The organism is Halomonas sp. 18071143, assembly GCF_019211725.1.
In the GTDB taxonomy this organism is placed as follows: Bacteria; Pseudomonadota; Gammaproteobacteria; order Pseudomonadales; family Halomonadaceae; genus Vreelandella; species Vreelandella stevensii.
Genome location: NZ_CP078120.1, coordinates 2,044,918 through 2,159,434 on the forward strand (window position 1 = coordinate 2,044,918; position 114,517 = coordinate 2,159,434).

At 59.8% G+C, this 114,517-nt stretch carries 107 protein-coding genes and 2 pseudogenes (2 of these 109 running past the window's edge); 30 read left to right on the plus strand and 79 right to left on the minus strand.

The window, feature by feature from the left end:
- The 19 genes from KVY02_RS09530 to leuC form a co-directional block, all read right to left on the minus strand.
- Positions 1–645, minus strand: the start of a protein-coding gene (locus tag KVY02_RS09530; protein WP_081138992.1) for an MATE family efflux transporter. The gene continues 687 nt to the left of window position 1, outside the view; 645 of the gene's 1,332 nt are visible here — the first part of the coding sequence; it begins with the start codon at positions 643–645; the stop codon falls past the left edge of the window.
- A 109-nt stretch (positions 646–754) separates the two neighbouring features.
- Positions 755–1,339 carry a YceI family protein gene (locus tag KVY02_RS09535; protein WP_081138991.1) on the minus strand — a complete coding sequence of 195 codons (585 nt, stop codon included), beginning with the start codon at positions 1,337–1,339 and terminating at the stop codon, positions 755–757.
- A 69-nt stretch (positions 1,340–1,408) separates the two neighbouring features.
- On the minus strand, positions 1,409–1,984 hold the full coding sequence (locus tag KVY02_RS09540; RefSeq protein WP_081138990.1) for a cytochrome b: 576 nt from the start codon (positions 1,982–1,984) through the stop codon (positions 1,409–1,411).
- Between the two features lie 68 nt (positions 1,985–2,052).
- Complete coding sequence (locus KVY02_RS09545; RefSeq protein WP_154487592.1) at positions 2,053–3,501, minus strand: IS66 family transposase; 1,449 nt, start codon at positions 3,499–3,501, stop codon at positions 2,053–2,055.
- Positions 3,502–3,761: 260 nt separating this feature from the next.
- Positions 3,762–4,961 carry an O-succinylhomoserine sulfhydrylase gene (locus KVY02_RS09550; RefSeq protein ID WP_100731242.1) on the minus strand — a complete coding sequence of 400 codons (1,200 nt, stop codon included), beginning with the start codon at positions 4,959–4,961 and terminating at the stop codon, positions 3,762–3,764.
- 89 nt (positions 4,962–5,050) lie between these two features.
- Complete coding sequence (gene purF / locus KVY02_RS09555) at positions 5,051–6,571, minus strand: amidophosphoribosyltransferase (protein ID WP_218313420.1); 1,521 nt, start codon at positions 6,569–6,571, stop codon at positions 5,051–5,053.
- 104 nt (positions 6,572–6,675) lie between these two features.
- Complete coding sequence (locus KVY02_RS09560; RefSeq protein ID WP_081138987.1) at positions 6,676–7,224, minus strand: CvpA family protein; 549 nt, start codon at positions 7,222–7,224, stop codon at positions 6,676–6,678.
- Positions 7,225–7,226: 2 nt separating this feature from the next.
- Positions 7,227–7,916, minus strand: coding sequence for an SPOR domain-containing protein (locus KVY02_RS09565; RefSeq protein WP_081138986.1), 690 nt, complete (start codon positions 7,914–7,916; stop codon positions 7,227–7,229).
- A gap of 17 nt (positions 7,917–7,933) precedes the next feature.
- Positions 7,934–9,229, minus strand: coding sequence for a bifunctional tetrahydrofolate synthase/dihydrofolate synthase (gene folC / locus KVY02_RS09570; protein ID WP_081192999.1), 1,296 nt, complete (start codon positions 9,227–9,229; stop codon positions 7,934–7,936).
- The gene (gene accD, locus KVY02_RS09575; protein ID WP_016914044.1) at positions 9,222–10,223 is read right to left on the minus strand and encodes an acetyl-CoA carboxylase, carboxyltransferase subunit beta; all 1,002 of its coding nucleotides are present in this window, start codon (positions 10,221–10,223) and stop codon (positions 9,222–9,224) included. The genes folC and accD overlap by 8 nt, the downstream gene beginning before the upstream one ends.
- Before the next feature lie 95 nt (positions 10,224–10,318).
- Entirely contained in the window at positions 10,319–11,122 is an 804-nt protein-coding gene (gene trpA, locus KVY02_RS09580) for a tryptophan synthase subunit alpha (RefSeq protein ID WP_016914045.1), read from the minus strand.
- An 8-nt stretch (positions 11,123–11,130) separates the two neighbouring features.
- A complete protein-coding gene (gene trpB / locus KVY02_RS09585; RefSeq protein ID WP_218313421.1) occupies positions 11,131–12,369 on the minus strand; it encodes a tryptophan synthase subunit beta in 1,239 nt (412 codons plus the stop codon).
- Positions 12,370–12,441: 72 nt separating this feature from the next.
- Positions 12,442–13,074, minus strand: a complete 633-nt coding sequence (locus KVY02_RS09590) for a phosphoribosylanthranilate isomerase (protein WP_081138982.1) — start codon at positions 13,072–13,074, stop codon at positions 12,442–12,444.
- The gene (gene truA / locus KVY02_RS09595) at positions 13,071–14,009 is read right to left on the minus strand and encodes a tRNA pseudouridine(38-40) synthase TruA (protein ID WP_081138980.1); all 939 of its coding nucleotides are present in this window, start codon (positions 14,007–14,009) and stop codon (positions 13,071–13,073) included. Before truA ends, KVY02_RS09590 begins: the two co-directional genes overlap by 4 nt.
- Before the next feature lie 9 nt (positions 14,010–14,018).
- The gene (locus tag KVY02_RS09600; protein WP_218313422.1) at positions 14,019–15,776 is read right to left on the minus strand and encodes a type IV pilus assembly protein FimV; all 1,758 of its coding nucleotides are present in this window, start codon (positions 15,774–15,776) and stop codon (positions 14,019–14,021) included.
- A gap of 195 nt (positions 15,777–15,971) precedes the next feature.
- Positions 15,972–17,084 carry an aspartate-semialdehyde dehydrogenase gene (asd, locus tag KVY02_RS09605; protein WP_016914050.1) on the minus strand — a complete coding sequence of 371 codons (1,113 nt, stop codon included), beginning with the start codon at positions 17,082–17,084 and terminating at the stop codon, positions 15,972–15,974.
- A gap of 128 nt (positions 17,085–17,212) precedes the next feature.
- Positions 17,213–18,298, minus strand: coding sequence for a 3-isopropylmalate dehydrogenase (gene leuB / locus KVY02_RS09610; protein ID WP_218313423.1), 1,086 nt, complete (start codon positions 18,296–18,298; stop codon positions 17,213–17,215).
- Positions 18,299–18,328: 30 nt separating this feature from the next.
- The gene (leuD, locus tag KVY02_RS09615; RefSeq protein ID WP_039179896.1) at positions 18,329–18,976 is read right to left on the minus strand and encodes a 3-isopropylmalate dehydratase small subunit; all 648 of its coding nucleotides are present in this window, start codon (positions 18,974–18,976) and stop codon (positions 18,329–18,331) included.
- Positions 18,977–18,979: 3 nt separating this feature from the next.
- Positions 18,980–20,431 carry a 3-isopropylmalate dehydratase large subunit gene (gene leuC, locus KVY02_RS09620; RefSeq protein ID WP_081138978.1) on the minus strand — a complete coding sequence of 484 codons (1,452 nt, stop codon included), beginning with the start codon at positions 20,429–20,431 and terminating at the stop codon, positions 18,980–18,982.
- Between the two features lie 169 nt (positions 20,432–20,600).
- On the opposite strand from leuC, the gene KVY02_RS09625 reads away from it, so the two are divergent.
- The gene (locus tag KVY02_RS09625) at positions 20,601–21,485 is read left to right on the plus strand and encodes a LysR family transcriptional regulator (protein WP_016914054.1); all 885 of its coding nucleotides are present in this window, start codon (positions 20,601–20,603) and stop codon (positions 21,483–21,485) included.
- Positions 21,486–21,583: 98 nt separating this feature from the next.
- On the opposite strand, the gene KVY02_RS09630 is transcribed toward KVY02_RS09625, so the two are convergent.
- The gene (locus tag KVY02_RS09630) at positions 21,584–22,444 is read right to left on the minus strand and encodes an SDR family oxidoreductase (protein WP_218313424.1); all 861 of its coding nucleotides are present in this window, start codon (positions 22,442–22,444) and stop codon (positions 21,584–21,586) included.
- Between the two features lie 91 nt (positions 22,445–22,535).
- On the opposite strand from KVY02_RS09630, the gene KVY02_RS09635 reads away from it, so the two are divergent.
- The gene (locus KVY02_RS09635; RefSeq protein WP_218313425.1) at positions 22,536–22,946 is read left to right on the plus strand and encodes a winged helix-turn-helix transcriptional regulator; all 411 of its coding nucleotides are present in this window, start codon (positions 22,536–22,538) and stop codon (positions 22,944–22,946) included.
- Here the strand turns inward: KVY02_RS09635 and KVY02_RS09640 are convergent.
- A complete protein-coding gene (locus KVY02_RS09640) occupies positions 22,943–23,626 on the minus strand; it encodes an NAD(P)H-binding protein (protein ID WP_218313426.1) in 684 nt (227 codons plus the stop codon). The two genes, KVY02_RS09635 and KVY02_RS09640, sit on opposite strands and share 4 nt — an antisense overlap.
- 107 nt (positions 23,627–23,733) lie before the next feature.
- On the opposite strand from KVY02_RS09640, the gene KVY02_RS09645 reads away from it, so the two are divergent.
- Together KVY02_RS09645 and KVY02_RS09650 are read left to right on the plus strand one after the other, a co-directional pair.
- The gene (locus tag KVY02_RS09645) at positions 23,734–23,955 is read left to right on the plus strand and encodes a TA system antitoxin ParD family protein (protein WP_016914058.1); all 222 of its coding nucleotides are present in this window, start codon (positions 23,734–23,736) and stop codon (positions 23,953–23,955) included.
- The gene (locus KVY02_RS09650; protein WP_050980286.1) at positions 23,921–24,235 is read left to right on the plus strand and encodes a type II toxin-antitoxin system RelE/ParE family toxin; all 315 of its coding nucleotides are present in this window, start codon (positions 23,921–23,923) and stop codon (positions 24,233–24,235) included. The genes KVY02_RS09645 and KVY02_RS09650 overlap by 35 nt, the downstream gene beginning before the upstream one ends.
- Positions 24,236–24,346: 111 nt before the next feature.
- Here KVY02_RS09650 and KVY02_RS09655 read toward each other — a convergent pair whose 3' ends face one another.
- The 3 genes from KVY02_RS09655 to KVY02_RS09665 all read right to left on the minus strand — a co-directional run bounded on the left by KVY02_RS09655 (position 24,347) and on the right by KVY02_RS09665 (position 25,931).
- On the minus strand, positions 24,347–24,757 hold the full coding sequence (locus tag KVY02_RS09655; protein WP_218313427.1) for a thiol-disulfide oxidoreductase DCC family protein: 411 nt from the start codon (positions 24,755–24,757) through the stop codon (positions 24,347–24,349).
- 51 nt (positions 24,758–24,808) lie between these two features.
- On the minus strand, positions 24,809–25,330 hold the full coding sequence (locus KVY02_RS09660) for a GNAT family N-acetyltransferase (protein ID WP_218313428.1): 522 nt from the start codon (positions 25,328–25,330) through the stop codon (positions 24,809–24,811).
- Between the two features lie 79 nt (positions 25,331–25,409).
- A complete protein-coding gene (locus KVY02_RS09665; protein ID WP_218313429.1) occupies positions 25,410–25,931 on the minus strand; it encodes a DMT family transporter in 522 nt (173 codons plus the stop codon).
- A gap of 95 nt (positions 25,932–26,026) precedes the next feature.
- Here KVY02_RS09665 and KVY02_RS09670 point away from each other — a divergent pair, with 95 nt between their 5' ends.
- A complete protein-coding gene (locus tag KVY02_RS09670; RefSeq protein ID WP_256357480.1) occupies positions 26,027–26,938 on the plus strand; it encodes a LysR family transcriptional regulator in 912 nt (303 codons plus the stop codon).
- A 134-nt stretch (positions 26,939–27,072) separates the two neighbouring features.
- On the opposite strand, the gene KVY02_RS09675 is transcribed toward KVY02_RS09670, so the two are convergent.
- The 7 genes from KVY02_RS09675 to KVY02_RS09705 all read right to left on the minus strand — a co-directional run bounded on the left by KVY02_RS09675 (position 27,073) and on the right by KVY02_RS09705 (position 32,494).
- Positions 27,073–27,693: a LysE family translocator gene (locus KVY02_RS09675; protein ID WP_218313431.1), complete on the minus strand. Its 621-nt coding sequence runs from the start codon at positions 27,691–27,693 to the stop codon at positions 27,073–27,075.
- Between the two features lie 30 nt (positions 27,694–27,723).
- A complete protein-coding gene (locus KVY02_RS09680; RefSeq protein ID WP_218313432.1) occupies positions 27,724–28,689 on the minus strand; it encodes a 5'-nucleotidase in 966 nt (321 codons plus the stop codon).
- Positions 28,670–29,182 carry a DUF523 domain-containing protein gene (locus tag KVY02_RS09685; RefSeq protein WP_218315073.1) on the minus strand — a complete coding sequence of 171 codons (513 nt, stop codon included), beginning with the start codon at positions 29,180–29,182 and terminating at the stop codon, positions 28,670–28,672. Before KVY02_RS09685 ends, KVY02_RS09680 begins: the two co-directional genes overlap by 20 nt.
- 296 nt (positions 29,183–29,478) lie before the next feature.
- Positions 29,479–30,084, minus strand: a complete 606-nt coding sequence (locus KVY02_RS09690; protein ID WP_256357481.1) for an O-methyltransferase — start codon at positions 30,082–30,084, stop codon at positions 29,479–29,481.
- Between the two features lie 109 nt (positions 30,085–30,193).
- Positions 30,194–31,549, minus strand: coding sequence for an IS1182 family transposase (locus tag KVY02_RS09695; protein ID WP_218313433.1), 1,356 nt, complete (start codon positions 31,547–31,549; stop codon positions 30,194–30,196).
- A 223-nt stretch (positions 31,550–31,772) separates the two neighbouring features.
- A complete protein-coding gene (locus tag KVY02_RS09700; RefSeq protein WP_081192961.1) occupies positions 31,773–32,009 on the minus strand; it encodes a hypothetical protein in 237 nt (78 codons plus the stop codon).
- A 71-nt stretch (positions 32,010–32,080) separates the two neighbouring features.
- On the minus strand, positions 32,081–32,494 hold the full coding sequence (locus tag KVY02_RS09705) for a hypothetical protein (protein ID WP_218313434.1): 414 nt from the start codon (positions 32,492–32,494) through the stop codon (positions 32,081–32,083).
- Between KVY02_RS09705 and KVY02_RS09710 the strand changes: the two genes are divergently transcribed.
- Positions 32,493–33,290 carry an IS4 family transposase gene (locus tag KVY02_RS09710; RefSeq protein WP_218313435.1) on the plus strand — a complete coding sequence of 266 codons (798 nt, stop codon included), beginning with the start codon at positions 32,493–32,495 and terminating at the stop codon, positions 33,288–33,290. The two genes, KVY02_RS09705 and KVY02_RS09710, sit on opposite strands and share 2 nt — an antisense overlap.
- A complete protein-coding gene (locus KVY02_RS09715; protein WP_256357482.1) occupies positions 33,277–33,687 on the plus strand; it encodes a transposase in 411 nt (136 codons plus the stop codon). Before KVY02_RS09710 ends, KVY02_RS09715 begins: the two co-directional genes overlap by 14 nt.
- Before the next feature lie 229 nt (positions 33,688–33,916).
- Here the strand turns inward: KVY02_RS09715 and KVY02_RS09720 are convergent.
- A pseudogene (locus KVY02_RS09720) lies at positions 33,917–35,468 on the minus strand (IS3 family transposase).
- A 53-nt stretch (positions 35,469–35,521) separates the two neighbouring features.
- On the opposite strand from KVY02_RS09720, the gene KVY02_RS09725 reads away from it, so the two are divergent.
- Positions 35,522–36,880 (plus strand): IS1380 family transposase, encoded by a 1,359-nt coding sequence (locus KVY02_RS09725; protein WP_218315076.1) that lies wholly within the window; start codon positions 35,522–35,524, stop codon positions 36,878–36,880.
- Positions 36,881–37,366: 486 nt separating this feature from the next.
- On the opposite strand, the gene KVY02_RS09730 is transcribed toward KVY02_RS09725, so the two are convergent.
- The 9 genes from KVY02_RS09730 to KVY02_RS09770 all read right to left on the minus strand — a co-directional run bounded on the left by KVY02_RS09730 (position 37,367) and on the right by KVY02_RS09770 (position 43,785).
- Positions 37,367–37,834, minus strand: coding sequence for a nucleotidyltransferase (locus KVY02_RS09730; protein ID WP_218313436.1), 468 nt, complete (start codon positions 37,832–37,834; stop codon positions 37,367–37,369).
- Positions 37,835–37,913: 79 nt separating this feature from the next.
- Complete coding sequence (locus KVY02_RS18550; protein ID WP_218313437.1) at positions 37,914–38,183, minus strand: histidine phosphatase family protein; 270 nt, start codon at positions 38,181–38,183, stop codon at positions 37,914–37,916.
- Positions 38,184–38,311: 128 nt separating this feature from the next.
- Positions 38,312–38,482: a histidine phosphatase family protein gene (locus KVY02_RS18555; RefSeq protein ID WP_218313438.1), complete on the minus strand. Its 171-nt coding sequence runs from the start codon at positions 38,480–38,482 to the stop codon at positions 38,312–38,314.
- A gap of 88 nt (positions 38,483–38,570) precedes the next feature.
- Positions 38,571–39,035 carry a GNAT family N-acetyltransferase gene (locus tag KVY02_RS09745; protein WP_218313439.1) on the minus strand — a complete coding sequence of 155 codons (465 nt, stop codon included), beginning with the start codon at positions 39,033–39,035 and terminating at the stop codon, positions 38,571–38,573.
- An 84-nt stretch (positions 39,036–39,119) separates the two neighbouring features.
- Positions 39,120–39,857: an endonuclease NucS domain-containing protein gene (locus KVY02_RS09750; protein WP_256357606.1), complete on the minus strand. Its 738-nt coding sequence runs from the start codon at positions 39,855–39,857 to the stop codon at positions 39,120–39,122.
- Positions 39,858–39,981: 124 nt separating this feature from the next.
- Positions 39,982–40,710 (minus strand): hypothetical protein, encoded by a 729-nt coding sequence (locus KVY02_RS09755; RefSeq protein ID WP_218313441.1) that lies wholly within the window; start codon positions 40,708–40,710, stop codon positions 39,982–39,984.
- 26 nt (positions 40,711–40,736) lie between these two features.
- A complete protein-coding gene (locus tag KVY02_RS09760) occupies positions 40,737–41,264 on the minus strand; it encodes a hypothetical protein (RefSeq protein ID WP_218313442.1) in 528 nt (175 codons plus the stop codon).
- A gap of 135 nt (positions 41,265–41,399) precedes the next feature.
- A complete protein-coding gene (locus KVY02_RS09765; RefSeq protein WP_256357483.1) occupies positions 41,400–42,206 on the minus strand; it encodes a hypothetical protein in 807 nt (268 codons plus the stop codon).
- A 109-nt stretch (positions 42,207–42,315) separates the two neighbouring features.
- A complete protein-coding gene (locus KVY02_RS09770) occupies positions 42,316–43,785 on the minus strand; it encodes a P-loop ATPase, Sll1717 family (protein WP_371317423.1) in 1,470 nt (489 codons plus the stop codon).
- Positions 43,786–44,485: 700 nt separating this feature from the next.
- On the opposite strand from KVY02_RS09770, the gene KVY02_RS09775 reads away from it, so the two are divergent.
- Complete coding sequence (locus tag KVY02_RS09775) at positions 44,486–45,802, plus strand: hypothetical protein (protein ID WP_218313445.1); 1,317 nt, start codon at positions 44,486–44,488, stop codon at positions 45,800–45,802.
- Between the two features lies 1 nt (position 45,803).
- Here KVY02_RS09775 and KVY02_RS09780 read toward each other — a convergent pair whose 3' ends face one another.
- Positions 45,804–46,322 carry a zinc ribbon-containing protein gene (locus KVY02_RS09780; protein ID WP_039179834.1) on the minus strand — a complete coding sequence of 173 codons (519 nt, stop codon included), beginning with the start codon at positions 46,320–46,322 and terminating at the stop codon, positions 45,804–45,806.
- 163 nt (positions 46,323–46,485) lie between these two features.
- Here KVY02_RS09780 and leuS point away from each other — a divergent pair, with 163 nt between their 5' ends.
- The 5 genes from leuS to KVY02_RS09805 all read left to right on the plus strand — a co-directional run bounded on the left by leuS (position 46,486) and on the right by KVY02_RS09805 (position 52,065).
- Positions 46,486–49,071 (plus strand): leucine--tRNA ligase, encoded by a 2,586-nt coding sequence (leuS, locus tag KVY02_RS09785; RefSeq protein WP_218313446.1) that lies wholly within the window; start codon positions 46,486–46,488, stop codon positions 49,069–49,071.
- Positions 49,068–49,562 (plus strand): LPS assembly lipoprotein LptE, encoded by a 495-nt coding sequence (gene lptE, locus KVY02_RS09790; protein WP_081192937.1) that lies wholly within the window; start codon positions 49,068–49,070, stop codon positions 49,560–49,562. Before leuS ends, lptE begins: the two co-directional genes overlap by 4 nt.
- Positions 49,559–50,626: a DNA polymerase III subunit delta gene (gene holA / locus KVY02_RS09795; RefSeq protein WP_218313447.1), complete on the plus strand. Its 1,068-nt coding sequence runs from the start codon at positions 49,559–49,561 to the stop codon at positions 50,624–50,626. Before lptE ends, holA begins: the two co-directional genes overlap by 4 nt.
- A gap of 100 nt (positions 50,627–50,726) precedes the next feature.
- A complete protein-coding gene (locus KVY02_RS09800; RefSeq protein WP_081138954.1) occupies positions 50,727–51,125 on the plus strand; it encodes a PA2779 family protein in 399 nt (132 codons plus the stop codon).
- Positions 51,103–52,065 (plus strand): PA2778 family cysteine peptidase, encoded by a 963-nt coding sequence (locus KVY02_RS09805; protein WP_081138953.1) that lies wholly within the window; start codon positions 51,103–51,105, stop codon positions 52,063–52,065. The genes KVY02_RS09800 and KVY02_RS09805 overlap by 23 nt, the downstream gene beginning before the upstream one ends.
- A 343-nt stretch (positions 52,066–52,408) precedes the next feature.
- On the opposite strand, the gene sthA is transcribed toward KVY02_RS09805, so the two are convergent.
- The 9 genes from sthA to KVY02_RS09850 form a co-directional block, all read right to left on the minus strand.
- Positions 52,409–53,800 carry a Si-specific NAD(P)(+) transhydrogenase gene (sthA, locus tag KVY02_RS09810; protein ID WP_016914076.1) on the minus strand — a complete coding sequence of 464 codons (1,392 nt, stop codon included), beginning with the start codon at positions 53,798–53,800 and terminating at the stop codon, positions 52,409–52,411.
- A gap of 33 nt (positions 53,801–53,833) precedes the next feature.
- Positions 53,834–54,088 carry a (Na+)-NQR maturation NqrM gene (nqrM, locus tag KVY02_RS09815; RefSeq protein WP_081138950.1) on the minus strand — a complete coding sequence of 85 codons (255 nt, stop codon included), beginning with the start codon at positions 54,086–54,088 and terminating at the stop codon, positions 53,834–53,836.
- Positions 54,089–54,269: 181 nt separating this feature from the next.
- Positions 54,270–55,502 carry an NADH:ubiquinone reductase (Na(+)-transporting) subunit F gene (gene nqrF, locus KVY02_RS09820; protein ID WP_218313448.1) on the minus strand — a complete coding sequence of 411 codons (1,233 nt, stop codon included), beginning with the start codon at positions 55,500–55,502 and terminating at the stop codon, positions 54,270–54,272.
- Between the two features lie 70 nt (positions 55,503–55,572).
- On the minus strand, positions 55,573–56,190 hold the full coding sequence (nqrE, locus tag KVY02_RS09825) for an NADH:ubiquinone reductase (Na(+)-transporting) subunit E (protein ID WP_039179812.1): 618 nt from the start codon (positions 56,188–56,190) through the stop codon (positions 55,573–55,575).
- 1 nt (position 56,191) lies between these two features.
- A complete protein-coding gene (locus KVY02_RS09830) occupies positions 56,192–56,860 on the minus strand; it encodes an NADH:ubiquinone reductase (Na(+)-transporting) subunit D (RefSeq protein WP_081192929.1) in 669 nt (222 codons plus the stop codon).
- Positions 56,861–56,862: 2 nt separating this feature from the next.
- Positions 56,863–57,678 (minus strand): Na(+)-translocating NADH-quinone reductase subunit C, encoded by an 816-nt coding sequence (locus KVY02_RS09835; protein ID WP_081192927.1) that lies wholly within the window; start codon positions 57,676–57,678, stop codon positions 56,863–56,865.
- Positions 57,678–58,904 (minus strand): NADH:ubiquinone reductase (Na(+)-transporting) subunit B, encoded by a 1,227-nt coding sequence (locus KVY02_RS09840; RefSeq protein ID WP_081192925.1) that lies wholly within the window; start codon positions 58,902–58,904, stop codon positions 57,678–57,680. Before KVY02_RS09840 ends, KVY02_RS09835 begins: the two co-directional genes overlap by 1 nt.
- Positions 58,904–60,253 (minus strand): Na(+)-translocating NADH-quinone reductase subunit A, encoded by a 1,350-nt coding sequence (locus KVY02_RS09845; protein ID WP_218313449.1) that lies wholly within the window; start codon positions 60,251–60,253, stop codon positions 58,904–58,906. The genes KVY02_RS09840 and KVY02_RS09845 overlap by 1 nt, the downstream gene beginning before the upstream one ends.
- 287 nt (positions 60,254–60,540) lie before the next feature.
- Positions 60,541–62,004: a glyceraldehyde-3-phosphate dehydrogenase gene (locus KVY02_RS09850; RefSeq protein WP_081138941.1), complete on the minus strand. Its 1,464-nt coding sequence runs from the start codon at positions 62,002–62,004 to the stop codon at positions 60,541–60,543.
- 246 nt (positions 62,005–62,250) lie between these two features.
- Between KVY02_RS09850 and mfd the strand changes: the two genes are divergently transcribed.
- Positions 62,251–65,700, plus strand: coding sequence for a transcription-repair coupling factor (mfd, locus tag KVY02_RS09855; RefSeq protein WP_218313450.1), 3,450 nt, complete (start codon positions 62,251–62,253; stop codon positions 65,698–65,700).
- A gap of 97 nt (positions 65,701–65,797) precedes the next feature.
- Positions 65,798–66,922 (plus strand): L,D-transpeptidase family protein, encoded by a 1,125-nt coding sequence (locus KVY02_RS09860; protein WP_218313451.1) that lies wholly within the window; start codon positions 65,798–65,800, stop codon positions 66,920–66,922.
- A 180-nt stretch (positions 66,923–67,102) separates the two neighbouring features.
- On the opposite strand, the gene KVY02_RS09865 is transcribed toward KVY02_RS09860, so the two are convergent.
- The 6 genes from KVY02_RS09865 to KVY02_RS09890 all read right to left on the minus strand — a co-directional run bounded on the left by KVY02_RS09865 (position 67,103) and on the right by KVY02_RS09890 (position 74,742).
- Positions 67,103–67,366, minus strand: coding sequence for an Lpp/OprI family alanine-zipper lipoprotein (locus KVY02_RS09865; RefSeq protein WP_096922831.1), 264 nt, complete (start codon positions 67,364–67,366; stop codon positions 67,103–67,105).
- A gap of 226 nt (positions 67,367–67,592) precedes the next feature.
- Complete coding sequence (locus KVY02_RS09870) at positions 67,593–68,225, minus strand: L,D-transpeptidase family protein (RefSeq protein WP_081192921.1); 633 nt, start codon at positions 68,223–68,225, stop codon at positions 67,593–67,595.
- Between the two features lie 173 nt (positions 68,226–68,398).
- Positions 68,399–68,863, minus strand: coding sequence for a hypothetical protein (locus KVY02_RS09875; protein ID WP_016914089.1), 465 nt, complete (start codon positions 68,861–68,863; stop codon positions 68,399–68,401).
- Positions 68,864–68,923: 60 nt separating this feature from the next.
- Positions 68,924–69,385 (minus strand): DUF6586 family protein, encoded by a 462-nt coding sequence (locus KVY02_RS09880; RefSeq protein ID WP_100731362.1) that lies wholly within the window; start codon positions 69,383–69,385, stop codon positions 68,924–68,926.
- Complete coding sequence (gene topA / locus KVY02_RS09885; RefSeq protein WP_218313452.1) at positions 69,382–72,009, minus strand: type I DNA topoisomerase; 2,628 nt, start codon at positions 72,007–72,009, stop codon at positions 69,382–69,384. The genes KVY02_RS09880 and topA overlap by 4 nt, the downstream gene beginning before the upstream one ends.
- Positions 72,010–72,333: 324 nt before the next feature.
- Positions 72,334–74,742, minus strand: coding sequence for a DUF3141 domain-containing protein (locus tag KVY02_RS09890; RefSeq protein WP_081139025.1), 2,409 nt, complete (start codon positions 74,740–74,742; stop codon positions 72,334–72,336).
- 249 nt (positions 74,743–74,991) lie between these two features.
- Here KVY02_RS09890 and KVY02_RS09895 point away from each other — a divergent pair, with 249 nt between their 5' ends.
- Together KVY02_RS09895 and lipA are read left to right on the plus strand one after the other, a co-directional pair.
- On the plus strand, positions 74,992–75,990 hold the full coding sequence (locus KVY02_RS09895; RefSeq protein ID WP_039179984.1) for a LysR family transcriptional regulator: 999 nt from the start codon (positions 74,992–74,994) through the stop codon (positions 75,988–75,990).
- A gap of 85 nt (positions 75,991–76,075) precedes the next feature.
- Positions 76,076–77,128, plus strand: coding sequence for a lipoyl synthase (lipA, locus tag KVY02_RS09900; protein ID WP_081138933.1), 1,053 nt, complete (start codon positions 76,076–76,078; stop codon positions 77,126–77,128).
- A gap of 72 nt (positions 77,129–77,200) precedes the next feature.
- On the opposite strand, the gene lipB is transcribed toward lipA, so the two are convergent.
- The 11 genes from lipB to KVY02_RS09955 all read right to left on the minus strand — a co-directional run bounded on the left by lipB (position 77,201) and on the right by KVY02_RS09955 (position 87,678).
- Positions 77,201–77,851, minus strand: a complete 651-nt coding sequence (gene lipB, locus KVY02_RS09905; RefSeq protein WP_081192915.1) for a lipoyl(octanoyl) transferase LipB — start codon at positions 77,849–77,851, stop codon at positions 77,201–77,203.
- Between the two features lies 1 nt (position 77,852).
- Positions 77,853–78,167: an HP0495 family protein gene (locus KVY02_RS09910; RefSeq protein WP_218313453.1), complete on the minus strand. Its 315-nt coding sequence runs from the start codon at positions 78,165–78,167 to the stop codon at positions 77,853–77,855.
- Positions 78,168–78,298: 131 nt separating this feature from the next.
- Positions 78,299–79,504 carry a D-alanyl-D-alanine carboxypeptidase family protein gene (locus KVY02_RS09915; RefSeq protein ID WP_100731364.1) on the minus strand — a complete coding sequence of 402 codons (1,206 nt, stop codon included), beginning with the start codon at positions 79,502–79,504 and terminating at the stop codon, positions 78,299–78,301.
- A gap of 66 nt (positions 79,505–79,570) precedes the next feature.
- Complete coding sequence (locus KVY02_RS09920; RefSeq protein ID WP_016914098.1) at positions 79,571–80,566, minus strand: septal ring lytic transglycosylase RlpA family protein; 996 nt, start codon at positions 80,564–80,566, stop codon at positions 79,571–79,573.
- Positions 80,559–81,536 carry a lytic murein transglycosylase B gene (gene mltB, locus KVY02_RS09925; protein WP_081192909.1) on the minus strand — a complete coding sequence of 326 codons (978 nt, stop codon included), beginning with the start codon at positions 81,534–81,536 and terminating at the stop codon, positions 80,559–80,561. Before mltB ends, KVY02_RS09920 begins: the two co-directional genes overlap by 8 nt.
- A gap of 93 nt (positions 81,537–81,629) precedes the next feature.
- The gene (gene rodA, locus KVY02_RS09930; RefSeq protein ID WP_016914100.1) at positions 81,630–82,793 is read right to left on the minus strand and encodes a rod shape-determining protein RodA; all 1,164 of its coding nucleotides are present in this window, start codon (positions 82,791–82,793) and stop codon (positions 81,630–81,632) included.
- Positions 82,793–84,700 carry a penicillin-binding protein 2 gene (gene mrdA / locus KVY02_RS09935; protein ID WP_218313454.1) on the minus strand — a complete coding sequence of 636 codons (1,908 nt, stop codon included), beginning with the start codon at positions 84,698–84,700 and terminating at the stop codon, positions 82,793–82,795. The genes rodA and mrdA overlap by 1 nt, the downstream gene beginning before the upstream one ends.
- Before the next feature lie 65 nt (positions 84,701–84,765).
- A complete protein-coding gene (rlmH, locus tag KVY02_RS09940) occupies positions 84,766–85,233 on the minus strand; it encodes a 23S rRNA (pseudouridine(1915)-N(3))-methyltransferase RlmH (RefSeq protein ID WP_081138924.1) in 468 nt (155 codons plus the stop codon).
- Entirely contained in the window at positions 85,230–85,616 is a 387-nt protein-coding gene (gene rsfS, locus KVY02_RS09945; protein WP_081192905.1) for a ribosome silencing factor, read from the minus strand. Before rsfS ends, rlmH begins: the two co-directional genes overlap by 4 nt.
- A gap of 107 nt (positions 85,617–85,723) precedes the next feature.
- Positions 85,724–86,374, minus strand: a complete 651-nt coding sequence (nadD, locus tag KVY02_RS09950; protein WP_218313455.1) for a nicotinate-nucleotide adenylyltransferase — start codon at positions 86,372–86,374, stop codon at positions 85,724–85,726.
- Complete coding sequence (locus KVY02_RS09955; RefSeq protein WP_218313456.1) at positions 86,371–87,678, minus strand: glutamate-5-semialdehyde dehydrogenase; 1,308 nt, start codon at positions 87,676–87,678, stop codon at positions 86,371–86,373. The genes nadD and KVY02_RS09955 overlap by 4 nt, the downstream gene beginning before the upstream one ends.
- Before the next feature lie 149 nt (positions 87,679–87,827).
- Between KVY02_RS09955 and KVY02_RS09960 the strand changes: the two genes are divergently transcribed.
- The 3 genes from KVY02_RS09960 to KVY02_RS09970 are packed head-to-tail and all read left to right on the plus strand — an operon-like array spanning position 87,828 to position 91,021.
- Positions 87,828–88,682 carry a hypothetical protein gene (locus KVY02_RS09960; protein WP_081138918.1) on the plus strand — a complete coding sequence of 285 codons (855 nt, stop codon included), beginning with the start codon at positions 87,828–87,830 and terminating at the stop codon, positions 88,680–88,682.
- On the plus strand, positions 88,679–89,605 hold the full coding sequence (locus KVY02_RS09965; protein WP_218313457.1) for a diguanylate cyclase domain-containing protein: 927 nt from the start codon (positions 88,679–88,681) through the stop codon (positions 89,603–89,605). The genes KVY02_RS09960 and KVY02_RS09965 overlap by 4 nt, the downstream gene beginning before the upstream one ends.
- Positions 89,606–89,623: 18 nt before the next feature.
- A complete protein-coding gene (locus KVY02_RS09970; protein WP_218313458.1) occupies positions 89,624–91,021 on the plus strand; it encodes a bifunctional DedA family/phosphatase PAP2 family protein in 1,398 nt (465 codons plus the stop codon).
- A 35-nt stretch (positions 91,022–91,056) separates the two neighbouring features.
- Here the strand turns inward: KVY02_RS09970 and KVY02_RS09975 are convergent, their stop codons facing one another.
- From KVY02_RS09975 to mpl, 3 genes are all read right to left on the minus strand, one after another.
- Entirely contained in the window at positions 91,057–91,677 is a 621-nt protein-coding gene (locus KVY02_RS09975; protein WP_218313459.1) for a LysE family translocator, read from the minus strand.
- 81 nt (positions 91,678–91,758) lie between these two features.
- Entirely contained in the window at positions 91,759–92,373 is a 615-nt protein-coding gene (locus tag KVY02_RS09980) for a flavin prenyltransferase UbiX (RefSeq protein WP_081138912.1), read from the minus strand.
- On the minus strand, positions 92,366–93,766 hold the full coding sequence (mpl, locus tag KVY02_RS09985) for a UDP-N-acetylmuramate:L-alanyl-gamma-D-glutamyl-meso-diaminopimelate ligase (RefSeq protein ID WP_016914111.1): 1,401 nt from the start codon (positions 93,764–93,766) through the stop codon (positions 92,366–92,368). Before mpl ends, KVY02_RS09980 begins: the two co-directional genes overlap by 8 nt.
- Before the next feature lie 219 nt (positions 93,767–93,985).
- Here mpl and KVY02_RS09990 point away from each other — a divergent pair, with 219 nt between their 5' ends.
- Complete coding sequence (locus KVY02_RS09990; RefSeq protein WP_218313460.1) at positions 93,986–94,375, plus strand: glutaredoxin; 390 nt, start codon at positions 93,986–93,988, stop codon at positions 94,373–94,375.
- Between the two features lie 36 nt (positions 94,376–94,411).
- On the opposite strand, the gene KVY02_RS09995 is transcribed toward KVY02_RS09990, so the two are convergent.
- Complete coding sequence (locus KVY02_RS09995) at positions 94,412–94,897, minus strand: hypothetical protein (protein WP_218313461.1); 486 nt, start codon at positions 94,895–94,897, stop codon at positions 94,412–94,414.
- Positions 94,898–95,196: 299 nt separating this feature from the next.
- Here KVY02_RS09995 and KVY02_RS10000 point away from each other — a divergent pair, with 299 nt between their 5' ends.
- The 7 genes from KVY02_RS10000 to pepQ all read left to right on the plus strand — a co-directional run bounded on the left by KVY02_RS10000 (position 95,197) and on the right by pepQ (position 103,257).
- Positions 95,197–96,768, plus strand: coding sequence for an ABC transporter substrate-binding protein (locus KVY02_RS10000; RefSeq protein WP_218313462.1), 1,572 nt, complete (start codon positions 95,197–95,199; stop codon positions 96,766–96,768).
- A 146-nt stretch (positions 96,769–96,914) separates the two neighbouring features.
- Positions 96,915–97,964, plus strand: coding sequence for an ABC transporter permease (locus KVY02_RS10005; RefSeq protein ID WP_100731376.1), 1,050 nt, complete (start codon positions 96,915–96,917; stop codon positions 97,962–97,964).
- Positions 97,961–98,905: an ABC transporter permease gene (locus tag KVY02_RS10010; protein ID WP_218313463.1), complete on the plus strand. Its 945-nt coding sequence runs from the start codon at positions 97,961–97,963 to the stop codon at positions 98,903–98,905. The genes KVY02_RS10005 and KVY02_RS10010 overlap by 4 nt, the downstream gene beginning before the upstream one ends.
- A gap of 7 nt (positions 98,906–98,912) precedes the next feature.
- Entirely contained in the window at positions 98,913–99,929 is a 1,017-nt protein-coding gene (locus KVY02_RS10015) for an ABC transporter ATP-binding protein (protein WP_016914117.1), read from the plus strand.
- On the plus strand, positions 99,926–100,981 hold the full coding sequence (locus KVY02_RS10020) for an ABC transporter ATP-binding protein (protein WP_218313464.1): 1,056 nt from the start codon (positions 99,926–99,928) through the stop codon (positions 100,979–100,981). The genes KVY02_RS10015 and KVY02_RS10020 overlap by 4 nt, the downstream gene beginning before the upstream one ends.
- Positions 100,982–101,030: 49 nt before the next feature.
- Positions 101,031–101,942, plus strand: a complete 912-nt coding sequence (locus KVY02_RS10025) for a LysR family transcriptional regulator (RefSeq protein ID WP_016914119.1) — start codon at positions 101,031–101,033, stop codon at positions 101,940–101,942.
- 10 nt (positions 101,943–101,952) lie between these two features.
- A complete protein-coding gene (pepQ, locus tag KVY02_RS10030; protein ID WP_218313465.1) occupies positions 101,953–103,257 on the plus strand; it encodes a Xaa-Pro dipeptidase in 1,305 nt (434 codons plus the stop codon).
- Between the two features lie 82 nt (positions 103,258–103,339).
- On the opposite strand, the gene KVY02_RS10035 is transcribed toward pepQ, so the two are convergent.
- The 5 genes from KVY02_RS10035 to KVY02_RS10055 form a co-directional block, all read right to left on the minus strand.
- Complete coding sequence (locus tag KVY02_RS10035; RefSeq protein WP_218313466.1) at positions 103,340–103,951, minus strand: OmpW/AlkL family protein; 612 nt, start codon at positions 103,949–103,951, stop codon at positions 103,340–103,342.
- Between the two features lie 567 nt (positions 103,952–104,518).
- Positions 104,519–106,186, minus strand: a complete 1,668-nt coding sequence (locus KVY02_RS10040) for a diguanylate cyclase (RefSeq protein ID WP_218313467.1) — start codon at positions 106,184–106,186, stop codon at positions 104,519–104,521.
- Positions 106,173–106,565: a response regulator gene (locus tag KVY02_RS10045; RefSeq protein ID WP_218313468.1), complete on the minus strand. Its 393-nt coding sequence runs from the start codon at positions 106,563–106,565 to the stop codon at positions 106,173–106,175. Before KVY02_RS10045 ends, KVY02_RS10040 begins: the two co-directional genes overlap by 14 nt.
- A complete protein-coding gene (locus KVY02_RS10050) occupies positions 106,562–109,750 on the minus strand; it encodes a response regulator (protein ID WP_218313469.1) in 3,189 nt (1,062 codons plus the stop codon). The genes KVY02_RS10045 and KVY02_RS10050 overlap by 4 nt, the downstream gene beginning before the upstream one ends.
- The gene (locus KVY02_RS10055; RefSeq protein ID WP_218313470.1) at positions 109,737–111,470 is read right to left on the minus strand and encodes a GAF domain-containing sensor histidine kinase; all 1,734 of its coding nucleotides are present in this window, start codon (positions 111,468–111,470) and stop codon (positions 109,737–109,739) included. Before KVY02_RS10055 ends, KVY02_RS10050 begins: the two co-directional genes overlap by 14 nt.
- A gap of 185 nt (positions 111,471–111,655) precedes the next feature.
- Between KVY02_RS10055 and KVY02_RS10060 the strand changes: the two genes are divergently transcribed.
- Positions 111,656–112,420: an SDR family oxidoreductase gene (locus KVY02_RS10060; RefSeq protein WP_218313471.1), complete on the plus strand. Its 765-nt coding sequence runs from the start codon at positions 111,656–111,658 to the stop codon at positions 112,418–112,420.
- A 62-nt stretch (positions 112,421–112,482) separates the two neighbouring features.
- Here the strand turns inward: KVY02_RS10060 and KVY02_RS10065 are convergent, their stop codons facing one another.
- Entirely contained in the window at positions 112,483–113,547 is a 1,065-nt protein-coding gene (locus tag KVY02_RS10065) for a 2,3-butanediol dehydrogenase (protein WP_305729921.1), read from the minus strand.
- Between the two features lie 15 nt (positions 113,548–113,562).
- Positions 113,563–114,517: pseudogene (locus KVY02_RS10070) on the minus strand (NAD(P)-binding domain-containing protein); it runs 471 nt beyond the window's last position.

Below are 114,517 nucleotides of genomic sequence, written 5' to 3' on the forward strand. Positions count from 1 at the left end.
CCCACGGCGATACAGCTTACGGCTGGTAAACCATAAGCCCACGGCAAAGGCGATGGCCGTGGCCCAGGCAGCCCCCGGCAACCCCCACCCCTCCCAGGGGCCTAGGCCAAAAATGAACAGCGGGTCCAGCACCAGGTTCACCAGGCTGCTGACCACCATCATCTTGCCAGGCAACCGAGTATCGCCGTGGGCGCGAAACACGCTGTAGATGAAGTAAAGCAAGGCGCCCAACCAGGCGGCGAACAGCTGCGGCGCCCAGTAGGCTCGAATGTGCCCTAGCGCACGCTGGTCGGCCCCCAGCAGGCTGAACAAGGGCTCCTGCAACGCCCAAAGCACCACGGCCAGCACACCGATGACCGCACCACTGGCTACCAGCACCAGGCTACTCAAGCGCCTGGCTCTGGCCTGCTCACCGGCCCCCAGGGCACGGGAGATGAGCGCCGCAATGGCAATGCCCATCCCCACCTGAATACCAATGATCAAAAACGACAGCGGAAAAGTGAACGACTGCGCGGCCAGCGGGGCCGTGCCCAGTCGCGCGATGAAAGCGCTGTCGACCAGCTGAAACCCCAGCAGCGCCAGAACGCCAATGGCCATGGGCCAGGTTTGGCGCCATAGGGTGATGGCCAACTCACGTTGTTGCATAGCGGCTGCCAACGGCGGCCTCCTTGGTGTATTGCTCGGTTGACGGGTGCCCTAAAACGCAAAAAACGCCACCACCCGTGAGGGTGGCAGCGCTTTCATCGGGCATCGCTTACTGGCGGATGCCTTCGAAGGTAACGTACAGCTCCAGCTCGTGCATGGCTTCCGGGAAGTCGCTCATGTCGATGCCGAAGTCACTCAGCGTCAGCATGGTGCTGCCTTCGAAACCGGCGCGGTAGTTACCCCAGGGGTCTTCGCCTTCGCCCATCAGGGTTACCGGCATTTCGATTTCCTGAGTTTCGCCATGCAGCATCAGCTCGCCGGTCACCACGCCTTCGTTGTCACCCGTGGCTTCGAAACCAGTGGACGTAAAGGTCGCCGTGGGGAATTCGCTGGCGTTGAGGAAGTCAGCGCTCAGAATATGACGATCACGCTCGGCATGGTTGGTGGTCAGGCTGTTGACCTGCACTTCCATGGAGACGGAAGACGCGTCCAGGTCGTCGGCATCGTAATGGAACTGGCCATCGAAGGTCTCGAAGCTGCCCAGAATGTAAGAGAAGCCCAGATGGTTGATCTTGAACTGCACGAACGCGTGCTGGCCTTCGATATCGATCTGATAGTCAGCCGCCTGCGCCTGGCTCAGGGGAACCAGAGCCGCTGCGGCCAGTGCCGTGGCAATCGCTGTCTTCTTCAACATTGCTATCTCCTCGCTTTCCTTGGTCAAGAGTGCGGATCCATCATGAGTCCGCGGTGAGTAGAACAGGGTTCAAATCTTTGGCTGGCCATGACGATTTGGCTGCCCATGGCGCGGGTTGATCATGCGGCGCAGCGTATCGTGCCCCAAGCGCCAGTGGTGAACCAGTGCCACCAGTGCATGCCCACCTGCCAATACCATGAGCACCAGCGCGCTGTACCAGTGGATGTCTCCCGCCACGCTGGCCTGATTGGGCAAGCCATGCACGATGGCGGGCGCATCGAACCAACCAAATACACTGATGGAACGGCCATTGGCGGTCGAAATCAGGTAGCCGCTGAACAGTACCATCAGCATCAAAACGTAAAGGGCTATGTGGCCAAGGTGAGCTGCCAGACGCTCGAACCGACCACCCTCTGCAGCCGGGCTGGGCTGTATCATGCGCCAGGCCAATCGACCGAAGGTGGCGATGAGCAGCAACACGCCCACCGAGCGGTGTATCCAGGGCGCCTGATTGTACCAGGGGTCGTAATAACCCAACCCGGTCATCCACCAGCCAAGCGCGAACAAGCCAATAATGGTCAGAGCGCTCAGCCAATGAAACGCGATACTGACCAGCCCCCAGCCGCTGCGTGTATTACGCCACATCCTTGATTCCCCATTGACGGCTGCATACTGCCCCGCAGCATGCTTCGTTTGTTATAAAAAATCAGTAACTATTCAGCACCGGTTGGCTGAGTCGGGGCTTCTTGCTGCATGAAGGCTGGCACCTCCCCCGCAAACAGTTGCTCCAGTGCGGTATGCGCCGCCACCCCTTGCTTGACGGCGGTCGAGAGGAAGCTGCGCATCCGGCAGAAGATCTCCGCCCCCTCCCAGGAGCGGAAACAGCCCGAGATTTTCTGCTGGACCTTGGTCATTCGCAGATCGCGTTCCCCCTGGTTGTTGGTGAAGGGAGCGGCAGGGTCGTCGAGGAAGCGCAACACGTCGTCCTCGTACGCCTGGAGGCGTTCCAGGAGGTTGCGCGGCTTGGTGCGCTTGGCCCGGCCTCGCGTTCCAGGTGGCGGTTTCACCGGCGGGGGGCACTCGGCGTCCCCTTTCGCCAGGCAATCTCGATAGCGCTGCCGCCAGGCTCGGGTCTCATCGGCCGAGAGGCAGCCGTCGGCCACCTCCACGGCGCGATGCATCTCCAACAACAGGTCATGCAAGGCCTTGGCCCATGCCTGGCCATCGTTCTCCCAGGCCGCTGTCAGCTCCCGAAGGTGGTGCGCATTACAGAGCGCGTGCCGGCAATCCGGATAGCGGTAGTAGGGCTTCCAGTGATCATGCACCAGCACGCCACGCACGAAGGGCAATACGCCGATGGCGTCCATCGCTTCCTGGCCGCGCTTGGGGTGCGGGGCCAACCAGGTCAGGGCCTCGTTGGAGGCGCTGTGTAGCCAGTAGCGTTTGCCACCGACCTGCATTCCGGTTTCATCGGCATGGACGGTGGCTGCTTCACGTAGCGCCGGGATCACCCACTCGGCGAACGCCTCGGCCCGCTGGTAGGCCTCCTGGTTGAAGGCGAACAGGGTGCCGGTGCTCAGCGACAGGCCGCACTGCGAGGTGAGCAACTCGCGGATACGCGCATAGGGCAACAGCTGATACTGGGAGAGATAGACGACATGCGCCTTGAGGCGAGGGCCATACTGGATGGGGCGAGTCACGCCCTCGGGGAATGGCGCCACGTAGCGTTGCCCCTGATCATCTTCGAGGACCTCAGCCTGATATTCGGTGACCACGGCCTGGATTACGATGTCCTGCACTTGGCGCGTTTCGACGCCGACCGGGCGGTAAGAACGCCCCTTGGGGAGTTGCCGACGATCGACACGGAGCTTGACCACCTCGTCGGGGTCCGTCACCGGCGCCAACGTCTTACCCTCATGCCCTGGCTGTCCGCCGGGGCGCCGCTCGCCTTTGGCGCGCGAGCGGCGCTGGCGATTGGGATCCTGGGACGGTGGCTTGCTGCTGTTGCGGCTACTGGTGGCCAGGCGATCGGCCATGAGCTTGACCAGCAGCATCAGCACATCGATGGCGGCACGCAGCGACGGCGAGACCGTCTGGTCTTCCTTGAGCTGCTGCCGGACCCGCTCCAGGGCCTCGTCGACGTTGATATCGCTGATGGTCATATCGCCGCATAGGTGTGCCGAATGATGCTGTGCACTATGCCAGAAAAATCAGGTGGTTGTCGACAGGCTATCCGCAACCACCTGAATAGTTACAAAAATCATAACCTTTCGAGTGGCAAAACACTGCTGAAAAAAGCAGAACGCATCGTTCGGAAAAACCGTTTCATCATGGCCACACCATGTCACTTTATGAAACGTTGGCGTGTATCGCCAATAAAAAAACCGGCCTAATGGCCGGTCAGTCGTCACAATATCGTACTTCAACGAGCAGCCAGCGCATCCAGGCCACGGGCCAGGTCACGCTGGATATCCGCCTGACTTTCAAGCCCGACGGCTACCCGAATCAGCCCCGGCGCAATCCCTGCGGCGGCCTTTTGTTCCTCGGAAAGGCGCCCGTGGGTCGTGGTGGCCGGGTGAGTGATGGTGGTTTTGACATCGCCCAGATTGCCGGTAATCGACAGCATGCGCGTGGCGTCGATCACCTGCCAGGCGCCCTCTTGCCCACCCAGCACCTCGAACCCCAGCACGGCCCCAAAGCCCTGCTGCTGGCGCTTGGCCAACGCGTGCTGAGGATGTGCTTCCAGACCGCTGTAATACACCCGATTGACGGCGGGGTGCTGGTCGAGCCAGCGGGCCAGGCTCAAGGCGTTCTCGCAGTGGGCTTTCATGCGTAGCGATAGGGTCTCGAGCCCCTTGGTGAAGATCCATGCGTTGAACGGACTCAGGCAGGGGCCGCAGGTCCGCACGACGCCATACACCTCTTCCAGCAGGTCATGACGCCCTACCACCGCGCCACCCACGGCGCGCCCTTGGCCATCCAGATACTTGGTGGCCGAGTGAATTACCAGATCGGCCCCCAGCGCCAGCGGCTGTTGCAGGGCAGGCGTGAGGAAACAGTTATCGATGGCCAGCAAGGCCCCGCTGCGCTTCGCCAACGCAGCCAGAGCCGGAATATCGGCCACTTCGGAGAGCGGATTGGACGGCGTTTCGGCGAACATCAGCCGAGTGGCGGGCGTTACCGCGGCCTCCCAGGCTGCCAGATTGGAGAGCTCCACATAGCGCGTGGTAATGCCAAACTTGCCCAGATACTTGTCGAACAGGCTGACCGTAGAGCCAAACAGCGAACGCGAGGCGACGATCTCATCCCCCGCCGACAGCAGTGCCAGGGCAGTGGAAAGAATGGCGGCCATGCCAGAGCTGGTGGCGACGCAGCGCTCACCGCCTTCCAGGGCCGCCAGTCGGCGCTCGAAGGTGTGTACCGTCGGATTGGTGAAACGCGAGTAGACGTTACCCGGCTCTTGACCACCGAACTTACGGGCAGCTTCGGCAGCACTCTCGTAAACAAAGCTCGAGGTGGGAAAAATCGGCTCGGCATGCTCCTGCTCAAACGTGCGGTGGTGCCCCGCGCGAATGGCGAGCGTTTCGAGCGACCACTCCTCCTGGTGATGATCATCGTGCATGGCAGCGCCCTCTTTTCCAAAACGTCCAGCTTCCATAACGCTCAATCCACTGGCAACTCCCCCGAGGAAAGTTGCCAGCGTATTCGCGCTCAGTCGTCCAGGTCATCGTCCTGATTGTGCATGTCAACCAGCGCATGGTCACCCGCGCTATTGTCCTTGGCCGCATCGTTACGGCTAGCCTCCAGTACCGCCAGGTAGGCCTCGTCGATATCGCCGGTAACATAGTTACCATCGAACACCGAGCAGTCGAAGGATTCCATCTCGGGGTTGACCTCGCGACAGGCGCTCTTCAGGTCTTCGAGGTCCTGATAGAAGATGCGGTCGGCGCCGATCAGCTGGCCGACTTCCTCTTCCGTGCGGCCATGGGCAATCAACTCAGTGGCCGCAGGCATGTCGATACCGTAGACGTTGGGGTAGCGAACCGGGGGCGCCGCCGAGGCGAAATAGACCTTGCGGGCACCGGCATCCCGGGCCATCTGGATGATCTGCTTGCAGGTGGTGCCGCGCACGATGGAGTCATCCACCAGCAGTACGTTCTTGCCCTTGAACTCGACATCGATGGCATTCAGCTTCTGGCGCACCGATTTCTTGCGCTGGGTCTGCCCTGGCATGATGAAGGTACGGCCAATGTAGCGATTCTTCATGAAGCCTTCGCGGTAGGTGACCCCAAGGTGCTGGGCCATCTCCAGTGCCGAGGTACGCGAAGTGTCCGGGATCGGGATCACCACATCGATATCGTGGTCGGGCCACTCGCTCATGATACGGTCGCCCAGCTTACGGCCCATCTGCATGCGCGTGCCGTAGACATAAGCACCATCCAGAATGGAGTCGGGGCGCGCCAGATAGACGTGCTCGAAGATACACGGATACAGCTCGGGGCGGTCGGCGCATACCTGGGTGTGAATCTGGCCCTGCATGTCGACGAAGATGGCCTCACCCGGCGCCAGGTCACGCGCCAGCTCGAAACCACCCACGTCCAGCGCCACCGACTCGGAAGCGATCATCACTTCCTGGCCGTTGGGGTCCTGGCGCGTGCCGAACACCACCGGGCGAATGCCGTGGGGGTCACGGAAAGCGACCATACCGAACCCGTTGATGATCGCCACGGCCGCATAGCCACCCTTGCAGCGGCGATGCACGCGACGCACCGCATCGAAGATGTCCTCGGCTTCCAGGTGAAGGCCTTGCTTGCCCAGCTCGTGGGCGAAGACGTTGAGCAGCACTTCGGAGTCGGAGCTGGTATTGATATGGCGCAGGTCCGTGGAGAACAGCTCCTGCTTCAACTGCTCGGAGTTGGTCAGGTTGCCGTTGTGGGCCAGCGCAATGCCGTAGGGGGAGTTGACGTAGAACGGCTGAGACTCGGCCTCACTGGAGGAGCCCGCCGTGGGGTAGCGCACGTGGCCAATGCCCAGGTTGCCTTTCAGGCGCGCCATGTGGCGAGTATGGAAAACGTCACGGACCAGGCCGTTACTCTTGCGCAGTAGGAAGCGTCCCTCGCTCCAGGTCATCATGCCGGCAGCGTCCTGGCCGCGATGCTGAAGTACGGTCAGGGCATCGTAGATTCCCTGATTTACCGCCTGCTTGGCCAGAAGGCCCACTATACCGCACATTCCAGTTACCTCGCTTTAGTACCACGGCTTGCTGGTGCAAACCCGTATGATCATCCAACTTACTCATGCCGCTGCCAAGCAGCGACGCAACTTCCACCGCTCGGCTACTGCTGAGCGGGTACGCGTAATTCGGGGAGCGAGACATCGCGCAGCGACGCCGGTGGCGTCGGCAGCTCACGCTCCCACTGGTCCAGTTGGCTCACCGCCCAGTCCCGCAACTCGATGAAGGTGGGGCGCAGTGAGGCCTCCTGCCATGCCTGAAGGTCTGCCAACGGTGTCAAGGTGATCAGCACGGTCACCACCAGCAGGATGACCGCGCCACGGGCCAGCCCGAACGCAGCGCCCGCAAAGCGGTTCAACAGCCCCATGCCCACCCACTCCACGGCGGCGTGAACGATGCGTATCACGATGCCGCACAGCAGAATCACCGCAAAGATGACCAGCGCAAAGGCCAGCACCAGGCGAGCATCGAAACTCTCGATGAAGCCAGCCATCAGCTCGGCCACCGGCTCGGCCAGCACCCGCGCCACCATCAGCGCGACGAGCCAGGCAGCCAGCCCCAGTGATTCACGCACGAAGCCCCGCACGAAGCCTGCCAGCATCGATAGCGCCAGCACGGCCAGAAAAACGGCATCAATCCATGTCAGCGCCATGATCAGTCTCTTACCCGCACCAGCAGGCCTTGAACATTGGCGCGCTCTTTCACCAGCGCCAACGCCGCCTCGCCATCTTCCGAAGAGCCGTACGGGCCCACCAGCACGGTGGTGAGGTTGTTGTCACGCGGGCGCTGGAAAACGCGGAAACCTTGATTGGTGAGTTGGTCGCTGATTCGCTGGGCATTGGCGGCATCGCCAAAACTGCCTACCTGAACGGCCCATTCGCCCTGCTGCTGCGCCTGGGGAGCAGAACCATTGCTGCTGCCGCTGCTACTGCTACCGCTGCCTCGGTTCTGGTTGGCGGCCACCAGCTCGGCAATCGGGTCATTGGCGGGAGCGGGCGTCGGTTCGCTGCGCGGCGCTTCGGCGGGTGCCGCTGGCGGAGGCGTTTCAGCGGGCGCACTGGCAACGGCCTCGGTCTGCGGTTCCAGCGGCACAACCTCGATGGGCTCGTCCACTACCTCGGCATTCTCCAGCGGCTCGAGGGGAGACGGCGCGTTGATGGAAGCAGGCATCTCGGGCACAGGAACGTCCTGACGCACCACATTCACCGGCTGTTCGATCACGAAGGTGGGCTGCGGACGCTCCTCCCGGGGAGCCGGGTCACTCATCAACCACGGCACGATGATCGCCAGCACGGCCAGCAGAATCACGAGACCGCTAATGCGTTCCGTTTTACCGTATTTCATATCCCTCTCCCTCCAGCTTAACGTGCCTGCGGCGATGCTTGAGGCAGTGGCATCGCCAGTAGCGCTGCCACGGTAAAGAATGACCCCGTTGCCAATACCCGATCCTCTGGCGTCAGCCGTTGAGCCAGCCACTCTGCCCCGGCCTCGGGGGAATCGGCGCAATGATACACGCGCCCGCCCAGCGACGTAATACGCTCGGCAAGCTCGCTGGCCGAGCGGCCACGTTCGCCTTCCAGGCTGACGCAGACCCAGTCACGGATACGCGGCAACAGTGCCTCGATCACACCGTCGGCATCCTTGTCATTGAGCATGCCCAGCAGCCCCCACTGGCGACCACCGGCAGGCGGCGCGGGAAGCCTGCGCGCCAGATAGCTGGCCGCATGCGGATTATGCCCCACGTCCAGGCACCACTGCCCGCTCCACTGCAGGCGCCCCGGCAGCGTCACGCCAGCCAGCGCTTCACTGACCGGCCGCACCTTCAACGGCACACCTGCCAGCGCCAGCGCCTGCAGCGCCGTGGCCGCATTGTCGATGGGCAAGCCCGGGTCTGGCAGCGCGTCAAGGGAAAGAGTATCCCCTTCACGGTTGAGCCCATGCCAGCACCAGGGCGTGCCTGGCGGCTCGTCACCCGCGCTATGGCTGAAACCCACGCCCAGCACGTAGCTGGGCGCAGCCACCGCAATGGCCGTGTCCAGCACGCTCGTGGGCAGCGTCAAGCTTCCCAGCACGGCGGGTTTCAGGGGGCGAAAGATACCTGCTTTTTCGCGCCCGATCTGAGCCAGATCGGTCCCCAGGAAATTGGCATGATCCTGCGCGATGGTAGTCACGATGGCCACATCGGCATCGATGATGTTGACGGCATCCAGCCGCCCGCCCAGCCCTACCTCCAATACCGCCAGATCCAGCTCGGCATTGGCCAGGCACCAGAGCGCACACAGCGTGCCCGCCTCGAAGTAGGTCAGACTGATGGCGGGCGCTTCCAGGCGAGCATCCTCCACCTGAATGAAGCCTTCGACCAGGGTTTGGTCACTGGCTTCGCGCCCTTCCAGCGTGACCCGCTCGTTATAGCGCAGCAGATGAGGAGACGTGTAGGTACCGGTGCGCAGGCCATGCGCCCGCGCCACCGCATCGATCATGGCAAGGGTCGAGCCCTTGCCATTGGTGCCTGCCACGGTAATCACCTGGCGAGCCAGGGGGCGGTCCAGCAGTCCCATACGCCGGGCCACCTGCGACACCCGCTCCAGGCCCATGTCGATGCCTACCGGGTGCAGCGTCTCAAGATGATTCAGCCATTCGGCTAACGTGCTAGGCATTGCGCGACGCGTCATCGCTCGCAGGCTGGGCAGGCTCTGCCTGAGCACTGCTCTCTGCAGCATCCGCCAATGCGGCTTCTTCCACCACAGGTTCGGTGATTTCACCTTCGACCACCGGTTCAGCGCTGGTTTCCACGGCGGGCTGATGGGTCAGCTTGCGCAGCACACCACCGACACGCGCACGCATGTCATGACGATGTACGATCATGTCGACCGTGCCGTGTTCGAGCAGAAACTCGCTGCGCTGGAAACCTTCCGGCAGGGTTTCGCGCACGGTCTGCTCGATGACCCGAGGGCCTGCAAAACCGATCAGGGCGTTGGGTTCGGCAATGTTCAGGTCACCCAGCATGGCCAGCGACGCGGAAACGCCACCAAACACCGGGTCGGTCAGCACGGAAATATAGGGGACACCCGCCTGTTTGAGCTTCTCCAGGGCTGCCGAGGTCTTGGCCATCTGCATCAGCGAGAACAGCGCTTCCTGCATCCGCGCGCCACCCGAGGCAGCAAAGCAGATCAGCGGAATACCCTCGTCCAGCGCAATGGTGGCCGCGCGGACGAACTTCTCACCGACTACGGCCCCCATGGAGCCGCCCATGAAGGTGAACTCGAAGGCCACGGCCACGACCGGCAGGCCATCCAGCTCGCCACGCATGGCAACCAGCGCGTCTTTTTCACCGGTCTCTTTCTGGGCAGCCGTCAGGCGGTCCTTGTACTTCTTGGAGTCGCGGAATTTGAGGCGGTCATTGGGCTCGATCTCGGCCCCCACCTCTTCGCGCCCCTGCTTGTCCAGGAACCAGTCAAGGCGCTTGCGGGCGGTCAGACGCAAGTGGTGGTCACACTTGGGGCAGACGCTGTGGTGCTTTTCCAGCTCCGGCAGGTACAGCACCGCCTCGCATTTGGGACATTTACGCCAGAGGCCATCGGGCACGCTGGCACGACGGTCCTTCCGCTGGATACGCCCCATGGAGGGCACGATCTTGTCTAACCAGCTCATATCAAAAAGGCTTCCGTATACGTCAACGCTTGGTCAAGCCAAGCTTGATGAGTGTCGTCAATTCAAGATTCAGTGTAGACGATGAGAGGACGCACTCAGGCGTCCATGGCGGTCCGCATCTCAGCCAACACGCTCTTCAACTGTCCGGTGATGGTTTCAGGGGCATCCACGCTGTCCGCAATGCGGTTGACCAGCGCGCTGCCGACGATCACGCCATCGGCGACTTTCGCCACCTCGGCGGCCGTCACCCCATCGCGAATACCGAACCCAACGCACAGCGGCAAATCGGTCATGTCACGCAGCGGCGCCAGGTGTTCAGCGACATCGGCTGCGTTCAATGTGGCCGCCCCGGTCACGCCTTTGAGCGACACATAGTAAAGATACCCCTCACCGTGGGCGCATATTGTAGCGGCACGGGCATGGGAAGTGGTAGGCGCAACCAGGAAAATCGCTGCCAGGCCGCGCGCTTTGAGCAGCGGGCCGAACTCGTCCGCCTCTTCCGGCGGCATGTCCACCACCAGCACGCCGTCCACACCGACGCTGGCGGCTTTATCGGCAAAGGCCGTGTAACCGATGCGTTCGATAGGATTCAGGTAGCCCATCAGCACGATGGGGGTCTGGGTATCGGTCTGGCGAAACTCGGCCACCATGTCCAGCAGGTCCACCAGCCGGGTGCCCTGTTTCAGAGCCCGCTCGCAGGCCTTCTGGATGACCGGGCCATCCGCCATCGGGTCGGAGAACGGCACGCCAAGCTCGATCACATCGGCCCCGGCATCCACCAGGGCGTGCATGAAGCCTACCGTGTACTGGGGCGCAGGGTCCCCGGCGGTGATGTAAGGGATCAGAGCCTTGCGGCCCTGCTGCTTCAATTCGGAAAAACGCTGGTCGATTCGATTCATGCTAGCCCTTAAAACTCGATGCCGTCGATGTTAGCCACGGTCATGATGTCCTTGTCACCACGCCCTGAAAGGTTCACCACGATATGCTGATCAGGCCGCATGGTGGGCGCCAGCACTTTGGCATGGGCCAAGGCATGGGCAGACTCCAGCGCAGGCATGATGCCTTCCATGCGGGTCAGCTCGCGGAACGCTTCCAGCACCTGCTGGTCGTTGGCGGCCACGTACTGCACGCGACCGGCGTCTTTCCACAGCGCGTGCTCGGGGCCAACGCCAGGATAATCGAGGCCTGCGGAGATGGAGTGAGTGTCCATCACCTGGCCCGCTTCGTCGGACATCAGGTAGGTGCGGTTGCCGTGCAGCACGCCACGCGGTGCATTGGAAGACAGCGGCGCGGCGTGACGGCCGGTTTCCACCCCGTCGCCCCCTGCCTCGACACCGTACATGGCCACGGCGTCATCTTCGACGAACGGGTAGAACAGGCCAATGGCATTGGAGCCACCGCCCACGCATGCTACCAGCGCATCCGGCAGGCGGCCGATCTGCTCCAGCGACTGACGGCGCGCCTCGCGCCCCACCACCGCATTGAAATCGCGCACCAGCAGCGGGTACGGATGCGGCCCGGCCACGGTACCGATGATGTAGAAGGTGTTGTCCACGTTGGTGACCCAGTCACGCAACGCCTCGTTCATGGCGTCCTTGAGCGTGCGGGTGCCGGACTCCACCGGAATGACCCGAGCGCCCAGCAGCCGCATGCGGTACACGTTCAGCTTCTGGCGCTGGACATCGGCGGCGCCCATGTAGACATCGCACTCCAGCCCCAGCCGCGCGGCAACCGTGGCCGTGGCCACACCGTGCTGACCCGCGCCGGTTTCAGCGATGACCCGAGGCTTGCCGGCCTTCTTGGCCAGCAGCGCCTGACCGATGGTGTTGTTCACCTTGTGGGCGCCGGTGTGGTTGAGGTCTTCGCGCTTCAACCAGATTTGCGCGCCACCCAGCGAGTTGGACCAGCGCTCGGCGTGATACAGCGGCGAGGGGCGACCCACATAGTGCGCCAGGTCGCGGTCGAACTCCGCCTGAAAGGCCGGGTCGTCGCGCAGGCTGAAGCAGGCCTGATCCAGCTCTTCAAGAGCGTAACTCAGGGTTTCCGACACGAATCGGCCGCCATAGGGGCCAAAGTGACCACGGGCATCCGGCATTCGGGTCAGGTCGCTGAACTTGGTTTCAGTTGCTGAGACTGTCACAGGCATACCTCACAGGATTGCCAGAAAGGCAAAGATGAATGAATACATAAAGGTGGAAGAAGGGTTTTACGCCCCTCGTCAGCGCTGATCGGCCCGCCCGACCTGAGCCACGAAGTCGGCCATTCGCCGAGCATCCTTTTGGCCTGGGGCGGCTTCGATTCCCCCTGATACATCAACCGCATAGGGAGCCACCTGCGCCACCGCGGCGGCAATGTTCTCGACCGTCAGCCCACCCGCCAGAATAACAGGTTTTTGCAGGGCTGCGGGGATTCTAGACCAGTCGAAGGTTTCTCCGGTTCCGCCAGGCACGCCCGGCCGATAGGCGTCCAGCAGCAGTGCCTGGGCGGCCGCATACTGCTGCGCTGCCTGATGCAGGTCGAGGTCGTCACGCATGCGCAGCGCCTTGATCCAGGGGCGATCGAACTGGGCGCAGAAGTCGGCGGACTCGTCACCGTGGAACTGGATCAAATCCAGGTGCGGCAAACACGCCTCCACCAGCGCCACGTCAGGGTTGACGAACAGCCCCACCCGCGTCACAAAAGCCGGTACCGGTGCTGCCAGCGCTGCCAACGTGGCAGGGTCGATCCCCCGCGCGCTCTTGGGCCACATGACGAACCCCAGCGCATCGACCCCCAGCACCACGGCCTCGGCCACGTCCTCGTGGCGAGTAAAGCCACAAAACTTGATACGCGTGCGACCAGGTGCGGTCATGAGGCGCTCTCCTGCTGTTCAGGGCTGGTTTGCTGGGTAAAGGTGAGCTGGCGCCGGGCGGCCACTCTAGGCGTCTCCGGCAGCGCCCGCTCGCCGGTCCACTCGCCGGTGAAGGCCAGCAGATTGGGCCCCAGCGGCTCCCTGGGAATCTCGAAACGTTCGTCGTAGAGGGAGTCGACGAAATGCAGGCCGCAGGCAGGCGCCGTGACATCGCCCTTCTGGCGATTCTTCATCGCCAGCAGGCGGGCGATATGCCCTTCGTCCTGCGCCCCCCGGCCAACGCTGGCCAGCGCTCCGGCAATGTTACGGATCATGTGATGCAGGAAGGCATTGCCTTGGATGTCGATCACCACCAGCGGGCCGTAACGCTTCACTTCGACGAAGTGCATCTGGCGCCAGGGGGATTTCGACTGGCAGCCCGCCGCGCGGAAGCTGCTGAAATCGTGCTCGCCCACCAGCACCTGGGCCGCACGATGCATGGCATCGGCATCCAGCGGGTCGCGACACCAGGTGACGTTGTGGCGCTCCATGACCGGGCGGCTGATCTGATTCAGAAAGAGGTAGCGGTAACGGCGTGCCAGCGCGCCAAGGCGCGAATGAAAATCGTCGGATACCGGCTTCACCCAACGCACCGCCACGTCTCGGGGCAGATTGGTATTGGCGCCGAAAATCCACGCTTTTTCAGTGCGCTGTACCGGCGGGTCGAAGTGAATCACTTGGCGCGTGGCGTGCACACCGGAATCGGTGCGGCCGCTGGCGTAGATATGCACGGGCGCCCCCGCCACCTTGCCCAGCGCATCTTCGATGGCCTGTTGCACGGAGGCGGCATGCTTCAGGCGCTGAAAGCCACAAAAACGTGTGCCGTCATATTCGACGCCCATGGCCAGTCGGCCAGCCAGCGGTTGTGTTTCATCAAAGTGGTAGAACAGCGTCATCAAGCCACGTCATTTGGAGGATTTGGAAGAGTCGCTATTATCCCGACGTCGCGGCTCGAATGCCACCTCTTCGATTTCCCACTCCTCTTCAGGGGTATAGCGGGTGCGCAGCGGCGCAGCGTCCGCGTTTCCTGACAAGGAGGTCTCGGCCTCGTCTGGCTCGTTGGCCTGCAGCGAGGGCGGATGATAATCGATATAGTGCGCCCGATGATCGTCCGGCACCGGTTGCGCAGGCGCCTGGGGCGTCGACAGCTCTGTAGCCTCCTCCAAGGGGCTATGCTCACCAGACGCTTGAGCAACAGGTTCCTGAACAGCCGACTCGTCGGTCACCGGCTCGTCAGCAGCAGACACCTGCTCATAGCGCTCGGCTACCTGTGGCGGCGCTTTCGGGATATCGAAAGGCGGTGGTTCGGCAAGGGGCGGCTCGGCCAAAGGTGCGCCAGCGGTGCCGGTGCTTTCCATGACTGGCTCGGCGCGTCGTGGGGGCGTTTCTACGGCAGCGGCGGGCGCGGGCACGTCCTCCCACTGGCGCTCGCGGCGCTTGCGTGACCACACCAGCGCCCCCAGCAACAGCGCCAGGGCGGCACTGGCCAGCGGCCACTGATAGGCCTCCAGCCGTGCGATCACCCCCGGCCCGGACGCTCGCGCACCGGCCGCCTGACCCGCGCTGGCCGCCATGGCTTCTGCGACAGCCAGGGCATGCTGGGTTTCCTGTTGAGACGCCTGCAGCGCCTCCGTCAACGAGGCCACCTCCTGACGCAGCGCAGCCATTTCCGCCTGCATCAGGTCACGCTCTTCGAGGACGGTTTGCAGCATGGCCTGGCTTTCGCGCAGCTGTTCTGCCAGGTCGTTGAGGGTCAGCCCTGCCAGCTCGCTCTCTGTCTCGCTCTCGGCATCACCCTCGGCCAATGGGCCTTCTGGCGCGCCCTGTGGCAACTGCTCGCTCGCGGCCAGCGCCTCGTCGACCAGCACCGGCTCCTCGCCTGACGATGGCGCCGCCGCCGTTTGGCGCATGGCCTGCACCGCCTGGGATGCCTGGCTGGGGCTACGTGCCATGATTTGCTCGCGACCTGGCACCACCAGGGTTTGCCCGGCGCGAAGTTCATCCGGGTTACCGGAAGGGAACGCCGACGGGTTGGCTTCGACCAGGGCCAGCATCATCTGCTGGACGCTGACCTCGGCGGGCTTGACCCGCGCCGCCACCCCCCACAGTGAATCGCCGCTGGCCACATAGGCCGTTCCGCCAGGCGCCTGGGCCGCACTGGCCACGGATGCGGGCGATGGCGAAGAAGAGACTGCCTGTGGCGGGGCTTGCGCAGCCGTCGCGGACGGGCTGACATGGCTGGCAGGTGCCGCCACCGGCGCACTGGCGGCGCTCTCCGGCAGGTCGAACAGTAGCGTGAACGCCTCGGCGCTACGCCCATCGGGGCCGCTGATGGTCAACAGCAGATCCAGCCAGGGCTCCAGCACCTCCTGCTCGGTGCGCAGCACCACCCGAGCACCGCCGGGAAGGCGCTCGATCTCGGCGCGCACGCTGGCCGCCAGCGGGGTCCACTCCAGCCCCCGGGCGGTAAAGGCCGCTTCGTCAGCGACCTCCACCCGTATCTCGCCCAGCGCAGTCTCGGAGACATCCACGATGGGTGCGGAGGCATTCAGCGGTGCCTGGAGCGGTGAGTTGACCGTCACCTGCCCCAGCCCCACGGCCAACGCCAACGGGCTTACGACGCCCAGCGGCAGCCATGACCACCATGCCAGCTTGTTTTTCATTGCGGCCCCTACTGCCTGCGGTTCCCTGCGTTACATTGTGCGGAAACATTCACCCATCACAATGACTTAATTCGTTTTTATCATAACGTATTTAACATGCCGCCTGGGCCAATGCACCTTCGACACGCCCGATAGGCAAAAAAATGGGAAGCTGCGAACAGCTTCCCACCGGTTTACCTGACGACCCGCGCTGGATTACTGCTCGCGCAGGATCTTCAGCATGCGCTTGAGCGGCTCGGCGGCCCCCCACAGCAGCTGGTCGCCCACGCTGAAGGCCGAGAGGTATTCACCGCCCATGTTCAGCTTGCGTAGCCGGCCTACCGGCACTTGCAGCGTGCCCGTGGCTGCTGCCGGGGTCAGGCCCGCTACGGTGGCGTCCTTATCGTTGGGAATCAGGCGCACCCACTCGTTGTGCTTGGCAATGCGCTCTTCGATCTCGTCCAGCGGCACATCCTGCTTCAGCTTGATGGTGAACGCCTGGCTGTGGGAGCGCATGGCACCGATACGCACGCAAAGGCCATCGATGGGAATCGGGTTGTTCTGCAGTCCCAGAATCTTGTTGGTCTCGACGCTGCCTTTCCACTCTTCGCGGCTCTGGCCGCTCTCCAGCTTGGTGTCGATCCACGGCAGCAGGCTGCCCGCCAGCGGCGCAGTGAAGTTTTCCGTGGGGAAGTCGCCGCCACGCATGGCCGCAGTGACCTTGCGGTCGATATCCAGAATGGCGCTGGCCGGGTCGGCCAATTCGCTGGCCACGCTATCACGCAGGTGGCCCATCTGGTTGAGCAGCTCGCGCATGTGCTTAGCACCGGAGCCGGACGCCGCCTGATAGGTCATGGAGGTCATCCACTCGACCATATCGGCCTCGAACAGGCCGCCCAGGCCCATCAGCATCAGGCTGACGGTGCAGTTGCCGCCCACGAAGGTTTTGGCACCTTTCGCCAGTTGCGCATCGATGACCTTACGGTTCACCGGGTCGAGGATGATGGTGGCTTCGTCTTCCATCCGCAGGGTGCTGGCGGCATCGATCCAGTAGCCTTGCCAACCGCCGTTGCGCAGGTCGCCGTAGACCTTCTTGGTGTAGTCACCGCCCTGGCAGGTGATGATCACGTCCAGCGCTTTCAGGTCATCCAGTGCAAACGCATCTTTCAGCGGAGGCACGTCCACGCCGATGTCGGGGCCGGGCTGGCCAACTTGAGAAGTGGTGAAAAAGATCGGCTCGATGCCGTTGAAATCACCATCTTCCTGCATGCGCTGCATCAGCACAGAGCCCACCATGCCACGCCATCCCACGAAACCGACTTTCAACATGTGAAGTCCTCCAACCAAGAATGAGATAAGTATTATACACAAATATCCGACACGACGTCGGCCACCCCTTGGGGCAGCCGACGTTGGTTGCTTTGCGATGAGTCGAAGCGAAGCTCTTTTTGCAAGCCTTAGGCTGAGCGTTGTGCAAAGGCCGCCAGCACCGCATCGCCCATCTCCACCGTGGAGACCCGACGGGTGCCTTCGGAAGCGATATCCGCCGTGCGCAGGCCGTCGTCCAGCACGCTGCCCACTGCCGCTTCGATGCGCTCGGCCATGGCGGGCTCATTGAGCGAGTAGCGCAGCATCATGGCCACCGAGAGCATCATGGCCAGCGGGTTGGCGATGTTCTGGCCTGCGATGTCCGGCGCGCTGCCGTGGCAAGGCTCGTACATGCCCTGCCCGCTCTCGTTGAGCGATGCAGAAGGCAGCATGCCGATGGAGCCGGTCAGCATGGCGGCGGCATCGGAGAGAATGTCGCCAAACATGTTGCCGGTGACCACCACATCGAACTGCTTCGGTGCACGCACCAGCTGCATGGCGGCGTTGTCCACGTACATGTGCGACAGCTCTACATCTGGGTATTCCGGTGCCAGCCGCTCCATGACCTCACGCCACAGAATCGTCACTTCCAGCACGTTGGCCTTGTCCACCGAGCAGAGCTTCTTGCCGCGCTTCTGGGCCATCTCGAAGGCGACACGACCAATGCGCTCGATTTCGCTTTCAGAGTAGATATAGGTATTGAAGCCGACCCGCTCGCCGTCGCGCACTTCGATACCCCGGGGCTGGCCGAAGTAGATGCCGCCGGTGAGTTCACGCACGATCATGATATCCAGCCCGGCCACCAGCTCGGGCTTCAAGCTGGAAGCGCTGGCCAGCTGCGGATAGAGCATGGCCGGGCGCAGATTGCCAAACAGGCCCAAGTTCTTGCGCAGGCCCAGCAAGCCCTTCTCAGGACGCCTGGAGAGGTCTTCGATCTTGTCCCATTTGGGGCCGCCCACGGCACCCAGCAGAATCGCGCTGGCAGCCTTGGCTTTTTCCAACGTTTCGGCGGGCAGCGGCTCGCCGTGTACGTCGTAGGCCGAGCCGCCCACCAGACCCTCTTCCACGTCGATGTCCAGGCCAGCGTCTTGGCAGGCTTTCAACAAACGCGCCGCCTGGGCGGCAATTTCCGGGCCGATACCATCACCGGGCAGCAGTAACACCTTATGAGTCATGCTCAATCCTTAGCACAAAAAATGGAAGACTTACGCGGGCTGGCGGAACAGCCAAGGGCGCTGCTGACGATGCTGCGCTTCGAAGCTGCGAATGGCCTCTTCGTCTTGCAGGGTAATGCCGATATCGTCCAGGCCGTTCAACAGGCAGTGCTTGCGGAATTCATCGACCTCGAATTCCAGAATCTCGCCGCTGGGCGTGATCACGCGCTGATGCTCCAGGTCGACGTCCAGCTGGTAGCCTTCGTTGGCGTCCACCTCGGCAAACAGGCGATCCACCTGCTCTTCAGCCAGCGTCACCAGCAGGATGCCGTTTTTGAACGCGTTGTTGTAGAAGATATCGGCAAAGCTGGGGGCAATCACTACCTTGAAGCCAAAATCTTCCAGCGCCCAGGGCGCGTGCTCGCGGGAGCTGCCGCAGCCAAAGTTACGCCGTGCCAGCAGTACCTCGGCGCCTTTGAAGCGCGGCTGGTTCAGAACGAAATCCGGATTCAGCGGGCGCTGGGAGCAGTCCTGACCGGGTTGGCCTTCGTCCAGGTAGCGCAGCTCATCGAACAGGTTCACGCCAAAGCCGGTCCGCTTGATGGACTTCAGGAACTGCTTCGGAATGATCAGATCGGTATCGACATTGGCACGGTCCAGAGGCGCGACGATGCCTTCAAAACGTTCGAACTTTTTCATGGCTCAGGCCTCCTGGGCGTGGGTGGCATCGTTGGCAGGCAAGGTACGGACATCGACGAAGTGGCCAGCAATGGCGGCCGCAGCGGCCATGGCCGGGCTCACCAGATGCGTACGCCCGCCGTAGCCCTGACGACCTTCGAAGTTACGGTTGGAGGTCGAGGCGCAGTGCTCGCCAGCGCCCAGCTTGTCGGCATTCATGGCCAGACACATGGAGCATCCCGGCTCGCGCCACTCGAAGCCCGCTTCGATGAAGATCTTGTCGAGGCCTTCGGCTTCCGCCTGGCGCTTCACCAGGCCAGAACCCGGCACCACCATGGCCAGCTTGATGGTATCGGCTACCTTATTGCCCTTGGCCACCTTGGCGGCTTCACGCAGGTCTTCGATACGCGAGTTGGTGCAGGAGCCGATGAACACCTTGTCCAGTTTGATATCGGTAATTTTCTGGTTGGCCTGCAGGCCCATGTACTCCAGCGCGCGGGAGTGGCTGCGCTGGACGGTTTCGTCATCGGCGGCCTGGGGGTCGGGCACCTGACCGGAAATACCGGTGACCATTTCGGGGCTGGTGCCCCAGCTTACCTGGGGCTCGATCTCTTCGGCCTTCAGGGTGACCACTTTATCGAAGTGGGCATCGGCATCGGAGACCAGCTGGCGCCAGTCGGCCACGGCGGCCTCCCACTGCTCGGCGGTAGGCGCAAAGGGGCGCTCGGCGAGGTAATCGATGGTGGTGTCATCGACCGCAATCAGCCCCACTCGGGCACCCGCTTCGATGGCCATGTTGCACACGGTCATGCGGCCTTCCATGGAGAGCGATTCGATGGCGCTTCCAGCAAACTCGATGGCATAGCCGGTGCCGCCGGCGGTACCAATCTTACCGATGATGGCCAGCACCACGTCCTTGGCGGTCACGCCCAGACCCAGCTCGCCTTCCACGCGCACCTGCATGTTCTTCATCTTCTGCGCCAGCAAACACTGGGTAGCCAGCACGTGCTCCACTTCCGAGGTGCCGATCCCGTGGGCCAGCGCGGCAAAGGCGCCGTGGGTGGCGGTATGCGAGTCGCCACACACCACGGTCATGCCGGGCAGTGTGGCACCCTGCTCGGGGCCCACCACGTGCACGATGCCCTGGCGGGGGTCGTTGATCTTGAACTCTTCGATACCGAAGGCCTGGCAGTTGTCGTCCAGGGTCTGCACCTGAATCAACGAGACCGGGTCCTTGATGCCGCTGTTGCCCTCGGCACGCTCTTTCACCGTGGTGGGCACGTTGTGATCGGGGGTGGCCAGGTTGGCATCCAGACGCCAGGGCTTGCGGTTGGCCAGACGCAGGCCTTCAAACGCCTGTGGCGAGGTCACTTCGTGGAGCAGTTGGCGGTCGATGTAGATCAGCGCCGTGCCGTCATCGCGCTGCTTGACCAGGTGCTGGTTCCAGAGTTTGTCGTAAAGGGTTTGACCTGACATGTGGCTCTCCTGGGCAGTGCCCTGCTAGTCGTGTTGGCGGCTTCTACGGGCCGCTCTTGTCGCGGGCGTCATGGACGATGACCCGAGTGTTACCCGACTCGCACATAAAAGCAATTCATGTTATTCATACTTTAGATTCCAAATAGGAATAGATGATCAGGGAGTTGCCATGGATACCCAAAGCCTGCAAGCCTTTCTTGCCGTGGCGCAAACCCAAAGCTTTTCCCGGGCCGCCGAGCAGCTTCACCTTACGCAGCCAGCGGTGAGTAAACGCATTGCCACCCTGGAAGAGCTGCTGGGCACGCGGCTTTTCGACCGTATCGGGCGGAAAATCACCCTCACCGAGGCAGGCAACCTGCTGCTGCCCCGCGCCCAGCGTATCCTGTTCACCGTGGACGACAGCCGCCGCGCGCTGGCCAACCTTTCCGGCCAGGTGGGCGGCAAGCTCACCCTGGCCACCAGCCACCACATCGGCCTGCACCGGCTGCCGCCGCTGCTCAAGCTCTACACCCAGCGCCACCCGGAAGTGGCCCTCGACCTGCACTTCCTGGACTCCGAGCTTGCCTATCAGGGCGTGGTGGATGGCACCCTGGAAATGGCCATCGTCACCCTGGCGCCCCACCCGGTGGAGCAGCTGCAGGTGGTCGAACTCTGGCGCGACCGGCTCTGCTTCGTCTGCGCCAAGGACCACCCGCTGGCCCAGCGCAGCCGCACCCAGGCCACGCTGAGCCTGGCCGAACTGTGCGAGGTGAACTGCGTGATGCCCGGCGCCAAGACCTTCACCCACACCCTGATCGGCCAACGCTTCCAGGCCGCCGGCCTGACCCTGCCGGTCAGCATGTCCACCAATTACCTGGAAACCCTGAAGATGATGTGCAGCGTCGGGCTCGGCTGGAGCCTGCTGCCGGAAAGCATGCTCGACAGCGAACTGGTCGAGCTGCCGGTGGATACCGACCCCATCCACCGCCCGTTGGGCTATCTGGTACACCACAACCGCACGCTCTCCAACGCAGCGCGCAGGATGATCGAAGCGCTGGAGAATGCCCGCGCGTGATGGCCTGGTAGCGGGGGCAACGTCAGAAACGAAACTGGCCCACGCCTCTACAAGCGTGGGCCAGCGCCACAGAGACCCCGCCTAAATGCGGGCATGTATTACCGCGATGACGACAGCGCCTGTTTGACAGCCTCTTCCAGCGACAGCGTGGGCCTACCCAGCAACTGGCTCAACTGATGGCCCTCATCCAACAGGGCCCCCTTGGCAACTCCTCTATCGGCGTCTGCCAATACGCTAGCGAACTCCTTCGGCAGCCCCGCCTGCTGCAAAGCACTTACGTAGTCGGCCTCACTCACGTTGACGTAATCGACGCGCTGCCCGCTTTGCCGCGCGATAACGGCCGCCAGCTCACCCAGCGTATACGCGCTGTCACCTGCCAACTCATACACGGGCTCCCTGTGCTGATCGCTGGCCAGCACGATGGCCGCTGCTTCGGCGTAATCAGCCCGCCCAGCCGAGGCAATCCGCCCCTCGTCGGCGCAGCCAAACAAGGCCCCCTGGGCGACCGCTCCAGGAGCGCCCTGCGTATAATTTTCGGTGTACCAGCCGTTGCGCAGCAGCACATAAGGAACACCAGAGGCATGAATCAGTGCCTCGGTCTCGCGGTGCTCCTGCGCTAAACCAAGCGGCGACGAATCGGCATGCAATAGGCTGGTATACGCCAGTAGCGCTACGCCCTGACGCTTCGCAGCCTCGATGACCGCCCGATGCTGATCGACACGCTGGCCAATCTCGCTAGACGAGATCAGCAGCACCTTCTCGGCCCCTTGCAAAGCCGCTTGCCAGCTGTCAGGGTCATCGTAATTGGCTTGACGTACGTGTACGCCTAGCTCGGCCAGCGGCTGGGCTTTTTCCACATTCCGCACGGCGGCCACAATGTGCTCGGCAGGCACGCGCTTCAATAGCGCATCAATCACCAAGCGGCCTAGCTGTCCGGTAGCACCCGTTACTACGATCATGTTTTCACCCTCATTCATCTGCAATGGTTGGTGAAACGAAGCGTACCCTTTAAACTAACTTTTAGTAAGTACGCACAAAAAGGTAAGTACCATGACCCGTCACCCAACGCCCCCTTCTCAAAGCGCCAGCCATGGAGCACTCGCCAATGCCATGCGCCGTGGCGAAGTACTCGCAAAAGCCTGCCCATCGCGGCAGATTTTGAAACACGTGACCAGCCAGTGGGGGGTTTTAGTGCTGCTGGTGTTGATGAAAGGCACCCACCGCTTCAGCGAACTGCGCCGCAAGATCGAGGGTGTCAGTGAGAAAATGCTGGCACAAACGCTTCAGCAACTGGAAGAAGATGGCCTGGTAGCACGCTATGCGCGTCCCGTTGTGCCGCCGCATGTGGAGTATTCATTAACGTCGCCAGGCAAAGAGCTGGGGCAGCACATCGAAGCGCTAACCGATTGGATCGAACACAACCTGCCTACACTGCTTGCTGCACGCCGAAAGCCTGACTAGCTACCCATGCTCAAGCGATGCAGGGCCGCATTACTTTGCACGGTGGAGGGTGTGGCCTCTTCCAGCGCCACCTTGACCATACCCAATGCCACGACCTCTACCGAAATAGGCCGCAGCGCAAGCGGTAGCCAGCGCACCACGGGCGCCAGCACCGCGCTTGCCCATTTTTCTGCCAGCCGCCCATCCTCCGGCCGCCCCAACAACAGCGAAGGCCGAGCAAAGAACACACAGGGCAACCCCAGCGCCTGAATATCCCGCTCTACTTCGCCTTTTACGCGGTTATAAAATATCGACGAGTGAGCGTTGGCACCGTGCGCCGTCACCACAGCCAACCGGCTCACCCCCGCCGCTTTGCAGGCACGGGCAAACGCCAGCACCAACCCATGGTCCACGCGACGAAACGCCTCTTTACTCCCTGCCTGCTTTTTCGTGGTGCCCAGCGCTACAAACGCCATGGCCCCAGCGGGCACCAGCTCGGCAACCTCAGCTTCCAGTTGTTCGAAATCCAGCAGCGCAGGCTGAAGTCTGGATGCGTTAGCGTGGGGAAATTCACGAGCAAGATCCAGCTCGCGGCGGGTCACGACGATGACGCTCTCCACCTCATCGCGCTGGGAAAGCTGCGTCACGAGGTGCTGGCCAATGGCGCCAGTGGCACCAAGAACGATGGCGGTGGTGGGCATGATTGACCTCTTGAAAATGTGAACGTCTGGTCAAGCTAGTACGCAGCAGTTTGCTACTGGTGTAGCGTCACGCTACAATTTTTTAAGTCCAACGACAGGAGTGACTGATGTCTACTGCAAGCATACGCTTAGATAAAGAACTGGTGGATAAAGCGGCCATCATGGCAAGGGCTTTACACCGTACAACACCCAAGCAAATAGAACACTGGGCAAAAATCGGCGAGATGATGGAAGACAACCCCGATTTGCCCTACGACTTTGTCCGCCAAGCCATCATCGCACAGGCAGAACGTGATGCTGGAAAGCTGGAGGCCTACGATTTTGATTAGCGCTACCAGCGTATTACAAACGCCTTCCTTCAAGAAAGCGGTCAAAAAACTCAAGCCAAATCAAAAAAAAGACCTGGACTCTGTCATCAGGCAGCTAATGGCCGACCCCTATATGGGAGAACAGAAGAAAGGCGACCTGGCTTTCCTGCGAGTACACAAGTTCAAAATGAACAAGCAACTGACCCTACTGGGTTATAGCTTCCATGAGGGTGTTCTTGTGCTTGAGCTGATGGCACTGGGCTCACACGAAAACTTCTACCGCGATATCAAACGACAGTAGCGCGTGGTAACGAGCGAGCAGCGAGGCACCCGCGAGGCCGCGCCACCGTGAGAAAAGGTAAGCAACCCACGCCCCACCATCACTGGACTGGATAAACACCCGCCTCACGAATCAGGTATCGACCCCCACAAACCGCGACTTCACCTCTGCTGACGGCACCATACAGGCATCTTTCTTACCAAAGAGCCGATAGCGATGCCGCGCGAATAGTTTATAAGCCGCGTCCCTGATCGGCTTGGGCACCCTCTTGAATATATAGCACAGCCGCCAAGGCCCTTTCAGGTCTTTAGCGATCTCAAGGGCGGCATCCGAGAGCACATAACACTCACCCTCCTTGATCAGCACCAGGGTGTCCGTGCCCACATCGGGGACGTTGAAGCGCTCCGTCAGCTCCTGGGCCAACTCACTCTGCATCGGGGTGAAGGCAAAGACGCCCTCTGGATCTCGCTGGATGATGAAACTCACCGCGCCGTTGCAGAAATTGCACACACCATCGAATATCACGATATGCCGATTATCCATAGGCTCCTGAAGAAAGAATACGTTCGCTCGACATGGGTAGGTTGCCTGACACTACGGGCAACGGCGCACCATTACAATCCGCTGCATCGGGTCGGGAAGCGCTGCCCGCTGTTCTCGCAAGATAGCGCAGAGCTCTGCACCGCACTCTTCTTCCGGGTGCTTCACAAAACCATGTTTCTCGTAGAAGGGCTTATTCCAAGGCAAATGCGCATAGGTGGTAAGCCAGAGGGGCCGATGAGCGCTCCATGAAATAGCGTGATGAACCAGCATGCTACCTATCCCTTGGTGCATATGGCCCGTGCGTACGGAAAGTTGATCCAGATAAGGCTCTCCATCAACGTCACCGAGGATCATGAAGCCGACAGGCCTATTGCCAGTGTCAGCGGCCACCAGGGCAAGCCCGCGTTCAATGGCAAGAGCCCACCGCTGCTGTTCGGATACCACAAAAGGATGCCCCTGCTCGATATCGATGTCGAGCCCAGCACGAACGAACAGCTGACCCGCATCATCGTCGATGGCTACCAGCGCCCCCAGCTCATTAACATGGGCTGTACGCAGCGTTACTCCGTTCATGATGCCGCTCCTTGATTGTTCGAGCGCCTATTGGGTGGACCTATTGGATGGAAAAGGTTAAACAAAATGCCTAGCCGCTTCATGAGGAAACGTTGCCCGTCACCACCTGTCCAGCACTTTGGCGAGGTGGCGCTGTGGCTGGTGAGAACCACAGCACCGTCACCATCCCCGCCAATACCAGCGCCACTCCCAACACACGCCCCATGCTGAGCTCTCTAACAGGCAAGTTCATCCAGCCGTGGTAATCCAGCAGCAGCGATGCGATCAACTGCCCTGCAATCACACACACCATGAAGCTGGTGGCTCCCACTCGCGGCACCAGTATCAGCGCCGACGACACATAGATAGCGCCTGCCACGCCGCCCAGCCATGCCCAAGCGGGAAGGTGCCTGATAGCCCCGAGAACAGGAGGCGCTGCCTGCATCGCCAGCGCAACGGGGATAACGACCAGAATACTCACCATCAGAGAGACCAGTGTCGCCCAAAGAGGATGGCCCAACGCTCGGCCCAATTCGGCGTTGCTACCTGCTTGAAACGGCACCAAAGCGCCCGCGATGACCGCCACCGCCGCCAGTGCCACTACGCTGAAAGATGAGTTCATGCCAAGGCTCCTGATACATCTGTAAGGTGCCTTTTATCTTGTATAATTCATTTCAAGAATTGAAATTCCATTTTTTATTTTCCACTATTCGAACCATGAATAATTTAAGACGCATCGATCTCAACCTGCTGGTTACCCTTCACGCGCTACTGGTGGAAAAGCATGTCTCGCGAGCGGCACGCCGCTTACATAAAAGCCAACCCGCCGTGAGCCATGCCCTCGCCCACCTGCGTGCCATTTTTGACGACCCGCTGCTAGTGCGACGAACAGGCAAACTGGAACTCACTTCTCGCGCCAGCGAGCTGCTACCGGCGTTGACGGAAGCGCTGCATCAGCTCGGCGCACTGCTCGACCAGCCCGCCTTCGACCCCGCCCAGGCAAAGCGGGTGTTTCGGCTGGCCATGTCGGACTATGGCTCTCGGGTAATGCTGCCGGGCCTGGTACAGCGCTTGCGCGCCGACGCCCCGGGGGTCGACCTGCAAGTCGCGCAAGGCAGCCGAGCCTCGATGATGGCAGGGGTCCATGACGGAGAGATCGACATGGCGTTTGGCGTGTTCCCGTCACCCCTTTCCGATGAATTGCGCACCCATACGCTCTTCATCGAACACTTCGTTTGTGCGGCAGATAAAAACACACTGCCCAGCACGGGCAGCCTGGATAAAACGGCGTGGCTTTCGAGGCCCCACGTGCTGGTGGCCATGCACAGCAGTGAAAGCAACGAGATAGAGAACGCACTGCATCGCGAAGGCGTCACCCGCCGGGTCGCCATGACCCTGCCTCACTGGGGCGTCGCCAGCCGCGTGGTGGCCAACACCGACCTGATCCTGACAGCCGCCCAGCGCAGCTTCGATCTATTTCTGGAAGACTCACCGCTGCAGCTCTTCGCGCCCCCTTACCCCATCGACCCGTTTGCATACGACATGGTCTGGCACTCACGGCGGGAAAGCGATCCCGGCCACAACTGGCTAAGGCAAACGATCATTGAAATACTGCGAGAAAGCGCCTGATATGAGCGCATCGCCTCACGACGATGCTACCCGCTACCCAAGGTAATACACCCGTAGCGCGTGGTAACGAGCGATCAGCGAGGCACCCGCGAGGCCGCGCCACCGAGCTGAGCGAAATGCACCCAGCAACATTGTCACTCACGGCGGGCCAACAGCAGCCCTGCCCCCGCGCTTCCCAATAACCCGGCACACACTCGATTGAACAGGCGCCGCATGGAGGGGCGCGAGAACCAATGGCGCAATGCCTTGCCGAAGAACGCGTAACCGGCGATGGCGACCCACTCCAGCATCAGAAACAGCGCCCCGAGTATCAGGAACTGAAGCCCTACGGAACCCGCAGGGTCGACAAACTGGGGCAGGAACGCGGTAAAGATCAGGATGGCTTTGGGGTTGCCCGCTGCCAGCAGGAATTCCTGCCTCGCCAGTTGAAGCAGATTCTTGCCGCCCAGCGCCTCGCTATCGCCTTCTGCTGGGTCTGCGTTCCAGAGCTGATACGCCAGCCAGAAGAGGTACAGCCCACCGGCAATTTTGACGGCGAGAAACACCTTTTCGGAGGTATGCAGCACGGTGGCCAACCCGGTAGCGGCCAATGTAATCATGCCCACAAAGGCCACCAACCGACCCATCCCGGCATAGCAGGCCACTCGTATGCCGTATCGCTTGGCATTCGCCATGGAGAGCAGATTGTTGGGGCCGGGGGCCATGTTCAGGGCAAAACATGCAGGTATGAATAACAGGAGCGTCATCAAGGTCATGTCGGTTCCCATCTTGTAAAGTGAAAAGGGTCAGCTCCCGGCAGCCAGCTCATCTGCCTTCGCCCTGGGCTGGTTGGTGACACCAAACGGAATATGAACAGAAGGCACCACCGTACTGGCAGACTGCAAATGGCCAGACTGATCATCGAAGAAGATGTGCGGCTTCAACACACCCAGCACTCTGCCCTTCTCGATGCCGCCGAGGAAGAACGCATCGTTGGCCATGACACCCCAGCTTTTCAGCGTTTTCAAGGCGCGTTCGTGAGAAGGCGCATTGCGGGCGGTGACAATCGACACGCGTATACGGTTTTCATACTCGGGGTGCTGCTGCTTGTACGCTTCTTCCGCCGACTGGATTCTTGAAATGCGTACCAGGAACTCTTTCAGTGGCCCAGGATGGTGGGGCTGCATCACGTTCTTGACTTCATGATCATGGAAGGCCGTGAGACCTGATGCCTGCATGACCGACTCGGATTCGTCACCCGCCAGCACGCCATCAAAGTCAAAAGCGATGCGCAGTGTCTGGTCGTCTTCATCATCGTCAAACATGGAATCCAGCACCTGCCCCGCCGGGTGCCCGCTGCCAATGGCGGCCTCCACGTCTGGCTTGTGGCCAGACAAAAATAGCGCAATGTTCAACGCGGGAATGTACTCATAGGGCGAACGCCCCTGCATGAAGATCGCCCGAGTAATGCCCAGCCCGTAGTGCTCGATGGTTTTCATGACGCGCAAGCCAGTATCCGGGTCGTTGCGTGACAACAGCACCACTTCCACCAGCGGGTCTTCCGGGCTGGGGCTCAAGTCGTTCAACGCCAGCAGCCGCTTGATAAACGGAAACGCGATGCCTTTGGGGAGCGGAACCTCAAGATTCTTTTCCTGATATTCGCGGTACTGCTCCTCCCCCTCGCGGCGAAAGACGGCATCGGATTCGCTCAGATCAAAGACCGCACTGGAGGCAACGCCAATGACCAGACGGTTATCGAGTTCGTAGGGCATGCGCTTCCTTTGTGGGTGGTTGGCTTGTTGCGTCAAGTGCCTTATTAGCATCCTCGATTTCATGCTGGCTAAATACCTGAATATCGTGTCGGCGCAACAGCGCAGCGGTAACCCCCATCCCAGGGTTCCCATTTCCTGAGAAGTGACCGTCGTAGATGAATGAACTGCCGCAGGAAGGGCTAGCCTCAGCCAGCACGGCTATTTCAATATGAAACCTTTTGCACAGCTCCAGGGCCACCGACGCACCAGCAATAAAACTATCAGACACAATGTTGCCGCCTTTTTCCATGACGTCGGCCTCACCGTCTAACACACTGTTTCCACAGCCCTCGAAGATTTCCGCAGGCTCCCTGGGAATACTCATGCCTGCTTCCACCTCTGGGCAAACAGATACCACTCGGCCTTCAGAAATCCACCGCGCCACGATTTGATCATTTACCGGTAAGCTACCACCGTCGTACCGGACACTTTTCCCTAGAAGACAGGCACTCATTAGCACTTTTTTCACATTTATCCCCCCTGCCACGGTGATGCAGACGCCTACTCTCACCAGATGCACAATGTAAGCAGAGATGTTGCATCGAGTGGATGGCCTGACCCTGTAGTTGAAAACCAGATGACCATACCGTTCATCGTCATTATCGCGTGCTGGCCGCAAGGCAAGCGTCTAAAGCGACGAACAAGGCATTTGAGGTGGCGCAGCCTAGGCTAATTTTCACCACCTCCATATGCGAAACAGCTCGCATATGAACACCATCGCATGCCCTGCAACACCACTTGCTTGATCACCTAAGCAGTATCTTGTGATATATTTTTACATGCTACAAACTCACCCTTACCTACGGGCAGCGTTGTCGCCGTGAATTCGCCGCTGGTATTGATGAAACAAAAAAACTCGTCCAGTTCTTCTGCATGCGAAATCGCATTATCGCAAACAAGAAGCCCGCCAGGCCGCACAAGAGAAACGATTCGACCAGCAAGCTGAAGGTAGCTTGATCGATCTGCATCGAGAAACACCAGATCAAACAGCTGATCACAAGACTCGAGAAAATCCATAGCATCGGCTTGTACTAGTGCAATTTTGTGTTCAAGACCTGCCCGTTTGAAGTTATTTTGGGCCTGAGCAACCTTGAAAGAGGAAACTTCTAGCGTGGTTATATGCCCATCCTCTGGCAGCGCAGAGGCTATCCACAGTGTGGAATAACCGTTTGATGTACCAATTTCCAACACCCGCTTCACAGCGCTTGCCTTTATAAGCACTTCCAAAAACTGTCCTGTATGCCTAGTGATATTGAGATACTTACGGTCTCTATCTTCTACCGACGCATCATTCTCTTGACCTAGCAGTCTGTCGGACTTGAGGTTAATGGATGAGCTGAGGCGTGGGTTCTTCACCCCCCCCTGTGTTGGTGTTGGTGCTGTTGTGTGGCTCTTAACCTGCCCCTCAGCTTCTGCAAGGCGGTTCTGACGCCTTGCCTGCTGGCCGGTTGGGCGCGGCGAGCCCTCAGCCCGCCGTCAACCGGTGCATCCGCTTGATATTCCACGCCATGGTGGCCAATCGCCACTCGCCGCTGACCTTATCCAGTCCGCGTAGCGAGAACTGCCGGAACCCCATCACGTGTTTGATGATCCCGAAGACCGGCTCCACGGTATGTTTGCGCAATGCGTAGAGCGCTCGGCCCGCCTGCGTCTTCAAGCGGTGTGCCATCTGTTCGACGGGGTCCTCGCTCTCCGGGGCAGGCGGATCCGCGGCGAAACGTTCAAAGACCGGAAGGTGATGGACGTCTCGCTTCATCGCCAACAGCGGTTCGATACCATGGTCATGGCAGGCCTGGATATTGCTGGCACTGAAGTAGCCGGTATCACCCAGCAGGTGGTCAGGTTTTCCCAGCGTTTCCGGGTAACCTTGCCAGGCCGTCAGTAGCGGCATGACTTGCTGCTTGTCATTGGTCGCCTGCGTGACGTGGACATGGGTCACCAGCAGACTCTCGGTATCAACCGCGGCTTGGGCGTTGTAGCACTGATCAAACCCCTTGCCGGTGACCGGCATGATGCGCGACTGCGGGTCGGTGAAATTGATCTGATCCTTGTCACGCGGGCCACCAGTGGGCGGTTCGGGGTCACGCCCACGGGGCTTCTTGCCGGCCTTGCGCTGCCCCTCCCGCCGCGCCACCTTTTCCTGATAGGCGGCTTGCTCGGTGGCGTCCCGCTCCTCGGCGCGCGCCTCGATCTTGGCCTTCGCCTCAGCGATGGCCGCCAGGCGGGCTTCACGGCGGGCAATCTCGGCGGGGATATCCATGCCGTCGGCCGCGTCCTCCTTGTCCGCCGACTCGGCCCGCTCGGTCAGCGCTTTCACCTCTGCCCTGAACTGTGCCTCCAGCTTCTTGGCATGGCCATACGACAACGCCTTGTGCTTGCTGGCGTTGGCCTTGAGCTTGGTGCCGTCCAGGGCGATGGTGCCAAGCTTGAGCAGCTTCATCTCGCGGGCCAGCAGCAGCACCTGTACGAACAACTGTTCCAGTTCCGGCAGAAAGCGGCGGCGAAAGGTGGCCAGCGTGTCATGGTCGGGATGGGTATTGGCGGCCAGGTAGCGGAACGCCACCGAGTCATAGGTGGCACGCTCGATCTTGCGGCTGGAGACCACCCCGGTGGCGTAGCCGTAGATCAGCAGGCTCAGTAGCACCGCCGGGTGATGTGCCTTGGAACCCCGCCCCATGTAACGCCGGGTCAACGTCGAGAGGTCCAGTTGTTCGACAACATCGACAACGAACCGCGCCAGGTGACCATCGGGCAACCACTCGTCTACCGAAGGCGGCAGCAGGTAATCGGTCTGGCGATCCACAGGGATGAAGCGGCTCATGGCGATCTTCTCAGCTCGGCGATGACGGTGGTCAGTATCTCACGGTGCAACGGAAAGACCGACAGGCTGCTAGCATCTCCAACTCTTTGAGAATTTTCTTGAGCTCCACGGCGCGCCTCCTGGCAAGTAACACTGGTTATTATATCGGACTCAAAACGAGAAACGGAGGCAGTCCCTAACCCCGGAACGGCAAGTGTCGTTTACCATGGGCGAGCATCGGCCTCTACAATCCTTGCCTTGCTCTTTCTATTGCAGCCGTGACCGCCGACAAGGCCTGAGGGCTATTCTTCCAGCAGGTAGCCCCAAGCATTAATGCGATTTTTTCCGCAACTACTTCTGGGTCATGGCTCGCCAACTCTGAAAAGGAGTTTATACCTATTTCCTCAAAACGTTTGACCACTGTAGGGCCTACCCCCTTCACTTCGAGTAGCGCGTTTCTTTCTGAGGTATTGAACACCATAACGAAACTCCTTGAATTACATACAGTTTGATCGCAGCAGCATGAACTACTCCAACTCGTTACACAAAAGGCTAAACATGCACTTCAACCTTACCCGCTCCGGCAGCATGACCAACTTCGAGCAGACAGCGCTCTTCTACTTCTGAAAGGCCGCCTTCCGTCATGGCCCGAGGATAAATCAGGAGCTTCGGTTTCCTTTTGAAGAGACCTTTAGTACCCACCTTTGCCAAGCCTTCCTTCATGCACTCGACGGCTGGCATAAATGTTCCTACCAGCAGCCTCGTAGTGGTGAAAGGCTCTTTTGGCTCGACGACAACCGTATTGTTATTTGCAGTGAACACAATACGATTTTTCAAAATCTCCGCTTTGACTCTGACGGATCCCCACGAAATAGATAAGAAAATCAGGATGATATGATTGAAAAGGCCTGCATGGGTCGGCATGTTGTTAATCGCCAAACCAACAATATGCCTAAGGAGACCCATGCAGGCCCCTCGATTCTTACATACTCTGCTGACCTCATCACTCCCCCTGGTCCATGCCAAGCGCCTGCAGGCGCTGCTCGACACGGTGGGTGCCCTGCTGGGCGAGCGCCGCCTGGGCTTGACCGCCCTGGGGCGTGCCTTGCCAGGGCCAGTGGCTACCAAGCACACCATCAAGCGAGTCGATCGGTTGCTGGGCAACCCTCACCTGCATCAGGAGCGTCCCCTGTTCTATTGGCTCGTGGCCAGCCTGCTGATTGGCCACATGACCCGCCCGCTGATTCTGGTGGACTGGTCGCCGATTGATGACCGTGGCAAACGGTTCTTGCTGCGCGCCGCGGTGCCCTTTGCCGGGCGCTCGCTGCCAATCTTCGAGAAAGTCCACCACAAGGATGGCTGCCAACACTGTGAGGCATACTTGTTGGCCGCTCTGGCCGAGATACTGCCTGACAACGCCACGCCGATCTTGGTCACCGATGCGGGCTTTCGTAATCCCTGGTTCGAGGCGGTTGAGGCACGTGGTTGGTACTACGTCGGCCGGGTGCGTAGCCCGGTTCGCTGCCAGCTGCCAGGGCAGGCGTGGCAACCTGTGTCAGACCTGTTTCCGCAAGCGACATCGGTACCGCGGGCGCTGGGTTCCGTGCAAATTGCTGAGAGCAATCCACTGACCACCCGCATGGTGCTCTACCATCGGCCGCCGCAGGGCGCAAGCATCGCAACAAGCGCGGACAGGTCTCCCAGACAGCCGCAGCCGGGCGATTGCCCAGCGCCAGAAGGAGCCCTCGGTGCTGGTCAGTAACCTACCGGCGCGCTCAACGCTGGCGGACAAGTTGGTGGCCATTTACCGGCAGCGCATGCAGATTGAAGAGGGCTTCCGCGACGTCAAGAGTCCCCAGTTCGGGCTGGGCTTCGGCATGCATCAGTCTCGCCAAGGCAAGCGGATCGAAATCCTGCTGCTGATCGCGATGCTGGCCAATGTCGTGGTGATGGTTGCCGGTCTTCAAGTCCGAGACAGCGGGCAACAGCGACGCTACCAGAGCAACACGATCCGTCATCGGAACGTTCTCTCCGTGTGGCGTTTGGGACTGGAGTGGCTGCGACGTCATTGTGTCGGTGCTGTCCCATGGCCCTCTTGGAAGACAGTTCTGACGAGCCTCCAAGGGGAAGTCAAAGAGCAGGCCTTATGCGATGGATAGCAAAGTTCGTGGGGATTCCTCAGGCTTTGACTTCCATTTTCTCTTGACCTCCCTTGAAATATGCTTTCTGTCTCCTGAATCCGTGAGACCGGCCCCCGGAAGCACTTCTAACCCACTGACCTGCATGGCAATATAGCCATTATCGCCATTCACCCAGACAGTGCCATGCCCAACATAAAGTTCCGCGCCAGTCGGTAACTGTCAAGGTATCTGTCGCCCTGTTTGATTTTTATGCAGCTATTTTCTCTACCTCCCTAACTACTCGGCGCTCTGGGTTTAGCGATACTAATGTCACAGGATGCCAGTTGCGGGTGTCCCCACTCCAGCGCTCAGGATGCACAGCTCTGGCTGCAAGGTTGAGGGCATGTCTCTTGGCCAATATGACTTTGTCTTCTCCTGTGTGGCGCTGCATCGGCGTCACGAAGCGGATAGCACTGTGGCGGTGCTCATAGTTGTACCACTGGACGAAGCCGTGCACCCAACGCTGGGCAGCTGATAGGTCAGCGAAGCCACTGACAGGGTAGTTCGGCACATACTTGCAGGTGCGGAACAGAGCCTCGGAGAAGGCGTTATCGTTGCTCACACGCGGTCGACTGAACGAAGGCTGGATCTGCAGATCTCTCAGCTTCTCAAGCAAGGTAATGCCTTTGAAGGGGCTGCCGTTATCTGCGTGCAGCACCAGAGGCTGGCCTACCATGTTTTCGGCCAGCACGGCTCGCTCAATGACACGGCGTGAGTTAGCTGCAGACTCCCCCAGAAAGGCTTCCCAGCCCACGACTTTACGGCTGAAGATGTCGAGGATCATCACCAGATAGTAGTAGGTACCCTTGGCTGGCCGAAGCGTGCAGTCCCGTGACCACACCGGTTGGGGGCGGTTGCTGTATGTGTAGTCGGCGCTGGCTGTGATTTGCGGGCTTTGGCGCGTCCCCGGTGTGCCAGCTGGCCATGTTTACGCAGCACTCGATAAAAGCTCGATACGGAGGCAATGTAACGCTGCTCTTCATCCATCAGCCGAATAACAATTTGATCCGGCGGTAAAGCAGCAAACTCGTCACGGTGGCATTGCCTCAAGATCTCGGCCTCTTCTTCTGGGGTCAGCGCATTAGCGGGGGCTGGGCGTTCGGCTAAAGGGCGTTTGTCGCCTGTTAGCTTTCCCGCCTGCATCCAGCGTTGGTGAGTCCGGATAGAAATCCCGACAACTTCACAGGCAGCCGCCAAGGTGGCGCCCTCGTTGCAGGCAACAGCAATCAGCTCTACGGCATGTTGGCGATCCTCGATGCTGATCATGACTCCTCGTCCCCCCAGATCGCCCGTGCTTTTTTTGACAGCGTCAGCAGTGCAGCTGTCTCCGCGAGTGCTGTGTTCTTGCGCTGTAGCTCTCGTTCCAGCTCTTTGATCCGCTTGCGCTGCTGCTTGGCTTCATCCGCTTCTCGACGGCGGTCCTCATGGGACAAGCTGGCGGCTTGTTCGCAGTCATGACGCCAGCGTTGCAGCTGCTCGGGATACAGTCCCCGTTGACGACAATAGGCAGCAACGTCTTCGGTGTTCATCGCTGCGGTCTCAACCACCGCTGCAAACTTGTCTCGGGACGACCAGCCGGTCGTACCCTGGTCACTTGCATCGGGCAGGCAGCGTCCCTCCGCACGGGCTTCTTTACGCCACTTGTAAACAGTTGCTGGCGAGATCCCCTCCTGCCGAGCGACCTCTTCTACGCTTTGGTTATAAGGCGGTAACAGCTTGGCCACAGCGGCCTGACGTCGCTCATCGGAATAGCGAGGCATACAGATCTCCAAACGCCCCTGAATATTTAAGAGAGTGTAACAAGGGACACGACATCAATCCTGACAGAGGGGGCAGTCGCCGCACCCTCACCAGCCACGCCGGGCTGTCCATCATCGGGCAATGCTTCGAGATCGCTGGCGTCGACAGCATCGACAGCCGCTTCCCCACCACGCTGGGCATGCGCACCAGTGACGTGATCAAGAGCTACCTGGGCCTGCTGTGTCTGGGCATGAGCGACTATGACGCTGTCGAGAACTTCCGCCGCGACAAGCCCTTCCAACAACTGCTGACCCTGCAGAAGGTGCCGAGCGCGGCGACGCTGCGACAGCGGCTGGAGAAACTTGCCGCCAACGACCTGCAGGCGCGCACCGCCACCTGGTCCACGACCCTGCTGTCACTGATCGAAGCACCGATCACCGCCGAGACGACGCACGTCTGCCTGGACATCGACACCTTCGTCATGGACAACAGCAACTCGAAGAAGGAAGGCGTCTCGCGGACCTACCAGAAGGTCGATGGCTACACCCCGATCGCCGCCTATCTGGGCAACGAAGGGTGGTGCCTGGGTCTGGAACTGCGGCCTGGCAAGCAGCACACCATGAAGGAGAGCAACGCCTTCCTGGAGCGGGTACTGCCTCGCGCCCAATGCCTGACCAGGCAACCGATCCTGTTACGCGAGGACAGCGGCTTCGACAGCCAGGCGCACCTGGCGCTTCTCGAACAGCAACGCCAGGTCTTTGCCGACGAGGGGCGCCGGCTCGACTATGTCGTCAAATGGAACCCGCGGGGCTCGGCCACGGCTGATCGAGATACCTGGCTGGCGGTGGCGGCGGACTACTGGGAAGAGCTGCGTCCTGGCAAGCGCCAGGCGCTGTGGCCGCAGACCGTCTCGATCCACGACGACAACAAGACCGAATACGTCGTCCAACGCGTGATGCGCCTGGTAGAGCGCACCGCCGATCGCGATGGCCAGTTGCTGCTCGAACCGGACTATGAGTTGGAAGGCTGGTGGACCAGCCTGGACGAGGCGCCGGAGGCGGTGATCAAGCGCTACCAGGCGCATGCCACCCATGAGCAGTTTCACAGCGAGATCAAGACCGATCTCGACCTGGAGCGCTTGCCGTCCGGCAAGTTCGCCACCAACGATCTGATCCTGCATCTCGCCCAGTTGGCCTACAACATCCTGCGCCTGATGGGACAGCTAGGCATGACCGGCGAGCTGAGCCCGGTTCGCCACCCGGCCAAGCGGCGCCGGCTGCGCACCGTGCTACAAGAGTTGGTGCACCGTGCGGCTCTCGTGATTCACAAGGCACGGCAGATCATCCTCGACTTCGGGCAGGATATCGGGCGCATGACGGTGCTCAAGACGCTGCGGAGCCGACTGCGTTATCCACGAGGAACGCCATGCTGACCGTCAATCGGCGACACTCTATCCACAAGCAGTTCCAAGCGACACGCGATCGCCAGATATGTCGTGCCTGGCGGGTGGAAAGGCATGACAAAACGGGCCGTCAGCACCGATCAGCACGGTGGGTTTTGGCAATAACGGGCTTGCGAAAGCCAACTTGCACGGGGCGAATGATCAAAAAGTGCTCGCTGGCGGTGATAGGGAAAGTGTCGGCGCCGGCTTCACGGATTCAGGTGTCTTTTATTGATCAGAACCATGAACCCGAAACCAGAAAATTCTCCCAACACCAGATAAAAAGGAAAGCGACGGCGTGACTCGCCACTACGGACGATAAACAACCTTCGTCACTTGGCTTCAGACTTGGCTCGGAACTCAATATAGCACTTTTCGTTACAACGCCGATAATTGATAAGTCTCATTTTTAACACCGCATCACCAATGGCAACAACGGGGCAAAGCGGAGGTTTTAACATCAATTGGATGACTTTGTTATGCGCGCTGCTGTATATCACGGATATCCTCGACATCTACCGGCCGTGAGAGCGCAGATTTATACCGTATCAGATCTTCCCGCAGCATGAGAGGAAGCTGAAGACCCAACAAATGTACGGTCTCATAGCAAGAAAAATCTATATTGAGCGGTACCCACTGCTCGTTGCCTGAATCAAATATCTGCGGACCATCAGCGTTGCCTACCTCGACTTTAATGCCTTCATACTTGAATTGGACGTAGGTGAGATCCCAGCCTTCCTCTTGGCGGTGAGCGGCGGCTTTGGATACGAATTCCTGACCAGCCTGTACCACTGATGAAAAGTGCTCACCAGGAACGAAAAGGTCAATATCATGCAGGTCACGCTCAGCGCCATAGCCCTTTGCTGCGAGCCCACCACAAATGATGAAGGGTATGTTTCTATCTCTTAGTAACCCTACGATCCATTGCGTGGCTACTTGATGCATGATTCCTCCTCTACGCTTAACGCTCGGCTTACACACCAGCATGTGGGCGCTCAGCGCCGGAAAGGCGGTCGCCGTGAAGTCATTGGTTAGAAAAAATTGGCCGGTTGATATAGCTGACCATATTTACGTCATCTACCGACATATGACTCAGCCCACAATTATCGTGCGGGAACCGTGTTTTATGGGGCAAAGCCAGCATGCTGTTTAATAATTCGCGAAGCATGTGCCCGTGTGTTACTACCAATAACCTGGAGTGAGGCTGGGTGTCGATTAGCTTTTTTGCCTGCACCACACGCTCCATGAATGCACCTAGTGACTCATTTTCATGAGGGTAGTCATAACCTGACATGTGATGGAAATACCTAAGCTCCTCTCGGGTAGGAGTCTCAGTTAGCAATCACTGCCCCTCAGCTAAACAAGGGTGAACCTCAATCTCTATTTTGGCAACCTCAGCAAAGGGTTGAATGGTTTGCAGGGCTATGGATAAGGAGAGCACAGAATGCGCTCGATCTCCAATTCCATGAGGCTTCCTGTAATGCTTTGTGCCTGATAATGACCATGCTGTGTGAGCGCGTCACGGCTTCCTGTTGCTAACGCAACATCACGGTTCGTTTCTGTTTCTGCGTGTCTCAAGAGGAATACATCCATACTTGATTCCTTTTAATGCCCGCAGCGCGCTTGATCTAGTAGTGGAGACCCAGACGCAACGAAAGGCCCGTCGCTATGCCTCCGCTGGTTAAGAGCCAATTTGCTTGCACATAACATCGACCGTGACTCCCTTATATTCGCATCTTTCCAGATGACGCCACCTGAGCTTCTCATAAAATTTCGAAGCAAACTCAGTGTAGAGGTACAAGGTATCAGCCTTGGAATGAGCTGCCTCAGCTTCGCACCGAGCAACCAATTCAGTTGCTATTCCGTGATGCCGAAAAGACTCTTTGACATAAACGGCAGCCAGCCAAGGGGACAAATCCGGTTTAGTGTCCATGTCGTTCTGTACCAGAGCAGCCGAACCCATAAGCTGACTCCCTGACACAGCAACAAAGATTGAGGGAATACCCTTTCGTCCTGCAGCCTTGGAGATTGCTTCGGCACGGCCTTCCAGAGTAAGCGAGGGGTTCAAGTGCTTCCACTCTGAATGGTGAAGCCCTGCCAGCTCTGCAATAAACTCTTTCTTGTCAGCCAAGGGGATGATTTGCATAGGCTTTGTCTCTTAGCGCCAATGTCCAGCGGCAGAGTTGGAGGCGTGCCAGGGCCAGAATGAACTGCAACTACTTGCTGAGCATCATGCCTTCAGACCGGAAATTGGCCTAATGGATACCTCTAGTTCGTACTCAGCTAAGGCTACGTCCGGCAACCCAGCGCAGGCCAAGCGCAGATCTTCACTGATATTTTTTGCGACGATCACACCTCTGACCTTCTGCCCTTCATCTGCTTGGTTCATCTTGATCCAGTTCATGTATCTGAGAAGCTGGCCAACAACTCGATCATAGCCCTTCGATACTTTCAGCTCGATGACGACGTAATCTCCAGATGTATCAACCGCAAGCAGATCAATGAATCGACCACCCACAGGAAATTCGACGCCGGTGATACCCTCATCAGTGTACAAAGTGAGGCCTGGTTCAAGAAGGTACAGATTCCTCGCCAAGAAATCTCGAAGGTCATGTTCGTAGGCGAACTCGCCAGTTCCCTCTTCGGACGATTGAATTGGCTCCTCTGGAACTGGGGTAGCCTCGGAGATTGGCGTGGGGTCATGGCCTGGTTCGTATAGACGAAACGTACTGCTGTCGATCTTGAAGAAATGATCATCCGAACCGTCAGCTCGCACACTGTATTGCAGTCTCGTGGGAACATTGGTGGAGAGCCGCACCAAATGGGCAGCAACTGTTCCTTGCTTAATCTTTGGATAATGCTCGGAAAACCACTGAACCACTTGTTCCCGGGTGAAAGTATCGCCAGGAGATATCCCTAACGCCGGAATCATTTCCTGCATCAGAATTCGAACTGGCTTGTCATACATCGCTGGCACGATGTGTCCTCCTGTAATGCCCAACGCCGCCAACACGCTTAGCTTTGAAGTCAAGGCGAGGCCACAGCGGAAAAGACGTCACCGTGCCTGGCCTTGTTAGGCTGTATTAATTGCCTCATGCGGAAGACTTGCTATGAAGCTCCACTAATGTTCTTCCAAATTCCGGATTGAATTTTTTTGCCTCTGACAGTTCAACCGCAGGAATTTTCAATTTTCTTTGGTGCTTTTTACCCCGTATATCTGTCACGGATATTTTCAAAAGCACCTCTTTATTGTGAGATTTTGGAAAGCATCCACCCCAGCTATCTCTCTGTTCAAAATAAACCACACCACTTGAAGAGCGCCCAGGCTCCAAGAATGTTTCCGCTTGCCCCCCTGAAATGCCACTTTTTTGCAGCAAAAATGGGTAGAACTTAATATTATCGCCAATCTGAACTTGGAAATCAGACAAAGCAACCGTTGGATTTTTAAGCCAGTGCCAACCTATGGCGTACTTCAGCCACAACCGACTTATTGGTTTGATATTCCAATGATACCCAATAGAGACTTGCTCTATCATTGATGCTGCTGTACCAATGTTTGCAATGCGAAGATAAACTGCAATTCCCGTTCTATGCACTTCGTAGTTGTTATGCGTGGCCCCAGTAGCGTAAGTACAGCTAAAGGTGGGACCTGGAAGTGTCGATATTTTAAATTTTGGCCTTCTTCTAAGGGCGCCAAATATTCCTGAGGCCCAACCTAGGACAAGCGTTGAAATGAAGATACTGCCACTTACCACCCCTTGGTTACTATTCATCCAGTAACCAACAGGCCGCGCCAATTCAATTAAGTCACTCAATGTCATCAATCGGCACCCTCCTGCCTAACGCCTCAATCAGCCGACGCGTTAGCGGTCGGCTGCATTGATTTGCTAGGCCGCCTAGCTCTTAAATTTTCTTCATCTGGCAATATATCCATTATTCTTTTGAGGTCATGATAGCCAAGCTTATCTTCGACAACTATATCTTCCAGAGACTTAAGCAGAGACTCAACCCTATCTTTACGCTTTGCTTCTCGCCACTCTCGGAGGTCTTCTTTGATCTCTTCCAAGCTTGCTTCAACTTTAATCTCTATCATTCGAGCTCGGGAGTTCAATGACCCTATAAGAGCTTTTACTGTTGGGTAGAGTATTGAAAAAACAATGGCTACCATCAGCGGCACTCCCAACCCCCAAAAGAACCCAGAGAATTCCGAGGAGACCTCTTGCACCAAAGGCCTACCCGTGGTTTGCGAGGTGAAAAGCACTACTATTGGCTTCCAGTTACACGCTATCAACGCAATGGTATATGAACCAAGAAGAGGACTCTGAGTTCGTTCCCTGATATTCCCTGATAATGAGCTAACAAATTCTTTAATCAAAATCTCTCCTTACGGGCGCAGTACGAAATGCCTAACGCCCGGCTAACCGTGCAAATGCTTGATGGCGGCTTTTTTTGCTTTTCTTTGCAAAAAAATGACAGCGAATATTTGTCACGTTGAGCCGTTTTTTAAAGGTCATTCTTCTTCTGGGTCGAATGTGTATTCAGGATAGTATTGCAATACTTTATACATTTTCGGTACACCCCTAACGGTTTCAACCTCAACATCTACAACATACGCCAACTCATGCCATTGTTTTTTAAAGCGTTCAGGTGGGTGAAGCATGGCATCTTTCACCGCATTATTTTCAAATATAACCTTCATGCTTTTCTTTGAAAGGTCATCAATAATAGCTCTATTACCTGTTTCAGAGTGAGCGTCAAACTTTGCCTGATACCAGTACATAACCTTACGTCTATGCACGTGATCTTCAGGGGAATCTAGCTGCTCAACCTTTCGGCTAATTTCGTTTTGTATAGCATTGGCTTCTGTGGAGTTAATTGTAAAATTATTGATGACCGTTCCGCCATCAGAAACATTGATATTCATTTGAGAGCCGTGGTCTTTTGCTACTGGCTCAACAAATTTATTCCACTCAAGAAGGTCTTGCTTTGTCACTTCCTTTGGAGGAGAGTCAATTTTACCTAAAAGCCAGTTACATACGCCTTGAACTACACCGGACCATTGCGATAGGGTTCCACCTTCCCAAAGTAAGGGAACAATCGGTGCCGCTTGTGAAACTAGCTCAATGACGATTGACCCTTTTCTAACTTCTTTGATTAGAAGTTCCGATCCAATATCAGTTTCTCGGTCAGTTTCAGACTCGACGAACTTATGGAACTGATGATTGAATGACAGAAGCGATAGCGAAAGATCCTTTAGAGAAACTGGACTCTCGTTGCTTATTGTTATTTCCATCTTTTTGTCGAGATCAATTTCCAAGATATTGCTCATAGCTTACTTTGACCTTTAACACTTGCAGCATGCGCGTCCACGAAATGGAGCCTAAGTCGCAATGTAGTGGGCGTCGCCGTGCCTGCACTGGTTAGCCTTAACGAATGCCCAAAATCCCTCGGTATGAAGGATGGACTTCCCATACATAGTCAGCATAATCCATCGAAGGATCAGTCAAAAGTTCTGGCCTTTCATCATAGTCGACAAATCTAGGTGGGCTCCCTGGATTAGGAATTTCTCGCTGCAAGATGAAACCGACCCGATAGAGAAGATGAGCAATCTGAAGTGGTCTTATATAATCTTCACCATCGATATATCCAACAGAATCCTCACCAACTCTATCTACAAAACCGTTTTCTATTTTTAATAATAGGTCATCCGTTCTGTATCGCTTTTCCCCTCTCGTGAATGTCTCTATGAGCTTTTGAAGGTGCGAGAATTGATGAGAATGTTCTTTATATATGTCGTTAACTCTCAATCGCCCAAAATCACTCAATATATGATTTATTTCTTGAATGCCAACTCGCTTAACTTCGCGATCTGCTGCAGCTTCGGCAGAAAGCCTACATAATTGACTCATCCACCGAGGCCTTTTGGCACCCAAAATGCGAATAGGAGTAAATGGGGGGACACGACTCTGTGCCCATTTCAACCGATCCATGAAAACTAATGAAACTAAAAGCTCTCTATCTCTTGAGCTATCTACACTATATGAATCAAACAAGGTGCTTTTATGGTTTCGTTTTATGTAAGAAAGAATCTTTTTTGAGATGATTTTTTCAAGTTCAGTTCTTGTCCAACTTATATCAATTGTATACTGCTCGCATTTATCTAAATCCTCATTGTATCTAATCGTTGTCCAAACATCTGTCCGCACGCTGGCACGAATGAATAAACCATCAACGTCTCTTGTGAGTGACCGGCATGCCGAGAAAAAACTGGAAACTCTTGCCTTTTGTACTTCATCAGCGGAAAACGTCGAGTCGATATCATCGACCAAAAGCCATATTTTGATATTGCTATGAGTCGATGAGTATCGAGATAGAAGCGCACCTGCATCTCTTTCCGTATTTGTAGTCACCTCAATTGGCAGATGCTTACTCCTTATTCTTGAAATCAAGGAGCCAACCAGATTTTTCCCCCGGTAACCTGAGAGTTCCGATGCCTCAACAAGGGCCATTTGGTCATCGGTCCAAGCGAAACCAATCCTGTTTCCTAGCTCAAAGTTTATTCTGGCAGAAAGCGCTTTTTTCCATTCATTCTGAAGTAATAGGTGGTCCGTTGAATCGAAGTTTCCATAACTCAGAAGATCCGAGCCCGTAATGGATATAACAATATTATCCGGCTCATTATTCTTTACGTCGTATGCCATTTTGGAAAGTAAAGAGGATTTCCCCATTCCCTTCCTAGCCCTTACGATGGCGAACCTACGTGATTGAGAGAAAAACTTGTTAAACTTATTTTTCGTTATAAAATATGAAGATAGGATCGCTGGGTCCTCATCCTCCCCAGCTTCATTTCCAAACAGTTTCTCATCATATAAATCAATATCAACCCTTTCGTCCACGCTCAAATCCCCCCCCTTCTATTTCTTCCTTAGCAATAAATATTTACGGCTAACAGTGTGATTATATAGCCGACTACATAACCCTAATAACTGGGCGGTCAAAGCCATTGATATCATACAGCCAAAAAAAATACCTAAGCCATTGATTTTAAATAACTATCACCTCGAGCCAAGCTACATCATCCCTATTATCGTGCCCGCTCGTTTTGCCTGTTGACTCATACTCTATTCATAAAATTTGCTTAGGTCACCTATCTGGCGAAATTTTTTCGTGGTTTGGGTGGTTGTATCGGCACCGCGTTGCGGTGCTTCGCGGGTGCCTCGCTTTGCTCGTTACGCCGCGCTACGGGGTTGGTGGCGTTGTCGTTGTTGGTGGCGTTGTCGTTGTTGGTGGCGTTGTCGGTGTTGGAGGCGTTATCGTTGGGTTGGTGGCTTGATCGTCGCGCGCTGAAGCGTCCTCCCACATCTCTCATCAGACACGCCTGCCCTTTCCCCACACCGTCCAACTCTGACAACTGTGATCTCTCACATATGTCAGCTCGCACCGCTGTCATTCCTCACATCTGTTATCCCCCGAATCTGCCATCTCTCATATGGTGCATCCCCAGCATTTGCTGTCTCACCTCTCCCCCTCGCTCTTGCTGCTGGCCTTCTTTTGCAAAGCAGCTTAGCCTGCTAACTCAACCAGTAAGGGTGTGCGATGCAAGAGACGACGAGGCGGCAGCGGGTGGCGGGTGGGTTGTTGTTGCTGGGGCTGTTGGTGCAGGTGGTGGGCTTTACCGGGGCTTTTGCGGCGGCGCAGGGGGTGAGCTATCTGCTGTGGGCGGCGGTGGCGTTGCTGTGGCGGGATATTCCTCGGCGTTCGCGGCGTCAGGCGGGGGTGTTGAGCGCGCTGGGGGCTACGATGCTGGTGGTGGCGCACACGGTGTATGGGGCGGCGGTGAATTGGCCTGCCATGCTGCAGGGCAATGTGTTCGTGGCCACCATGCTGGTGGGGGTGAGCTTTATTTCCCTGATCGGCACCCAGGGCAACAAGCGTGCGCCGGGCAGGCGGTTGACGGGGGCGGCGGGCGTGCTGCGTACCTGGCTGGGGGTGCATTTTCTGGGCACCATTCTGAACCTTTCCACGGTGCTGATGGTGGGCGACCGGCTGGCCCGGCGCGGGCCGTTGACCACGCCGCAGCTGTTGGCGTTGAACCGGGGGTTGAGCAGCGCGGCGCTGTGGTCGCCATTTTTTGCCTCCATGGCGGTGGTCATCGCCCTGGCGCCAGAGGTGCAGTACGCGCAGATTGCCGTGGCGGGGTTTCCGTTGGCCATGCTGGCGGGGCTGTTTACCACCTGGGAGCTACGGCGGCGGTTCGATTTGCGCGAGGTGGATGGCTTTTCGCTGTCGCCGCGTAGCCTGTTCATGCCTGCGGGCATGGCGGCGCTGGTCATGCTGTTCCATTTTTGGCTGACGCCTGCGCTGAGCATCGTCAGCATCATTACCTTTCTGATTCCTGGCGTGGCGTTGCTGAGCAACCTGCCTGCGGGGCCGCGCTTTACCCTGCGCCGTTTGCGTCAGCACACCGTCACACGGTTACCGGCCATGCGCGGGGAGATTTCGCTGTTTCTGGCGGCGGGCTTGCTGACCGTCGGGCTTTCCACGCTGGTGGCCGCAGCGGCAGGCGATGCGTGGACGCTGTTTGCGCGGTTTGGTGCGCCCCAGGCCATGGCCAGCTTTGCAGCCATTGCCCTGAGCGCGCTGGTGGGGCTGCACCCGATCATTGGCGTATCGGTGCTGGCTTCAGTGCTCAACCTCAGCGGTGCGGAGCAAACCCTGTTTGCGTTCGTGGGGCTGAGCGCCTGGGCGGTGGGTACCAGCGTGGGGCCGCTTTCCGGTATCAACCTCTCGTTACAGGGGCGTTATGGGGTCAGCGGCTACCAGATGATGAAGAACAACCTGCCCTATGCGGCGCTCATGAGCCTGCTGTCGCTGGGCGCGATAGCAGGCTTGAGCGCCTGGTTGGGCCTGTAGCTCAGGTTTCGATGATCTTGTTGGGGAAGCGGTAGAAGTAGCGGTGGCCGCACTGGTGGCAGGGCTCCAGCCGGGCGACTTCGTTGAGCATCACTTGGGCGTCGCAGTGGGTGCAGGCCATCAGGCCCGGCGCGGCGATTTCGCCTTCGCAGTAGTCGGCACGGGCGGCTTCCAGGTCGTCTTCGAAGCGCTCCCGCTCGACGATGCTGCGGTCGGCAATGGAAAGCAGTGACTCTGCCACGCGGCGGGAAAGCCGGTCCAGGTCGATGCCCAGCCAGCTGGCTACCTGCTTGCCGGTATCGGCCATGTAGTAGCGCATGTCTTTCAGGTCGCGCTCTACCCAGGCGCGCAGCAGGGCCAGCTCGTCCTTGGTGTACTCTTCCAGTTCGGCTTCAAAGGCAACGGCGTCGTCCAAGTCCTTTTGCAGGTTTTCCCAGGTGAGTTCGTTGGCGCCATCCTGCATGCGTTCCAGCAGGCGCTCGTAGCCTTCGCGAAGGCGATGATCGTTATGTTTTTCCATGGGTCCTCTCCTTTTGTTGCCACAGGTGCGGCCTATCATCGGCTAGCCGTTCAAGGATACACCGGCATAGGATACAATCGACGTTACTTATCTGACAGTCGTCATCCACTATTCACTTTGCGCCCTTTTTTGGGCGAATGACCCCAAGGCCTTGAAAACACCGATGGACGCACACTACAGCCCCCGTGATATCGAACGTGATGCTCAGCAGTACTGGGAAAAGCACCAGTGCTTCAAAGCCGTAGAAGACGCCAACCGCGAGAAGTTCTACTGCCTATCCATGTTCCCCTACCCCAGCGGCAAGCTGCACATGGGCCACGTGCGTAATTACACTATCGGCGACGTTGTCTCACGTTTCCAGCGCATGCAGGGCAAAAATGTCATGCAGCCCATGGGGTGGGATGCCTTCGGCATGCCGGCGGAAAATGCCGCCATCCAGAATCAGGTGCCGCCCGCCAAGTGGACCTACCAGAACATCGATTACATGCGCAACCAGTTGAAGGCACTGGGGTTTGCCTACGACTGGAGCCGTGAATTCGCCACTTGCGATACCAGCTACTACCGCTGGGAGCAGTGGTTCTTCACCAAGCTGGTGGAGAAAGGGCTGGTCTACAAGAAGATGTCCACGGTGAACTGGGACCCGGTCGATCAGACCGTGCTGGCCAACGAGCAGGTCATCGACGGCTGCGGCTGGCGTTCCGGTGCGCCGGTTGAGCGCAAGGAGATCCCGCTGTGGTTCCTGAAGATCACCGACTACGCCGATGAGCTGCTGGCGGATCTGGACAACGTCGAGTGGCCCGAGCAGGTCAAGACCATGCAGCGCAACTGGATCGGCAAATCCCGTGGCGTCGAGCTGAGCTTCGAGATCAAAGCCGCCGATGGCAGCGCCTGCGAGCCGCTGGCGGTGTACACCACCCGCCCGGACACGCTGATGGGCGTGACCTACGTGGCCGTGGCCGCTGGCCATCCGCTGGCCAAGCAGGCCGCCGAGCAGAGCAGCGAGATGGCTGCGTTCTGTGAAGAGTGCGCCAAGGGCGGCACTTCCGAGGCGGAGATGGCCACCAAGGAGAAGCTGGGCATGGCCACCGGCCACAAGGCCATCCACCCGCTGAGCGGTGAAGAAGTGCCCGTGTTCGTGGCCAACTTCGTGCTCATGGAGTTCGGCACCGGCGCGGTGATGGCCGTTCCTGCCCACGACCAGCGCGACTGGGAGTTTGCCACCAAGTACGGCGTCGAGCTGAAGCCGGTGGTCGCCGACGAGCAGGGCAACACGCCGGATATCTCCGAAGGCGCTTACACCGAGCACGGCACGCTGATCAATTCAGGCGAGTTCGACGGCCTGGAGTTCCAGGCGGCGTTCGATGCCATTGCCGCCAAACTGGCCGAGCTGGGCCGTGGCGAGGTGAAAACCAACTACCGCCTGCGCGACTGGGGCATTGCCCGCCAACGCTACTGGGGCGCGCCGATTCCGGTGAAGTACGGCCCGGAAGGCCAGACCGTGCCGCTTTCCGATGATGAGCTGCCGGTGGCCCTGCCCATGGAAGTCACCGTGGATGCCTCCGGCTCGCCGCTGAAGAAGATGCCCGAGTTCTCCGAGCTGGGCGACGGCTGGGTGCGTGAAACCGACACCTTCGACACCTTCATGGAGTCTTCCTGGTACTTCGCCCGCTTCTGCTGTGCGGATAACCACGAGGCCATGCTGGACGAGCGCACCAACTACTGGCTGCCGGTGGATCTCTACATTGGCGGCATCGAGCACGCCATTCTGCACCTGCTCTACGCCCGCTTCTTCCACAAGCTGCTGCGCGATTTCGGCATGGTCGATTCCAACGAGCCGTTCCAGCAGCTGCTTACCCAGGGCATGGTGATCGCCGAAACCTTCTACCGCATCAAGGATAACGGCGGCAAGGAGTGGTTCAACCCTGCCGACGTGGAAGTGCAGCGCGACGAGAAAGGCCGCCCGCTGAGCGCCGTGCTGATGAGCGATGGCCAGCCGGTGGAGATGGGCGGCATCGAGAAGATGTCCAAGTCGAAGAACAACGGCGTCGATCCTCAGTCGATGATCGACAAGTTCGGGGCCGACACCGTGCGCCTGTTCATGATGTTTGCCGCCCCGCCCGAGCAGTCGCTGGAGTGGTCCGATTCCGGCGTGGAAGGCGCGCACCGCTTCCTGAAGCGGATCTGGCGTCAGGTTACCGAGCATCTGGCGGCGGGCACCCCCGGCTCCTTGAACGTGGATTCGCTGAGCGACGACCAGAAAGCGCTGCGTCGCAAGACCCACGAGACCATCAAGAAAGCCAGCGACGACATTGGCCGCCGCACCACCTTCAACACCGCCATTGCCGCCGTGATGGAGCTTTCCAACGCGGTTGCCAAGTTCGACGACAGCTCTGAGCTGGGCCTGGCGGTGAGCCGTGAAGCGCTGGAAGCCTGCGTACTGCTGCTGGCCCCGATCACCCCGCACCTGTGCCACACGCTGTGGCAGCAGCTGGGCCACACCCAGCCTGCCATCGAAGCGCCGTGGCCAGCGGTGGATGAAGCCGCCCTCACCCGCGACAGCATCGAGCTGGTAGTACAGGTGAACGGGAAACTGCGCGCTCGCCTGGAAGCCCCGGCCAGCGCCGACAAAGCCGCCATCGAGAAACTGGCGATGGAGAGCGACAACGTCCAGCGCCATCTGGAAGGCAAAACGGTCCGTAAAGTGATCGTGGTGCCGGGCAAGCTGGTCAACATCGTGGTGAGCGGATGAATCGACGTCACTTCCTGACCCTTGGCAGCGCCGCCTGTGCGGTGGCGCTGCTGGGCGGCTGCGGGTTCCGCCTGCGCGGCACCGACTCCATGCCCAACCTGCCGCCGCTGGCCCTGGAGGGGGATGCCAACAGCACCCTCGCCCAACAGCTGCGCACCCGCCTGCAGCAGCTGGGCAGCGAGGTGGAAAACGGCGCGCCCTGGCGCGTCACTCTGGGCACCCCTTCCCTTCAGGAGCGGCGCATCGGGACCGATGGCCGTGCCAGCCGTGAGCATGAGCTGACGCTGAGCACGTCGCTGTCGGTGCAGCAGCGGGAAACCAATGCCTACGCCCTGAACAACGCCACGCTGAGTACCAGCACGCGGATTCGCGTCAGCGATGACGACCTGCTGAACCGCGAGACGCTGTTCCAGGAAGCCGAGCAGACCCTGACTCGCCAGCTGGCCCAGCGCATCGTCGAGCGGTTGGCCAACCTCGAGGCGCTGCGGTGAAGGTATTTGCCGACCAGCTGCCTGCGGCCCTGGCCAAGAAGCTGCCCAAGGCGGTGATCGTGGCGGGAGACGAGCCGTTGCAGCACCGCGATGCCTGCGATGCGGTACGTGCAGCGGCGCGCCAGGCCGGTATCGAAGAGCGCGAAGTGCTCGATGTGGAGCCCAACTTTGCCTGGGGGCGGCTGCTGGAAACGGCCAGCAACCTCTCGCTGTTCGCATCCAACAAGTTGCTGGAGCTGCGCCTGGGCAGCCACAAACTAGGGCAGGATGGCAGCAAGGCGCTGGCCCAGTACGCCGAACTGATGGACGGCAGCGATGACCTGCTGTTGATCAGCATGGGCAAGGTCGATGCCAAGCAGCAGAAGTCAGCCTGGTTCAAGGCGCTGGACAAGCACGGCCTGTTCGTGCCGGTCTGGCCGGTTGATGCCTCGCGGCTGGGCTACTGGCTGCGTGACCGGGCGGCCCTGCATGGCCTGCAGCTCGACCTGGATGCCGCCAGGCTGCTGGGCGAACGTACCGAAGGCAACCTGCTGGCCGCCGACCAGGAGCTACAGAAACTGGCGCTGATGCACCCGACCCAGGCCCGCCTGGGGGTCGAAAGCATCGCCCAAGGCGTGGAAGACAGCTCGCGTTTCGATGTCTTCAACCTGGCGGATGCCTGCCTGAAGGGGGAGCCCAGCCGCGCCTCGCGCATCGTCAACGGCCTGAAAAGCGAAGGCGTGGAAGCGCCTATCGTGCTGTGGGCACTGACCCGCGAGCTGCGCACCTTGCTCTCGCTGCATCAGCATCTGGATCAAGGGCAGAGCTTCGAGCACGCCTGCAAAAGCCAGAAGCCGATGATTTTCGATAAGCGCCGCCCGGCGTACCAGAAAGCCATCCAGCGGCTGCCCATGAAGCGGCTGCACAAGCTGTTGCTGATGGCCCAGCGGCTCGACCTGGCCGTGAAAGGCGCCTCGCCGGTGCCGCTTTGGGCGGGGCTTCACGATCTGGCCATGAGCATGGCAGGTGCCCGGGGCATTCTCTCGGAAACCCCCTGGACCTACCGGATTAGTGCAAATAATTAGCACTTTGCCATTTTGCCTTAAATCTCATGATGTTTGTTTCTATACTATTGATTCAAGCGCTAAAAACGCTTGCTCCCCGACCAGTCTAAGGAAGAAGACGATGAAAACAGTGCGTGCTTACCTCGCGACCCTTTTGATTGCTGCGTTAGTGCTGGCCAGCCTGCCCGTCGTGGCGGCCCCCACCGCCCCTCAAGGTATGGATCTGGTATCGACGCAGTCTGTTTTAGCAGGCGACCGTGCCGGTGCGGACCGCGAGCGCATCAATGAAATCCTCGCCCGTGCCGATGTGCAGGATCAACTGCTAAAGCAGGGTGTGAACCCCGCCGATGTGGAAGCCCGTGTGGCGGCGCTGAGTGATGCAGAAGCCCAACAGATGGCCAAACAGCTGGAAGAACTGCCGGCCGGTGCGGGCGTGATCGGAGCCCTGTTTGCGGTCTTCATCATTCTGCTGATCACCGACATTCTCGGGTTGACCGATGTCTATCCGTTTACCCGCTAAGCGCCTCGGCCTGCTCCACCGCTTGTTCAACGCCCGCACTGCGGGCGTTTTAGCGTTGGTCGTGCTGCTTGGTGGTTGTGCCCGCGCCCCCGTGCTGCTGGAAAGCACCCAGCGCGACCTGCCGCCGCAAACCGAGCTGCAAGACGTGCCGTTCTTCGCCCAGACCGAATACCAGTGTGGCCCCGCCACTCTGGCCATGGTGTTGACCCATGAAGGGGTGGACACCAGCGTCGATGAGCTGATCCCCCAGGTGTTCATTCCGGGGCGGGATGGCAGCGTGCAACCGGAAATGCTGGCCACGGTGCGTCGCCAGGAACGGCTGGCGATCCCCATTCGCGCCACCATGGATGCCCTTCTGGGCCACCTGGCGGCGGGTGATCCGGTAGTGGTCATGCAGAACCTGGCGCTGCCCGCCTTCCCCATGTGGCACTACGCGGTAGCCATTGGCTACGACCTGCCCGATGAAACGCTGTTGCTGCGTAGCGGCGAGATCGAGCGCCACCGCCTGTCGTTCAGCCGCTTCGATGCCACCTGGGCGCGCAGCCAGCGCTGGGGGTTCGTGGTCAGCCAGCCGGGCACGCTGCCCGAAGGTGTCACGGCGCGCAATGCGTTAGAGGCCATTAGCGCCTTTGAAGAGCAGCACGGATCAGAGAAAACGCTGAGCAGTTGGCAAGCATTCAGTGAACGCTTCCCGCAAAACCCTACAGGGCAATTTGCGCTGGGCAATGCGCTGTATGCCGATGGCCAGCCCGAAGCCGCCCTGGCCGCCTTCGAGACGGCCACGAGCCTCGACCCGGAGATGGGTGCTGCGTGGCTCAACCTGGCCATCCTGCAGTTTCAGCAAGCGCGCCTTGCAGACGCCAGAGCATCGCTTACCCAAGCCGCTTCCCTTGAAGGCGAATGGCAGCCCCGGGCTAGACAGCTTTTGGAAACGCTATAGCGTCGCCCTGAAGAGCCGTGAGAGGAAGCTTCAACTCGCGACGGTGCTGAAATGCACTCGTGGGAGGGAGCTTCAGCTCGCGGCAGTGGCTTGACCAGGGCGCCTGACGGCGCCATTCGCCCGCTGAAGCGGCCTCCCACAGAAGCGTGAAGCCTGAAATGCACTCGTGGGAGGGAGCTTCAGCTCGCGACGGTGAAGCCTGAAACGCACCCGTGGGAGGGAGCTTCAGCTCGCGATGGGGGCCTGGCCGAGGCGTCTGACGACGCCATTCGCCCGCTAAAGCGGCCTCCCACCTAAGCTGATCGGTGGGGCCACCCTTTTCAGAAAGGCCCGTCCTGACCGCTTAGAACACCCGGTTCAGACCATTTTGCGCCGCCACTCGGTAGGCTTCTGCCATGGTGGGGTAATTGAAGGTGGTGTTGACGAAGTACTTGAGCGTATTGGCCTTGCCCTCCTGCTGCATGATGGCCATGCCGATGTGCAGGATCTCCGATGCCTGGTCGCCAAAGCAGTGGATGCCGAGAATTTCCAGGGTGTCCTGGTGGAACAGGATCTTCAGCATGCCGACCGTATCGCCGGTGATCTGGGCACGGGCGGTATCCTTGAAAAACGCCTTGCCGACTTCGTAAGGCACTTTCGCTTCGGTCAGCTCGCGCTCGTTGGGGCCAAAGGAGCTGATTTCGGGAATGGTATAGATACCGGTCGGCACGTCGCTGACGAAACGGTACTCCTTCTCCAGCAGCTCGTTGCACGAGTTGAGCCCCTGATCGTAGGCGGCACTGGCCAGACTTGGCCAACCAATCACGTCGCCAGCGGCATAGATATGCGGAATCCCCGTGCGGTAGTGTTCATCCACGCTCAGCTGGCCGCGGCCATTGGCCTCCAGGCCGATGTTCTCGAGCCCCAGGCTGTCGGTGTTGCCGGTGCGGCCGTTGGCCCACAGGAAGGCATCGGCGCGGATTTTCTTGCCGGATTTGAGGCGCACCACTACGCCGGCTTCGTCGCCTTCGACACTGGCGTACTCTTCGTTGTGACGAATCAGCACGCCGTGCTTGCGCAGATGATACGACAGCGCATCGCTGATCTCGTCGTCCAGGAACGATAGCAGGCTATCGCGGTTGTTGATCAAGTCCACCTTGACGCCCAGGCCGGAAAAGATCGAGGCGTATTCACAGCCGATGACCCCGGCACCAAAAATCACCAGGGTGCGCGGCGTATGCGACAGGCTGAGAATGGTATCCGAGCAGTAGATGCGCGGGTGGCGGAAGTTGATGTCTGCCGGGCGGTAAGGCCGGGAGCCCGTGGCAATGACGATCTTCTTGGCCACCAGCTCTTCCATGCCTTCCTGGCGGTCACGCACCACCACGGTGTGTTCGTCCTTGAAGCGGGCAACTCCATGGAACAGGTCGATGCGGTTACGCGCATAGAAGGTGGTGCGCATTTCGACCTGTTTGTCGATGGTGCCGCGAGAGCGCTCCATCACTTTGGGAAACGAGAACCAGCGGGGTTCACCGATGTCGCGGAACATGCGGTTGGTGTTGAAGGCCATGATCTGCTTGACCTGATGGCGCAACGCCTTGGAAGGAATCGTGCCCCAGTGGGTACAGTTACCCCCTACCTGCGCTTGCTTTTCGATGATGGCCACGCGCATGCCATGCTTGGCTGCGTTGATGGCAGCGCTCTCGCCCGCCGGGCCAGTACCGATGACCACGACATCATAATTATGAACCGCCATAGGGTTTCGTTCTCCTTGAAAATAAACGGGAGCTTAGCGACGCGTGGCATCGTAACCCAGGTCGGCACCGCGGCTTTCGTCGCTGCGACGGCGCGCACTGCTACGCTTGCGGTTCTCTTCCTCGCATACTTCGTCCTTGCCGCCGCAGATATCACAGCCGTCCTTCAAACCGAGCTGGTTGAGCCCGCCACAGGAGCCTGCAATGGGCTTGCGTCCCATCAATACGCCCACCGCCATTGCGGTCATTACCAGCGCCATGAAGCCAAATACCAGTAGCCAGATTGCCATGATGTTCTCCCAGCAGTGTTGCTAGTATCGTTGAATGATCACACCTGCCGACCACGGTTGGGCCAATAAGTGCCTTGAAAGTTGGCCCTATTGTACCTCAGCCAACACAAAATGATCAGGCATAAACGCCAACGGGGCTGACCCGAAGGTCAGCCCCGTTGTGGAGCGCGTCTGCGCTACCTTAGCCGCCGAAGTCATCCAGCAGGATGTTTTCCGGCTCGACTCCCATATCAAGCAGCAGCTTGATGACGGAAGCGTTCATCATGGGCGGCCCACACATGTAGTACTCGCAATCTTCAGGCGCCGGGTGGTCCTTCAGATAGTTTTCGTACAGCACGTTGTGGATGAAGCCCGTCGGGCCTTCCCAGCTGTCTTCCGGCTGCGGATCGGACAGCGCCAGATGCCACTTGAAGTTCGGGAACTCTTCGGCCAACTGGTCGTACTCTTCGTTGTAGAAGGTCTCGCGCCAGGAGCGCGCACCGTACCAGAACGAAATCTTGCGGTCCGACTTCAGTCGCTTGAGCTGGTCGAAGATATGGCTACGCATCGGGGCCATACCGGCACCACCACCGATGAAGACCATTTCCGCGTCGGTGTCCTTGGCGAAGAACTCACCAAACGGACCCATGACCGTTACCTTGTCACCCGGCTTCAGGTTGAAGACGTAGGTAGACATCAGGCCAGGCGGATGGCTGCTGCCCGGAGGCGGCGTGGCGATACGGATGTTGAACTTGAGGAGGCCTTTCTCTTCCGGATAGTTCGCCATGGAGTAGGCGCGGATGACTTCCTCGTTGTTCTTGTGGGTAATATCGAACAGGCCGAATTTTTCCCAGTCGCCACGATACTCTTCTTCGATGTCGAAATCGGAGAACTTGATATCGTAAGGCGGTGCCACCAGCTGCACGTAACCACCCGCACGGAAGGCCACTTCTTCACCTTCGGGCAGCTTCAGGTTCAGCTCCTTGATGAAGGTCGCCACGTTGGGGTTGGCGGTGACTTCGGTTTCCCACTTCTTCACGCCGAAGACTTCTTCCGGCACTTCCACTTTCATGTCCTGCTTCACAGGTACCTGACAGGAAAGACGCCAGCCCTCTTTCTTCTCACGCATGGTGAAGTGAGATTCTTCGGTGGGCAGGATCGAGCCGCCGCCCTCTTCCACTCGGCATTTACACTGGGCGCAAGAACCGCCGCCACCACAGGCAGACGACAGGAAGATGCCGTTGGCCGCCAGGGTGTTCAGCAGCTTGCCGCCAGCCTGGGTTCTCAGGGTGTGCTCGGGGTCGCCGTTGACTTCGATCGTCACGTCCCCGCTACTCACTAGCTTGCTTCGCGCTGCCAGAATGATCGCCGTCAAGCTGATGACGATGATCGTGAACATGACAACACCGAGCAAGATGACAGATGTATCAACCATGTCGGTTTCCTATTGCTGAAGGTTTTCTATACCTCGGCAGCCCAGGGGCTGCCGAGAAAACCGGCTCCGATTACAGCTGGATGCCCGAGAAGGACATGAAGCCCAGTGACATCAAGCCAACGGTGATGAACGTGATGCCCAGACCCTGCAGGCCGCCAGGCACGTCGCTATACTTCAGCTTCTCGCGGATACCGGCCAGCGCGGTAATGGCCAGCGCCCAGCCTACTCCCGAACCGAAGCCGTACATGACGGATTCGCCGAAGTTGTAGTTACGCTCCACCATGAACAGTACGCCACCAAGAATGGCGCAGTTTACGGTGATCAGCGGCAGGAATACGCCCAGCGCGTTGTACAGCGCAGGTACGTATTTATCCAGGAACATCTCCAGGATCTGCACCAGCGCAGCAATAACACCGATGTAGCTCAGCAGGCCAAGGAACGAGAGATCGATGTTCTCTGCACCGCTGATACCCGTCCAGGTCAGTGCGCCCTCTGCCAGCAGCAGGTTGAATACCAGGTTGTTCACCGGTACGGCAATGGTCAGTACCACGATGACCGCGATGCCCAGACCGAATGCCGCCGAGACCTTCTTGGAAACCGCCAGGAAGGTACACATACCGAGGAAGAAAGCCAGCGCCAGGTTCTCGACGAAAACCGAAGCAACGAAAAGGCTTAGATAGTGTTCCATGTTACACAGCCTCCTTCGGCTTGGTGTTGTGCTTCATCTTGAACTCGTTCTCTTCTACCTGCTCGGGGTTGTAGGCACGAATTGCCCAGATCAACAGACCGATGATGAAGAAGGCAGACGGCGGCAACAGCAGCAGACCGTTCGGCACGTACCAGCCGCCGTTTTGCACGGTGGGCAGTACGGTGAAGCCAAAGATGCTGCCCGCACCCAGCAGTTCACGGAAGAAGCCAACGACCATCAGAACGAAACCGTAGCCCAGGCCGTTACCGATACCGTCCAGGAAGGACATGCCGGGAGAGTTGGTCATGGCAAAACCTTCTGCACGTCCCATGACGATACAGTTGGTGATGATCAGACCGACGAAGACCGACAGCTGCTTGGACATTTCGTAGGCGTAGGCTTTCAGAATCTGATCGACCACGATAACCAACGAGGCGATGATCGTCATCTGAACGATGATACGGATCGAGGACGGAATGTGGTTCCGAATCAACGATACGAACAGGTTCGAGAAAGCCGTTACGAAGATTACCGCCAGGGCCATGACCAGCGATACGCTCATGCTGGTGGTCACCGCCAGCGCAGAACAGATACCGAGGATCTGCAGGGCAATCGGGTTATTCTTGAAGATCGGCGCCGTCAAGACGCTTTTTGCATTTACGTCCGCCATGATCAAGCTCCTTCCGCTTCGAGTTCGACGTCAGCGTCCTGAACGTCTTCCTGGTCAACGCCGCTGCGGAACTTGGCCAGGTATTCACCGAAGCCTTCCGGGCTCAGCCAGAACTGCAGCATGTTGTTAACACCGTTAGCGGTCAGGGTGGCACCCGACAGGCCGTCGACTTCATGGTCACCGCTACCACTACCCTTCACGACACGGATAGCCGGTACCATATCACCCTCTTCGTCGAAGATCTGCTTGCCTTCCCACTGAGCCTGCCAACGGGGGTTGTTGACCTCGGCACCCAGCCCTGGCGTTTCACTGTGCTCGAAGTAGGTGATACCGACGATGGTATTACCGTCACCTTCGACCGACAGGAAGCCGCGCATCAGGCCCCACAGGCCCTGGCCACGGATGGGCAGAATGATCTGCTCGGGGCTGTCCGGGTCGCCCACCAGGTAAACGGTGGCGTAATTTTCGACCCGCGACAAGCCTGCCGGGTCACGCTGACCTGACAGAGTGCGCGAGGCCGCCGGATCACGACGAGCTTCGAAGCCGTCGAAGGTCTCGGGATCGTGCTGATCCGAGTACTCGCCCGTTTCGAGGTTGACCACGCGTGGTGTTACTTCACGGAAAGCGGCTTCGACGTCCATGCCCCTTTCGTAAAGATTGGCAACGCGCAGGATATTGGTCTTACGGTCGAGTTCCTGATTGAGCTGCTGCGCAGGGCGCAGTGCCACGGCCGCCGTCGAAACGATGACCGAGCACACGATGCACAGCGAAAACGCTACGATCAGTACTTTCTTGATGGAGTTGTTACCTTGTGCCATTAGGCAGTCTCCTCGGCCGGTGTGCCAGTACGCTTGAGACGGCGCTTGACATTGGCCTGGACGAACATGTGGTCAATCAGCGGTGCGAACAGGTTGGCAAACAGGATGGCCAGCATGATGCCTTCCGGGAATGCCGGGTTCACCACGCGGATCAGCACCGTCATCACACCGATTAGCGCGCCAAACACCAAACGCCCCTGGTTGGTCATGGAAGCAGACACAGGGTCCGTTGCCATAAACACCATACCAAACGCGAAGCCGCCAATCACAAGGTGCCAGTACCACGGCATGGCGAACATCGGGTTAGTCTCGGAGCCAATCAGGTTGAACAGTGTGCTGGTCACTACCATACCCAGGAACACCCCAAGCATGATTCGCCACGATGCAACACCGGTCCACAGTAATACCGCACCACCGATAAAGATGGCCAGCGCCGAGACCTCACCTACCGAGCCGGGCATAAAGCCCAGGAATGCGTCCCACCAGCTAAGGGAGTTGGTCAATGCCGTCATACCGTCCTGGAAGGCCACAGAAAGCGCGGTGGCTCCCGAGTAGCCATCGGCGGCCACCCATACTGCGTCGCCGGAAATCTGCGCCGGGTAAGCAAAGTAGAGGAAGGCACGACCAGTCAACGCGGGGTTCAGGAAGTTCTTGCCAGTACCGCCGAAGATTTCCTTGCCGATCACCACACCGAAGGTGATACCCAGGGCCACCTGCCAGAGCGGGATGGTCGCCGGGAGGATCAGTGCGAACAGTACGGAAGTGACGAAGAAGCCTTCGTTGACTTCGTGGCCACGCTTGACCGCGAACAGGACTTCCCAGAAACCGCCGACCGCGAAGGTCACCAGATAGATGGGCAGGAAGTAGGTGGCACCGAGGACAAAGTTGGCCCACAGACTACCCGGATCATGGCCACCCGCCAGGGTCATCATGATCGCTTCGCGCCAGCCGCCCATGGAAGCATAGCCTGCTTCGATGGCGGTATTGGCTTGCCAGCCAGCGCTCCACATACCGAAGAACATGGCCGGGAAAGTACACATCCACACGGTGATCATGATGCGTTTCAGGTCGACGCCGTCACGAACGTGGGCAGTGGTCTTGGCGACACTCGGGGGGGTGTAGAAGATGGTGTCTACCGCTTCGTACAGCGGATAGAACTTCTCGTACTTGCCACCCTTGTGGAAATGCGGCTCGAGATTATCGAGTGTTTGTCGAATACCCATCATCAGGCCTCTTTCTCGATCATGGTGAGATTGTCACGCAGGATGGGGCCGTACTCGTATTTGCCGGGGCAAACATAGGTACACAGCGCCAGGTCCTCTTCGTCCAGCTCCAGACACCCGAGCTGCATGGCAACCTCAATGTCGCCCACAATCAGCGAACGCAGCAGCTGCGTCGGCATGATATCCAACGGCATGACGCGCTCGTAGTTGCCCACCGGCACCATGGCACGCTCGGAGCCATTGGTGGAAGTGGTCGGCGCGTAGTTGCTCAGGCCTTTGAACCTGGACAGATAGATGCCCATGATGGAGTGACGGTTCGCACCCAGCGAGAGCCATCCCATGAAGGTGCGCTTGTTACCCTCTTCCAACAAGCTGATCTGATTATGGAAGCGACCCAGATAAGTGATATTGCCCTCGGCGGCAAAGCCTGAAAATACCGAACCGGAGATGACGCGAGTGTCCTCGGGCTGAATCACTTCGCCTGCCAGGAGTTCCTGGGTACTGGCGCCCACACGGGTGCGCAGCAGACGAGGTTTCTCAGCGCGTGGGCCGCCCACCGCGACGATGCGGGAGACGTCCAGCTTGCCTTCCACGAACAGTTTGCCGAACGCGATCACGTCCTGATAACCGATGTGCCACACTTTCTTGTGCAGCGCGACAGGCGACAGGTAGTGAATGTGCGTGCCGACCAGACCCGCAGGGTGCGGCCCGGCAAAGCTTTCGGTCTTGACGCCGCTGACATCGCTACCGGGCAGTGATGCGTTGGCACCCGTGCACAGAAAAACGTTGCCCTCGGTCAGGCGGGTTAGCACCTTGAGGCCGTCTTCGAATGCCTGGGAGTTCTCATTGATGATGAGTGCCGGGTCAGCGCTGAGCGGATGGGTATCCACGGCGGTGACAAAGATATCGGCAGGAACGCTGTCGATGGCAGGCGTGCGCGAGAAGGGACGGGTGCGCAAGGCAGTCCAGAGACCCGACTCGACCAGTTGGTCGACAACGGTCTGACGATCCAACTGTCCTAAAGTGCCACGATCATGGGAAGCGAATGTCATCGCTTCTTCATTTTCGTCGACTTTAATGACCACAGACAGCAAACGACGTTTTTCGCCACGGTTGATAGCGACTACTTCACCAGCGGCGGGTGCGGTGAAGCGCACGCCGTCGACTTTCTTGTCGGTGAAGAGCAGCTGGCCTAGTTTGACCTTATCCCCTGCCTGAACTTCCATCGTTGGCTTCATGCCAACGTAGTCGGTGCCCAGGATTGCCACATGGCGCACAAGCTGCGCATCTTCAACACGCTGCTCAGGCGCTCCCGTGATGGGGAGATCCAGGCCTTTTTTGACTTCGATCATAGTCTCGCCCAGTTGATGGATCGGATATACGAAGGTAAGGGGTTCGATTGCTTAATTTCTGCTCAGCGAATTCTTGTTTTCTGTTCAGATTGTTACCAGTCCGGCCCAAGCAAGCTTGAACCACCCCGAAAAAATCCATCGTATTATAAAGATAAGCGCGGCCAATGACCACATCCCTGACCGCCTCCGAAAGTGCTATATACAAAAACGCCACCCGAAGGTGGCGCTTGAAAGGCATGGTGTTTCATCTAATAATGCTGCATTAGTCGAACACCCTCCCCGATCGCTCAGCTGGCCTGACGCGGCAGTTTCAGGAACTGCACGTTGGACATGTGCTGAAGAATGCGGATGACCTGGCAGCTGTAGCCGAATTCGTTGTCGTACCAAACGTAGACCACGGCATGGGTGCCGTTGGCGATGGTCGCCTTGGCGTCCACGATACCGGCATGACGGTTGCCGACGAAATCCGACGAGACCACCTCCGCAGAGTCGACGAAGTCGATCTGCTTCTGATAGGACGAATCGATGGACATACGACGCAGGTAGTCGTTAAGCGCCACCGCATCGGTGCCCTTCTCCAGGGTCAGGTTCAGAATTGCCATGGAGACGTTGGGCGTGGGCACACGGATGGCGTTGCCGGTCAGTTTGCCTTCCAGCTCGGGCAGCGCCTTGGCGACGGCCTTGGCTGCACCGGTCTCGGTCAATACCATGTTCAGGGCAGCGCTGCGTCCGCGACGGTCACCCTTGTGGTAGTTGTCGATCAGGTTCTGGTCATTGGTGTAGGCATGCACGGTTTCCACATGGCCGGTCACCACACCGAACTCATCGTTGAGCACTTTCAGCACCGGCACGATGGCGTTGGTAGTGCACGACGCCGCCGATACGATGCGGTCGCTTTCGCCGATGGTTTCGTGGTTGATGCCAAACACGACGTTCTTGATATCGCCTTTGCCCGGCGCCGTGAGCAGCGCCTTGGCTGCGCCCTTGCACTCCAGGTGCTGGCCCAGGCCCGCTTCGTCACGCCAGATACCGGTGTTGTCCACCACCACGGCGTTATGGATACCGTAAGCGGTATAGTCGATCTCGCTGGGCGAATCGGCGTAGATCACCTGAACCACGTTACCGTTGATGGTCAGCGTACGCGCTTCGGCGTCTACCGTGATGGTGCCATCGAAGGGCCCATGGACAGAATCACGACGCAGCAGGCTGGCGCGCTTCTCGAGGTCCTTGCCCACGTCGCCACGGCCACGCACCACGATGGCACGCAAACGCAACAGGTTGCCGCCACCGGCTTTTTCGACCATGATACGGGCCAGCAGGCGACCGATACGGCCAAACCCGTAAAGCACCACGTCCTGGGGCTCGCCGGTACTGGCACCGGGCTGGTAGCCATCGATGATATCGCTCAGCTCACCGCGCAGGAAGGCGTTCAGATCACCGCCGCCCTGGCGCTTGAACATCACCGCCAGCTTGCCTACATCGACGTGGGCCGGCCCCAGGTTCATCTCGCTCATGGCCTCGACGATTGGGAAGGTATCTTCCACGGACAGCTCGGTGCCCTCGATCTTGCGCACGAAACGATGGTCTTTAAGAATCCGAATCACCGACCGCTTGATCAGAGAACGTCCGAACATGGTGGCGACAACATTGTTCTGGCGATACAACTTCCCGACCAGCGGGATCATTTGCTCAGCCAGAGCTTCGTTGTTCTGCCAATCCTGGAAAACGTTGTCGAGAGTTTGCTGACTCACGGGCGGCCTCATTGGTAGTAAAGGGGGATTTTCAGGGGGCATTATCCGAAGCCAGCAGCGTGGCTGCAATGAATGGATAGTCGCACAGGATGTAGGGGTATTACAGAAATAGGGCATTGACTACAAACACCCATGATGCAACGCGCGATGACGACCCCGCCCGGCCCACGGGCCAAAAGGCGCTGCGTAAAAGTGTCGTTCGTGTATGATTCTGGTTCCGTTCCAGCGCAAAACGAAGCCGACTCCATGACCTCTTTTTCTCTGCTCGAACCGCCTCAGCCGCAAGGGATACGCGATACGCTCTACCTGAAAGCGCCGCCGGGCAGCGCCACCGCGCTGGCACTGGCCCAGGTAGCCACCAAAGCCCTGTTACTGGTGATCACCCCCAATACTGCCAGCGCTCAACGCCTGGAGCAGGACCTGGCTTTTTACAGCAGCGTGCCGGTCCTGCCGCTCCCCGACTGGGAAACGCTGCCTTACGACAGTTTTTCACCGCACCAGGATATTATCTCCGCCCGCCTGCGCACGCTGAGGCAGCTACAGGACGGCGCCCGCGGCATCGTGCTGGTGCCCATCAATACACTGATGCAGCGTCTGCCACCGGTGTCCTACATTGCAGGCCGCGTCATGACCTTGCAGTCCGGCGCCAGGCTCGACCGGGAGAGCTTCCGCGAATCGCTTTCACGGGCGGGCTATCGCGCGGTGGAAACGGTCTACGAGCCGGGCGAATACGCCATGCGCGGGGCCATCATCGACCTGTTCGCCATGGGCATAGACGAGCCGATTCGTATCGACCTGTTCGATGACGAGATCGACACCCTGCGCCACTTCGACCCGGGCAGCCAGCGCTCTACCGGCAAAATCGACGGCATCGAACTGCTGCCCGCCCACGAGTACTCGCTGAGCCGCAGCGCCATTGCCTGCTTCCGCGAGCAGTTCGAGACCCTGTTCGACGTCGACCCGCGCCAGTGCCCACTCTACAACGACGCCCTGAAGGCCATTCCTTCACCGGGACTGGAGCAGTACCTGCCGCTGTTCTTCGACGAAACCGCCTCGCTGTTCGACCACGTGACAGACGACACTCGGATCGCCCTGCTGCCGGGCGTCTTCGCTGCCGCCGAACAGCACTGGCAGGCCATCGAAGCGCGCTACGTCAATCTGGGCGTCGACCCGACACGCCCCCTACTGCCGCCCCATCGTGCGTTCTTTCCGGTCAGCGACGTGTTTGCCGCCATCAAGGCACGGCCCAGAGTGGAGTTCACCGAGGACGAGCAGCAGCGCCATGCGCTGGCACCCCAGGCCCGTGCCCTGCCCTCGCTGGCCATCAATGCGCGAGCCAAACAGCCGCTGGCCGAGCTGGCAAGCTTCATGGCGGCGCAACCCGGTACGCGCCTGCTGTTCGTGGCGGAATCTCGTGGTCGCCGAGAAGCACTGGAGGAAGTGCTGGCGCCGCTCAAGCTCTCGCTACCCCACGTGGAGAACTTCCACGCCTTCCTGAAAGGTGACCAGCCGCTGGCCATCACCGAAAGCCTGGTGGCCAGCGGCCTGTGGCTGGAAACGCCCGACCTGGCGGTGATCAGCGAAACCGAGCTGTTCGGCGACGTAGTACGACAGAGCCGCCGCCGCGAGAAAGCCACCGATGACAACGAACTGGCCGTGCGTCATCTGTCGGAACTCCGCGAGGGGGCGCCGGTGGTCCACCAGGCCCACGGGGTGGGCCGCTATCTGGGCCTGGAAACCCTGGAAGCCGGGGGCCAGGCCAACGAGTTTCTGGCGCTCTCCTATGCCGATGGCGCCAAGCTGTACGTGCCGGTGGACAGCCTGCACCTGATTTCTCGCTATAGCGGTGCCGACGACGAGCTGGCACCGCTGCACAAACTGGGCTCCGACCAATGGGAGAAGGCCCGCCGCAAGGCCGCCGAGAAGATTCGCGATACCGCCGCCGAACTGCTCGACATTTACGCCCGGCGCGAGGCCCAGCAAGGGGTGGTCTACGAAGCCCCCGGCGAGGAGTACGCGCGCTTCGCGGCCAGCTTCCCCTTCGAGGAGACTCCCGACCAACAGGCCGCCATCGAAGCGGTGATCAGCGACATGGTATCGCCCCAGCCCATGGACCGCGTGGTGTGCGGCGACGTGGGCTTCGGCAAGACCGAAGTCGCCATGCGCGCAGCGTTCCTGGCCGTTCAGTCGGGCAGGCAGGTGGTGGTCCTGGTGCCCACTACCCTGCTGGCACGCCAGCATTTCGAAAACTTCCGTGACCGCTTTGCCGACACGGCGGTGAACATCAGCCTGATCTCGCGCTTTACCGGCGGCAAAGAGATGACCCAGACCCTGGAGAGCATCAAGAGCGGGCAGACCGATATCGTCATCGGCACCCACAAGCTGCTGTCCAAGAGCGTCGAGCTGCCCAAAATGGGGCTACTGATCATCGATGAGGAGCACCGTTTTGGCGTCGCCCAGAAGGAGAAGCTCAAGACCCTGCGGGCCGAGATCGACATTCTCACGCTGACCGCCACGCCCATCCCGAGAACGCTGAACATGGCGATGAGCGGCATTCGCGACCTCTCCATCATCGCGACGCCACCCGCCCGGCGCCTATCGGTCAAAACCTTCGTCCAGCAGCGCGACGACAGCGTGATCAAGGAGGCCCTGCTGCGGGAAATTCTGCGCGGCGGCCAGGTCTACTTCCTGCACAACGAAGTCAAGACCATCGAAAACGCCGCCGAACAGATTCGCGAGCTGGTGCCGGAAGCGCGAGTGGCGGTGGCCCACGGCCAGCTGCCAGAGCGTAGCCTGGAACGCGTGATGTCCGACTTTTATCATCGGCGCTTCAACGTGCTGGTGTGTTCGACCATCATCGAAACCGGCATCGACGTGCCGAGCGCCAACACCATTCTGATCGAGCGTGCCGACAAGTTCGGCCTGGCCCAGCTGCACCAGCTGCGGGGGCGCGTGGGCCGCAGCCACCACCAGGCCTACGCCTATCTGCTCACGCCTTCGCCGAAGGCAATGACCCGGGATGCCGTCAAACGCCTGGAAGCCATCAGCGCCTCCGACGACCTGGGCGCGGGCTTTACCCTGGCCAGCCACGACATGGAAATTCGCGGTGCCGGGGAGCTGCTGGGCGACGAGCAGAGCGGCCAGATGGAAACCATCGGCTACTCACTCTATATGGAGATGCTCGACCGCGCCGTGAAGGCCATTCGGGCAGGCAAGACGCCCAACATCGACGCCCCCTTCAACACCGGCGTGGAAATCAGCCTCAACTTACCCGCGCTGATCCCCGACGACTATCTGCACGACGTGCAGCAGCGCCTGGTGATGTACAAGCGTATTGCCAATACCCAATCGGATGGTGAACTCAAAGAGCTGCAGGTGGAGCTGATCGACCGTTTCGGCCTGCTGCCCCAGCCGTTGAAGAACCTGATTCGCCAGACGCGGCTGCGCCAGCGCGCCGAACAGCTCGGTATTGCTCGCATCGAGGCCGGTGAATCCCGGGGTCGAGTGCTGTTCGACGGCTCTACCCAGGTCGACCCATTGACCCTGGTGACGCTGATCCAGACCTCCCCGCAGCACTACCGCCTGGACGGCTCCGATACCTTACGATTTGAATTTACGATGGAAACCGCCGAACAACGCTTTGAGAAGGTTGAAACACTGTTAAACACCCTTAATCAAAAAGTAGCGAAGGCGTGAACCTTGGGGCAAACTTGTCATTAAGCAGACAACCCTGCCAACGCATGGCCAACCACCGCCAGGCGTCTCTGCAGTGCATACTTGATTAGGAATGACCATGAAGACTCGCAAGATCATCAACCGTTGGGGCCCCACCAGTCTGGCGGTCCTGCTGGCCGCCAGCTTGACCGGCCCTGCTTATGCCCAGCCTGCTTCAGAGCAGGCTGCGGTCAGCAGTGAAGCCACTGCCGGTGCCGAACAGGTCGCCGAGGCACGCCAGGAACTGCCACGCGGGCATTTTCGCCTGCCCGAGCAGGGTGACATCATCGGTGAGTACTACACGGTAACGGTGGACAACCCCGAAGAGACCCTGATCGACATCGCTCGTCGCCACAACATCGGCTACGAAGAGATCCGCATGGCGAACCCTGGCGTCAGCATGTGGGTACCTGGCGAAGGCACGGAAATCGTCATTCCGGCCCAATACATCCTACCCCCCGCACCGCGTGAAGGGGTGGTGGTGAACCTGTCGGAACTGCGCCTGTACTACTACCCGGCCAACAACCCCGGCATCGTCGAGACCTACCCGGTCAGCGTCGGTCGTGACGGTTTCGCCACCCCGGTCGGCATTACCCGCACCACCGTCAAGGTCAAGGACCCCGCCTGGGCACCGCCCGCCTCCATGCGCCGTGAAGCCGCCGAGCGTGGCGAGCCTGCCCCGGCCATCGTACCGCCAGGCCCTGACAACCCGCTGGGCCGCCACGCGATCCTGCTGGCCATGCCGAGCTACCTGATTCACGGCACCAACCGTCCTGACGGCGTCGGCATGCGCGCCAGCCGCGGCTGTATCCGCATGTACCCCGAAGATATCGAGTCGCTCTACGAGCGCCTGCCCAGCGGCACTCAGGTCAACCTGATGGATGCTCCCTTCAAGGCAGGCTGGGCGGCTGACGGCACGCTGTTCGTGCAGTCTTACCCGCAGCTGGAAGAGAACGTCGAAGGCTCTGAGCCCCTGCGCGACGCCATGGAGCGCCTGAACGCCCTGGTGGAAGACCAGGTGGATATCGACGAAGCCCAGATCCAGCGCGCCATCGCCGAGCCTGACGGCCGTTTTGTCGCGCTTCACGGCCCGCAAGCCGCCGTTGAAGAACAGCCCCAGCCTGAAGCGCAGCAGCCGCAGCTGGAAGGCATTCTAGGCGACATCGAGCTGTCTACCGTAGTTCGTATCGAAGGCGACGCTTAATGCCTTCCAGGGCCGCCTCTGGCGGCCCTGGCATCTTCCGCCAAGCTCGCTCGACGATTGGCGACAGGAATGAAAGCAAAACCTGAATAAACGCCAAAAAAAACCCCGCCAGTTGGCGGGGTTTTTTCACATCTAACAGCAGCCGTTGGGTTCTTGACGAACCTGACGGCCCAGGCAGAATTACTTCTGCATGGAACGCTGGAACATGCGGTTCATTTCTTCACGGTTCTGCTCAGACATCTGCAGGGCAGCTTGCGCGTCGCGCTGAGCCTGGTTTGCAGTGTTCAGAGCCTGTGAAGCCATGCTGCGAGCTTCTGCAGCGTCAGCCTGTGCAGATTCAGCAGTCAAGCGAACTTCTTCCAGAGCGCTGGTAGAAGCACAGCCAGCCAGGATTGCCAGAGAAGCGGCAGCGGCGGTCATTTTCAGAGCAGTCTTAAGAGTCATGATGTTCTCCTTGAGTCTTCCTTGGGTACTACGTTTAAGGGTATGACAAAAAATAAAGCTAAATTATTAGCTTAGATTTGTCTACCTGCGATGCAGGTTCTTTTCACCGACTTGTACCAGGGCTTACCCGTGGGGTACGCAAGTCAAACGCTGTTTTATAATAGACCACAGCGGTTGTCTATAGTCGCGTGTCCAAAAACCTGGAACTTCCTTCAACAACATAAGCCTAGCGGATCACCACGCGTGTGCCAACTCCTACTAGCTCGGCAACCCGCTCGATTTGCTCATTGGTCACTGCCACACACCCTTGGGTCCAGTGGAAGTTGCCATGGATATCGGGGTCTCCTCGGCCAATGCCGTGAATCCCAATGGCTCCCCCCAGCGCGGTATCCTGCGGTGGGGAGCCGTAACGGCGATAGTGGTCGAAATAGGCCTCGTAGTCCGCCTGGGAGTAGATGCCTTTTTCGAGCGCCATGCGCGCGTGAGGTGGCGTAGGATAATCGATACCAATGAAGATATGCCACTGGCTTTCGAAATTAAATCGATTAATTCTAAACTCACCCAGCGGCGTCACGTTACCGCCGCGTATACGGTGGGTCCTGGCGCCGCCACGGCCGAGCGATACCGGCGCAAATCGCTCTACCAGGGCATGGCCGCGAAACACGCTAAGCGTCGCTTCCTTGTCGTCTACCAGCACCCACACCTCGTTGCTGTGACGGGGCACGTCTGCTCTGGCCAGCAAGGTGGCGACCAGATCGGTAGACTCGTAATCAGGCAGGGCACTGGTAGCCGCTGCACTGGCCACTACAGGCCAGCCCAGTGCCAGCGCCAAAAATCGGCGACGGTTTACAGGCATCATTGTTGCTCTCGAAAATGGGTCAGCGCGAAAGGCAAGGCACGGCTGGCCAATAACGCATGGATGGGTACTGTTATACCCTATTCATGCGGCTTTTGTCAGCGTATCGACTCTTCAATAAACGCCCAAAATGCCTGCTATCTCAACCGCCAACTGTGCTTCAACGTAACACCCTGTCAGACGCCTTCCAGCTCCTGCAGGCTGGCCACCAGCTTGCGCGCTTCGGCGGCATGCCCCTGGGCCAGGGTCGTGAAGAACGTCTCTTCTGGCGCCACCTTGGCCCGCGATGCACGATGTTCATAGAGACGCTGAAGCTGATGATGTGACTCCACCGCCGTGGCGGTCAGCTCGTCCAGCGATCCGGCCACGTCCTGCTCGGCCAGCGCCTCCAGCAGCGGAGGCTGAGGGAAGTCACCCGATTCGTCGAACCATAGCTCCAGCACTTCACGCTGATCCGACCCATCATGAAACAGCGCTTCGAGCCCAGACTTCATGGTCAACTCGCTGCTGGCGAGGTAGTTGAGCGCCATGGCAAGACGCTCGTGCTCGGCGGCATCGGCCGCGGCACTGTACTGGCGCGCCATGCGCGCGTGGTAACCGGCGGCCCACTCCATGAGATCCTTCACCTGGTTGTATCGCATCCTTGCCTCCTGTTGAGTAACGTACTCCATAGCATGGTCATGATCGGCCATTTTTCAAGCCTACCACTCGACGCTGGTCTCCCTGAGCATGGCGATTTCACGCTTCGCCGCTTGCAAATGCTCTAGCAACTGCTCACCCAGCGACGCCTGGGCACCTACCGCAATCATGGCCGGGTTATGCACCTGACGACGGGCTGCGCCCTCGTCGCCATGCAGTTTTTCGAGCTGACCAACCAGCCATGCCAGCCAGCTATCCGAGCGTTGCAGCTCGTCGCGCAAGCGCTGCAGCTCGGCCAGCGCAGGGCCGTCGCTGGCCAGCAGGCGCTGCCAGTCATGGCTTGGCAGACGAGCGTGCTCGGTAACCTCTTTCAGCAGCGACGCCAGCGCCAGCTCGAACAGCGCCAGCGCGCCCTCCTCCAGCGCCCCCTGACGGGCGGGGGCATGCTCATCGTCGCCCACCGGAAGCCCAACCATCAGCTCGGCTTGATAAAGGAGCTGGTTAGTACGCGAACGGGCACTCACTTGCGCTTGTCCTCCACGTGCCATTTACCGCCTTCGTAGGTGGCTTTCCAGCCCGTGGCCTTGCCCTCTTCGTCGGTCATCACGTACTGCTCTTTATTCTTGCGCGAATAGCGAATCTGCGCCGGACGGCCATCCGGGTCTTCGCTGGGCGCCTTGAGCAGGAAGTGGTACTTCTCGGGCAGCTCATCGGCATGGGCCTTCAGCTCTTGCACCAGCGGCGGGCGAGTTTCACGGTTCTTGGGGAACTTGCTGGCCGCCAGGAACAGGCCACTAGCGCCATCACGCAGTACGTAATGGTCTTCCACCTTCTGACAGGCCAGCTCCGGCATGGGAATCGGGTCCATCTTGGGCGGTGCCACTTCGCCACTGCGCAGCAGCTTGCGGGTGTTCTTGCACTCGCTGTTGGTACATCCGAAATACTTGCCGAAGCGCCCGGACTTGAGCTGCATGTCCGAACCACACTTGTCGCATTCGATCAATGGGCCGTCATAGCCCTTGATCTTGAATTTACCGCTCTCGACTTCGTAGCCATCGCAATCCGGGCTGTTGCCGCAGATATGCAGCTTGCGGGTTTCGTCGATCAGGTAGTTGTCCATGGCCGTGCCACACTTCGGGCAGCGGCGCTTGGCGCGTAGCGCATCGGTTTCTGCCTCTTCACCGGCATCTTCAGCCACGGCTTCTTCACCGGGAATGAGATCGATGGTGGTCTTGCAACGCTCCTTGGGCGGCAGGTTGTAGCCACTGCACCCCAGGAACACACCAGTGGAAGCGGTTCGAATCTGCATCTGACGGCCACAGCTGGGGCAGTCGATGTTGGTCGGTACCGGCTGGTTGGGGCGCATTCCCTCGTCGCTCTCGGCCTTGGCCAGCTCATGACGAAACTCTTCGTAGAAGGCATCCAGCAGCGCCCGCCAGTTGCGCTCACCCTCGGCGACTTCGTCCAGGCTGTCTTCCATCCGCGCCGTGAAGGAGTAATCCATCAGGTCCGGGAACGACTCCTTGAGGCGCTCGGTGACGATATCGCCCAGCTTTTCGGCATAGAAGCGGCGGTTTTCCAGCTTCACATAACCCCGATCCTGAATCGTGGAGATGATCGAGGCATAGGTAGAAGGTCGCCCGATGCCCTGCTTCTCCAGCTCCTTGACCAGGCTGGCTTCGGTGTAACGCGCAGGCGGCTTGGTGAAGTGCTGCTGAGGGTCGAGCACTTCAAGTCTCATGGGCGTGCCGGTGGGCAGGTCGGGGAGGATCTGATCCTCGTTCTTGCCGGTCGGCTTCATCACCCGGGTGTAACCATCGAACTTGAGCACGCGCCCTTTGGCACGCAGTTCGTAGCCATCGACTTCGACATTGAGGGTGCTGGAAAGATATTCCGCCGGGGTCATCTGGCACGCCACGAACTGCCGCCAGATCAGCTCATACAGGCGCTCGGCGTCACGCTCCATGCCCACCAGATCCGTGGACTTGCGCTCCACGCTGGAGGGGCGAATCGCCTCGTGGGCTTCCTGTGCGCTCTCTTTGCTGCTGTAGCGGTTGGGCGCTTCGGGCAGGTAGCGCTCCCCATACTCATCACCAATAAACGAACGCACGCTCTCGACCGCATCCTTGGACAAATTGGTCGAGTCGGTACGCATATAAGTGATGTAGCCAGCTTCGTAGAGCCGCTGGGCCATGGTCATGGTCTTCTTGACCGAGAACCCTAGCCGCCCGCTGGCAGCCTGCTGCAGCGTCGAGGTAATGAAGGGAGCGGTAGGCTTGGAGCGTGTCGGTTTGTCTTCGCGAGACGTGATCGACAGTTTGGCTTTGCGCAGCTTGGCAATTCGCTCCAGGGTCTCTTTTTCCGAGGTGGGGCGGAAGGCCTGACCATCCTGCCGCGCCAAAGCAAAACGCACCAGCTCGCCCTCCGGCGAGACCAGATCCGCATGCACGTCCCAGAACTCTTCGGGAATGAAGGCGCGAATTTCCCGCTCACGTTCGACGATCAAACGCACGGCCACCGACTGTACACGGCCGGCAGACAGGCCACGGGCAATCTTGGCCCACAGCAGCGGCGAGAGCATGAAGCCCACGACCCGGTCGAGGAAACGGCGCGCCTGCTGGGCTTCCACGCGAGGAATGTTCAGTACGCCGGGGGTCTTGAAGGCATCCTGAATGGCATTCTTGGTGATTTCGTTGAACACCACGCGTTTATAGCGGCTGTCGTCACCACCAATGGTTTCCCGCAGGTGCCAGGCAATGGCCTCCCCCTCGCGGTCCAAATCCGTGGCGAGGTAGACGGCATCGGCTTTTTCGGCCAGCTTCTTCAGCTCGGCAACGACCTTCTCCTTGCCGGGCAAAATGTCATAGTTGGCTGCCCAGCCATTGTCCGGGTCGATGCCCATACGGCGAATCAGCTGGGTGTGGGCCTTGCGCTGCTTGTACTCGGCTTTCTCTTCCGCTGACATCTTGCGCGTAGCCGCGGCCTGGCGAGCGCGCTCCTTTGGGTCGGAGGCCACCTTGCCCGAGCCGCTGGTCGGCAGGTCACGGATGTGACCCACGCTCGACTTCACGATGAAATCGTTGCCGAGATACTTATTAATCGTCTTCGCTTTCGCAGGCGATTCGACGATGACCAGTGACTTGCCCATAGTGCTCCACTTTCCTGATGCCGAGGCGTGATCGCCACGGCGCTAAGTACGTTGTCGCCCCACATTATGCCTTGGCGACCATGAGAAAAATGCGCCTACCCTACCCCAGCCCTTGCCCAAGCGCTAGTAGCAACCTGCATCAGGCTGCACCCCATGGCGAGGCACATCCCGCTCGGGAAGGTGTCGGTATGACGCCTAGCGTTTTTTTATATCGAGTAGCTAGACACTAGACTGCCGCTTGACACTCGGCAACCCAAAGCCACACCCACTAACCAATCGCCCCCGCTAAAAAGCGGGGGCGTGATCGACGGTAGCGCGAGGCGGCTAGCGCTTGCGAGACGTTCCGCGCCGCCCATTGGCTGGCCTGGCCGCTGGCTTTTTAGCCGCCGCTGCAGAAGCGGGTGATGCCGCCGTGGGCTCGGCATCCGTGGTGGTTGCAACCTCGGTGCCAGTGGCGGCCTTGGCCTTGGCCTTGGTCTCAGGCCCGGCCTCAGATTCGGGCTCAGCGCTGGCGGCAGTCGCAGGCAGCGCAGGGCGCGCTTGGCCAAACAGCGCCTTGACCTGCTCGAAACGCTCGGCGGCGTGCTCGGTCAGCTCACCGCTGGCCGAGAACACATGCTCCAGATGCTTGATATGCCCATCGATGGCCACATTGTCCTCACCTTCCAGCAGCACGGGCAGCGTGCTCAGGGCCTGTTCACGATCCAGCTTGAGAATGAAAAACTGCTCGCGCACCATACGCTTGAACTCGCTCAGCGAGCTGCTGGGCTTGAGCTCCGCGCGGGAGGCCCGCAGACGCTTGAAGTTCCGCTCGTCGGTGGCAGGTGCACCGCCCAGTACGTATATGACTGCCCGCATAACGGCTTCGTGCGGGCCTCCCTGGGCGATTTTCTTGCGCAGTTTGTCCTGCTGATGCTGGATGAAGCGACGATGCTCCGGCTCGGCACCCGGACGGCGGCGATGCACATGGGCATCGCCATACAAACCAACGGCCGCCTGCAGCAGTGGCTGGCCATAGATATCCATGAACAGCCGCTCGGTGCTGCTGTCCCTGAAATCGCGCCAGGCATTGAGGCTGGCGACGATCTGGTCCGAGGCCATGGTTTCGAAGGCCTTGAACACGTTGTCCTGCCCTACCGGCTCACGGTGCTTGCGCACGTAATCAGCCATCACCGGCAACGGCACGCTCAGCGGGTTGCGGTCCGACAGCAGCTTGTAGCCCAGCCGAATGGGGTGCATGCGCCGGATCCAGCGCGCGGCTTCTGGCGTCATCACCGCCTGCAACCAGGGCTGCATATAAATCCGATACAGCCCCAGATTGATCTCCGAGATGCGTGCAACGGTGGCGAAACGGCGGTCATCTTCGGGCTTGTGCATGACTTCCCGATCCAACTCCTCGAAGTTGCGCTGATTGAATTCGAGCAGGTAGTCACGCTCGATCAGCTCGGCATCGGCTCGTTCACTGGCATGAGAAATCGTCGTTTCGTAAAGCCCTGGCGGCATCACGTCGATGTAATCCATATTGGCCGTGAATTCGGAGTGTTCCTTGCGGGAAACGCTGCCGGAAACGAAGATCCCCAGATGGCCCGTGGTGTCATGCAGGCAGTAGATGATGGTCTGGTCGTTGGCGATGATGTCCTCTTCGCCTTCGTACAGGTCACGAATCCATCCCAGCGCCTGCGGCGGCGGCGTGATGTCGTCGCCACGGGAGCAGAACACCACCACCGGCGAGCGCACGTTGCGCAGATCGATGCGTCGTCCGTCGCGGGTCACCAGCTGGGCCGTGGAGAGCCGGTTGCCCACGAACAGATTATCGACGATGTACTGGATTTCTTCTCCACCCAGCACCACGTGCCCCCCCCACCAGCGTTCGAACTCAAGATAACGCGAGGTTTCGGTGTCGATATTGGCATACAGGTGGTACTGCTTTTTCCAGTAGGTGTTGGCCGGATTCAGGCGCTCGAAGTTCTGCACCAGCCAGGCGCCATCGAACAGGCCATTGCCCATGTCACTGGTCAGCGCCGTGATCCAGCTACCGCCCACCATGCCGCCGGTATAGCGCATCGGCGCCTTGCCGTGCTCGCCCGCCCAGTAAGAGAGCGGCGCACCGGCAATCAGGATGGGTCCGAACACGTCGGGCTCCAGTGCCGCCGCCATCATGATCTGCCAGCCCGCCTGACAGTTGCCTACCACCATCGGCTTTTCAGTGGTTTCTGGATGCAGCTCGATGACATGACGCAGGAAAGCGATTTCGGCTTCGACCACATCCTCGACCGTTTGGCCGGGCTCGGGAAAGGGCAGAAAGCCAATGAAGTAGCAGGGATGGCCTGCCTTGAGCGCCACGCCCAGTTCGCTGTCGGGCTTGAAGCCGCCGATGCCTGGGCCATGCCCGGCCCGAGGGTCGACCACCACGAACGGGCGCTTGCTGGGGTCGGTGACCGTATCGCCCTTGGGCAATACACGCAGCAGTTCGTAATTGGTCGGGTTGGGCAGCGTCCGTCCGTCCATCAGCCCTTCGGTATCGAACCCCAGCACGTTGGGCTTGGTCTGCTCCATGTGGGCCAGATACTGGTTGCCCCGTTCGCGCATCACATCCCAGTACAGCACGTTGCGCTCGACGCTGTCGCGCCAGTAGCTCAAGGCAGCACGCCCAAACCCGAACGGGTCCATCATGCTCGTCAGCGCGCTGTTGCCCAGAGTGGGGGAAAGCAGGGGATTAGCGAGAAAGTTCATAGAGTCTCCCGTGGGGTTGATGCGGGGCACCAAGCCCGAAGCCTGATGCTGCAATGCAATATAGTTTAGGCCACTCCTTGCCAGACGTCGATCATTACCCATACATGAACCTGTGTAACAACCTATGTATGAACCATCGAGCGACAGCGATTCAAGGCGTTAGCGGGCAAAGGGTGGTAGCATTTCGACATGGACCCACGCGCTTGGGAGTCGCTGACGCTGACCGAGCACGTTTACCTCGAGGTGGTTATGTCATCCCCGTCGCTGCTCAACCGCTTGACGTTTCGCCAACTGCAGGTGTTTCAGGCCGTACATCGCCAGCGCTCGTATTCGCGTGCCGCCGAACAGCTAGGCCTGACTCAACCCGCCGTGAGCGCCCAGATTCGCCAGCTGGAACAGGCGCTGGGGCAGCCGCTGTTTCGCTATGCCGGTAAAACCCTGCATGTACTGCCTGCGGCGGATACGCTGGCGCTCTCCACTCGGGAAATCTTCGGACAGCTCTCGCGCCTGCAGATGCACCTTTCAGATATTAACGGCAAGATCAGCGGCAAGTTGAGCATTGCAGCGGTTTCTTCTGCCCAATACGTGGTGCCCTATCTGCTGTCACGCTTTCGCGCCCGCTACCCCGATGTGCAGCTACGCCTGAAAGTATGCAACCGCAGCCAGGCACTGGAGCGCCTCGCCGACCAGCAGGATGACGTGGTCATCATGGCCATGGTGCCGGAGGACGATGGGCTGGTGGTCATGCCGGTATTGGAAAATGAGCTGGTGGCCGTGGTATGGCCGGAGCATCCGCTGCTCCAACTGGCCAACCCTACCCTCTCGGACTTTGCCCGCCACTATGTATTGATGCGTGAGCCGGGGTCAGGCGTGCGCAGCGCCTTCGAGCAGCTGGCGGTCGATCAGGAAGTCGGGCTGCCCCACCGTATCGAGCTGGGTACCAACGAAGCGATCAAACAAGGCGTGATGGCGCATCTGGGCGTGGCGGTACTGCCGCGCATGGCCATTCAGCTGGAGCTGGAACAGGGGCTGCTGGCCACGCTGGCGCTGCCCCACTTTCCGATCCGCCGCGCCTGGTGCACCGTCTATCGCCGCGACCACTTCCCCACGCCGGTGGCGGAGCTGTTCTTGCGTTTCACCCGCGAACACCTCAGCGAGCTGCGTGCGCATTTCCAGGCGCCCCCCAGCCCCCTCCCCAGCCACGGCGTTTCCTGCTTGCCAGGCCTGAGCGTCGAACAGACCCCGTGATGCGCGACGGTGTCTTGTTGATTGCCAGGTATGTTACATTATCTACTACCTACGTATCAGTTAGCGTGACTCGAGGCTCTCTCCTATGAGCAACACCCCTTCCCAGCGCGTGCCCAGCGGCGAAAAATTCCGCAACGAACACGGCATGACGGTGATCAAGGACGGCATGAAGCAGCGCAAGGCACAGGCCGATGCGCCCGCCCTTGAACGCAAGCCCAAATGGCTGCGCGCCCAGATTCCAGGCGGCGAGCGTTTCGAAGCCGTCAAGAAAAACGTATCGACTCACCGGCTGAGCACGGTGTGCGCCGAATCCCACTGCCCCAACATGGGCGAGTGCTGGAGCAACGGCACCGCGACCATCATGCTGATGGGCTCCGTCTGTACCCGCGCCTGCCGCTTCTGCGCGGTGGACACCGGCAATCCCAAGGGATGGCTGGACAAGGAAGAGCCCGAGAATACCGCCAAGTCCGTCGAGCTGATGGGCCTGCGCTATATCGTGCTGACCTCGGTCGACCGGGATGACCTGGAAGATGGCGGTGCCACGCACTACGCCTCGTGCATTCGCGCCATCAAGGCACGCACCCCCGAGGTCGTGGTGGAGGCTTTGACGCCGGATTTCGACGGTGATCAGGCCGCCATCGAGCGCGTGGTCGACTCCGGCCTGGAAGTGTTTGCCCAGAACGTGGAAACCGTGGAGCGGCTGACCTCCAAGGTACGCGACCCGCGTGCCGGTTACCGCAAGACGCTGGATGTACTGGCCCACGCCAAGCGCCACCGCCCGGACGTGATCACCAAGACCAGCCTGATGCTGGGGCTGGGCGAAACGGAAAAAGAGATTCTGCAGACGTTCGACGACCTGCGCGCCATCGGTGTGGATATCGTCACGCTGGGGCAGTACCTGCGCCCCACCAAGAACCATCTGGCAGTAGAGCGCTATGTCACGCCAGAAGAGTTCGAGCGCTATCGCGTGCTGGGCCTCGAAAAGGGCTTCATGGAGGTTCCCTCCGGCCCGCTGGTGCGTTCGAGCTACCGCGCCGACCGCGTGTTCGAAAAGAACAACCTGGGCCTGGCCGCCCCTGCCGCAGTGCCTGGCCAGGAAACCGACAGCAACCGTATTCCGGCCTTCAACGTCGGCTGATACCCCGCACGACTGTCACCGGCATGCCCTTTCAGCATGCCGGTGAGCCCGTCTTTTGCAGCACTTACTCGATCACGACGCCGAATCCACCAGCGATCGGCCTAGCTGCTCCGCCAGCGCCAGGGCCAGTGCGCCCCCGATATCTGCGCCATCATCTAGCGTCACCAGATCGCCCAAGCGCGTTACCTGCATGCCTGCGTAGCCACAGGGGTTGATGCGCCCAAACGGCGACAGGTCGCCGTCGACGTTCAATGCAACGCCGTGGTAGCTGGCCCCTCGACGAATGCGCAGCCCCAGCGATGCAATCTTGGCCTCCCCCATCACCGTGCGGGTATACACGCCGGGGGCATCCGGCTTGGCCCAGGCATCGACACCAAGGCGGGCCAGCACGTCGATCACCGCATTTTCCAGGGCGCTGACCAGCTCACGCACACCGATCCTGCCACGCCGCACGTCCAGCAACGGGTAAAGCACCACTTGCCCAGGCCCGTGGTAGGTCACCTGACCGCCACGGTCGGTATTGACCACTGGGATATCGCCCGGCATCAGCAAATGTTCGGGTTTGCCCGCCTGCCCTTGGGTGAAGACCGGGTCGTGCTCGACCAGCCAGAACTGGTCGGGCGTATGCTCGTCACGGCAGTCGGTGAGCTCACGCATGGCTTCCCAGACAGGCTGGTAGGGCCGGCGCCCCAGGCGGTGCAGCTCGATGGGTGCGGGGCTCATGTCACACCACCATGTGCACGCGGCCCGTGGCTTTCAGCTCATCGAACAAGCTGGACAGCTGTTGTTCACCGGTAGCCACGATGGTCACCCGTACCGATTGGAAGCGGCCATTGCGACTATCCACCACCTGCAGGGTGGTTTCGTCGAAATCTGGCGCGTGCTTGACGATGACCTGGCATACCCAAGCGGGAAAATCATCCGCCGCATCGCCTACCACCTTGAGCGAGTAGTCGCAGGGAAAAGTGACCTTGGGCGGCTCACTGACCGTGGCGGGCTGGCGCAGGTCACGCAGCGGAGATTTGGTATCTTTTTTCATGAGTTGCCTATCTATGACGAATGCTAAAACGAATGAAACCCTGACGATGACGCCAGAGCTTCTGATTGTGACAGGGAGGCTAAAACACCACAGGCAGGCCATGTTGGCCTGCCCCGCGTGCTCAAGGCTCGTCAGCTTCTGAAGTTGCCGATCAGATTGCTGAAGAAGCGCTGCACCTGATCGAAGAAGCGCTTGAACAGGCCACCCTCTTCCACGTTTTCCAGCGCCACCAACTGGCGCTCGCCGACCATTTCGTCACCCAGGTAGACTTCCAGAGTACCGACTTCGTCGCCAACGGCGACGGGCGCACTCAGGTCGCTATCCAGATTTAGACGCGCGCGCAGCTCTTCGTTGCGGTTGCGCGGTAGCGTCATGAAGACTTCACCATCGACACCCACGCGTAGCTCATTGGTGTCACCACCCCACACCCGCGGCGTGGCCAATACGGCACCGCGCTCATAGAGCTTCATGGTTTCATAGAAGCGGAAGCCGTAGCTGAGCAGCTTCTGGGTTTCCTGGGCGCGAGCTTCTTCGGAGCTGGTGCCCATGACCACGGAGATCAGACGCATATCATCACGCAGCGCAGACGATACCAGGCCGTAACCCGCTTCGGTAGTCCAGCCGGTTTTCAGGCCATCCACTGAAGGATCGCGCCACAGCAAGCGGTTACGATTGGGCTGATCGATGCCGCCAAAGGAGAAGTTACGCTGTGAGTAGATAGCGTAGTGGTCAGGGTAGTCGTTGATGATGTACTGGGACAGAATGGCCATGTCCCGCGCCGTGGAGTAGTGCTGGTCACCCGGCAGCCCTGTGGCGTTCTGGAAATTGGTATTGTGCATGCCCAGCCGCGTGGCATGCTGGTTCATCAGGTCGGCAAAGGGCGCTTCCCCCCCGGCCAGATGCTCGGCCATGGCCACACTGGCATCATTGCCGGACACGATGATGATACCGTGTAGCAGGTCATCCACCGAGACGCGGTCGCCCACCTCGATGAACATCTTGGAGCCACCGGTGCGCCAAGCGTTCTCGCTGATATTGACCATATCGGTCAGGTTGATGGTGCCTCGGTCCAGCTCACGCTCGACCAGATAGGCGGTCATCAGCTTGGTCAAGCTCGCCGGTGGTAGGCGGACATCGGAATTATGCTCCGCGAGAATACGGCCGCTATTGGCATCCATCAAAATCCACGAGCTGGCCGCCAGCTGTGGAGGCGCTGGAATGATGGTCTGGGGTTGCGGCTGGGGAATCACCTGAGCCGTGGCAGGTATTGCCACCACGGTCATCGCGGCAAACAGGCACAGCTTGGCGGTCCGGCGAATCGAAATCAATACACTCATCACACACGTCTCACTTACATTGAATGGCAGCACGGTGGCGCTGCTGGATGACTAAATTGGCACGCATTATCGCACTATAAACACTTGAGGAAAGCCCGCACGGCGCAGATCTTCCCGCGCCTGGTTTTCCTGGGCAGGAGTCACTGGGCCCACCTGAACCCGATGCACTTCAGCCTCGCTCTTCACATGTACACCATGCGATAACTCCCCAGAAAGGCGTTGCTGCAACTGCTGGGCACCCTCTGCCGTACCTAACGCGGCAATTTGCAGGAAGATGCCGTCACCGCTCGGCTGACTGGATACCGGCGAAGCAGAAGACGAAGGCGCAGCGGGAGCACTCACCACACTCGGCGCAGACGAGGCGGGTGCAGGTGAGCTCGCCGCCGTCGAGCGGGCCGCCTCCCCGCCTCGACCACGCTCGGCCAGCCATTGCGCCGGATCGATGGCTTCGACGCGAACAGGCCCCGTGCCATCGTCCAGAATGCCTAGTCGAGCCGCTGCGGCATAGGAAAGATCGATTTCGCGATCACTGTGAAAAGGGCCACGGTCATTGACGCGTACGATCACCGAACGGCCATTGGCCAGGCTGGTGACACGGGCAAAGGTCGGCAACGGCAGCGAGCGATGCGCCGCCGTCATCTTGTACATGTCGTAGATCTCACCGTTGGAGGTGGCGTAGCCGTGGAATTTTTCACCGTACCAGGAGGCCGTGCCCTGGCGAGCATAACCCCGCGAGTCCGGCAGTACACGGTAGGTTTCGCCCCACACCTCGTAGGTGGAGCGATTGCCTGCACGTGAGGGCTCCTCGATGCGCGGCTCGGCATCGGGCACCTGGCTGACATCCGGCGGTGCTACTGGATAGGCATCGCCGGACATGGCATAGCGTTCGCCGCTGGGAGCGGCGCTGGCCAAGGGCGAAGCGCTGGGCTGCGGCGCGGCACTGGGCTGCGGCGCGGCGCTGCCGCTATCACGCAGCGGCGCTTGGCTGGCACAGCCGCTCACCAGCATCGCCAACACGAGAGAACCGCTTACATAACGGACATTGGTCAACAGGTTAGTCATGCTCAATCTCAAACTGATGCTGGATCGCGTCCGCCAATTCGGCCACAGCCATGCCGTAAAGGTGGCTGTGATTGTAGCGAGTAATCACATAGAAGTTGAATTCACCTAGACGGTAGCCTTGCTCATCTTCAGAAAAATCCAGCAATAGCGGCACCACGGGGGCATCAGGGGCCAGCGGCGCCTCGCTAGTGATGCCCTGCTCCACCATGTCGGCGGCGGTCAAAGTGGGGCGCGAGGTCTGGTTGAAGGCGATGCCTTCGGGGGCTTCCTGTGGGCCGTCGGCATCGTGGTAGATGGCGCCATCACGCTGCCAGCCATGCTCGGCAAAGTAGTTGGCTACGCTGCCGATGGCATCGACCGGGTTGTTCCACAAATCGCGAATGCCGTCGTCATCGAAATCGACCGCGTAGGCCTGGTAACTGGTAGGAATGAACTGCGGATAGCCCATGGCCCCGGCGTAAGAGCCGTAGAGCGTTTCCGGCTCGACACCCTGCTCGTAGGCAATGGCCAGGAAAGCGGCCAGCTCGCCACGGAAGAAGCGCCCCCGCTGGGGGTGATGAAAGGCCAGCGTTGCCAGCGAATCGAGCACCTTGTGCGTGCCTTTATGACGCCCGTAATAGGTTTCCACGCCGATGATGGCGGTGATCACCTCAGGAGCAACACCAAAGACTTCTTCGGCACGCGCCAGCGTCTCGGCATGCTCGCGCATGAACTCAGCACCTTCTTCGATACGCTGCTGGTTCAGAAAAATATCGCGATATTCGAACCAGCGCAGACGCCGTTCTGCCGCCCCCGCCATGGCGTCCAGCACGTTCTGACGAAACGTCGCCTGCTCCAGCGCTTGCGTCAGCCACTGCTCGGGAACGCCCTGCTCCACCAGTTCACTGACCAGTTGGCGCGTCTGCTCGTTGACGCGGGGGTCGAAATCGACCTCCTCGGCCGCCCAGGTGGCCGAGGCTGAACATGCCATCAGCGCCGCCAGTAAATACCCGCCCGCTCTTCTTCGCGCCCTGTTCATTTGCTTACCACTCCTGTGAAAAAGCGTCGACTGCACTTTGATCATTCAACGCGGCAATAGCCGCCGATGGGCGTGTATCGACATGAGAATACCGAACCCGGCCAGCAAGGTCACGCTGGAGGTGCCGCCGTAGCTCACCAGCGGCAGCGGCACCCCTACCACGGGTAAAATACCGCTGACCATGCCGACATTGACAAACACGTAGATAAAGAACGTCAGGATAATGCTGCCCGCCACCAAACGCCCGAACGTATCCTGGGACGCCGCCGCCAGCCACAGCCCTCGCCCGACGATGGCCACGTAGAGCAACAGCAATAGCAGCATCCCGACCAGGCCAAACTCCTCTCCCAGCACCGCGATGATGAAATCGGTATGGCGCTCGGGCAGGAACTCGAGCTGCGACTGGGTGCCCTCCAGCCAGCCCTTGCCCCACAGGCCACCACTGCCGATGGCGGTGGTGGACTGGATGATGTTCCAGCCGGAGCCGAGCGGATCGCTCTCCGGGTCCAGAAAGGTCAGCACCCGCTGGCGCTGGTAATTGTGCATGTTCATCCACAGTAGCGGCAGGCCAGCCGCCGCCAGGGCCACTACCAGGCTAATCAAGCGCCAGGAGAGCCCCGCCAGCAGCACCACGATCAGCGCCGCGCTGGCCATCAGGAGTGCCGTTCCTAGATCTGGCTGAATGGCTGTCAACACCACCGGAGCGCCAATGATCAAGCCACAAACGGCAATGTCCCGCAGCCTCGGGGGAAGCTGACAACGGTTGAGGTAAGCCGCCACCATCAACGGCACGGCCAGCTTCATCATTTCGGAAGGCTGAAAGCGAATCACGCCGGGTATTTCCAGCCAGCGCTTGGCCCCCATGCCGATATCGCCAGCAATCTCCACGGCCACCAGCATGGCAAGCCCTACGCCATAGGCCAGCGGCGCCCAGCGCAAAAACGTGGTGGGGGAAAACTGTGCCAGCACGAACATGCCCACCAACGCCAGGCCAAAACGAACGGCCTGTGCAATCACGACCTCGATGCGCTGCCCAGACGCGCTGTAGAGCACCAGCAGACCACCTGCCATCAGCGCCAGCAGCAGGCCAAGCAGCCAGGGGTCGATATGGATACGCTCCCAAATGCTCTTGCGCCTTGCAATGCCACTATCGGGCGGGCGAACCGGGTAGCCACGCCAGGAGCGCGACAGCAGTTGCAGCGGCATCATCAGTTACCCTCCACGCGGCCGTTATCGCCTTCCAGCACTTCCTTGACTTCCTCGGCCTCTGGGGCCGCTTCTTTCAGTAGCCAGGCATCGGTCATGGCGCGCGCCATGCGAGCGGCGTGGGTGCTGCCGCCCCCGGCGTTCTCGACGATCACCGACACGGCAATTTCGGGCTCTTCCAGCGGGGCAAAGGCCATGAACAGCGAGTGGTCACGCAGCCGCTCTTCCAGCTCTTCGGCGTTGTAGCGCTGATCCTGACCCAGCGAAAACACCTGAGCCGTGCCGGACTTGCCGCCCATACGATACTCCAAGCCTACCCCGGTACGCCTTGCCGTTCCTTCGCTGCCGGTGAGCACTTTCTCCATACCGCTGAACACCCGATCCCACCAGTTCTCGTTGGCCAGATCGATATCGGGTAGCGTGTCCGGCAGTTCAACCGGAACAGGGTCTTCACCGATACGCATTGCCAGGCGCGGCTTGACCCAGTGGCCACGGTTGGCCAGGGCCGCCGTAGCGCTGGCCAGCTGCAACGGGGTGATTTGCCAGTATCCCTGACCGATACCGACCGAGAGCGTTTCCCCCGGGTACCAGGGCTGGTTGAATCGTGCGCGCTTCCAGTCCCTCGAAGGCATCAGGCCAGCGCTTTCTCCCTGGACATCGTGAGCGACCCGTTGCCCAAAGCCAAAATTGGACATCTGATCATGCAGCCGATCGATGCCGAGGTCGTGAGCCAAGGAGTAATAATAAGTGTTGTTCGACACGGCAATGGAGCGCTCCATATCGACACGCCCGTGCCCCCAACGCAGCCAGTTACGATAGCGGCGAGAATCATTGGGCAATTGATAGAAGCCCGGGTCATTGATGGTGCTGTCCGGGGTGATCACCCCTTCCACTAGCCCCGCCAGCGCCAGAAACGGCTTGATGGTGGAGCCCGGCGGGTAGTGGCCGCGAATGGCCCGGTTAAACAGCGGCAGGTCGATGTCTTCCTGCAGGGCACGATAGGAAGCCACGTCGATCCCGGTAACGAACTGGTTACTATCGAAGCCGGGCGTCGACACCATGGCCAGAATCTCGCCGGTACGCGGCACGATGGCCACGATGGAGCCCCGGCGACCTTCCAGCAGCTCGTAAGCGAGCATCTGCAAAGAACGATCCAGGGTCAGGGTGAGGTTGGCCCCCGGCACCGGGTCAGTGCGACCAAGCTCGCGCAGCACGCGGCCACGGGCGTTGGTTTCTACCTTGCGAAGGCCCGCCTGACCGTGCAATTCCGACTCGTAAAAACGCTCCACCCCCGTCTTGCCGATAAAGTGGGTGCCCGCATAGCGGCCGGTGTCCAGCGTCTGCAGCTCTTCGGCATTGATCCGCCCCACATAGCCCAGCGCATGGGCCATCATTTCGGCATCCGGGTAGTAACGCAGCAGTTGCGCTTCTACCTCGACTCCGGGCAAACGATGGCGATTGATGGCCAGGCGAGCAATCTGCTCTTCGCTCAGGTCGCTCATCAGTAGCGCCGGCTGAAACGGCCGCTGGCGCTGGCGAGAACGAGCGTTGAAGGCCTCGATCTCTTCTTCCGGCAGCTCCAGAAGCTCCACCAGCAGCGCCAGGGTATCGTCCAGGCTATCGACACGCTCACGCACCAGCGTCAGGTTGTAGGTCGGCCGATTTTCTGCCAGCAAGGCGCCGTTACGGTCGTAGATCAACCCACGATTGGGCGGCAGCGGCTCGACCCGCACGCGGTTTTTCTCGGAGCGCGTGCTGTAGAGGTCGTGCTGAACGATTTGCAGATACCCCAGCCGCCCGACCAGCAAACCGGTCAAGATAATGACCACGAACACTGCCAGCAGCGACCGAACACGGAAGATACGCAGCTCTTGCTCAGGGTTCTTTAGCGTGTCACGGCGCTTGGGCATGGCAACAGACAACTCTCAATCAAACGATGAACGCAACGGCCACGGGGGTCGATAACAGATAACGTCTAGCGGTGGTAAGGGTGCCCCACCAGCAGGGTCCATGCCCGATAGAGCTGTTCGGCGAGCATGATCCGCACCAACGGATGCGGCAGGGTCAATGGCGACAGCGACCAGGCCTTGTCGGCCATGGCCGAGAGAGAAGGCTCCAGCCCATCAGGGCCGCCAACCAGCAACACCACATCCTGGCCAGACATTCGCCAGGCATCGGCCTGCTGGGCAAGCTGCTCCGTGGTCCAGGGCTTGCCCTTTACCTCCAGAGCCACGACGATTTCATCGCCACGCAGCTTGTCGCGGATTCGCTGAGCTTCTTGCGCCCGCGCTTTGGCGATATCGGCGTTCTTGCCGCGCTGGCCCAGCGCAATTTCTTCGATTTCCAGGGCAAAATCACGCGGCAGCCGCTTGCGGTAGGTTTCCACGCCCTCTTCGACCCACCCGGGCATTCTGGTTCCCACCGCCAACAGCCGAACCTTCATGACATGGAAGCTCGCTCTTCGGCTTGACGCAGGGCATCACCGATGGCACCCGCATCGTTGGGCAGATCGGCCCACAGGCGCTCGAGATCGTACAATGTACGCGCTTCGGGGAGCATGATATGAACGACGATGTCACCCAGATCGACCAACACCCAATCCGCGTTCTCACCGCCTTCGACACCGCGTGGGTGCAGACCGGCCGCCTTGGCTTTCTCGACGAGATTCTGCGCCAGTGCTGCCACATGACGGGTAGACGTACCGCTGGCAATCAACATGAGGTCGGTGACCTCGGTCAATTTCGACACGTCCAACTGCGTAATATCACGAGCTTTAAGTTCTTCTAGCGCGTCGATGGCTAGGTTTTTCAATGTATCGATGTGCATGACTCCTGACGACAACCCCATTATTGACCTGACGATGATAGACGCCCGCCATTGGCAACGGGCGTTTGAGGCGGCCATTGTAACGGCTTCTTTCACGACTGCCAGCGCTATTCGCTGGTTTGATACCAGCCCTGTTGCAAAATGGTCGATTCCACCGCCTGTGGTAGCAGATAGCGCACGCTCTCGCCCGCCTGAAGCCGTTGGCGAATATAGGTCGCGGATATGGCCATCAGCGAGGGCAACGCCAGAACCAGCAAGTGCCCTTGAGCCTGCTGCATCATCGCTTCGACGCTGTAGACTTCGCGATTGCCCACCAGTTCCTTCAGCGGTGCTGGCCAATCGTTGTTATAACCGGGTCGAGCGATCACCACGACATGCCCCAGCGCCCACAGGCGCTCGGCGCGATCCCATTGGTGAAGTCGCAAAAAGGCATCCATGCCAATGACCATCACCAGGCGGGCCGAGGAGCCGTAGACAGCGCGCAGCTCGGCCAGCGTATCCACACTATAAGAGGGGCCTGCACGGCGCAGCTCGCGGCCATCGGCCAGCAGGCCGGGTGTATCGGCAATGCCTGCTTCCAGCAGGGCCAGCCGTTGCTGCGGCGACACTTGCGGTACACCGCGCAGCGGTGGCTGCGGCGCAGGCACCATGTGCAGCACTTCCAGGCCCAGCGCGTCGCGCACTTCCAGGGCACTGCGTAGATGGCCGTTGTGCACCGGGTCGAAGGTGCCACCAAACATGCCGATACGCTGGCTCATTGGCGAACCTGGCCGTCTCCGAACACGATGTATTTCTGCGTGGTCAGGCCTTCCAGGCCGACCGGGCCACGGGCGTGCAACTTGTCGGTGGAAATCCCGATCTCCGCCCCCAGGCCGTACTCGAACCCGTCGGCAAAGCGCGTCGAGGCGTTGACGATCACCGAGCTGGAGTCCACTTCGGCCATGAAGCGACGCGCCAGGGTGTAGTCCTGGGTGACGATGGCATCGGTGTGGTGGGAGCCGTATCGTTCGATGTGTTCGATCGCTTCGTCCACGCCATCGACCACCTTGATGGCCAGGACCGGAGCGAGGTACTCCGCGTGCCAGTCCTCCTCGGTTGCTGCCAGCGCCTGGGGCAACAGCACCCGTGTACGTTCGCAGCCGCGCAACTCTACCTGGTGCTCGGCGTAGCCACGCGCCAGCTCCGGCAGCAGAAGATCGGCAACCGGGGCATCCACCAGCAGGGTTTCCATGGTGTTGCAGGTGCCGTAGCGGTGGGTCTTGGCGTTCAGTGCGATGGCCAGCGCCTTGGCAGGGTCGGCGGTGGTATCGATGTACACATGGCAAACGCCATCCAGGTGCTTGATCACCGGCACACGCGCTTCCCGCGAAATGCGCTCGATCAAGGACTTGCCGCCACGCGGGATGATCACATCAATATACTCAGGCATGCTGATCATCTCACCCACCGCCGCGCGATCCGTGGTGGCAACTACCTGAACACTACCCTCGGGCAAACCGGCATCCGCCAGGCCTGCCTGAATGCATTGGCTCAGAGCGGCATTGGAAGCGCGGGCTTCCGAGCCACCGCGCAAGACACAGGCATTGCCGGATTTGAGACACAGGCTAGCGGCTTCCAGGGTGACGTTGGGACGTGATTCGTAGATGATGCCGATCACCCCCAGCGGAACCCGCATCTTGCCGACCTGGATACCGCTGGGCCGGTAGCTCATGCCATCGATGGCACCCACCGGGTCTGGCAACGCCGCCACTTGATGCAGGCCCTCGATCATGGCATCGATACGTGCATCATTGAGCGCCAGGCGGTCCAGCAGCGCGCTGTCCAGGCCATTGTCCCGGCCCCGCTGCATATCCTCCTGATTGGCGCTGAGGATGTCGCTGCGGGCTGCTGTCAGGCGCTTCGCCATAGCATACAGCGCCTGGTTTTTGGCCTGGCTATCGGCTCGGCGCAATACGCTGGCCGCTGCGCGAGCCCCCTGCCCCAGAGCCGTCATGTAACGGGCTACATCGCCGGCCGCCAGGTGGTGTTGGGCGTCTTGTTGAAATGCGTCAGCGCTGCGCATGCGATCTCCCTATATTAAGCATGACTGAAAGTGGCTAGGCTTATATTACGCCTTGAGGGCATTATACTGAGGGATTCGCAGGTTCGAGCCAAGCAATGCGTTATGCTCAGGCTGGGTGCCCCCGTTTATCAGCCAGATAGTAAGCCACCATGCCAAGCAAATACAAAATCAGTCCGCTCAGGGTGACACTACTGGCCGCCGCCGTCGCGCTGGCTCTCTGGACACCCAATGCGCCCCTCATGGCCACCCTTGTGCTGTGGCTTGCGGTCGGCTGGCTACTGGTGACTGCACTGCTGCTGGATTTCAGCCATCGCCGCTCACGAGGCCTGCCCTGGCAACTGCTGGCGGGAACCCTCCTGTTGGCCCTGATTGCGGTTGCCCCTGAACGTCACCTATTGCTGATATGGGCCTGGGGTGCGGTCTTCATGCTTCCTCAACCACGCTGGGTGGCCATGTACAATGTGTGCGCAGCCCTGCTGACCTGCCTGATCATCAAACCCTTGCTGACCCTGCCAGCGTGGTGCCTGCTGATCGCAACGCTTTGTATTCTGTGCCTGCTGGCCATGGCGCGGACTTACCTGCTGGTGCACTTGAGCGGCACCATGCGCCAGCGCCTGCGGCTGATTCCGGGGCTCAACCTATGGGCAGGGGAGCAACTGCTGCGTGATTTGACCAAGGAGCAAACACGCTCCGAGCGGGAAGCCATTCACGCCGAGGTATTGATCATTCACCTTCGACTCCACCAGCTCTGGCCTGCGGCCCACAAACTGTGCAGCCTGCTTTATAGCTTCGAAAACGTTTACCGCCTGAATGCCACTACGCTGGCCACGCTCATGTTGGCCAGAACGCCCCGCGAGGCCGCCCATCGTCGCCAATTGCTATGTGCGGCCCTGCCGGAGCACACCGTTTGCCAACCGCTTCCCCTGATAGAGCTTGAGCTGGAAGCGCTGACCCTGGAGGCTCTGGCCCAGATGGGTAAACAGCGGCCGAGCGTCATCACATGACGACGTCCGCGCCCCCCAAACGGCTGATGAGCCTGGCTTACAGTGCCAGCCTGATCGTTATCTGTGCTTACACCGCCTGGCTTTACGCCATGGGCAGCTACCGTGAACTGTTGGTTCCACTGTTCATGACCACCCTGATACTGGCCAGCCTGATGATGCACCTTGGGCGAGGCATCAAACCCTACCTGCCACGCTGCTTGCTGCTGGGCAGTCTGTTTCTGGTGGCGATGCACGGCGTACTGACCCACGCCAACCTGCCGCTGTATTGGTTAGGCCTGCCCCTTGCCGCCGCGTTCATTCTTCTGCCACTGTGGGGAGCGCTGGCCACCAATCTGGTCGCCATGGCCGTGATCATCTGGCAACTGCCCACGCTGAACGAGGAGTTTGCCCTGGGCTTTGCTGCCCTGACTCTGCTGCTCGCACTGCCCCCCTGGGAGCACGCGCGGCGCAAGGCACTGCTCAGGGCTACCGACCCCCACGATAACGATTGCGATGCGTACCATATCGACACGCTCAAAGAGCGTCTGAAAAATGAGTTTCAGCGCGCCGACATGCTCAACAAGCGGTTGGCCGTGCTGGTGTTACACTTGCCGCAGCCGGACATGGCAGAGGAGCAGTTTGGGCAACGGGCCAAGACCGCGCTGCTGGGTGCGCTGTGCAGCGAGGTCAATAGCCGCTGCCGTGATCACGACATTCTGGGCCGTGCGGGCAGTGCGACCTTCTGGCTGGTCTTGCCCGATACCAGTGAAAGCGGCGCGCTACTCGTGAAAGAGCGCCTTCAGCGTGCCCTGTCACGGCGCGTATTGGTGGAAACAGGCCAGTTGGAAGCACGGCTAGCCACTTGCCTGCCCATGCGCAAGGAGAGCTTCGAGCGCTACCTGCAGCGTCTGGAAGCACGCGCAGAATCCATTACCCATTTATAACCGCAGACGGAGTCACTCTTGGCGATTGTCGATACCCTGCTCTCTCTTACTCTTTCCCCTCCTTTGCTGCTACTTCTGGTGTTGGGTATCGCCCTGGTCGAGTCGCTGGCACTCATTGGCCTGCTGGTCCCCGGGGTCGTATTGATGACTGCGGCGGCCACCCTGGCGGGCCACCAAGGGCTCGACCTGCCCTGGCTGATTGGCGCGGCGTTCATTGGCGCGATCATCGGCGACAGCGTCAGCTACTATCTGGGCTATCGGCATCGTGAGGCGGTGTTGTCCCGCTGGCCGCTGTCGCTTCACCCCGAGTGGGTGGGACGTGGGGCACGCTTTTTCGAACGCTATGGGGTCTACTCGGTCTTCATTGGCCGCTTCGTCGGGCCTGTCCGCCCGGTGATCCCGCTGGTGGCCGGCATGATGCAAATGCCGGCACGCACCTTCGCCTGGGCAAACATTACCTCGGCAGCGCTCTGGGCTCCCGCCTATGTACTACCTGGCTATCTGGTCGGCCATACCTGGCAGCAGCGGCTGAACCTGCCCACGAACGTGGAAATGGCCGTCATCCTGATTGCCGCCACGGTGGTGGTATTGGCCGTGGTGTTTTCATGGGGGCGTGCTCAGGTGGACCGCCAGGGGCGCGTCTATTTTGCGCTGGCACGCATCGTGCGGCGCATTCCGATCATGCGTCGCCCCTGGTTGGCCATGAGCCGTTCGGGGGAAGTGCCGCTGGGTTCCCTGCTGCTGCTCATTACCGCGATCACCGGGGCCTCCGCCTGGACGCTGTACGTGATGCACCATGTGACGCCGTTGACGGTCGATCTGGAAGCCCAGCGGCTATTCGACTGGCTCGACTCCCCCTGGCTTGCCCACGCCAGCCTGCTATTGGCCATGATCGGTGACAAGGCGGGCATCGTGGCCCTGGTCAGCCCGTGGGCGTGCTGGCTGCTGGTGGTCAAACGCTTCGATGCGCTGCTGCATGGGGCTCTGGCCCTTGGCGGCATTGCCCTGATCAACACCGCGGGCAAGGCACTGTTCGCCCGGGCACGCCCCACCACCCCGGACCACCTGACCGGCTCATACGCCTACCCCAGCGCGCACACCTCTACCTGGGTGGTGATGATCGGGCTGGCGGCCGCCGTGATGGCCGCGCGGCTGCCCCGCCAGCGGCGTGCCTGGGTCTACTGGATGGCCATTGTCGTCACGCTGCCGATGGCGCTCTCGCGCTTGGCTCTGGGCGTGCACTGGCTGAGTGATCTGGTGGGAGGCGCGCTCATGGGGCTGGTGGTCTGCGCTCTGGTTCAGCTCAACTGGCAGCGGCGCTATCGTGCGCCGCTACCCGCCATCCCTTGGGTCTCGCTCACCGGGGCATCGCTGCTGCTGGTGAGCGCGAGAATGCTACTGTTCGGGCCGGTTTGACGGCGCCATCGCGTAGCTGGCTCGGGCTGGCGTGATCAGCCCAGCGCCAGCCACGCGCCCACGCCAAACATCAGCGTCCCGGCAATGCGGTTCAACAGGCGTACGTTACCGCTTTTGCCCAGCACGCGACGCAGCGTCTTGCCCCCCGTGGCATACACCAGCATGCTGCCGAACTCGATGATCAGGATCAGCGCGATCAACAGGCTAAGCTGAGGGGCCAGCGGGCGGCTGCTGTCCAGAAACGGCGGCAGCAGCACCATGAAGAATGCCCAGCCCTTGGGATTGGCCACGGCGGTCACCAGCCCCTGCATGGCCAACTGCCAGCGGCCTGCAGGCGGCCCTGTGTCCAGCTCGCTGGGAATGGCCATGCGCCCCCGCGAGCGCCACATCATCACCCCCAGATACGCCAGGTAAGCCCCACCGATCCACTTGAACGCAGTGAACAGCTCAGGCTGGCGCAACATCAACGCGGCCACCCCAGCGCCTGCCGCCGCAGCCACCAGGCCCACGCCAATCAACTCACCGATCATCATCCAGAGCGTACGCTTCACCCCTTGGGTCATCCCCAGCACCATGGCCAGCGTCATGCACATGCCGGGGGTCAGCGATACGAACAGAAAGGTTGGCACGAAGACCGATAGAGTAGCCCAGGACATGGTGACGCTTCCTTGTGGTGAACGGTGGCGAAAGTCATTGATATGGCGAATCGTAGGCACAAAAGTGTGGCACCGCCGGGATTACCCTTCGCCCCAGCGTGGCATCAAGCGATGCTCGATGCCCAGCTGGTTGAGAATCCGCGCGACGATGAAATCGATCAGATCCTCCATGGACTGAGGACGATGATAAAACCCCGGCGCGGCAGGCAGGATCACCACACCCAGGCGACTCAGAGTGAGCATGTGCTCCAGGTGAATGGGAGAAAAAGGACTCTCCCTGGGCACCATGACCAGCGTGCGCCGCTCCTTGATCGCCACATCGGCGGCACGCTCGATCAGGTTGTTGCTGGCCCCGGTGGCCACCGCAGAGAGGGTGCCGGTGGAACACGGGCAGATCACCATGGCGGAAGGCGCGCCGGAGCCCGAGGCCACGGGGGCCATCCAGTCTTCACGCCCAAAGCAGCGAATTTGTCCGGGCCTGGCACCGCTTTGCGCCACCAGGGCCTCCTCCAGTCGCTGAGGCTGAGCAGGCAGCGATACCTCCGTTTCCGTGGCAATGACCATATGGGCCGCCTTGGAGATCATGACCCACACTTCATGGCCCGCCTCGACCAGCACGTCGATCAAGCGCAGGCCATACTGCGCCCCCGAAGCGCCCGTCAGCGCCACCGTCACAGGGGGGTTGAACTCACTCATCGGATACTCCTGTTGCAGGGTTTGCCGCTGCCAGCGCCGCCAACAGGCGCTCATGAACACCATCGAAACCACCGTTGGACATCACCACGATCCGGTCGAGCGGTGACGCCTGGGTGACCACTGCCTGTACCAATGCATCGATATCCCGATACAGCGACGCCCGCGACCCTTGCGCCTCTACCAGAGAGTCCATCGACCACTCCACGCCAGCAGGCTGGAACCAGAAGCTGTGATCCGCATCGGCAACGCTTTCGTTCAGACGTTCACGCAGCGCGCCCAGCCGCATGGTGTTGGAGCGCGGCTCGATCACGGCCAGCAGCCGCCCCCGCGGTGTGGCGGCACGCAAGCCCTGCAGCGTGGCGGCAATGGCCGTGGGATGGTGGGCAAAGTCGTCGATCACCTGAATGCCGTTGACCTCGCCACGCACTTCCTGGCGACGACGGGGCGTCTGGAAGCGTGCCAGCGCCGCGCAGGCACGCGGCAGGTTCACCCCGCACAGCCGTGCGGCCGCCAAAGCGGCCAAAGCATTGCGAGCGTTGTGCTCCCCCGTGAGCGACCACTCCACCACGCCGTCCTCCTCGTCCTGCTCACGGCTATACAGCACCTGAAAGCGGCTGGCGTCGGCATGCTCCAGACGCAGCTGCCACTGGCTGTCGGACTCGCTGCCAAAGCGGGTGACCGGGCTCCAGCTGCCCATGGCCAGCACACGATCCAGCGCGAGCTGCTGGTCAGCCACCAGCAGATGCCCCTTGCCTGGCACGGTACGCACCAGGTGGTGGAACTGGCGTTCGATGGCGGCCAGGTCGGGAAAGATATCGGCGTGGTCGAATTCGAGGTTGTTCATCACGGCGATCGTCGGGCGGTAGTGCACGAACTTGGAGCGCTTGTCGAAAAAGGCCGTATCGTACTCGTCCGCCTCGACCACGAACGGTGCTGCTGCGCCTCCTAGCCTGGCCGACACGCCAAAGTTGCGCGGCACACCGCCAATCAGAAAGCCGGGCTCCAGGCCTGCGCTCTCCAGCAGCCAGGCCAACAGGCTGGCCGTGGTGGTCTTGCCGTGGGTGCCCGCCACGGCAATGACCCGGCGGCCCGGCAGCACGTACTCCGCCAGCCACTGGGCACCCGAGGTGTAGCGCAGGCCGCTATCGAGCAGCGCCTCGACTTCCGGGTTACCGCGCGAGAGAGCGTTGCCCACCACCACAAGGTCCAACGGGCCCTGCAGGTTGTCGGCGCGATACCCCTCCATCAGCGTGATGCCCGCCTCGGCGAGCTGAGTGCTCATGGGCGGATACACGTTCGCATCCGACCCACTCACCTCGTGCCCCAACTCTCGGGCCAGCAGCGCAAGACTGCCCATAAAGGTGCCGCAGATACCAATCACATGTAAACGCATGGGCGAGCGCTCCTTCCATGACCCTGACAACGGACTGAAATATCAGCCTAAATGCATACATTGGGGGAAAGATTATCATGCCCGGGACGCCAGCTCATCTGGTTCCCTTCGCGACACCCGGTATCAGGGCAGGAAAGTGACAATGGGTGGCTTTTGATGCAGGATGCGGCACCTATCGACCTAAACCACCCCGCTGCGCTGGCGAGAGGAGCTTTTATCATGCGCATTATCGTTCGTTACTTTTTCCGTGGCCTTCGCGTGCTGCTGGCCCCGGTGATGTTAGTGTCGGAAAAACTCTCCACGCCGCGCTCGGTGGAGCGCAGCGCCGAGGAGCAGGCTGAGGTCGACGCGGCCTGTGAGGCATTGGCGCTGTATCAGTTTCGTACCTGCCCTTTCTGCATCAAGGTACGCAAGGAGATGGCGCGGCTTGGTTTGAAGATCGAACTGCGCGATGCCCAGTTGGATCCAGACCACAAGCAGGCCCTTCAGGAAGGCGGCGGCAAGGTCAAAGTGCCTTGCCTGCGCATCGCCCATGAAGACGGTCGTGAAGAGTGGCTCTATGAGTCCGATGAGATCAATCGCTGGCTGCATCAGCGCTTTGGGGCCTGACTGGGTGCCTGATTTGGTGCTTTAGCACCTGCCACGTCAAAACTCGACCTTGCTGGCCGTCACGTCGAACGTGACGGCCAGGCTAACACCCTCTTCCGCAAGAGGGTCAGCTTCCGGGCTATGCTGTAGCGCCAGCGGCCCCTCGAGGGTGCCCTGAAGGTGTAACCGGCTGCCTTCGCGCTCCACCCGGGAAAGCACCACGGTCAGCTCGTCATCGCTGGCCGTATAGTAAGGCGGATGAACGGCATCGCCGATCAGATGCAGCACTCGAGCATTGGTCAGCTGCTCGTCGGTCAGAATCAATTGAATGACCAGCGCGTCTCGGGCCGCCCATTTCTCCGGATCCCGGTAGCCGGTCATCTCCACCACCCAATGGTCTCCCTCTTCGATGAACGTGGCACTGGGCTCGCTGCTGAGATCGAGGACGAACCACTGCTGGTCCTCTCCATCCAGCGTCCCTGTGATCCCTGCAGCTGGCTCGCTGGCAGCCGCCCAGCCTGTCATGGCCAGCAAAACAGTCATTAGTAACGGTTTAACGCCTTGTATTTTCATTATCTTTCCCTTGTGGCTTACCTGCCGGGCACTTTTGAACGGCCGCATGATCACGACTTTAGTCTTACAGCAGATGCCGTGGCGGCCGCGCCAGCCCCGATCATTCAGTAGATGAATGAGGCCTGTCATTATTTCGATTGTGTGTCACAACCACCTGTCTCTATGTTGTCAGGATAGCTTACGAGCTGACCGTGTCTGTTTTGTCGATGGGCAATCGAACCACGCCCCGTCGGCAAAACGAACAATAAACAATACACATGGGAACGATCATGACGCTGAAAAAGACACTACTGGCCACTGTCGTGGGTGCTGCCATGGCAGGCACCGCACTACTGCCCCTGACTGCCAGTGCAGAAACCCTGCGCATCGGCTACTCGGCCGACCCTGAAACCCTCGACCTGCATGAGCAGCTTTCCGGCGGTGTCCTGCGCTTCTCGCATCTGGCGTTCGACCCATTGGTGCGCTGGACCAAAGACTTCCAGTTCGAACCGCGTCTTGCCACCGAGTGGGAACAAATCGACGACACTCATGTACGCATGACCCTGCGTGAAGGCGTTACTTTCCATTCCGGCAATCCGTTCACCGCCAAGGACGTGGTCTGGACCATCGAGCGTTTGAAAGAGAGCCCGGATTATCGCGCCATTTTCGAGCCGATCGCCAGCGCCGAAGCGGTCGACGATTACACCATCGAAATCACCACCACCGAACCCTACCCGCTGCTGTTGAACCTGGCCACCTACATCTTCCCCATGGATAGCGAGTTCTACACGGGCGAGACCGACGACGGCAACGACAAGGCGGAAATCGTCAAGGCAGGCAACTCGTTTGCATCGCGTAACGTTTCCGGCACCGGGCCCTTCGTGGTCACCGACCGTCGCCAGGGCGTTCGCGTCGACTTCGAACGCTTTGAAGACTACTGGGACACCGACAGCGAAGGTAACGTGACCAGCATCGTGCTGACGCCGATTGCCGAAAACGCCTCCCGCGTGGCGGCCCTGCTGTCCGGTGGCGTCGATTTCATCGATGCCGTACCGCCCAACGACCTGGACCGTGTGCGCGATGCACAAGGCGCCAATCTGGTTGAAATCCCCGGTACGCGTATCATCGGCTTCCAGCTGAATGAAGAGCGCGTCGAGGCGTTCCAGGATGCACGCGTGCGTCAGGCCGTCGACCTGGCCATCAACCAGGAAGGCATTGCCGAGCGCCTGATGCGCGGCTTTGCAACGCCCGCGGGTCAGTTCTCACCGGAAGGCTACTCCGGCTATAACCCGGACCTGGTACCTCGTTACGATCTGGAGCGTGCTCAGGAGTTGATGGCGGAAGCGGGCTACGAAGAGGGCTTCAGCGTCGACATGATCGCCCCGAACAACCGCTACGTGAACGATGCGCAGATTGCCCAGGCCGTAGCCAACATGCTGGCGCGTATCAACATCAACGTTAACCTGCGCACCATGCCGCTGGCCCAGTACTGGCCGGAGTACGACACGCGTCAATCCGACATTGCCATGATCGGCTGGCACTCGGACACCGAAGACACCGCCAACTTCTTCCAGTACCTGTCGTTCTGCATCGACACCGAGAGCGGTGCCGGTCAGTACAACTACGGCAGCTACTGCAACGAAGAAATCGATGCGCTGGTAACCCAGGCCGACAGTGAGACCGATCTGGAAAAACGCGGTGAAATGCTGCGTGAAGCCGAAGCCATGCTGTACGAAGACGTTGGTTTCATCATGCTGCATTGGCAGAACCTGGCCTATGCCGCCGCTGACGGCATCGACATCGAGCCGGTGGTCAACGCCACCGACTTCCCCTACCTGGGCGATCTGGTGATTACGCGTTAATCACCCCTTAACGACATAACCCACGCAAGGACGCTTCGCTCTCCAGGATTCTGGAGGGCGAAGCGTCGTGCATGACGCGACCCGCCGGGCAGCGTCATGCCTTGCCCTGATGTTTAGTGAAACTTTCCACACAGGTGGCGTACGCCATGATTGCTTTTCTAATCAAGCGGCTGATGCACGCAATATTGGTGATGTTTGTCATCAGTGTACTGGCCTTCGCCATCCAGGATAACCTGGGTGACCCTGTACAGCAGATGGTCGGACAGTCGGTCCCCGAAAGTGAACGTGAAGCCATTCGCGAACGGCTGGGGCTCAACGACCCCTTCCTGGTGCAATACGCACGCTTCGCCAGAAACGCCCTTCAGGGCGATTTCGGCTACTCCTATTTCTACCGTGAACCGGCGCTGGAGGTGATTGCTCGCCACTTGCCTGCTACCCTCGAGCTGGTGTTCGCGGCCACGCTGATCATCGTATTGTTCTCTGTTCCCATCGGGGTATACAGCGCCATCAAACCGCGCTCCCCCGTGTCACGCTTTTTCATGGGGGCCTCGATCATCGGCATTTCGATACCGGTGTTCCTGACCGCCATCGTACTGATCCAGATTTTCTCCATCGGCATGACCGTTTCGCTGTTCCCGGAGGGCACCGCCTGGGGCGCCTGGCTGAACAGCGCGCTCTCTACCCAGGGCAACATGCCCTCCTTTGGCCGTGGCTATGATTTGGTCCACGTGGTCGGCCACTGGGATACCAACCTGGTCACCTGGGACGGCATCAAGCATCTGGTGCTGCCTGCAGTCTCGCTGGCCTCCATCATGCTGCCGCTGTTCATCCGCCTGATCCGCGCCGAAATGATGGAAGTACTGCAATCGGAGTACGTGAAGTATGCCCGCGCCAAGGGTATTTCCATGCGCCGGGTCTACTTCGTGCATGCGCTGAAAAACACCATGCTCCCGGTGATTACCGTGGGGGGCGTTCAGATCGGCACCATGGTGGCGTATACCATTCTGACCGAAACCGTGTTCCAGTGGCCGGGCATGGGACTGATGTTCCTGGATGCCATCAACCACGCCGACATTCCGCTGATCGTCACTTATCTGATGATCGTCGGGGTCATTTTCGTGGTGACCAACACCATCGTGGATTTGATCTACGGCTTCGTGAATCCCACCGTTAAACTGACTGGTAAGCCCGCATGACAACGTCCACTCCTCCCTCAGCCCCCAGCCGCTGGGAGCGCTTGCGCGACTCTTTCCTGTGGTACAGCTTCAAGCGCGACCGTACCGCTCAGCTCTGCCTGGCCGTGTTCATCTGCCTGGTGGTGGCGGCCTTCGCGGCGCCACTGCTGGCCCCTACCGACCCCTACGACCTGCGCCAGATCGACATCATGTCGTCGGAACTGCCGCCGTTCTGGATCGACGGAGCCGACGAGCGCTACACCCTGGGCACCGATGCCCAGGGGCGCGACCTGTGGTCGATCATTCTCTACGGCACGCGGGTATCGCTGCTGATCGGCTTTGGCGCGGTGGCACTACAAGCCCTGCTGGGCGTGACCTTTGGCCTGATGGCCGGTTATCTGGGCGGGCGAGTCGATGCCTTCCTGATGCGCCTGGCAGACATTCAGCTGTCGTTCTCGACGCTGATGGTGGCCATCGTGGTCGGTGCCGTGGTGAAAGCCACCATGGGCAGCGCCTTCTACAGCCAGCACGCCGTGCTCATGCTGATTCTAATCATCGGGCTCGCCGAGTGGCCGCAGTATGCGCGTACCGTGCGTGCATCGGTGCTGGCAGAGAAGAACAAGGAGTACGTGGACGCCGCTCGGGTCATGGGGCTGCGCAGCCGACGCATCATGTTCCGTCATGTGCTGCCCAATACCCTGTCGCCGATCTTCGTCATCTCTACCGTTCAGATCGCCAACGCGATCATCTCCGAAGCGGCGCTGTCGTTTCTGGGGCTGGGCATGCCGGAAACGCACCCGTCGCTGGGTTCGTTGATCAAGGCGGGCTTCGACTACATTCAATCCGGCTCCTGGTGGATCACCATGATGCCCGGCGCGGTATTGGTGGTGCTGGTGCTGTCGATCAATCTGCTGGGCGACTGGCTGCGCGATGTCATGAACCCACGACTGTATAAAGGCTGAAGACACCATGGCACTTCTTGAAGTCTCACAACTGGATGTTCGCTTTGCCCTGCGTCAGGGTGAAGTCCGCGCCTTACGGGATGTCAACTTCACCCTGGAGCGGGGCGAACGGCTAGGCATCGTCGGTGAATCCGGCGCGGGCAAGTCGGTGGCGGCCTTTTCACTGCTCAACCTGATCGCACGGCCCGGATTCATTGCCGGTGGCAGCATCACCTTCGAGGGTAAAACCCTCAACACCATGTCCGAGCGGGGCCTGCGCAAGGTGCGCGGCAATCGTATCTCGATGATTTTCCAGGACCCGATGATGACCCTCAACCCGGTGCTCTCGATCGGTGAGCAGATGGTCGAGTGTCTGAAAGCGCACCGCCGCATCTCCACCCGCGAGGCCCGGGCCATTGCTCTGGACAAGCTCAAGCAGGTGCAGATCCCGTCGCCGGAAAAGCGCCTGGACCAATACCCCCACGAGCTTTCCGGCGGCATGCGCCAGCGTATCATCATCGCCATTGCGCTCCTGCTGGACCCCGACATCATCATTGCCGATGAGCCAACCACGGCGCTGGACGTCACCATCCAGGCGGAAATCATGGCGCTGCTGCTGGAGCTTTGCGAGCAGCACAACGTGGGCCTGATCCTGATCACCCACGACCTGGGCGTCGTCAGCCAGGTCACCCAGCGCATGCTGGTCATGTACGCAGGCCGTGTGATCGAGCAGGGGCCGACCCGTGAAATCATCAATGACCCCCAGCACCCCTACACCCAGGGGCTGATCAACGCCCTGCCCCAGATGGCTACCCCCGGCGAAAAACTGAATCAGATTCGGGGCAGCATGCCGTCGCTTTCCAACTTGCCCACCGGCTGCGCGTTTCATCCCCGCTGCGACTTTATCCTGCGCAGCGACGGTCAGCCGCGCCCGGCGTGTACTCAGCAGGTGCCCACTTTTGTGGAGTCGGGCAACTGCCGCGTTGCCTGCCATATGGTGGCTGAAATGCTCGAAGATCGCCGCCTGAAGGAGGAGAGCCTATGAATGCCCAGGCCGACACACGCCCAACGGCCGCTCCCGCTACGGCCAGCGATACGCTGCTGGAAATACGCGATCTGAAAAAGCGCTTTTCGCTATCGGGCGACTTTCTCGAGCAGCTGCGCTTCAAGGGCGGCAAGCTGGTTCGTCATCAGGAGTACGTGCACGCCATCAACGGGGTCAACCTGGAGATCAAGCGTGGCGAAGCGCTCTGCGTAGTCGGCGAATCCGGCTGCGGTAAATCCACCGTAGCACGCACGGTGATGGGGCTGATTACCCCCTCCGAAGGCGAAATTCGTTACGGCGGCGAGCGCATCGACCATCTCTCCACCCGTCAACTGCTGCCTTATCGCAAGCGCATGCAGATGATTTTCCAGAACCCCTACGCGTCGCTGAACCCGCGCATGACGATCCAGCAGACGCTGGAAGAGCCGCTGCGCCTGCACCACCCAGACTGGAACCGTCAGCAGATTCTCGACAAGGTGGAAGAAGTGATGCGCTCGGTGGGCATCGACCCGGACTGGGGCAAGCGCTTTGGCCATGAGTTTTCCGGTGGGCAGCGCCAACGCATCGCCATCGCCAGGGCGCTGGCCGTGGACCCGGAATTCATCGTGGCCGATGAGCCCATCTCGGCTCTGGACGTATCGATCCAGGCCCAGGTGCTGAACCTGCTGATGGATGCCCAGCGCGACCGCCACCTCACCTACCTGTTCATCACCCACGACTTGGCGGTGGTCGAGCACTTCGGCACCCGCGTGGCGGTGATGTACCTGGGCACGGTGTGTGAAGTCGCCACCACGGCCACGCTGTTTGCCAAGCCGCGCCATCCCTATACGCAGGCGCTGCTGTCGGCCATTCCTCGGCTGGAAGATGACCGCCCCCAACACATTCGCCTCTCCGGTGAAGTGCCGACGCCGGTCAATCTGCCTAGCGGCTGTGTCTTTCATGGCCGCTGCCCCCATGCCAACGCCCGCTGCAAGCAGGAGATTCCGGCATTGCAAACACAGGATGACGGCACTCGCGTGGCGTGCCACGCTGTCGAGGAGGGCCGCTTGTAATGGCCCGCTTCATTCAGGCCTCACGCGAGGCCGTCTTGCGAGGTAAGGCATGGAAATTCGCTGGCTAGAAGACTTCATTGCCTTGGCCAGAACGCGACACTTCTCCCGCGCTGCCGACGAGCAGCACGTGACACAGCCTACTTTTTCACGGCGCATCAAGCTGCTGGAAGAGGAAATGGGCGTGACGTTGATCAACCGACAGACCCTGCCACTGTCGTTGACCCCAGCGGGAGAAGAGTTCCTGACGCTCTGCGAACAGGTCACCGAGCGCGTGCGCCTCACCAGAGAGCGCGTTCGGGCGATCAGCGCTGGCCAACAGCGCCGCATCATGGTGGCTGCCCCACAAAGTCTGCTGGCCCACTTTTTGCCCGAATGGCTGGCCCAACAGGGTTGGCAAGAGCGTGTGCAGCCCTACTTGCGCGCCACGGGCTGGGTGGCCAGCGACTATTTTCAGGCACTGGCCAGGGCCGAATGTGATCTGGCCATCTGCTACTGGCCCGTGGGCCGCTGCGATCTGGACATCGACACCAGCAGCAGTACCTATCGCGTCATTGGCCAGGAGCGGCTGATACCCGTGACGGGCCTGACCAGCGATGAGTCGCCCTGCACGCAGCTACCTGGCACGCGCCAGCAGCCGGTGCCCTGGCTTGCCTACCCCAAACGCGGGCTGTTGGGTTCGGCGGTCAAGGCACACCTTGCCCGCCTTCCCCATACGACCTACCTGACCGCGCAGAGCGAGAACCTCTACGCCGCAGGCATCAAGGAACTGGTACTGTTGGGCTACGGCATGAGCTGGCTACCCGAACGCAACGTGGCCAGCGAACTGGCTAGCGGCCAACTGGTGCGCGCAGGCGACAGCCGCTGGGACGTGCCCATGGAGTTGAGGCTGTACCGTCACCACCAACACCACCACGCAGAGCTGGACAGCTTATGGAGCGAGCTCCCTCCCCTACGACCCTAAAGGAAACCCCATGTCTGCATCACTGAACGCACGACAGCGTGAGCATATCGCGCATCTTCGCCAGGCTTATAGCCAGTTGCTTGAGCACCATCAGCTGGATTGTCTGGCCATTTACAGCGGCCACGCCCGCTACCATTTTGCCGATGATCACACTACCACCTTTCAGGCCTACGGGCATTTCACCCACTGGGTAGGGTTGGCCGATGTTCAGCACAGCTGGATCGTGGTGCAGCCCGGTCAGCGGCCGCAGCTCTATATCTACGCGCCAGCCGATTTCTGGCACTTGCCCACCCAACTGCCGGAAGAGCCGTGGGTAGCCGAATTCGACGTGCATTTGTGCAGCGACAAGATCACCCCGCCGCTAGCGGGCAACGCAGCCGTGATTGGTGATATCGAGACCCTGGAGAGCGTTTCTGTGCTCGCCAACTCCGCACAGCTGCACCCCGCCGCCCTCGTCCGTGCGTTGGATGAGCTGCGCATGTACAAGACCGCCTATGAGATTGCCTGCCTGAGGGAAGCCAATCGTCTGGCCGTTGCCGGGCATCAGGCCGCCAAGGCGGCGTTTGTGGGCGCCGCCAGCGAGCTGGACATTCAGTTGGCCTACCTGCAAGCCAGCCGACAGCTCGAGTCGGACGTGCCCTACCAGAACATCATCGGGCTCAATCAGCACGCTGGCGTACTGCATTATCAGCATTATGACCTGAGCGCCCCCAGCCAGCGCCACAGCTTGTTGGTGGATGCCGGGCGGCGCTTTCGCGGCTACGCGGCGGACATCACCCGCACCCACGCAGGCCCCGATGCCCCGGCCGCCTTTGGCGAGCTGGTCACTGCCCTGCACCACCTGAAAGATCAATTGATCCAGCACGCCGCGCCCGGCGTGGAGTTTGTGTCGCTCCACGAGCAGATGCATCGCTATCTGGCCGAAATTCTGGTGCAGCACGGGCTGTACGAAGGCAGCGCGGAGAGCGCTATCGAGCTGGGCGTGACCCGAGCGTTCTGCCCCCATGGCTTGGGCCACTCGCTGGGCATCCAGGTGCATGACGTGGCGGGGCTGATGCACCCCGATGGCACGCCAGCGCCGCCGCCACCGCAACATCCGGCGCTACGCCTGACGCGCACGCTGCGCCCCGGCATGGTGGTCACCATCGAACCCGGGCTCTACTTCATTCCCATGCTGCTGGCACCGCTGCGCCAGCAGGGAATTGCCGTCAACTGGGCCACGGTGGACGCTTTGGCCGCCTGCGGTGGTATCCGCATCGAAGACAACATCGTGATCACGGAAAGCGGTTGCGACAACCTGACACAACTACATTAGTGCCAGGTAAGAAAACGCCCGGTTCCAATGAAGGAACCGGGCGTACCTTGGCGATTAACCGCCAGACTTGGAAACGTTAGGCTTAGAAACGGTAGGTAATACCACCGCCGACGGTGACGGGCTCGATATCCACTTCACCGACACGGCCTACGCCCTCCACGTTGATGTCGGAATTGACGTCGGCATAACTGACATAGCCGTTCAGCATGATGTTTTCGGTGACAGCCAAATCAAGTCCTGCCTGACCGATGACGCCATAGCTGCTGTCCACGCTCAGGCCTTCCGGCTCACCCGAGAAACGAGTGTAGTTGAGGCCCACGCCCACATAGGGCTGGACGCGAGAATCCAGGCCACCCATCGGGTAGTAATTGACCAGCAGGTTTACCGGCAGGCGATCAACGCTGCCTACGTCGCCACCCGGGCGCGTGTTGAGGTCATGCTCGAATTTCTCGGAGCTGTTCAGCTCCATACCGATCTTGTCGGTGAACAGGTAACCCGCACCAAAGGTAAAGCCACGGGCGCTTTGCACGTTCAGGTCCGCATCGCCCACGTTGCCGTTGCCGGAACCAGTATCTGTTTGGGCAACACCGCCACGGACGAACACATCACCCGCTTCGTAGGCCATGACGGCTTGGCTGGCCATGAACGCACTGGCAGAAACAACGGCGGCAGTCATCAGTTTTAGCTTGCTCATCAGGGTATCCTCTTGCGTCTTCCTTGGGGTACGTGCCGGAACACACCAGCTATCCTATACAACATATACTATACGAACACTGTTTCCAAATTTCCTGTGAAATTTTATTATAGGTTTTTGGTCTCTGATAGCTTTTTTTAAAGAGGCATACCATTAGGCACGTAGGTGCCCCCACGGTGGGTATCTGGGCAAGTTGCCCCGATACCCACCGTAGCAAAACGACAGGATGACAAACGACAGGCATAAAAAAAGTCCCCCGAAGGGGACCCAGGTGGAGCACGCCAGCTCACTCGTTGTACCGTGCGACAGGTCGCATCGGCATGGCAAAGAAGGGAGAGCTTCGATAATCCGCGGGTCAGGCTAACGGTGAAGACTCTATTCATTTGCCGCTTGCCTAATATATAGCGAGCAACGTGCCAATATTTTATAAAAACATTAAAAACAACATCTTATAAAAATTCCCACCTATTTCTCGTATCATCCTCAGCGCCAGGAAGCGCGGATCGCACCAATGGTGCGCAGGAACTCAGGTTTATGCTTCATAACGACGCTTGACCCCAAACGGTATCAGCTGCACACCTGGTTGCGCCCACCGCGTTTGGCGCGATAGAGCGCTTCGTCGGCCAGCACCAGTAACCGCTCTCTGTCACTCTCTGCCACGTCCAGACTGCATACCATGCCCGCCGAAAGCGTACATGCAAACTCCTGCCCGCCTTGGCTGAAACGCAGGCGCGAAAAGTATTCGCGGACATCCTCCAGACGTTTACGGCCATCTTCGGCACTGCAATGGGGCAGCACCAGCAGGAACTCCTCCCCCCCGTAGCGGCCAATCATGTCGGTTTGTCGCAGACGCTGACGCAGTAGAGTGGCCACCGAGGCAATCACCACATCGCCAATGGCATGCCCATGAGTGTCATTGACCGATTTGAAGTGATCAATATCGACCATGGCCACCACCACAGAGTACGCCTGGCGATAACTTCGCGAGACCTCATTGATTGCGGCACTCTTGATGCTGGCGTGCTTCAGCAGCCCCGTCAGGCTGTCCTTGTTCAGCAAGGCCGACAGCGTACGCGAACGCGCCACGCGTACCCGAATCGAGGCCACCAGCTGCGCGGCCTGGATGGGCTTGGTCAGGAAGTCGTCGGCGCCATGGCTCAGAGCATCCACCTGCTTGCCCAGGTCGGTTTCCGCCGACATGAAAACGATGGGCAGGCTGCTCCACTCATCGTACTGTCGTACCACCGATGCCAGGTCCGGGCCATCGTAGTCGGGCATGTGAACGTCCATCAGCAGCAGCTCGGGACGGAATGAATGCAGCTGATCGAGGATATGGCGAGGGTTGTCGAGTATCCGCACCTCCATGCCCGCGGCTTCCAGCACCAGCTGGTAGTACGCCGCCAGCTGCTGGTCATCATCCACTACCAGAATGCGGGCAGGTGGCGCCTGACGTTCTTGCAGCAGTTGCTCCAGCCGATTCACCAATTGAGGAATGTTGACCGGCTTCAGGAAGTAGCCACGGGCATTGAGCTGGGCAGCGCGCATACGCGCATCAAAGGTGTCACTGTCGCTGATGAACAGAACGGGACATGATAACGCCTGTAATGGCGCCAATTGCCCATCGTTGGTCATGGCATCGACGATGACCATATCAGGCGTGCCCGTCGCCATTTCTTTGTAGGCGTCCATTACTTGAGTAAACAGGCGTACCGAGTAGCTGAAGTTGGTCAACTGCTCCTGAATCCGCCGCCCCAGCTCGCGATCCTCTTCGATCAGCCAGATGGTGGCCGTGGCACTGACTTTTTCAGCGCTGACATCGACCGACATGCCTGGCTGCTTGTTAGGCATCAGCTCCATTTTCATGGCGTGGAGCTGATTATTGACCGCATCGATCAGCGGCAAATCCAGCGGCTGATCGCTCTCTTCCAGCCAGCGTTTGAGGCCGGCTTCCAGGGTGCGCGCCTGCTGGCCGATACCGTCGAACCCAAAGGTACCTGCCGAGCCTGCCAGCTTGTGCAAACGGCGATAAACGTTTTCCAGCACCTCTTCGTGCACCGCCCGCAGGTCAGCGTCGTTGGTCACCATGCCAGGGGTGAGCAGCTGCTGACGAACCTCCTGATGCAGCGCGCTCATGGCGTCACACAGCGAGGTCAGTTCGGTTTTCAAGCTGTGCTGATAATTTTGCCGTAACAGGGCCAGCTTCTGCTCCAGCGATTGGGGATCACTTTTTACCACACGCTTGCTCCCAGAGAGATCGCACCTGGGGTGCCAATGTCATCGGGTCGAAGGGCTTGGCGATCACGCTTTCTGCCCCTAGGGCAATGAGCTGCTCGACTTCATGCGGTTGCACTTTGGCCGTCATGAAAGCGACCGGCACGTTCGCCAACGCCGGACGTTGCCGCAGCGCGGCCAGGGTGGATGGCCCGTCCATGCCAGGCATCATCACATCCAGCAGGATCATATCGGGCGCGAACGCTTCGGCCTCGGCCAGCGCCTGCTCGCCCGACGAGCACACCTTTACCGTCAGTCCCCCCACGACTTCCAGCGCCAGCTGTGCCACCGTTTGAATATCGGGATCATCCTCGACATATAAAACCCGTTCTAGAACACTCATGCCTTACCTTCCATCAGAGCCAGCTGCGTACGTTGTCTAACGGCCTCGAGCAGTTGCTCGGGGCTGATACGCGATTTTAGAAATACCGCCTCGACCCGGTGTTGATCTGCCTCACTGATCGACTGTCCGGATAAAATAATGATGCTCGCCTCCGGTTGCTCCTCACGAATCTGCTCCAGCAGTTCCCAGCCATCCCCATCGGGCAACCCGATATCCAGAATCACGGCATCATAGTGACGCTGGCTCAACGCCCGACGGGCCATGGCCACGTTGATCGCGTGCTCGCAATCCGCGTGAGCCATCAGCATGGTGTTGATGACCGCGTGCAGGTCCGAGTCATCCTCTATATGCAGCAGAGAGAGTCGCGTCGGCTGGGCATGCAGCTTTTCACTCAGCAACGCCAGCAGGTGGTGAACCTGGATAGGCTTGGCCAGCCAGGCAATATCTTCCAGATAGCCCTCCAACGCCACCTGCCCCCGCTCTACCGTGCCGGTCACGATCAATACCGGCGTGTGCTGGGTGGCGTGCTGCTCACGTAGCGCGTGGATGACCTCAAAGCCACTCATGTCAGGCAGCCCGAGATCCACGGTCACCGCACCGTAGCGATGCCGCGCCAATTTCGCCAGCGCAGAAGCGCCATCATAGGCCAGATCGACCCGGTATCCGGCCTCGGTGAGCGTGTCCTTGAGCACCCGAGCCACGGAAGGATCGTCTTCGATCACCAGCAGATTGGCCGTGGTATCGGGCTCACTTTCCCGCCCCACCCCTTCAGAAGGATGCAGCGGCAGAGTGAACCAGAAGCAGCTGCCCTGCCCCTCATGCGACATAAAGCCGATCTCGCCCTCCATATGCTCGACCAGCTCGCGGGTAATAGCGAGCCCAAGGCCCGTTCCCCCCTTGGCACGGGAGTCGGAGGCGTCTACCTGGGCAAATTTAGTGAAGATCCTGGTCTTGAAATTATCGGGTATCCCTGGCCCCTGGTCGGTCACGCTCACCCGAACCTTGTCCGACTGTTTTTCCACCACGATACGGACTTCTCCGCCCTCGGGGGAAAACTTGACGGCGTTCGACAGCAGGTTAGCCAGTACCTGCTGCAACCGCTGGCCATCCACGCGCACCTGACTGTCAGGGTACGGGTTATCCAGCGTCAGCGAGACATGGCGCTCGTGGCGATAGTGGCGATTCTCTTCGATGGCGCTTTCCAGCAGCCGGTGCAGTGGCTGCCATTGCATATCGAATGCCAGCTTGCCTGCGGCAATTTTTTCGATGTCCAGCAGGTCGTTGATCAGGTGGGTCAGACGCTGGCTGTTCTTGTGGGCAATGGTGACCATTTTCATGACCGTTTCCGGCACGCTACCCAGAGCCCCGGCCGTCACCATGCCCAAGGCGCCTGAAATCGAGGTCAGCGGTGTACGCAGTTCATGGCTCACCGTGGAGATGAACTCGTTCTTCATCTGTTCGATGCGCTTGGATTCGGAAATGTCTTCGGCAATGCCGAGGAACCCGGTAATACCGCCCTGCTGGTCACGTATGGCGGTCACCACCAGCTTCACCGGCAGGCGGTCTCCCGAGCGGGTGATATATAGCCACTCCTTACCGTCGCGCTTGTCCATGGCAGCGCGGTGCGTAAATACGTCAAAAGGTGCCAGTGAAATACCCAGGCTATGGCTGAGCTCCTGCAAGCGCTGTTCTACCTCGTCGGCGTCATGAAACAGCAGCGGCGTGTTCAGCCCCACTACCTCACTGGCTACGTAGCCCAGCATGTTTTCAGCACCACGGTTGAACAGCGTGATCTTGCCCTGGGGGTCCGTGGCAATGACAGCGAAATCTTCCGCGGCATCCAGCACCGAACTCAGCATGTCGTTGCTGCTCGCCAGCGCCTTCGTTCGCTGCTCTACTTCGGCTTCCAGGTTGCTTTGCGAATCTCGCAACTGCTTGAAGGCACCGCTCAGCTCTTGGCTCATCTCTCCCAGCAGTCTCGAAAGGGTGTGAAACTCATCGATACGACTGCGTGGCAGCGTCGGTACGTTGCCGCTGGCAATAGAGGAACTAAGGGTCTTGCCCGCCTTGGCCAGTTGCAGCAGTGGCTGACTGATCAAACGGCTGAGCAATTCGGCCAACACAACCCCCACGACGATGACCGCTCCCAGCATCATGAACAGCACGATACGGTAGGCCTCCATGACACGTACCGTGGGCAGTGCGGCGGTTTCGAGCACGACGCGATCGGCCTCTGTATCTCCCTGGAGTGGCACGTCCAGCACATAGTGGCCTTGCGAAAACCGCCACGCCGGCGTTTCCAACCGCCCCGGCAACCACATGGAGATACGCTCATTGATCGGCCTTAGCTCATCACCGAGCTGCAGGTCGAGTGACCTCAAGATACCCACTTGGCCAAGCAAACGCCCACTGGCATCCAGCACGCCGATGTCGACACCACTGGAGCCTCGCACCCGATTGAGATGGTAGGCGATGCGTTGCTCGGCCTCAGGCTCTGCCAACCTCTCCTGAAGCTCATTGGCATGGGAAGTCAGCGTCTGCTCGACGAACCCCTCCTGGGCCTGGCGCATCGAGTACCCTTCATACAGCACCAGTGGAATTCCCGTCAACAGGGTGACCGATAGCAAGGCGCAGAACAGTAGGTGGCGCAGCGCCAGCAGTGGCGCGGCCGTAGGCAGCCAAGGCCGTTTGGACAAGCCACTCAGGACCAGAATCACGCTGGCGATGACCGTGTTCAGAACACCATTGACGGCTTGCTTCAAATAGACCAGCTGCGTTAGCTCTTCGGACCAGCCCAACAGGTAGGGGAAAAAGATGAAACCGATAGGCGCCGCCACCACGGTCCAGAAAATCAGACTCGCAATGATCAGGTTTTTGACGACATGACGATAAAGCAGTGACACCACGACGGCTTCGAGAATGAAAATCGCCACGGTGACCGGGTTTTCCCAGAACACATAGGTATAAGCCCCAGCCAGCGTGCCAATCAGAATAGCGGGCCAGGTGCCTAGCCAGGCAATGGCCAGCATCACGGCCACAGAACCGAACACGAAGTAGACGTTGAACAGCACTGATAGCTGAAGCATGTTGCCAATAATGCCAGCCATCAACAGTGCCACTAACAGCCCCAAACCTGCATTACGAGAAACACCGCTAGACCAGCGTAATTGATTAGTGAAGCGCACGACCCTGCTCCTCTCCCCAAGGAAACGAGATGTAAAACGTGCTGCCCTGCCCTTGGTGAGAGGTAAAACCGATGCTACCGCCCATATGCTCGGTGATCGCCTTGCAAATCGAAAGTCCCAAACCCGTACCTCCCTTAACGCGCCGGTCACTGGAATCTGCCTGCGAGAATTTCTGAAAAACCCTCGGCTTGAAATCGTCAGGAATACCGCAACCCGTATCCTGAACGTTGATTCGCACGCTTTTATCATGCTCCTCACAAAATATAGTGACGCGCCCGCCAGATAAAGAAAATTTAGCAGCGTTGGAGAGCAAATGTGTCATGACCTGCTGAAATCGCAGCGTATCCACCTTGATCCAATGCTCCTGCATCAAGGGTTCCACGACCAGCGTCACGTCATACTCCGCCGCGCAGGACCGATTTTCATCAACAGCCGCGTTCAGCAATACGCTCAGGGGTTGCGGCTGACACACAAAATGCAGCTTGCCTGCCAGCAGCTTATCAATATCCAGTAGATCATTGATCAAGCGCGCCAGACGTTCACCGTTTTTCAGTGCCAGCGCCAGCATCTGCTGTGTATGCTGGGGGAGTGCGCCCGTGGCGCCTGCCATGACCAGTTTGATGCTGCCGGTCATGGCCGTCAGCGGTGTGCGCAGCTCATGGCTAACGGTGGAGACGAATTCACTTTTCATGGCCTCGACACGCTGGCGGTCCAGAGTGGCCCCTATCCAGCGGCTGAGCAGTTTCAGGAACAGCTCGTCGGTTTTGGCAAACGCCTGCGCCCGAGGTGCCGCCGATGAAAAGCTGACGGTTCCAAAGACCTGTTCACTCAAGTGAATGGCGCTGCCAATATAAGCCTCAAAACCAAATGCGTTGTAACAGGGGTGGTGTCGGGCGCTACTCTGCCCTGCATGCTCGATGGTCAACACGCCCGGCTGCGCTAACGTCATGTCACAGTACGTGTTGGCCAGCGGCAGGCACTGACCCGAGCTCAGCGGCACGTGCTGAGGAGCCTGCAGCGCCACCACCTCGAACACGCCCTGCTCGATACGGCTGACGATACCTATCTGCATGCCCAGGTGGTCGCACCCCAGCGCCAGGCTGGCGTGGAGCTGTTCTGAAATATTCAAGGCAGACGATGTGCTTATCTCGTTAAGCGCCGCCAATGCGCTGACCATTCGGCGCTGCTCCTGCTCGGCCTGCTGAAGGCGCTCGCGAGCACGACGGATGGCCGCCAGCTCCTGCTCCATGGCCTTACGGTTGATCTCTTCCTCTACGCATGCCGCCAGGTCGATCAGTGCCTGGCGCTCGACAAGAGACAAGCGGCGGGGCTCGGGATGAATGATGCACAGCGTCCCCACGCGAAATCCGCTGGACGTGGTGAGTGGCACACCGGCATAGAAACGTATTCCGCCGCGTGTGGTCACCAGCACGTTCTGGCGAAAACGTGGATCCAGGCTCGCATCTGCCACTTCAAAAATGCCGTCAGTCTGAATGGCGTGGGCACAAAAGGACTCTTCTCGACAGGTTTGTGTCAGCGCAAGTCCTTGGCGGGACTTGAACCACTGCCGCTCCTCGTCCACCAGTGAGACGAGCGCGATATCGACCCCAAATAACTGAATGGCAAGCCGCGTAAAGCGATCAAAGCGCTCTTCGGGTGGCGTATCCAGCAGTGCCAAACCATGCAGTGCCTGAAGCCGCGCCCGCTCACTCTCCCCCATTTTCCACCCCTCAATTGGCTTGCATGCCACCCTGGCCCGGCGCTTACACTATGCTCGATCCCCATCAATACAATTAACTCTATGCATTAAAGTGAACGCTGTCGTTAGCTGTATAGATATTTTACATTTGACCCCGCTAGCGCACGTTTCCCCCACTCACTTGGCCTTCAAGCGGTAAAATCGTCATGATGCAGCGTAAAACAGTGTATGTGACCGGCGGTGCCCAGGGGATTGGTTTGGGCATCGCGGACGAGCTACTCTCCCACGGCCACCAGGTGGCCATCGTCGATATCGATGCAGAGGCGCTGCGCGCTGCGGCGCTGCGACTGAAACAGTACGACCAGCTACTGGTTCTGGAAACTGACGTCAGCCAAGAGGAACACATTGCCCGCACGCTTGAACGCACCGTGCAACACTTTGGCAGGCTGGATGGCATCGTCCATAACGCGGGCATCGCCGACCCGTTTCATGGCACGATCGAACAGCTGACACTGGAAACCTGGCAAGCCTATTTGAATACCAACCTCACCGGCGCGTTCCTGTGCGCCAAGCATGGGGCGGCGCATTTGCGGCCCCATGGAGGCAGTATCGTGCTGATGGCCTCGTCCCGGGCCCTGCAATCCGAGCCCGACACCGAAGCGTATGCGGCCAGCAAAGGCGGCATCGTGGCCCTCACCCATGCGCTTGCCGTGAGCCTTGGCCCGGACATTCGCGTCAACGCCATCAGCCCAGGCTGGATCGAAGTGGGCGACTGGCAAAAGCCCAGCCGCCAGCAGCCGGTGGAGCACCGCGCCATCGATCGTGACCAGCACCCGGCTGGGCGCGTGGGCACGCCCCAAGACATCGCTGCCCTGACGCGCTTTCTGCTGTCCGACGAGGCCGGGTTCATCACCGGTCAGAACATCGTGGCCGACGGCGGCATGACCCGCAAAATGATCTACGCCGAGTAGCGACCCGCTCATGCCAAAAAAGGCCATCCGAAGATGGCCTTTGCGGGTGACGAAAGGCGGCCCTAGGGCGTGACGATGATTTTCACCTGCGCCTTGTCGCTCAACAGCGCCTCGAAGCCCTCTTCGACGATGTTGGCCAGAGGAATACGCTGGGTGACCATGTCTTCGGCCCGGAAATAGCCCCGCTGCATCAACGCCATCACCGCCGGATAGACATGCCGATAGGCAATGATGCCTTTCATGGTGCGCTCCTTGATGACCAGGTCATTGGGCTGGAAGCTGGCGTCCCCCTCCCAAATGCTCACCACCACCACTTCGCCGCCTTCGTGGGTACTGTGCAGCGCCTGGTTGAGCACGGCGGGAATGCCGGTGACTTCGAACGCCACATCGACCCCACCCTCGCTCACTGCGTGCAGCTTCTCCACGGCGTCTTCTTGCTGTGGGTCGACCACGATGGCTCCCAACGCTTCGGCTTTGGCTTTGCGGGATGGCGCGACTTCTATCGCGTAGATCTGCGCAGCCCCGGCGGCCTTGAGGGCCTCGATGGTCATCAGGCCAATCGGCCCGGCGCCGAACACCGCAGCACTATCCCCGGCCTTCAGGCTGCTCTGGCGCACCGCATGCAGCGCCACGGCGGCGGGTTCTACCAGGGCCCCCTGCTCGAAGCTCAGGTCATCCGGCAGTTTGTGCACCATGTGCTCGCCCATGACGGTGAACTCGGAAAAGCCACCGCCGCCACCGGAAAGGCCGTGGAAGCCGAGCAGCGGCGTCAGGTTGTAGCGCTCCATCTGGTAAGCGCCATCCTTGTTGGGCGACAGGATCGGCTCGATGGCGACGCGATCCCCCACCTTCACGCGGGTGACTTTTTCACCGACCTCCACCACTTCCCCCGCAAACTCATGGCCCATGATGATGGGCGCCTGTTCGCCGCTGATGGGGTGCGGCTTGCCCACCGGGATGAAAATCGGCCCGGCGGCGTATTCATGCAAATCGCTGCCGCAGATCCCACAGGCGGCTACTTTCACCTTCACCGAGTGAGGGTCGTTAATCGCTGGCACCGGCACCTGCTCCACGCGAAGATCCCTGGCCGCATACCATACCGCTGCTTGCATATTGGTTTGACTCATATCTAGCCCTTCCTATCAAGACACATGATGTACCGGCTGAAGCCCGTACACGGGGGTTTCCAGACCTTCCATACGCGCTTTCAACTGCAGCGCCAGGTAGTGCGAGTAGTGCCGCCCAGCCATTCATCGAGCCATAGCCCGTGGCGTATACGATAAACGCCGCATCACGCTGCTTGATGGCGGCGAAGGCTGGCCGCTGGAAATCGGGCAGCACCTTGTAGGGAATCGACGCAAACAGCAGGTCAGCCTTGTCATGGGTCAGGCCACCCGCCACCGCATTTTCCGAATAGAGCGGCCCCAGCACCTCTTCCATCAACGAGTCCGACTTGACGATATGCGTCGAAGAGCGCTGAAGCATAGTGACATCGGCATCGTGCTCCCAGAGAGCCGCCGCAATGTCGTGGGCCGAGTTGTTCGACCCCACGATCACGCACTTTTTACCGGCGTAGGCGTCTGGCCCCGGATGCTGGCTGGAGTGCTGTTGCTCGCCTTCGAAATACTCCGCGCCCGGAAATTTGGGGATGTTAGGCATGCCCGACATGCCGGTGGCCATCACCAGCTGTTTCGGACGTAGCGTGATCTGCTCACCGTTGCGCTTGACGTTCACCACCCACTCGCCTGCAGCTTCATCGAAGCGTGCATTATCGCAGGTGGTGGAACTCCAATAGTTGAGCTCCATCACTTTTGTGTACATTTCCAGCCAGTCGCCCACTTTGTCTTTCGGGGCAAACACCGGCCAGTTGTCGGGAAACGGAATATAGGGCAGGTGGTCGTACCACACCGGGTCATGCAGGCAGAGGGATTTATAGCGCTTGCGCCAGGAGTCCCCCGCGCGTTCGTTACGCTCGATGATGAGGGTAGGCACGCCCATCTGCTTTAGCCGCGCCCCCAGGCCAATGCCGCCTTGTCCTCCTCCGATGATCACGCAGTAGGGCTGGCGCGTATAGCCCAGCTCAGCCTCTTCACGCTC

Coding starts and splice junctions, on each gene's coding strand:
- trpB (WP_218313421.1), bottom strand. CDS start 12,369: ATGCCTGTGACAGTCTCAGCAACTGAAACCAAGTTCAGCGACCTGACC.
- KVY02_RS09670 (WP_256357480.1), top strand. CDS start 26,027: ATGAATAATTTAAGACGCATCGATCTCAACCTGCTGGTTACCCTTCAC.
- KVY02_RS09800 (WP_081138954.1), top strand. CDS start 50,727: ATGAAAACAGTGCGTGCTTACCTCGCGACCCTTTTGATTGCTGCGTTA.
- KVY02_RS09700 (WP_081192961.1), bottom strand. CDS start 32,009: ATGGTGTTCAATACCTCAGAAAGAAACGCGCTACTCGAAGTGAAGGGG.
- KVY02_RS09635 (WP_218313425.1), top strand. CDS start 22,536: ATGACCCGTCACCCAACGCCCCCTTCTCAAAGCGCCAGCCATGGAGCA.
- KVY02_RS09910 (WP_218313453.1), bottom strand. CDS start 78,167: ATGAAAAAAGATACCAAATCTCCGCTGCGTGACCTGCGCCAGCCCGCC.
- KVY02_RS09645 (WP_016914058.1), top strand. CDS start 23,734: ATGTCTACTGCAAGCATACGCTTAGATAAAGAACTGGTGGATAAAGCG.
- KVY02_RS09730 (WP_218313436.1), bottom strand. CDS start 37,834: ATGCATCAAGTAGCCACGCAATGGATCGTAGGGTTACTAAGAGATAGA.
- topA (WP_218313452.1), bottom strand. CDS start 72,009: ATGGGCAAGTCACTGGTCATCGTCGAATCGCCTGCGAAAGCGAAGACG.
- KVY02_RS09650 (WP_050980286.1), top strand. CDS start 23,921: ATGCTGGAAAGCTGGAGGCCTACGATTTTGATTAGCGCTACCAGCGTA.
- KVY02_RS10060 (WP_218313471.1), top strand. CDS start 111,656: ATGATGCAGCGTAAAACAGTGTATGTGACCGGCGGTGCCCAGGGGATT.
- KVY02_RS09590 (WP_081138982.1), bottom strand. CDS start 13,074: ATGACCGCACCTGGTCGCACGCGTATCAAGTTTTGTGGCTTTACTCGC.
- KVY02_RS18550 (WP_218313437.1), bottom strand. CDS start 38,183: ATGTCAGGTTATGACTACCCTCATGAAAATGAGTCACTAGGTGCATTC.
- KVY02_RS09965 (WP_218313457.1), top strand. CDS start 88,679: ATGACGACGTCCGCGCCCCCCAAACGGCTGATGAGCCTGGCTTACAGT.
- KVY02_RS09875 (WP_016914089.1), bottom strand. CDS start 68,863: ATGCGATACAACCAGGTGAAGGATCTCATGGAGTGGGCCGCCGGTTAC.
- KVY02_RS10020 (WP_218313464.1), top strand. CDS start 99,926: ATGAATGCCCAGGCCGACACACGCCCAACGGCCGCTCCCGCTACGGCC.
- KVY02_RS09960 (WP_081138918.1), top strand. CDS start 87,828: ATGCCAAGCAAATACAAAATCAGTCCGCTCAGGGTGACACTACTGGCC.
- lptE (WP_081192937.1), top strand. CDS start 49,068: ATGAATCGACGTCACTTCCTGACCCTTGGCAGCGCCGCCTGTGCGGTG.
- KVY02_RS10000 (WP_218313462.1), top strand. CDS start 95,197: ATGACGCTGAAAAAGACACTACTGGCCACTGTCGTGGGTGCTGCCATG.
- KVY02_RS09975 (WP_218313459.1), bottom strand. CDS start 91,677: ATGTCCTGGGCTACTCTATCGGTCTTCGTGCCAACCTTTCTGTTCGTA.
- KVY02_RS09640 (WP_218313426.1), bottom strand. CDS start 23,626: ATGCCCACCACCGCCATCGTTCTTGGTGCCACTGGCGCCATTGGCCAG.
- KVY02_RS09835 (WP_081192927.1), bottom strand. CDS start 57,678: ATGGCACAAGGTAACAACTCCATCAAGAAAGTACTGATCGTAGCGTTT.
- KVY02_RS09805 (WP_081138953.1), top strand. CDS start 51,103: ATGTCTATCCGTTTACCCGCTAAGCGCCTCGGCCTGCTCCACCGCTTG.
- KVY02_RS09990 (WP_218313460.1), top strand. CDS start 93,986: ATGCGCATTATCGTTCGTTACTTTTTCCGTGGCCTTCGCGTGCTGCTG.
- nqrM (WP_081138950.1), bottom strand. CDS start 54,088: ATGGCAATCTGGCTACTGGTATTTGGCTTCATGGCGCTGGTAATGACC.
- KVY02_RS09630 (WP_218313424.1), bottom strand. CDS start 22,444: ATGATCGTAGTAACGGGTGCTACCGGACAGCTAGGCCGCTTGGTGATT.
- leuB (WP_218313423.1), bottom strand. CDS start 18,298: ATGACTCATAAGGTGTTACTGCTGCCCGGTGATGGTATCGGCCCGGAA.
- KVY02_RS10015 (WP_016914117.1), top strand. CDS start 98,913: ATGGCACTTCTTGAAGTCTCACAACTGGATGTTCGCTTTGCCCTGCGT.
- KVY02_RS09675 (WP_218313431.1), bottom strand. CDS start 27,693: ATGACCTTGATGACGCTCCTGTTATTCATACCTGCATGTTTTGCCCTG.
- KVY02_RS09695 (WP_218313433.1), bottom strand. CDS start 31,549: ATGAGCCGCTTCATCCCTGTGGATCGCCAGACCGATTACCTGCTGCCG.
- KVY02_RS09560 (WP_081138987.1), bottom strand. CDS start 7,224: ATGGCGCTGACATGGATTGATGCCGTTTTTCTGGCCGTGCTGGCGCTA.
- asd (WP_016914050.1), bottom strand. CDS start 17,084: ATGTTGAAAGTCGGTTTCGTGGGATGGCGTGGCATGGTGGGCTCTGTG.
- nqrE (WP_039179812.1), bottom strand. CDS start 56,190: ATGGAACACTATCTAAGCCTTTTCGTTGCTTCGGTTTTCGTCGAGAAC.
- KVY02_RS09830 (WP_081192929.1), bottom strand. CDS start 56,860: ATGGCGGACGTAAATGCAAAAAGCGTCTTGACGGCGCCGATCTTCAAG.
- mpl (WP_016914111.1), bottom strand. CDS start 93,766: ATGCGTTTACATGTGATTGGTATCTGCGGCACCTTTATGGGCAGTCTT.
- KVY02_RS09840 (WP_081192925.1), bottom strand. CDS start 58,904: ATGATGGGTATTCGACAAACACTCGATAATCTCGAGCCGCATTTCCAC.
- KVY02_RS09705 (WP_218313434.1), bottom strand. CDS start 32,494: ATGGGTCTCCTTAGGCATATTGTTGGTTTGGCGATTAACAACATGCCG.
- KVY02_RS09860 (WP_218313451.1), top strand. CDS start 65,798: ATGAAGACTCGCAAGATCATCAACCGTTGGGGCCCCACCAGTCTGGCG.
- rodA (WP_016914100.1), bottom strand. CDS start 82,793: ATGATGCCGCTGCAACTGCTGTCGCGCTCCTGGCGTGGCTACCCGGTT.
- KVY02_RS10055 (WP_218313470.1), bottom strand. CDS start 111,470: ATGGGGGAGAGTGAGCGGGCGCGGCTTCAGGCACTGCATGGTTTGGCA.
- truA (WP_081138980.1), bottom strand. CDS start 14,009: ATGACGCTGTTCTACCACTTTGATGAAACACAACCGCTGGCTGGCCGA.
- nqrF (WP_218313448.1), bottom strand. CDS start 55,502: ATGGTTGATACATCTGTCATCTTGCTCGGTGTTGTCATGTTCACGATC.
- KVY02_RS10035 (WP_218313466.1), bottom strand. CDS start 103,951: ATGAGCAAGCTAAAACTGATGACTGCCGCCGTTGTTTCTGCCAGTGCG.
- KVY02_RS09625 (WP_016914054.1), top strand. CDS start 20,601: ATGGATACCCAAAGCCTGCAAGCCTTTCTTGCCGTGGCGCAAACCCAA.
- KVY02_RS09870 (WP_081192921.1), bottom strand. CDS start 68,225: ATGATGCCTGTAAACCGTCGCCGATTTTTGGCGCTGGCACTGGGCTGG.
- KVY02_RS09995 (WP_218313461.1), bottom strand. CDS start 94,897: ATGACTGTTTTGCTGGCCATGACAGGCTGGGCGGCTGCCAGCGAGCCA.
- KVY02_RS09955 (WP_218313456.1), bottom strand. CDS start 87,678: ATGCGCAGCGCTGACGCATTTCAACAAGACGCCCAACACCACCTGGCG.
- nadD (WP_218313455.1), bottom strand. CDS start 86,374: ATGAGCCAGCGTATCGGCATGTTTGGTGGCACCTTCGACCCGGTGCAC.
- KVY02_RS09750 (WP_256357606.1), bottom strand. CDS start 39,857: ATGTATGACAAGCCAGTTCGAATTCTGATGCAGGAAATGATTCCGGCG.
- leuD (WP_039179896.1), bottom strand. CDS start 18,976: ATGAAAAAGTTCGAACGTTTTGAAGGCATCGTCGCGCCTCTGGACCGT.
- KVY02_RS09780 (WP_039179834.1), bottom strand. CDS start 46,322: ATGGAAAAACATAACGATCATCGCCTTCGCGAAGGCTACGAGCGCCTG.
- KVY02_RS10045 (WP_218313468.1), bottom strand. CDS start 106,565: ATGAGTGTTCTAGAACGGGTTTTATATGTCGAGGATGATCCCGATATT.
- KVY02_RS09535 (WP_081138991.1), bottom strand. CDS start 1,339: ATGTTGAAGAAGACAGCGATTGCCACGGCACTGGCCGCAGCGGCTCTG.
- KVY02_RS09600 (WP_218313422.1), bottom strand. CDS start 15,776: ATGAAAAACAAGCTGGCATGGTGGTCATGGCTGCCGCTGGGCGTCGTA.
- KVY02_RS09665 (WP_218313429.1), bottom strand. CDS start 25,931: ATGAACTCATCTTTCAGCGTAGTGGCACTGGCGGCGGTGGCGGTCATC.
- leuS (WP_218313446.1), top strand. CDS start 46,486: ATGGACGCACACTACAGCCCCCGTGATATCGAACGTGATGCTCAGCAG.
- KVY02_RS09685 (WP_218315073.1), bottom strand. CDS start 29,182: ATGAGTGCCTGTCTTCTAGGGAAAAGTGTCCGGTACGACGGTGGTAGC.
- KVY02_RS10025 (WP_016914119.1), top strand. CDS start 101,031: ATGGAAATTCGCTGGCTAGAAGACTTCATTGCCTTGGCCAGAACGCGA.
- KVY02_RS09710 (WP_218313435.1), top strand. CDS start 32,493: ATGCAGGCCCCTCGATTCTTACATACTCTGCTGACCTCATCACTCCCC.
- KVY02_RS09915 (WP_100731364.1), bottom strand. CDS start 79,504: ATGAGTGTATTGATTTCGATTCGCCGGACCGCCAAGCTGTGCCTGTTT.
- KVY02_RS09545 (WP_154487592.1), bottom strand. CDS start 3,501: ATGACCATCAGCGATATCAACGTCGACGAGGCCCTGGAGCGGGTCCGG.
- leuC (WP_081138978.1), bottom strand. CDS start 20,431: ATGTCAGGTCAAACCCTTTACGACAAACTCTGGAACCAGCACCTGGTC.
- folC (WP_081192999.1), bottom strand. CDS start 9,229: ATGCCTAGCACGTTAGCCGAATGGCTGAATCATCTTGAGACGCTGCAC.
- KVY02_RS09755 (WP_218313441.1), bottom strand. CDS start 40,710: ATGACATTGAGTGACTTAATTGAATTGGCGCGGCCTGTTGGTTACTGG.
- KVY02_RS09565 (WP_081138986.1), bottom strand. CDS start 7,916: ATGAAATACGGTAAAACGGAACGCATTAGCGGTCTCGTGATTCTGCTG.
- mltB (WP_081192909.1), bottom strand. CDS start 81,536: ATGGCATGTTCAGCCTCGGCCACCTGGGCGGCCGAGGAGGTCGATTTC.
- KVY02_RS09745 (WP_218313439.1), bottom strand. CDS start 39,035: ATGCAAATCATCCCCTTGGCTGACAAGAAAGAGTTTATTGCAGAGCTG.
- KVY02_RS09660 (WP_218313428.1), bottom strand. CDS start 25,330: ATGAACGGAGTAACGCTGCGTACAGCCCATGTTAATGAGCTGGGGGCG.
- KVY02_RS09680 (WP_218313432.1), bottom strand. CDS start 28,689: ATGCCCTACGAACTCGATAACCGTCTGGTCATTGGCGTTGCCTCCAGT.
- KVY02_RS10010 (WP_218313463.1), top strand. CDS start 97,961: ATGACAACGTCCACTCCTCCCTCAGCCCCCAGCCGCTGGGAGCGCTTG.
- KVY02_RS09980 (WP_081138912.1), bottom strand. CDS start 92,373: ATGAGTGAGTTCAACCCCCCTGTGACGGTGGCGCTGACGGGCGCTTCG.
- KVY02_RS09775 (WP_218313445.1), top strand. CDS start 44,486: ATGCAAGAGACGACGAGGCGGCAGCGGGTGGCGGGTGGGTTGTTGTTG.
- mfd (WP_218313450.1), top strand. CDS start 62,251: ATGACCTCTTTTTCTCTGCTCGAACCGCCTCAGCCGCAAGGGATACGC.
- rlmH (WP_081138924.1), bottom strand. CDS start 85,233: ATGAAGGTTCGGCTGTTGGCGGTGGGAACCAGAATGCCCGGGTGGGTC.
- KVY02_RS10065 (WP_305729921.1), bottom strand. CDS start 113,547: ATGAGTCAAACCAATATGCAAGCAGCGGTATGGTATGCGGCCAGGGAT.
- KVY02_RS09865 (WP_096922831.1), bottom strand. CDS start 67,366: ATGACTCTTAAGACTGCTCTGAAAATGACCGCCGCTGCCGCTTCTCTG.
- KVY02_RS18555 (WP_218313438.1), bottom strand. CDS start 38,482: ATGGATGTATTCCTCTTGAGACACGCAGAAACAGAAACGAACCGTGAT.
- KVY02_RS09550 (WP_100731242.1), bottom strand. CDS start 4,961: ATGCACGATGATCATCACCAGGAGGAGTGGTCGCTCGAAACGCTCGCC.
- KVY02_RS09845 (WP_218313449.1), bottom strand. CDS start 60,253: ATGATCGAAGTCAAAAAAGGCCTGGATCTCCCCATCACGGGAGCGCCT.
- KVY02_RS09895 (WP_039179984.1), top strand. CDS start 74,992: ATGTCATCCCCGTCGCTGCTCAACCGCTTGACGTTTCGCCAACTGCAG.
- sthA (WP_016914076.1), bottom strand. CDS start 53,800: ATGGCGGTTCATAATTATGATGTCGTGGTCATCGGTACTGGCCCGGCG.
- rsfS (WP_081192905.1), bottom strand. CDS start 85,616: ATGCACATCGATACATTGAAAAACCTAGCCATCGACGCGCTAGAAGAA.
- pepQ (WP_218313465.1), top strand. CDS start 101,953: ATGTCTGCATCACTGAACGCACGACAGCGTGAGCATATCGCGCATCTT.
- KVY02_RS09920 (WP_016914098.1), bottom strand. CDS start 80,566: ATGACTAACCTGTTGACCAATGTCCGTTATGTAAGCGGTTCTCTCGTG.
- trpA (WP_016914045.1), bottom strand. CDS start 11,122: ATGAATCGAATCGACCAGCGTTTTTCCGAATTGAAGCAGCAGGGCCGC.
- KVY02_RS09655 (WP_218313427.1), bottom strand. CDS start 24,757: ATGGATAATCGGCATATCGTGATATTCGATGGTGTGTGCAATTTCTGC.
- lipA (WP_081138933.1), top strand. CDS start 76,076: ATGAGCAACACCCCTTCCCAGCGCGTGCCCAGCGGCGAAAAATTCCGC.
- purF (WP_218313420.1), bottom strand. CDS start 6,571: ATGTGCGGTATAGTGGGCCTTCTGGCCAAGCAGGCGGTAAATCAGGGA.
- KVY02_RS09890 (WP_081139025.1), bottom strand. CDS start 74,742: ATGAACTTTCTCGCTAATCCCCTGCTTTCCCCCACTCTGGGCAACAGC.
- mrdA (WP_218313454.1), bottom strand. CDS start 84,700: ATGCCCAAGCGCCGTGACACGCTAAAGAACCCTGAGCAAGAGCTGCGT.
- KVY02_RS09540 (WP_081138990.1), bottom strand. CDS start 1,984: ATGTGGCGTAATACACGCAGCGGCTGGGGGCTGGTCAGTATCGCGTTT.
- lipB (WP_081192915.1), bottom strand. CDS start 77,851: ATGAGCCCCGCACCCATCGAGCTGCACCGCCTGGGGCGCCGGCCCTAC.
- accD (WP_016914044.1), bottom strand. CDS start 10,223: ATGAGCTGGTTAGACAAGATCGTGCCCTCCATGGGGCGTATCCAGCGG.
- KVY02_RS10005 (WP_100731376.1), top strand. CDS start 96,915: ATGATTGCTTTTCTAATCAAGCGGCTGATGCACGCAATATTGGTGATG.